The sequence below is a fragment of the Vibrio sp. THAF64 genome (genome assembly GCF_009363455.1).
Classification (GTDB): domain Bacteria; phylum Pseudomonadota; class Gammaproteobacteria; order Enterobacterales; family Vibrionaceae; genus Vibrio; species Vibrio coralliilyticus.
The window spans coordinates 2,871,929-2,987,271 of sequence record NZ_CP045355.1 but is presented as its reverse complement, the minus strand read 5'-3'; the positions used below and the strand labels follow the sequence as shown (position 1 = coordinate 2,987,271).

General features: G+C 46.4%; 89 protein-coding genes, 2 tRNA genes and 1 other RNA gene (2 of these 92 running past the window's edge). 55 read left to right on the top strand and 37 right to left on the bottom strand.

Annotated features, from left to right (window positions below):
• The 6 genes from FIU99_RS13815 to FIU99_RS13790 all read left to right on the top strand — a co-directional run.
• On the top strand, positions 1-112 hold the 3' portion of the coding sequence (locus tag FIU99_RS13815) for a YacL family protein (RefSeq protein ID WP_006958107.1). 260 nt of this gene lie to the left of the window's left edge; the window shows 112 of its 372 coding nt (coding positions 261-372); its start codon lies off the left edge, out of view; it ends in the stop codon at positions 110-112.
• 189 nt (positions 113-301) lie between these two features.
• Positions 302-640, top strand: a complete 339-nt coding sequence (gene glnK / locus FIU99_RS13810) for a P-II family nitrogen regulator (protein WP_004742633.1) — start codon at positions 302-304, stop codon at positions 638-640.
• A gap of 26 nt (positions 641-666) precedes the next feature.
• A complete protein-coding gene (locus tag FIU99_RS13805) occupies positions 667-1,896 on the top strand; it encodes an ammonium transporter (RefSeq protein ID WP_039951271.1) in 1,230 nt (409 codons plus the stop codon).
• Positions 1,897-2,050: 154 nt separating this feature from the next.
• Entirely contained in the window at positions 2,051-3,064 is a 1,014-nt protein-coding gene (locus FIU99_RS13800) for a Fe(3+) ABC transporter substrate-binding protein (RefSeq protein ID WP_006958105.1), read from the top strand.
• A gap of 160 nt (positions 3,065-3,224) precedes the next feature.
• Positions 3,225-4,850, top strand: coding sequence for an iron ABC transporter permease (locus tag FIU99_RS13795; RefSeq protein WP_006958104.1), 1,626 nt, complete (start codon positions 3,225-3,227; stop codon positions 4,848-4,850).
• On the top strand, positions 4,850-5,881 hold the full coding sequence (locus tag FIU99_RS13790; RefSeq protein WP_006958103.1) for an ABC transporter ATP-binding protein: 1,032 nt from the start codon (positions 4,850-4,852) through the stop codon (positions 5,879-5,881). The genes FIU99_RS13795 and FIU99_RS13790 overlap by 1 nt, the downstream gene beginning before the upstream one ends.
• Before the next feature lie 48 nt (positions 5,882-5,929).
• On the opposite strand, the gene FIU99_RS13785 is transcribed toward FIU99_RS13790, so the two are convergent.
• The 14 genes from FIU99_RS13785 to hemL form a co-directional block, all read right to left on the bottom strand.
• Complete coding sequence (locus FIU99_RS13785; protein WP_006958102.1) at positions 5,930-7,342, bottom strand: phosphoglucomutase/phosphomannomutase family protein; 1,413 nt, start codon at positions 7,340-7,342, stop codon at positions 5,930-5,932.
• Positions 7,343-7,395: 53 nt separating this feature from the next.
• Positions 7,396-9,804, bottom strand: a complete 2,409-nt coding sequence (locus tag FIU99_RS13780; protein ID WP_006958101.1) for a N,N'-diacetylchitobiose phosphorylase — start codon at positions 9,802-9,804, stop codon at positions 7,396-7,398.
• Between the two features lie 88 nt (positions 9,805-9,892).
• Positions 9,893-11,800 carry a beta-N-acetylhexosaminidase gene (locus FIU99_RS13775; RefSeq protein WP_006958100.1) on the bottom strand — a complete coding sequence of 636 codons (1,908 nt, stop codon included), beginning with the start codon at positions 11,798-11,800 and terminating at the stop codon, positions 9,893-9,895.
• Positions 11,801-11,810: 10 nt separating this feature from the next.
• The gene (locus FIU99_RS13770; protein WP_006958099.1) at positions 11,811-12,686 is read right to left on the bottom strand and encodes an N-acetylglucosamine kinase; all 876 of its coding nucleotides are present in this window, start codon (positions 12,684-12,686) and stop codon (positions 11,811-11,813) included.
• 1 nt (position 12,687) lies between these two features.
• The gene (locus FIU99_RS13765) at positions 12,688-14,409 is read right to left on the bottom strand and encodes a glycoside hydrolase family 9 protein (RefSeq protein WP_006958098.1); all 1,722 of its coding nucleotides are present in this window, start codon (positions 14,407-14,409) and stop codon (positions 12,688-12,690) included.
• A 56-nt stretch (positions 14,410-14,465) separates the two neighbouring features.
• Positions 14,466-15,461: an ABC transporter ATP-binding protein gene (locus FIU99_RS13760; protein ID WP_019276911.1), complete on the bottom strand. Its 996-nt coding sequence runs from the start codon at positions 15,459-15,461 to the stop codon at positions 14,466-14,468.
• Positions 15,462-15,500: 39 nt separating this feature from the next.
• Positions 15,501-16,484, bottom strand: coding sequence for an ABC transporter ATP-binding protein (locus FIU99_RS13755; RefSeq protein ID WP_006958095.1), 984 nt, complete (start codon positions 16,482-16,484; stop codon positions 15,501-15,503).
• Positions 16,485-16,486: 2 nt separating this feature from the next.
• On the bottom strand, positions 16,487-17,512 hold the full coding sequence (locus tag FIU99_RS13750) for an ABC transporter permease (protein WP_006958094.1): 1,026 nt from the start codon (positions 17,510-17,512) through the stop codon (positions 16,487-16,489).
• 2 nt (positions 17,513-17,514) lie between these two features.
• The gene (locus FIU99_RS13745) at positions 17,515-18,501 is read right to left on the bottom strand and encodes an ABC transporter permease (RefSeq protein ID WP_006958093.1); all 987 of its coding nucleotides are present in this window, start codon (positions 18,499-18,501) and stop codon (positions 17,515-17,517) included.
• 170 nt (positions 18,502-18,671) lie between these two features.
• On the bottom strand, positions 18,672-20,354 hold the full coding sequence (locus tag FIU99_RS13740) for an ABC transporter substrate-binding protein (RefSeq protein WP_006958092.1): 1,683 nt from the start codon (positions 20,352-20,354) through the stop codon (positions 18,672-18,674).
• 686 nt (positions 20,355-21,040) lie between these two features.
• Positions 21,041-24,427 carry a response regulator gene (locus tag FIU99_RS13735; RefSeq protein ID WP_006958090.1) on the bottom strand — a complete coding sequence of 1,129 codons (3,387 nt, stop codon included), beginning with the start codon at positions 24,425-24,427 and terminating at the stop codon, positions 21,041-21,043.
• 194 nt (positions 24,428-24,621) lie between these two features.
• Entirely contained in the window at positions 24,622-25,644 is a 1,023-nt protein-coding gene (rsmC, locus tag FIU99_RS13730) for a 16S rRNA (guanine(1207)-N(2))-methyltransferase RsmC (RefSeq protein WP_039951301.1), read from the bottom strand.
• Positions 25,645-25,722: 78 nt separating this feature from the next.
• Positions 25,723-26,808 carry an AI-2E family transporter gene (locus FIU99_RS13725; protein WP_006958085.1) on the bottom strand — a complete coding sequence of 362 codons (1,086 nt, stop codon included), beginning with the start codon at positions 26,806-26,808 and terminating at the stop codon, positions 25,723-25,725.
• 263 nt (positions 26,809-27,071) lie between these two features.
• A complete protein-coding gene (gene hemL, locus FIU99_RS13720) occupies positions 27,072-28,364 on the bottom strand; it encodes a glutamate-1-semialdehyde 2,1-aminomutase (RefSeq protein WP_006958083.1) in 1,293 nt (430 codons plus the stop codon).
• Between the two features lie 255 nt (positions 28,365-28,619).
• Here hemL and erpA point away from each other — a divergent pair, with 255 nt between their 5' ends.
• From erpA to FIU99_RS13705, 3 genes are all read left to right on the top strand, one after another.
• Entirely contained in the window at positions 28,620-28,961 is a 342-nt protein-coding gene (gene erpA / locus FIU99_RS13715) for an iron-sulfur cluster insertion protein ErpA (RefSeq protein ID WP_019276906.1), read from the top strand.
• A gap of 184 nt (positions 28,962-29,145) precedes the next feature.
• Positions 29,146-30,225: an efflux RND transporter periplasmic adaptor subunit gene (locus FIU99_RS13710; RefSeq protein ID WP_006958080.1), complete on the top strand. Its 1,080-nt coding sequence runs from the start codon at positions 29,146-29,148 to the stop codon at positions 30,223-30,225.
• A 12-nt stretch (positions 30,226-30,237) separates the two neighbouring features.
• Entirely contained in the window at positions 30,238-33,351 is a 3,114-nt protein-coding gene (locus tag FIU99_RS13705; RefSeq protein WP_006958079.1) for an efflux RND transporter permease subunit, read from the top strand.
• 36 nt (positions 33,352-33,387) lie between these two features.
• On the opposite strand, the gene FIU99_RS13700 is transcribed toward FIU99_RS13705, so the two are convergent.
• Positions 33,388-34,674: a peptidoglycan DD-metalloendopeptidase family protein gene (locus FIU99_RS13700; protein WP_006958078.1), complete on the bottom strand. Its 1,287-nt coding sequence runs from the start codon at positions 34,672-34,674 to the stop codon at positions 33,388-33,390.
• Between the two features lie 128 nt (positions 34,675-34,802).
• On the opposite strand from FIU99_RS13700, the gene tyrS reads away from it, so the two are divergent.
• Both tyrS and FIU99_RS13690 read left to right on the top strand, forming a co-directional pair.
• A complete protein-coding gene (tyrS, locus tag FIU99_RS13695; RefSeq protein ID WP_006958077.1) occupies positions 34,803-35,990 on the top strand; it encodes a tyrosine--tRNA ligase in 1,188 nt (395 codons plus the stop codon).
• Between the two features lie 393 nt (positions 35,991-36,383).
• A complete protein-coding gene (locus FIU99_RS13690; RefSeq protein ID WP_006958076.1) occupies positions 36,384-37,229 on the top strand; it encodes a magnesium transporter in 846 nt (281 codons plus the stop codon).
• Here FIU99_RS13690 and dacB read toward each other — a convergent pair.
• Positions 37,208-38,638, bottom strand: a complete 1,431-nt coding sequence (gene dacB / locus FIU99_RS13685) for a serine-type D-Ala-D-Ala carboxypeptidase (RefSeq protein WP_006958075.1) — start codon at positions 38,636-38,638, stop codon at positions 37,208-37,210. The genes FIU99_RS13690 and dacB overlap by 22 nt on opposite strands.
• A gap of 101 nt (positions 38,639-38,739) precedes the next feature.
• Positions 38,740-39,786, bottom strand: coding sequence for a porin (locus FIU99_RS13680; protein WP_006958074.1), 1,047 nt, complete (start codon positions 39,784-39,786; stop codon positions 38,740-38,742).
• A 526-nt stretch (positions 39,787-40,312) separates the two neighbouring features.
• On the opposite strand from FIU99_RS13680, the gene greA reads away from it, so the two are divergent.
• The gene (gene greA, locus FIU99_RS13675) at positions 40,313-40,786 is read left to right on the top strand and encodes a transcription elongation factor GreA (RefSeq protein WP_006958072.1); all 474 of its coding nucleotides are present in this window, start codon (positions 40,313-40,315) and stop codon (positions 40,784-40,786) included.
• A 76-nt stretch (positions 40,787-40,862) separates the two neighbouring features.
• On the opposite strand, the gene yhbY is transcribed toward greA, so the two are convergent.
• Positions 40,863-41,159 carry a ribosome assembly RNA-binding protein YhbY gene (gene yhbY / locus FIU99_RS13670; RefSeq protein WP_006958071.1) on the bottom strand — a complete coding sequence of 99 codons (297 nt, stop codon included), beginning with the start codon at positions 41,157-41,159 and terminating at the stop codon, positions 40,863-40,865.
• Positions 41,160-41,272: 113 nt separating this feature from the next.
• Here yhbY and rlmE point away from each other — a divergent pair, with 113 nt between their 5' ends.
• The 6 genes from rlmE (at position 41,273) to rimI (ending at position 47,138) form a co-directional block, all read left to right on the top strand.
• A complete protein-coding gene (gene rlmE / locus FIU99_RS13665) occupies positions 41,273-41,902 on the top strand; it encodes a 23S rRNA (uridine(2552)-2'-O)-methyltransferase RlmE (protein WP_006958070.1) in 630 nt (209 codons plus the stop codon).
• 107 nt (positions 41,903-42,009) lie between these two features.
• Positions 42,010-43,962, top strand: a complete 1,953-nt coding sequence (gene ftsH, locus FIU99_RS13660; RefSeq protein ID WP_006958069.1) for an ATP-dependent zinc metalloprotease FtsH — start codon at positions 42,010-42,012, stop codon at positions 43,960-43,962.
• Positions 43,963-44,013: 51 nt separating this feature from the next.
• Entirely contained in the window at positions 44,014-44,844 is an 831-nt protein-coding gene (gene folP, locus FIU99_RS13655; RefSeq protein WP_006958068.1) for a dihydropteroate synthase, read from the top strand.
• Between the two features lie 26 nt (positions 44,845-44,870).
• On the top strand, positions 44,871-46,211 hold the full coding sequence (glmM, locus tag FIU99_RS13650; protein WP_006958067.1) for a phosphoglucosamine mutase: 1,341 nt from the start codon (positions 44,871-44,873) through the stop codon (positions 46,209-46,211).
• An 86-nt stretch (positions 46,212-46,297) separates the two neighbouring features.
• Positions 46,298-46,696, top strand: coding sequence for a DNA polymerase III subunit psi (locus tag FIU99_RS13645; protein WP_006958066.1), 399 nt, complete (start codon positions 46,298-46,300; stop codon positions 46,694-46,696).
• A gap of 1 nt (position 46,697) precedes the next feature.
• Positions 46,698-47,138, top strand: coding sequence for a ribosomal protein S18-alanine N-acetyltransferase (rimI, locus tag FIU99_RS13640; RefSeq protein WP_039951269.1), 441 nt, complete (start codon positions 46,698-46,700; stop codon positions 47,136-47,138).
• Position 47,139: 1 nt separating this feature from the next.
• Here rimI and FIU99_RS13635 read toward each other — a convergent pair whose 3' ends face one another.
• Positions 47,140-49,191 (bottom strand): bifunctional diguanylate cyclase/phosphodiesterase, encoded by a 2,052-nt coding sequence (locus FIU99_RS13635; protein ID WP_038163411.1) that lies wholly within the window; start codon positions 49,189-49,191, stop codon positions 47,140-47,142.
• A 222-nt stretch (positions 49,192-49,413) separates the two neighbouring features.
• On the opposite strand from FIU99_RS13635, the gene prfC reads away from it, so the two are divergent.
• A complete protein-coding gene (prfC, locus tag FIU99_RS13630) occupies positions 49,414-51,003 on the top strand; it encodes a peptide chain release factor 3 (protein ID WP_006958063.1) in 1,590 nt (529 codons plus the stop codon).
• 170 nt (positions 51,004-51,173) lie between these two features.
• On the opposite strand, the gene srmB is transcribed toward prfC, so the two are convergent.
• Complete coding sequence (gene srmB, locus FIU99_RS13625) at positions 51,174-52,406, bottom strand: ATP-dependent RNA helicase SrmB (RefSeq protein ID WP_006958062.1); 1,233 nt, start codon at positions 52,404-52,406, stop codon at positions 51,174-51,176.
• A gap of 90 nt (positions 52,407-52,496) precedes the next feature.
• A complete protein-coding gene (locus FIU99_RS13620) occupies positions 52,497-53,216 on the bottom strand; it encodes a tRNA1(Val) (adenine(37)-N6)-methyltransferase (RefSeq protein WP_006958061.1) in 720 nt (239 codons plus the stop codon).
• 305 nt (positions 53,217-53,521) lie between these two features.
• Between FIU99_RS13620 and brnQ the strand changes: the two genes are divergently transcribed.
• From brnQ to lysS, 3 genes are all read left to right on the top strand, one after another.
• Positions 53,522-54,835: a branched-chain amino acid transport system II carrier protein gene (gene brnQ / locus FIU99_RS13615; RefSeq protein WP_006958060.1), complete on the top strand. Its 1,314-nt coding sequence runs from the start codon at positions 53,522-53,524 to the stop codon at positions 54,833-54,835.
• 161 nt (positions 54,836-54,996) lie between these two features.
• Positions 54,997-56,095 (top strand): peptide chain release factor 2 gene (gene prfB / locus FIU99_RS13610; protein WP_152472314.1). Its coding sequence is split into 2 segments (ribosomal slippage): positions 54,997-55,071 and positions 55,073-56,095, totalling 1,098 coding nucleotides; the frame shifts between segments, so codons are not numbered across the junction.
• A gap of 50 nt (positions 56,096-56,145) precedes the next feature.
• On the top strand, positions 56,146-57,663 hold the full coding sequence (gene lysS, locus FIU99_RS13605) for a lysine--tRNA ligase (RefSeq protein WP_006958058.1): 1,518 nt from the start codon (positions 56,146-56,148) through the stop codon (positions 57,661-57,663).
• Between the two features lie 70 nt (positions 57,664-57,733).
• On the opposite strand, the gene FIU99_RS13600 is transcribed toward lysS, so the two are convergent.
• The 3 genes from FIU99_RS13600 to FIU99_RS13590 form a co-directional block, all read right to left on the bottom strand.
• Positions 57,734-58,612, bottom strand: a complete 879-nt coding sequence (locus FIU99_RS13600) for a U32 family peptidase (protein ID WP_006958057.1) — start codon at positions 58,610-58,612, stop codon at positions 57,734-57,736.
• A 20-nt stretch (positions 58,613-58,632) separates the two neighbouring features.
• Positions 58,633-59,646 (bottom strand): peptidase U32 family protein, encoded by a 1,014-nt coding sequence (locus FIU99_RS13595; RefSeq protein ID WP_006958056.1) that lies wholly within the window; start codon positions 59,644-59,646, stop codon positions 58,633-58,635.
• 127 nt (positions 59,647-59,773) lie between these two features.
• The gene (locus FIU99_RS13590; protein ID WP_039951267.1) at positions 59,774-61,813 is read right to left on the bottom strand and encodes a bifunctional diguanylate cyclase/phosphodiesterase; all 2,040 of its coding nucleotides are present in this window, start codon (positions 61,811-61,813) and stop codon (positions 59,774-59,776) included.
• Between the two features lie 198 nt (positions 61,814-62,011).
• Between FIU99_RS13590 and FIU99_RS13585 the strand changes: the two genes are divergently transcribed.
• The 10 genes from FIU99_RS13585 to truB all read left to right on the top strand — a co-directional run bounded on the left by FIU99_RS13585 (position 62,012) and on the right by truB (position 70,158).
• A complete protein-coding gene (locus tag FIU99_RS13585) occupies positions 62,012-62,539 on the top strand; it encodes an SCP2 domain-containing protein (protein WP_039951266.1) in 528 nt (175 codons plus the stop codon).
• Positions 62,523-63,026 (top strand): GNAT family N-acetyltransferase, encoded by a 504-nt coding sequence (locus FIU99_RS13580; protein ID WP_006958053.1) that lies wholly within the window; start codon positions 62,523-62,525, stop codon positions 63,024-63,026. Before FIU99_RS13585 ends, FIU99_RS13580 begins: the two co-directional genes overlap by 17 nt.
• Positions 63,027-63,249: 223 nt before the next feature.
• Entirely contained in the window at positions 63,250-63,585 is a 336-nt protein-coding gene (gene secG, locus FIU99_RS13575; RefSeq protein WP_006958051.1) for a preprotein translocase subunit SecG, read from the top strand.
• 15 nt (positions 63,586-63,600) lie between these two features.
• A tRNA-Leu gene (locus FIU99_RS13570) sits at positions 63,601-63,684 on the top strand.
• A 55-nt stretch (positions 63,685-63,739) separates the two neighbouring features.
• Positions 63,740-63,816 (top strand) — tRNA-Met (locus FIU99_RS13565).
• Positions 63,817-64,027: 211 nt separating this feature from the next.
• Positions 64,028-64,483 (top strand): ribosome maturation factor RimP, encoded by a 456-nt coding sequence (gene rimP, locus FIU99_RS13560; protein WP_006958050.1) that lies wholly within the window; start codon positions 64,028-64,030, stop codon positions 64,481-64,483.
• A gap of 24 nt (positions 64,484-64,507) precedes the next feature.
• Complete coding sequence (gene nusA / locus FIU99_RS13555) at positions 64,508-65,995, top strand: transcription termination factor NusA (protein WP_006958049.1); 1,488 nt, start codon at positions 64,508-64,510, stop codon at positions 65,993-65,995.
• Between the two features lie 22 nt (positions 65,996-66,017).
• On the top strand, positions 66,018-68,705 hold the full coding sequence (gene infB / locus FIU99_RS13550; RefSeq protein WP_006958048.1) for a translation initiation factor IF-2: 2,688 nt from the start codon (positions 66,018-66,020) through the stop codon (positions 68,703-68,705).
• Between the two features lie 104 nt (positions 68,706-68,809).
• Positions 68,810-69,223 carry a 30S ribosome-binding factor RbfA gene (gene rbfA, locus FIU99_RS13545; protein WP_006958047.1) on the top strand — a complete coding sequence of 138 codons (414 nt, stop codon included), beginning with the start codon at positions 68,810-68,812 and terminating at the stop codon, positions 69,221-69,223.
• Positions 69,223-70,158, top strand: a complete 936-nt coding sequence (gene truB, locus FIU99_RS13540) for a tRNA pseudouridine(55) synthase TruB (protein WP_006958046.1) — start codon at positions 69,223-69,225, stop codon at positions 70,156-70,158. The genes rbfA and truB overlap by 1 nt, the downstream gene beginning before the upstream one ends.
• Positions 70,159-70,211: 53 nt before the next feature.
• Here truB and FIU99_RS13535 read toward each other — a convergent pair whose 3' ends face one another.
• The 5 genes from FIU99_RS13535 to gltB (FIU99_RS13515) form a co-directional block, all read right to left on the bottom strand.
• A complete protein-coding gene (locus tag FIU99_RS13535) occupies positions 70,212-70,640 on the bottom strand; it encodes a DUF1499 domain-containing protein (protein WP_039951264.1) in 429 nt (142 codons plus the stop codon).
• A gap of 106 nt (positions 70,641-70,746) precedes the next feature.
• Positions 70,747-72,159, bottom strand: a complete 1,413-nt coding sequence (locus FIU99_RS13530; protein WP_006958044.1) for an FAD-dependent oxidoreductase — start codon at positions 72,157-72,159, stop codon at positions 70,747-70,749.
• Positions 72,160-72,179: 20 nt separating this feature from the next.
• Positions 72,180-76,643 (bottom strand): glutamate synthase large subunit, encoded by a 4,464-nt coding sequence (gltB, locus tag FIU99_RS13525; protein ID WP_006958043.1) that lies wholly within the window; start codon positions 76,641-76,643, stop codon positions 72,180-72,182.
• A gap of 433 nt (positions 76,644-77,076) precedes the next feature.
• Positions 77,077-78,546 carry a glutamate synthase subunit beta gene (locus FIU99_RS13520; RefSeq protein ID WP_006958042.1) on the bottom strand — a complete coding sequence of 490 codons (1,470 nt, stop codon included), beginning with the start codon at positions 78,544-78,546 and terminating at the stop codon, positions 77,077-77,079.
• Positions 78,546-83,096: a glutamate synthase large subunit gene (gltB, locus tag FIU99_RS13515; RefSeq protein WP_006958041.1), complete on the bottom strand. Its 4,551-nt coding sequence runs from the start codon at positions 83,094-83,096 to the stop codon at positions 78,546-78,548. The genes FIU99_RS13520 and gltB (FIU99_RS13515) overlap by 1 nt, the downstream gene beginning before the upstream one ends.
• Positions 83,097-83,630: 534 nt before the next feature.
• On the opposite strand from gltB (FIU99_RS13515), the gene FIU99_RS13510 reads away from it, so the two are divergent.
• The 4 genes from FIU99_RS13510 (at position 83,631) to FIU99_RS13495 (ending at position 89,259) form a co-directional block, all read left to right on the top strand.
• On the top strand, positions 83,631-84,590 hold the full coding sequence (locus FIU99_RS13510; protein WP_006958040.1) for a TIGR01212 family radical SAM protein: 960 nt from the start codon (positions 83,631-83,633) through the stop codon (positions 84,588-84,590).
• 47 nt (positions 84,591-84,637) lie between these two features.
• Positions 84,638-86,386: a GGDEF domain-containing protein gene (locus tag FIU99_RS13505; protein ID WP_006958039.1), complete on the top strand. Its 1,749-nt coding sequence runs from the start codon at positions 84,638-84,640 to the stop codon at positions 86,384-86,386.
• Between the two features lie 81 nt (positions 86,387-86,467).
• Positions 86,468-88,807, top strand: coding sequence for an aerobic respiration two-component sensor histidine kinase ArcB (arcB, locus tag FIU99_RS13500; protein WP_006958038.1), 2,340 nt, complete (start codon positions 86,468-86,470; stop codon positions 88,805-88,807).
• A gap of 5 nt (positions 88,808-88,812) precedes the next feature.
• Positions 88,813-89,259 carry a hypothetical protein gene (locus FIU99_RS13495; RefSeq protein ID WP_006958037.1) on the top strand — a complete coding sequence of 149 codons (447 nt, stop codon included), beginning with the start codon at positions 88,813-88,815 and terminating at the stop codon, positions 89,257-89,259.
• A gap of 93 nt (positions 89,260-89,352) precedes the next feature.
• On the opposite strand, the gene tolC is transcribed toward FIU99_RS13495, so the two are convergent.
• Positions 89,353-90,672, bottom strand: a complete 1,320-nt coding sequence (gene tolC / locus FIU99_RS13490) for an outer membrane channel protein TolC (protein WP_006958036.1) — start codon at positions 90,670-90,672, stop codon at positions 89,353-89,355.
• Between the two features lie 233 nt (positions 90,673-90,905).
• Between tolC and nudF the strand changes: the two genes are divergently transcribed.
• The 6 genes from nudF to parC all read left to right on the top strand — a co-directional run bounded on the left by nudF (position 90,906) and on the right by parC (position 97,772).
• Entirely contained in the window at positions 90,906-91,535 is a 630-nt protein-coding gene (gene nudF, locus FIU99_RS13485; RefSeq protein WP_006958035.1) for an ADP-ribose diphosphatase, read from the top strand.
• Entirely contained in the window at positions 91,523-91,963 is a 441-nt protein-coding gene (locus FIU99_RS13480; protein WP_006958034.1) for a DUF1249 family protein, read from the top strand. Before nudF ends, FIU99_RS13480 begins: the two co-directional genes overlap by 13 nt.
• 10 nt (positions 91,964-91,973) lie before the next feature.
• Complete coding sequence (gene cpdA, locus FIU99_RS13475) at positions 91,974-92,792, top strand: 3',5'-cyclic-AMP phosphodiesterase (protein ID WP_006958033.1); 819 nt, start codon at positions 91,974-91,976, stop codon at positions 92,790-92,792.
• 29 nt (positions 92,793-92,821) lie between these two features.
• Entirely contained in the window at positions 92,822-93,403 is a 582-nt protein-coding gene (yqiA, locus tag FIU99_RS13470) for an esterase YqiA (RefSeq protein WP_006958032.1), read from the top strand.
• A 214-nt stretch (positions 93,404-93,617) separates the two neighbouring features.
• Positions 93,618-95,498 carry a DNA topoisomerase IV subunit B gene (parE, locus tag FIU99_RS13465; RefSeq protein WP_006958031.1) on the top strand — a complete coding sequence of 627 codons (1,881 nt, stop codon included), beginning with the start codon at positions 93,618-93,620 and terminating at the stop codon, positions 95,496-95,498.
• A 3-nt stretch (positions 95,499-95,501) separates the two neighbouring features.
• Positions 95,502-97,772, top strand: a complete 2,271-nt coding sequence (parC, locus tag FIU99_RS13460; protein ID WP_099607630.1) for a DNA topoisomerase IV subunit A — start codon at positions 95,502-95,504, stop codon at positions 97,770-97,772.
• A gap of 49 nt (positions 97,773-97,821) precedes the next feature.
• Here the strand turns inward: parC and degS are convergent, their stop codons facing one another.
• From degS to zapG, 3 genes are all read right to left on the bottom strand, one after another.
• Positions 97,822-98,889, bottom strand: coding sequence for an outer membrane-stress sensor serine endopeptidase DegS (gene degS / locus FIU99_RS13455; RefSeq protein ID WP_006958029.1), 1,068 nt, complete (start codon positions 98,887-98,889; stop codon positions 97,822-97,824).
• A gap of 113 nt (positions 98,890-99,002) precedes the next feature.
• Positions 99,003-100,370, bottom strand: a complete 1,368-nt coding sequence (locus FIU99_RS13450; protein ID WP_006958028.1) for a DegQ family serine endoprotease — start codon at positions 100,368-100,370, stop codon at positions 99,003-99,005.
• Positions 100,371-100,496: 126 nt separating this feature from the next.
• On the bottom strand, positions 100,497-100,955 hold the full coding sequence (zapG, locus tag FIU99_RS13445; RefSeq protein WP_043009117.1) for a Z-ring associated protein ZapG: 459 nt from the start codon (positions 100,953-100,955) through the stop codon (positions 100,497-100,499).
• 152 nt (positions 100,956-101,107) lie between these two features.
• Here zapG and zapE point away from each other — a divergent pair, with 152 nt between their 5' ends.
• From zapE to sspB, 8 genes are all read left to right on the top strand, one after another.
• Complete coding sequence (gene zapE / locus FIU99_RS13440) at positions 101,108-102,211, top strand: cell division protein ZapE (protein WP_152472313.1); 1,104 nt, start codon at positions 101,108-101,110, stop codon at positions 102,209-102,211.
• Between the two features lie 232 nt (positions 102,212-102,443).
• On the top strand, positions 102,444-102,872 hold the full coding sequence (rplM, locus tag FIU99_RS13435) for a 50S ribosomal protein L13 (protein WP_006877363.1): 429 nt from the start codon (positions 102,444-102,446) through the stop codon (positions 102,870-102,872).
• A 15-nt stretch (positions 102,873-102,887) separates the two neighbouring features.
• Positions 102,888-103,280 (top strand): 30S ribosomal protein S9, encoded by a 393-nt coding sequence (rpsI, locus tag FIU99_RS13430; RefSeq protein WP_005436094.1) that lies wholly within the window; start codon positions 102,888-102,890, stop codon positions 103,278-103,280.
• 328 nt (positions 103,281-103,608) lie between these two features.
• A complete protein-coding gene (petA, locus tag FIU99_RS13425; RefSeq protein WP_006958025.1) occupies positions 103,609-104,202 on the top strand; it encodes a ubiquinol-cytochrome c reductase iron-sulfur subunit in 594 nt (197 codons plus the stop codon).
• Positions 104,202-105,467 carry a cytochrome bc complex cytochrome b subunit gene (locus FIU99_RS13420; RefSeq protein ID WP_006958024.1) on the top strand — a complete coding sequence of 422 codons (1,266 nt, stop codon included), beginning with the start codon at positions 104,202-104,204 and terminating at the stop codon, positions 105,465-105,467. The genes petA and FIU99_RS13420 overlap by 1 nt, the downstream gene beginning before the upstream one ends.
• Positions 105,464-106,201 (top strand): cytochrome c1, encoded by a 738-nt coding sequence (locus tag FIU99_RS13415; protein WP_006958023.1) that lies wholly within the window; start codon positions 105,464-105,466, stop codon positions 106,199-106,201. The genes FIU99_RS13420 and FIU99_RS13415 overlap by 4 nt, the downstream gene beginning before the upstream one ends.
• Positions 106,202-106,298: 97 nt before the next feature.
• Positions 106,299-106,934, top strand: a complete 636-nt coding sequence (sspA, locus tag FIU99_RS13410; RefSeq protein ID WP_006958022.1) for a stringent starvation protein SspA — start codon at positions 106,299-106,301, stop codon at positions 106,932-106,934.
• Positions 106,935-106,945: 11 nt separating this feature from the next.
• Positions 106,946-107,434, top strand: a complete 489-nt coding sequence (gene sspB, locus FIU99_RS13405; protein WP_006958021.1) for a ClpXP protease specificity-enhancing factor — start codon at positions 106,946-106,948, stop codon at positions 107,432-107,434.
• Between the two features lie 46 nt (positions 107,435-107,480).
• On the opposite strand, the gene FIU99_RS13400 is transcribed toward sspB, so the two are convergent.
• The 4 genes from FIU99_RS13400 to FIU99_RS13385 are packed head-to-tail and all read right to left on the bottom strand — an operon-like array spanning position 107,481 to position 110,814.
• Complete coding sequence (locus tag FIU99_RS13400; RefSeq protein ID WP_006958020.1) at positions 107,481-108,050, bottom strand: BON domain-containing protein; 570 nt, start codon at positions 108,048-108,050, stop codon at positions 107,481-107,483.
• Between the two features lie 3 nt (positions 108,051-108,053).
• Positions 108,054-108,644: a phosphoheptose isomerase gene (locus tag FIU99_RS13395; RefSeq protein ID WP_006958019.1), complete on the bottom strand. Its 591-nt coding sequence runs from the start codon at positions 108,642-108,644 to the stop codon at positions 108,054-108,056.
• A gap of 3 nt (positions 108,645-108,647) precedes the next feature.
• Positions 108,648-109,016: a YraN family protein gene (locus FIU99_RS13390; RefSeq protein WP_006958018.1), complete on the bottom strand. Its 369-nt coding sequence runs from the start codon at positions 109,014-109,016 to the stop codon at positions 108,648-108,650.
• On the bottom strand, positions 109,000-110,814 hold the full coding sequence (locus FIU99_RS13385) for a penicillin-binding protein activator (protein ID WP_152472312.1): 1,815 nt from the start codon (positions 110,812-110,814) through the stop codon (positions 109,000-109,002). The genes FIU99_RS13390 and FIU99_RS13385 overlap by 17 nt, the downstream gene beginning before the upstream one ends.
• Positions 110,815-110,877: 63 nt before the next feature.
• Between FIU99_RS13385 and rsmI the strand changes: the two genes are divergently transcribed.
• The 5 genes from rsmI to FIU99_RS13360 all read left to right on the top strand — a co-directional run.
• Positions 110,878-111,741: a 16S rRNA (cytidine(1402)-2'-O)-methyltransferase gene (rsmI, locus tag FIU99_RS13380; protein ID WP_006958017.1), complete on the top strand. Its 864-nt coding sequence runs from the start codon at positions 110,878-110,880 to the stop codon at positions 111,739-111,741.
• A gap of 153 nt (positions 111,742-111,894) precedes the next feature.
• An RNA gene (gene rnpB / locus FIU99_RS13375) (RNase P RNA component class A) lies at positions 111,895-112,288 on the top strand.
• Positions 112,289-112,473: 185 nt separating this feature from the next.
• Complete coding sequence (gene rsmH / locus FIU99_RS13370) at positions 112,474-113,424, top strand: 16S rRNA (cytosine(1402)-N(4))-methyltransferase RsmH (protein WP_006958012.1); 951 nt, start codon at positions 112,474-112,476, stop codon at positions 113,422-113,424.
• A 5-nt stretch (positions 113,425-113,429) separates the two neighbouring features.
• On the top strand, positions 113,430-113,747 hold the full coding sequence (gene ftsL, locus FIU99_RS13365; RefSeq protein WP_006958010.1) for a cell division protein FtsL: 318 nt from the start codon (positions 113,430-113,432) through the stop codon (positions 113,745-113,747).
• Positions 113,744-115,343, top strand: the 5' portion of a protein-coding gene (locus FIU99_RS13360; protein ID WP_006958008.1) for a peptidoglycan glycosyltransferase FtsI. Its footprint extends 131 nt past the window's final position; 1,600 of the gene's 1,731 nt are visible here — the first part of the coding sequence; the start codon lies at positions 113,744-113,746; its stop codon lies beyond the right edge, outside the window. Before ftsL ends, FIU99_RS13360 begins: the two co-directional genes overlap by 4 nt.

The window sequence follows — 115,343 nt, the reverse complement described above, 5'->3', positions numbered from 1 at the left end:
GGCAGAAGACAGCGAGTTTGATTTTTATGACAGTGAGAGTACGGCCTGTTGTGGCTTAGATGACTTTGAGCTGTTAATTGATCAATGGAAAGAGTTTCTGACCACCAAATAGATCTGCACTGATATAGTGAAGAATGAAATCATTGCCTCATTATTGTGATAAAGGCGCACCATAACGGTGCGCCTTTTTGCGTTTTTGGCTCCCTGCGACTGATAAATCATTATTTATCAGTATCTTAATAAGTTGGCATGTCACTTGGATTATAAAAATAAAAAGGATGACAGCTTCAGAGAGGATGCGATGAAACTTATTAATGCGATTATCAAACCATTCAAATTAGACGATGTTCGAGAAGCACTTGCTGATGTCGGTATCGAAGGTATGACGGTATCAGAAGTGAAAGGGTTTGGGCGTCAGAAAGGCCACACCGAGCTTTATCGTGGTGCAGAGTACCAAGTGGATTTCTTACCCAAGGTAAAACTAGAAATCGCGACACAAGCTGAAAATGTAGACCGCGTGATTGAAGCTGTATCTAAAGCGGCGCACACCGGAAAAATCGGTGACGGAAAAATCTTTGTCTACGACCTGAGCCAAGCAGTACGTATTCGTACTGGCGAAATGGACGCTGAGGCACTTTAAGAATTCAAAGGACTGGAGACATTAAAATGGAATTAACAACTACAGTAACGGAATTACGTTACGCACTGGACACTTTTTTCTTCCTCATTTCAGGTGCGTTAGTAATGTGGATGGCAGCCGGTTTTGCCATGCTTGAAGCGGGCTTAGTTCGTTCAAAGAACACCACTGAGATCTTAACCAAAAACGTTTGTCTATACGCGATCGCATGTACCATGTACTTGGTGGTTGGTTACAACATCATGTATGTCGACAATGGCGAAGGCGGCTGGCTACCTTCATTTGGTGCACTGATTGGAACACAAGGGGAAGGTGCAGACCATTCATTAGAATCTGACTTCTTCTTCCAGGTGGTGTTTGTTGCAACTGCTATGTCTGTTGTGTCTGGTGCAGTCGCAGAGCGGATGAAACTGTGGTCATTCCTTATTTTCTCAATGGTACTTACGGCATTTATCTACCCAATGGAAGGTTACTGGACTTGGGGTGGAGGCTTCCTGTCAGAAGCGGGCTTCAGTGACTTTGCAGGCTCAGGCATTGTACATATGGCGGGTGCAGCCGCTGCATTAGCAGGCGTATTACTACTAGGTGCTCGTAAAGGAAAATACGGTAAAAATGGTGAGATTTACCCAATTCCGGGTTCGAACATGCCTCTTGCAACACTGGGTACCTTTATCCTTTGGTTCGGTTGGTTTGGTTTCAACGGTGGCTCTCAGTTGATGGTTTCTGACTTTGAGAATGCAACGGCAGTAGGTCAAATCTTCCTCAACACAAATGCAGCAGCAGCGGCTGGCGCAATTGCAGCACTTCTTGTGTGTAAAACTACGTGGGGTAAAGCAGACCTGACGATGATCCTCAACGGTGCACTGGCTGGTCTGGTTGCAATTACTGCGGACCCATTGTCTCCATCTCCTATCTATGCAGTAGCTATTGGTGCAGTATCAGGTGCGCTAGTTGTGTTCAGCATCATTGCTCTTGATAAGCTTAAGATTGACGATCCAGTGGGTGCGATTTCGGTACACGGTGTGTGTGGTTTCTTCGGCTTGATGGTTGTGCCACTGAGTAATGGTGATGCAACGTTTGGTGCTCAGCTATTGGGGGCGGCGGTTATATTTGCTTGGGTATTCGGTGCAAGTCTTGCTGTATGGGCTATTCTGAAAGCAACTATTGGTATCCGAGTGTCTGAAGATGAAGAATTGGAAGGCATGGACATGCACGATTGTGGTGTTGGTGCATATCCTGAATTTGTGACTGTGAAGTAAGTCAGAGCAAGACATAAACTGTTACAAATAAAATACTCAAAAACCTGCTCTACTGGGCAGGTTTTTTTGTTTTGTGTCATTGTTTTCTAAATTATCATGAATATAATAACGCAACTGATAAACGTTATCATTACGAAGTTAAAGGACTGAACCAATGAAAAAACTGCTGACTCTTTCTGCTTTAGCATGTGCAACATTAGCACCGACTGCGATGGCTGCTGAAGAAGTGAACGTCTACTCTTACCGTCAACCTTTCCTAGTTGAACCTATGTTCAACGAGTTCACTAAAGAAACAGGCATCAAAGTAAACGTTAAGTTCGCAAAGAAAGGCCTAGCAGAGAAACTAGCTCAAGAAGGTGAGTACAGCCCAGCTGACGTGATTCTTACCGTAGACATCAGCCGCTTGTCTGAGCTAACTAAGCAAGGTTTGGTTCAGTCTGTAGAAAGCGCTGTTCTTGAAGAGAACATTCCAGCTCAGTACCAAGATGCTGACAATGAGTGGTTTGCTCTAACAACTCGTACTCGTAGCGTTTACTCTTCACGTGACCGTGTTGGTAAGCTAGGTGATGATTTCACGTATGCTGATCTAGCTAAGCCTGAGTTCAAAGGCAAAATCTGTACTCGTAGTGGTAAGCACCCTTACAACGTTTCTCTAGTCTCTTCTATGATTGCTCATAAAGGTGAAGCGGAAACTAAAGAGTGGCTAGAAGGTGTTAAAGCTAACCTAGCGCGTAAACCTCAAGGTAACGACCGAGCACAGGTTAAAGCGATCAAAGAAGGTCTATGTGACGTTTCTCTGGGTAACAGCTACTACCTAGGTAAGATGGTTAACGATAAAGAGCAGAAAGCGTGGGCTGATGCTGTTTACATTAACTTCCCTAACCAGAACACAACTGGTACTCACGTAAACATCTCTGGTATGGCAATGGCTAAGTACTCTCCGAACAAAGAGAACGCACTTAAGCTGATGGAATTCCTAGCGGGTGATAAAGCTCAAAGCATGTACGCTGAAGTGAACTACGAGTACCCAGTGAAAGAAGGCGTTAAGCGTTCTGATCTAGTAGCGTCTTGGGGCGACTTCAAAGCTGATACTATTTCTCTAGATGAAATTGCTGATCACCATGCAGCAGCAATCAAGCTTCTTGATGAAGTGAAGTTCGACCTGTAATCGTTCGACGCTTTATATACACAGCCTCAAGTCGCTCTTTTACAAGGGTAACTTGAGGTTGTTTGTTTATAAGGGTATAACAGACCCTTAAGCGTGTTAAAGGTATATGAGATGTATTAGCAAGTGCATTTGATTGATGTATACCTGTGATTGTTAGGCGATGAAAGAAAATAATTATTTATGGAAAACCAGTAGTGGGACGTTAGCCCTGCTACTGGTTTTGCCGATCTTAGCGATATTCCTTACCTCTATCGGCGAGACGGATGACCTGTTCTCGCATCTGATGTCGACGGTAATGCCAACCTATACCTTTAACACGGTAGTCTTGGCCGCAGGTACAATGGCTCTGTCCCTAGTTTTTGGTATTCCTTCTGCTTGGATTATGGCCATGTGCCGGATACCCAGCGAGCGGATTTTACAATGGGCCTTAGTGTTGCCGCTGGCCATGCCGGGCTACATCGTTGGTTACATCTTTACTGATTGGCTCGACTTTGCCGGACCAGTACAAATCTTGCTGCGTGATTTAACAGGTTGGGGTCCCGGAGATTATTGGTTCCCTGATATCAGAACTTTGACTGGCGCTATCATCGTGCTGGCATTGGTGCTTTACCCTTACGTTTATCTACTGTGTCGTGCTGCATTTATGGAGCAAAATGTCTCTTTGCTGCAATCAGCGCGCTTGCTGAAATGTTCTCCTTGGGAAAGTTTCCGTCGTATCTCGCTTCCACTCGTTCGCCCTTCAATCGCCGTTGGCCTCTCGCTAGTCGCAATGGAAACCATTGGTGACTTTGGTACGGTGAGCTATTTTGCCGTCAACACGCTGACTACTGCGGTTTACGATACCTGGCTAGGTTACTCAAGCTTGACTGCGGCCGCTAAGATTTCCGCCATTATGTTGGTGTTTGTGATTCTCCTGCTTAGCGCAGAGCGTTATAGCCGCCGCAAACAAAAACTATTCCAGAATCAGTTCAGTAGCCGAGAAGATTTTCGCTACGAGTTAACTGGCTGGAAGAAGTGGCTGGCGCTGACCTGGTGCTGGGGACTGGTCGCGATTGCATTCTTGTTCCCGTTGATGCAACTGGTGATCTACGCTTATAAGTATTTTGCACAGAGCTGGACACCGGAATTCAGAGAGTATGCGCTGAATAGCCTCTACGTTTCGCTATCGGCGGCCGTCATTGGTGTGATTGTCGCGGTCATTGTGAATTTTTATAATCGCTTAGCAGCTAACCGTCAGGGGCTGGCGTTTATGCGCTTGTCTTCGATGGGGTACGCGGTACCAGGTACTGTTCTGGCGATCGGGGTAATGGTCCCTGTTTTGTTTATGGACCACTTGGTTAATGACATTGCTAAATTTATGCAATGGGGTAGGCCGGGGTTAATTTTTTCTGGCTCAATGTTTGCACTTATTTTTGCCTTGGTCGTCCGATTCTCTGCAGTCGCAATCGGCAGTATTGAAAGCAGCTTAAATAAGGTTTCGCCCTCTCTGGATATGGCTTCTCGCACTATGGGGTGCAATTCCAATCAGATGTTGTGGCGAGTACATTTCCCGCTGATTCGCCGTGGTGCCTTGATTGCCGGTTTGTTGGTTTTTATTGAATCAATGAAAGAGCTGAATGCTGCGCTGCTGCTTAGGCCGTTCAACTTTGAAACATTGGCAACCTATGTCTACAACTTTGCCTCTGACGAACAACTCGAATTGGCAGCCCTACCTGCGGTGCTGCTGGTATTAGTCGGATTGATTCCCTTAGTTATGGTTAACCGTTCACTGGAGCATACACACTGATGAGCTGTGCATTATCAATCAATAACTTAACCTGTAAGTACGACGAACAGACAACGGTGCTGGAATCTCTGTCGCTAGAGGTGGAACACGGTGAGATTGTTTGCTTACTGGGCGCGAGTGGTTGCGGGAAGACCACTTTACTTAAAGCGATTGCGGGCTTATTACCGCTCAGTTCAGGCTCAATGAGTTTGAATTGTATGACGATTGACGACGGTAAACACTGGCTGCCGCCTGAGCAGCGCAATATAGGCATGATCTTTCAGGATTACGCGCTCTTTCCACACTTAACCGTTGAGGAAAATGTGGCGTTTGGTCTCAAGACGCTGGCTAACGGTGACAGAAAAGCCAAAGTCGCGGAAATGCTTGATCTGGTTCATCTGACAGGTTTTGGAGAGCGTTATCCGCATCAGTTGTCCGGTGGGCAGCAGCAGCGTGTTGCTATTGCTCGCTCATTGGCGTACAAGCCAGACTTACTGCTGTTAGACGAACCCTTTTCTAACATTGATACTCAGGTTCGTCACGAGTTGATTGCGGAAATCCGTAAGATCTTCAAGAAGCATGGCGTCACGGCGATCTTTGTCACTCACAGTCGGGAAGAGGCGTTTGCCTTTGCTGATAAGATGGCGGTGATGAACCACGGTGTGATTGAACAATACGGTACGGCGAGTGAGCTTTACTATCAGCCTTCGAGCAAGTTTGTCGCAGATTTTTTAGGTGGTGGCAGCTACCTGATCGCGAAGCGTGTGTCTGAGTCTGAGTTTGAAACTGAGCTAGGTTTGGTTGAAGCACAAGCTCAGCAAGAAATTCAGCTACAAGCGGAATGTGAGCTGTTGCTGCGTCCACAGCATGTTCAGATCAGTGCGACTGAGGAGAGCAGTGTGACGGTCTTGGAGCAACAGTTTATGGGTGACCATTGCCGTTATGTGATTGATGCCAGTGGTAGCCGATTGTTGGCCAGCTCAGCGGAGCCACTGTCGATAGGTCAACCTGTCTCGGTCAAAGTTGAAACGCAAGGCGTATTGGCTTTTTAAATAACAAAACACCCAGCAAATCGCTGGGTGTTTTGATCTCTAGGCTAGTTACAGTTGTAAGAATGATTTGAACTGCTCAACGATGCCTTCTGCGGTCTCCTTGTCAGCCATCTCGGCAAAGATACGCAGAAGAGGCTCGGTACCAGAGAAGCGGGCAATTACCCAACCGCCATTTTTGAAATAGACTTTAGCGCCATCTTCGTAGCTCACGCGTTCAATTTCAAACTCAAACTGTGGTAGTTGCTTCTCGACATATATCTTGTGATGCAGTGCCTGCTTTTGTCCGGCTTTAAAGCTACAGTCTCCTTCAGCCGTATAGGCGTAGCCGTATTTGGTATAGATTTCATCAAGCAGCTCAGAAAGCTTTTTGCCTGTCACTGAAATCATCTCAACCAGCAGACTGGAGGCAAACACGCCATCTTTACCTTTGATATGGCCGCGAATGGTCAAACCGCCCGAGCTTTCACCACCGATCAACGAATCATCGGCTTCCATTTGCGAGCTGATGTGCTTAAAACCGACGGGTACTTCAAAGCTCTTCTCACCGTGGTCTGCTGCTATTTTGTCGAGGATATGAGTGGTCGCAATGTTACGAACTACGGAGCCAGACCAGCCTTTGTACTCAAGCAAATAGTAGTAAAGCAGGATCAGCACTTCATTAGGGTGAATAAAGTGGCCTTTTTCGTCGATGATACCGAGACGATCAGCGTCACCATCAGTACCAATACCAATATCGTAACCTTGCTCTGCAACAAGATGTTTTAGACGATATAAAGTGGCAGCGCTGGGAGACGGCATCAAGCCACCAAAGTCAGGATTTTTGCCATCGTTAATCACATCAACGTCACAGCGGCCATTGATTAATACTGTTTGCAGCGCGTTTTTAGCCACCCCAAACATAGGATCAATCAATACACGTAAATTGGCTTTTTTGATCGCTTCTATGTCGATAAAGTCGATGATCGAGTCGACGAATTCGTTCATTGGGTTAATGATCGTAATCAGTTTATCTTCAACCGCCTGATCAAACTCTACGCTTTGCACTTTATCGCCAGTTAAAGCTGCAATTTGAGCTTCGATCTTTTCAGTGATTATCTCATCCGCATCACGGCCCCCTTCAATAAAGACTTTAATGCCGTTGTAATCTGCTGGGTTGTGGGACGCAGTAATGCATGCCGAGTAGGCACAGCCCATTGCTTTGGCTTTAAACATCACAATTGGAGTCGGTACAAATTTGTCGATGAAACTGACGGGTATATTGTTAGCGGCAAGCACCTCGGCGAACCAGCGACCCGCTTTGTCGGATAAAAAACGACGGTCGTAACCAATAATGAATCCTTTGTCGGCGACTTTCTCATTGTTGATGATGTTTGCCAGCGCTTGAGCAACCAAGCGAACATTGTCTTTGGTAAACTCTTCACCGATAAATGCGCGCCAGCCGCCAGTACCAAACTTAATCATTGCTTTAATCCTTTATTCAACAAAAGAGCCTCTGTGAGAGGCTCATTGGGTAGTTAACCAAGCACAACGACGACGTCGTTTACGCTACCTTTTGGCTGTACGGGTATCGTGGCGCCAGACACTTTTTCTCCATTGACTAGGATCGATTTGACCCCTTTGCTCACTGAATCTGGATTCTCCACTTTGATGTTGTACGTCGCCTCTAGCCACTGACGGGTCACTTCGAAACCCGGCCAGTTGGTTGGGATACAAGGATCAATCGTCAGTCCGTCAAAACCTGTACGTACGCCAAGAATAAAGTTGGTTACTGCGAAGTAAGCCCAACCCGATGTGCCAGTTAGCCATGGGTGATTCGCACGCCCGTGATCTTGGTGGTCACGACCCATAATGAACTGCACGTAAGAGTAAGGTTCTGCAATCCGTTTTTCGATGATGTCGTTTTGGTTGTATGGGTTGAGTGCATCGTAGAATTTCATTGCACGGTCACCACGCCCCAATTTTGCTTCTGCAACCCAAGCCCATGGGTTTGGATGTGAGAAGATAGCGCCGTTTTCTTTCACGCCTTGATAAACTCGAGTTACGAAGCCGATGTCATCGTTAGGTGTGGCGAAAGACGGTGAGTTGAGGTGTAAGCCGTATTCAGAGAATAGGTTCTCATCTACGGCATCCATTGCTTTCTCGCCGCGTTCTTGAGATACCGCGCCAGAGAGTACGGCTAAGGTGTTTGACTCTAGGTGCACACGACCTTCGGCTTGTTGTGCTGTACCGATTTTGTCACCGCTCTTGGTGAGACCTCGGATATACCAACCGCCTTCATCATCCCAAAGGTGTGCTTCACACGCTTCGCGGACATTTGCTGCCATCTCGGAGTATTTCTCAACATCAGCGTCTTTACCTAGGTACTTGGCTAGGTCGATGAACTCTTGTAAAGCCCAGAAATGGAGGAACGACACCATTGAAGATTCGCCACCGCCTAGGTTTAAACAGTCGTTCCAGTCTGCGCGTAAGCCTTTACAGATGCCGGTTTGACCCACGTACTCAGCAGAGAAGTCTAAGGCTGCTTTCATGTGGTCATACACGCTGGCATCGCCACCATCTGCGTAAGGGATCATTTCATCAAAGAAGCTGTGTTCACCGGTTTCCATCACGTATTTACAGATGGTTGGCACTAACCATAGGTGGTCATCAGAACACGTGTCTTCAATGCCGTGGATTTTGTCTTCGTCGGAAGGGGTAGGAACAACCGTTGGTGACTTAGACGGTTTCACGTCTGCTTTCTCCGGATCGAACCAGTCTGGATCGAATAGGTGCAGACCATAACCCGCTTTCACCTGTCCGCGCAGTAGATCAACGATACGCTTGCGTGTCATTGCTGGGTTGGCATGAGGGACTGAAATCGCGTCCTGTGCGGTATCGCGGTAACCAAGGCCCGTACGCCCCCCCACTTCGATAAAGGATGCAAAACGAGACCACACGACACAGGTTTCAGCTTGGTATAGTGTCCATGCATTAATCATGGTATCCAGACCTTCATTTGGCGATTTCACTTGGAACTTGCCACAACGCTCATCCCAGTGGGCTTTGATACCAGCGAAGGCGTTATCGACTTCTGCTAGGTCTTGGTATTTAGCACGTAGGCGCTCACCATTGCCTTTGCCGATACCTAGAATGTAGGCAAAGCGAACTTCTTCACCCGGTTGGATGGAGAATTGCTTGTGCAGAGAGCCACAGTGGTTATAACAAGTCTGAGCCGTGTTGGAGCATTGGCCTTTTTCCACGGCGATTGGGTTAGCTTCGTCGCGGTAAAGACCTAGGAAGCTGTCACGCTGACCATCGTAAGAATCTGGAGAAAACGTCGAAGTAAGGTAGTAGAAACCTTCGAAGTCGTTGGTGTTGTAGTACAGGTCGTATTCAATTACGCCTTCATTGTAAGTCGTACCTGCGGAGTACAGAGACATCTGATGGTTTTGGTTATCAGATTGGATATGGCTGAATGAGAATTCAACAAAAGAGAACGCGCTGATGGTACGTGGTTTGTCAGAGGTGTTCTTGATCACCACATCCCAAATTTCTGCGTCTTCGCCTTTAGGGACGAAGAGTGTTTTCGTCGCGGTAATGCCGCTGTATTCACACTTGAACTTAGAGTATGACAAGCCATGACGGACTTCGTAGTTTGCTTCATCTAGGCTTTTGGCCACTGGTTGCCAAGAGATTGACCAGTAATCCCCTGTTTCATCATCACGCAGATAAACGTAATGTCCTGGGCGATCGAAGGTCGCATTCGGGCGGAATTTAGTAACACGGTTGTATTCTGGCGAGTTGTAGAACGAATAGCCCCCCGCATTGTGCGAGATAACCGTACAGAACTTCTCAGTGCCTAGGTAGTTTGTCCATGGCGCAGGTACGTCAGGGCGAGTGATGACGTATTCACGATTCTCGTTATCGAAATAGCCGTATTTCATGTTTTATTCCTTTTCCTACAGCCACTGAGACAGCGGCCTAATGTATTTGCTAGAGAAAACTGCTAAGGGCTATGGCCGTCAGCAAAAGTTATTTCCAAGGGTTGCGATAATTGATGCCTTGTTTATCGAGTAAAGATAAGTGGCCTTTCAGCCTTGCTTGATAGTCGTGCCAGTCGCGATGTTGTTTCATTGTCCAGCAAGCTTCTGCTATTGCTGTCAGGCGAGGGAACACCATGTAGTCCAGCCTTTGCTGGTGGGAGACAAGTTCGCACCATAGAGCGCACTGAATACCAAGAATACGTTTACGGATTGGGTCTTCTTCTGGAATATCAGCCAGAGGTTCATAGCGATACGCGCTTTCGAGAGGGATGACATTCGCCCAGTCGACGCCAGGTTCTTCCGGGGAATAATCCTGAGCCATATCCAGATAGGTGGATTGGGCCGGTTGTAGGACAACATCGAAACCTTGTTTGGCGCACTTGAGGGCTGCTTCTTCACTCAACCAAGAATAAATCACGGTATCTTTGCTGACTTTATCTCCGTGCTGAGCTTCTTCCCAGCCGACCATGCGCTTGCCCAAAGAGCGTAATTTCTGCTCGGCATATCGCAGCAGGTGCCCCTGAAGTTCTTTGGTATTCTGGTAACCTTCAGATTCCATCAATGCTTGGCAATTCGCGCTCTGAAGCCAAACGCCATCAGGCACTTCATCAGCACCGATATGCACCCAAGGGGCTGGAAATAGACTGGCGACCTCCTCAAGCACTTTATCGAGAAACTCATAAGTCCCCGGTATTGCAGGAGAGAGAACATTGTCGGTGTAATGTTGAATACTACGGTATTCCGATTTGTCGCTCGGGTCGAGAAGCAATTCAGGAAGGGCTTTAATCGCTGCTCGGCAGTGACCCGGAATATCAATTTCAGGAATCACGGTAACGCCTCGCTCTTGAGCATAAGCAATCACTTCTCTTACCTGATGCTGAGAGTAATACCCGCCATATACTGGCGAAAGATGACTAAACTGCGGCTTGAGTGCCGACTCTCTTCCCCGAAATGCCCCCACTTGTGTGAGTTGAGGAAAGGCGTTGATCTCCAGTCTCCAGCCTTCATCGTCGGTTAAATGCCAGTGAAAAGTATTGAACTTGTAGTGGGCGAGCTGGTTAATTAGCCGTTTGATATCGTCGATTGAATGGAAATGGCGAGCACAGTCGAGCATCATGCCTCGGTATTTAAAGCGAGGCTTATCCACTACTTTGACATAAGGCACTGATAATTGGTCATTATCTTGTGTTATGAGTTGCATTAACGTGGCACTGGCATGTACGAAACCTGCTGCTGATGCCGATTCAATCCTGACACCTGTAGCGGATACGATAAGCTGATACTGACTTTCATCCAGCGTTGGATTATTGCGAAACAGGATTTCGCTTTGACCAATGGCCTTGGCCTGATAGCCGAATAGATTGGTCAGCTCTTCCTCCAGCCAAGTCGCGGCTTTTTCGGCTTGCGCAGTTTGTAGAGTAATCTGGCTGGTAGTCGATAAATGAAAGGTTCCACCCTGATAACTGATCTGGTTGGGTGCTGGGATCAGTGAGTGCTCTGCAGCAGGTGTCGGGTCAAGTTGGGTGCGCTCTTGATAGGGGGAGGCGAGAGCAATAGGCGTCAACGTCACAGCTAACTCACTGGCACCATTGTCACTGACAATCAAAGCATCTTTGAGGCCGTCAGTGTAAAAGCGCAATGGCGCTGTATTGATGCTAAATTCGCAGTAATAATGCTGATTTGCGTCGAGTGTGTGGCTATCCGGAGTAACAACGCAAAAGCTGCCTGTTTGTTTGATCGAACCATGACTAAAGCTATCAGGAAGGATGTAGCGGTCAATGATGAACTGCAAATGCCAACTGTTTAGTGCTTGATCCGACAGATTGTGCAGCGTCAGACCAAATCGACAGTATTGCTTATGCTCTGACAGAACGGTGAGGTCAATACGATAACTCATGGTATCCCCTTTAATACAGGTTATGCTCTGGTTTGCCAGCAAACATTAATGCCCCTTCAATGGCATCGAATTGGGGTTCAACAATCCATTGTTGAACGGGAGGCGAAAGCCAGTCATGCATACGCTCTGCTATGCTGCCCATTAGGCAAATTCGGTTGGCGCCTTTTTTATGTAAGGCGAGAATGAACATTTCAATGTCGGCTGCAGTTTGCTGAAGCAACGAGATAGCTAATGCATCGGCTTGGGCCGCATGGCGAAAAATCATTGGCGAAAACTGGCCATAGTCACGGGGTAAGGCGTTTTTCGACCAACTAACAATTTGGTCGACATCGTTGGAGAAGTGGGTCATAACTTCTTGACATAAAGGTGTTTTTTCACCAATACCATCTTCAGCAAGGAGCACTTTTTGAATCAGTGTCAGTCCCATCACGGCGCCACCGCCTTGATCGGAAATAGGAAACTCTCGCCCTCCTACAACATGCTGCTCATTGCCGGACAAATAAATGCCACAAGATCCTGTCCCAGCAATCATGATGGCTCCACTGTCGCCATTGTGTGCGCCTAAGCAAGCCCCATAAGCATCGGTATTGAGTACAATGGAAGCGAAAGGATGAGCTTGAGCCATAAACTCCTGCCAAGCAGATTTTTGTTCTGCACCAGCCAAGGCTAATCCTAAATGCATGTGTTTTAGTTGAGATGAGTCGAGTCCGGCTTCTTGTGCAGCGATTGTGACCGCGTCAACAATCGACTGAAGTGCCACATCGACCCCTAAAAGAATATTGGCGCTGCCACTTTTACCTTCTCCAAGTCGCTTACCGTGTTGATCCCTGATGCGTGCTCGGCAAGATGTACCTCCGCCATCAATTCCGACAAAATACTGAGTCATGTTACTGCTCCTCTACGCGACTGAAATGAGCTTGCTGAGTCATGATGGCAAGCAAGTACCACGCACTATGAGGAGTCCATTGCTCGCCCCAGCGCCAGTTTTGTAGCATGTCGTCCTTTTGTCCGGCTGGGTTAAATGCAATATCCTCTGAATCCTCGAACCCTGCCGTTATGCCGTTACAAATTCCTCCTTTGGCATTAAAAAATCCAAGGTGTGGTAAATAGTCGGGGTTGTTGCGTCCGTGCCCATCTAACATGCACATGTCATACGGGTTGAGGCCGAGAATCCAATTGAGAGCATTTTGGGAAAACTTGTTGAGCTTGTGTTTTTGCTCGGCGTCGCATAGATGTGGCTGAGCGAGGTACGCCATCACGGACAATGACGCTAAACGGGCATTTTCTCCCTGCCACCAATAGCCACTCTCATTATTCTGAGCGATGAAGAAAGCGTCCTGTTTTGCTTGGTTGACGCCTTTTACATACTGCCGCGGATAGCCAAAAGGGTTGGCGACTTTAGTGGAGATAGACAGCTCAAATTGGCACGCATGTGTGATGGTGTCGACTGTTGATTGGCGTCGTTGTGGATCATCTTCAACCTCTAAATACAGGCACAGAGCAATGACAGGTAAGCCGGCTTCCGCTGCATGATAATAAGGGCGTGAGCCGTCCTTATTCGCTGACCAGAAATTCTGGATAAGTTCATCTGATTGTTGTCGCTGCGTTAAACGTGTCGCCCAGTATCGGCTTTCTTCAAGATAGAGATGATTTTGTGTCGTTTTGTACAGTTCAGCGCAGGCCATCAGTGCGCAATACTCATCAATGATGTTTTCTTCGCCATCATTGAGGTAGTGGCAATTGAGTTCTTTCAGGTGGTGGTAACCGGACTCAGCTGCATCAAGGTATTGCTGAGTGGTAAAGTCGCCATGGATATCCAAACGTGCTGCTGCCGCTAATGCTGCGATGGCTATACCACCGCCTTGACGAAAGCCAGCCTGAAAGTCGTCTGATTTGTGACCGTCTTGCGTTGCGTAAGAGCATATCTCACGCTGCTGTGGGTCTTTCGACCACTTATCAAATACTGTGGTATAGAAAAATCCCGACTCGTGCTGCATCCGGACCAGAAAGTCGGTACCGAATAAAGCTTCGTCTTTGAGACGTAACTGCGTAAATGCTGCCAGCTTTGAGCTGGTCTCACATAGCTCAAGACCTTTGAGTATATTCCACACCACCATTGGAATTTGTTGTGGGTTCAAGTAGTTGGCATAAGAGAGGTGACTTAAATATTTGCTGACATCACCCGAGGCATCGTACCATCCGCCACGGACGTCGACAGTTTGACTGCTGTTTAATAGCGGTATGTTTTGATCCTGACGATCGTAGATGCCGCTGCTGCGTTGGGATTTAAAATAGTGCAGTACGTCGGACAGTGTGGAGGTGAAGAGCAGATCTTGATCGATCAAAAAAATAGAGGACTGACAACTATTGTATTTGAGGTAGTAGCGCCCTAGTGTTTTCACGTTGGAAAAATCAATGCGAAAAAAATATCCCTGGTGCCAATTTGCGACTCGAGTGCCAGTCTCGACATCCAGTGACGCAACAGTCTGATGACTATCTGCACACACCAAAAGGGCAGTGGAAGATGGTAGGTTGGGTACATCTGCCATCAGAATAGCCTGCTTTGGTCCCAGGGATTCATAACCAATGTGGTTAGTAAGTAGCAGCATTAAAATCTCCGAGTGAATCTGATGAGCCAGCTTCTTAGGCTGGCTTCAATATGGTTTTAGCTTTGATATAGGTAACAACGCACAAAGTGGTTATCTGACAGTTGAGTGACTTCTGGCAATTGTTCACGGCATTGGTTAGTTGCATGCTGACAACGTCCAGCAAATGGGCAGCCCAAGGAATTAGGTGTCCAAAGAGGGATCTCACCTTTATTGCCTTTTAGCTGCTCATGGATCGATTTGCTTGGATCCGGTACAGCGGAAACCAGTAATTGAGTGTATGGATGTTGAGGGTTGTGAATGATCTCTTCTGTGTCTCCCCACTCAACCATATGACCGACGTACATTACGGCAAGATCTTCAGCGATGTAGCGCGCAGTTGCGATGTCATGAGTGATGTAGAGCAGTGACATCTGCTTTTCAAATTTCATCTCTTCCATCAGGTTGAGAACGCCAGCTCGAATCGAGACATCCAACATGGATGTCGGCTCATCAGCGAGCACGACCTCAGCACCCACGGCAATATTACGCGCTAGGTTAACCCTTTGGCGCTGGCCGCCGGAAAGTTGATGCGGGAATTTTTGCGCGGTTTCCTTAGGAGGAATAAGCCCCACCTGTTCCAGCAAGTCGTAGACACGCTCTTCCAATTCCTTCTTATTTCCCGGTTTGACCTTTTTATGGATCAGTAATGGGCGGGCAATATGATGGAAAATATTATGGGTTGGGTTAAGAGAGCCAAATGGGTCTTGCCAGACCATTTGCACGCCTTCGCGATAGGCCATCAGATCAGAGCGAGAGCCAATAGTCTGGATATCACGCCCTTTGTATTCAATGGTGCCGCTGGTTGGGGCATACATCTTTGCGATCATCTTGGCAGTGGTCGATTTGCCTGAGCCTGATTCACCAACCACTGACAGGCCACGGCTTTTGTACATTTTAAAAGATACGTCGTTTATCGCGCGCATCATGGGTTGCTGCAGCGCATTACTGTTAATCGGGAAGTCTTTAACTAGATTTTTCCCTTCCACCAGTAGTTCACCAAATTCTTTGCTCATCATTGTCTCCAGTAATCGTTATGTTTTTGTCTTCCAGCGCTAGAGTTTGGCTTGGGCTATTGGCTCACCATATAGGTGGCAGTTTGAGAAACGACTTGGCTCTATTTGTTTCAGTTGAGTTGGTATCTTGGTACAGGCTTCGTGGACACGATCGCATCGTGCTTGGAATCGACAACCTTGTGGAATTTCCAGCAGGTTGAGTGGGTTGCCAGGGATACCAGTCAACTTCGTTTTTGGACCAGTGAGTGGAGGGAAAGAGCTTCCCAGCCCTTTGGTGTACGGGTGGTAAGGGCTTTCTAAAATTTGCTTCGATGGTGCGACTTCGATCAGTTCACCTGAGTACATAATGCCGATGCGATCTGAGAATTCGACCATCAGTGAGAGATCGTGAGTAATGAACAAAATAGAGAAACCAAATTCTTCTTTCAGAGCGTAGATCTTCTGAAGAATCTCGCGTTGTACCACAACATCCAAAGCAGTGGTTGGCTCGTCCATAATGATCATTTTAGGGTTCAGTGCGAGGGCAATGGCGATGACCAAGCGCTGGCGCATACCACCGGAAAACTGGTGAGGGTAGTCAGTCAAACGGCTTGGATGAATGTCTACTATCTCCAGTAACCCTTCTGCGCGTTTACGTGCTTGCTCACGCGTTATGTTGGTATGACGCATAATCACGTCGCAAAATTGCTCTTCCATTGGCAACACTGGGTTCAGCGCATTCATCGCACTCTGAAACACCATTGACATCTCACTCCAGCGAAAGGCTTGCATTCTTTCATCGCTGTAATTGAGGATGTTCTCGCCATTGAAGATGACTTCTCCACCGGTAATAAATGCTGGCGGCTTGTGCAGTCGCATTAACGAGAACGCGACCGTTGATTTTCCGCAGCCAGATTCTCCCGCCAAGCCAAAGACTTCACCGGGAGCGATATCAAAGCTGACATTGTTACAGGCGCGAACGTCGCCTGCTGCTGTGATGTAATCAACACATAAGTTACGGATAGAAATGAGTGGTGCTGTCATGATTATTTATCTCCGCTCCAAAGTGCATTTTGTGGTGCCAGTTCTGGCTCACGTTCTTTTTTGTCTTGCTGGGCTAGCTTTTTCCAACGCTTCATCCCTTTGTGCGAGCGCAGCTGCGGGTTAGCAATTTCGTCTACAGCGAAGTTAAGTAATGCCAATCCAGTAACGAGTAGGATAAGGGCCGCACATGGTGCAAACAGTTCCCACCACGCGCCAATTAGCATTGAGGAGGAGGTCTGAACGTTATAGAGCATGATGCCCCAGCTGACGGTGTTAGGGTCACCTAATCCAAGGAAGGAAATCGTTGCTTCCATCATGATGGCGTACATCACTGAACCAATGAAACTTGCGCCCACAATTGGGATTAGGTTAGGTAGGATCTCGACAAAGATGATGCGCCAAGACGATTCTCCGAGTACTTCTGCGGCTTTAACGAACTCTTTCTCACGTAGAGCTAGAGTTTGTGAACGAATTACCCGAGCGCCCCAAGCCCATGCAGTCAGGCCAATGATCAGCGCGATGGTTAATGGCCCAGCTTCACCAATGAAAGCGGCTAGTACGAATAGTAAAGGGTACTGTGGGATGACCAGCATGATATTCATAGCTGCAGTTAAAAAGTCATCGACCCGACCACCGAAGTAACCTGCGGAAATGCCGATCACAGTCGCAAGGAAACACACGGTAATACCAGCACCAAAACCTACGGCAAGTGATACTCGAGCACCGTGGACAAATTGTGACCAGACATCGCGTCCCATACGGGTGGTGCCAAGTGTGTGATCGGCTTTTTTCGACATCAACAGCGTTCGGCGGTCTGTCGCTAGGTTTTCTGCCACCCAACCGTCTGGGTTGGCTTGTGCTGATTTCACGATGAACGCTGGGTACTCGTGTGGGTTACCTGTACGCTTGTCCGGTGCGTGTTTAGTGAGCAGAGGTGCTGCAAGCGCAATAAACAAGAAGATGCCGATGATGATGCTACCAATCAAAGCGATTGGGTTACCTATGATGAGTTTGATGAATCCCTTCATGATTATTTGCCTCCCTTACGTAGGCGAGGGTCAAGCACGACATAAAGCATGTCAGCCAATAAGTTAAAGAACAGCATGAACAGCGTCATGATCAGTAGCTGGCCCTGAAGAACTTGATAGTCACGAGCTTTAATTGCATTGAAAAGTACTGAGCCTAAACCTGGATAGTTGAAGATGATTTCGATGATCAACTGACCACCAATCGCCATACCTAGCGCCATGGATAAGGCGGTTACACTAGGTAGCAAGGCATTTCGTGCTGCGTAATTGAAGACCACACGGTTTTCACTCAAGCCCTTGCCCTTAGCCATTGTGATGTAGTCTTCTGCGAGTAGGTTGATCATGTTGTTACGCATGTTGACAAGGAAACCGCCGATTTGAACTACAGACGCACAGAAAAGAGGTAGGACGGCGTGATAAGCCACATCTTTAATGAATGCCCAGCTCGTCCAATCTGGAGATGTGCCTGCTGTATAAGCGTAGCCAGTCGGGAACCACTTCAAGCCAATCGCGAAAATAAACATCGCAATCATGGCAATGACGACTTGCGGCACGGCTTGGATGATGAGCATGCCCGGTGTGATGAATGCGTCGTATTTGCTACCGCGCTTCCAAGCTGCGTAGATACCCAGAATAGAGCCGATCGAGAAAGATAGGATGACCGCTGTACCCGCAAGGAACAGTGACCAACCAAAGGCACTGCCTAGCAAGTCATTAACAGCGAGTGGGTAAAACTGGATTGAGGTGCCCAGTTCCCAACTGAGTATATTCTTCATGTAGGCGATGTACTGGACAAAGAGTCCACCATCGACAAAGCCCAGTAGTTCTTTCATGGCGGCAATGCGCTCAGGCGTCACCTGGACAGATGCGTTAGCAAACATCATGGTGACCGGATCACCCGGCATTGCACGCGGAATAATAAAATTAAGTGTCGCGGCAACTAAAAGTGCGACAAAGTAAAATGACAAACGTCTTAAAAAATAACCCATAACTTACACCTTACTCACCCAGATTTTCCCTGTTTCTGGTTTCAGGTCGCTCCTAGCGAAAGTCAAAATTGAGAGCGAACAATCCCCTGACGACTGGCGCCACACTTTAATAGGTCAAAGCTTTTGGGGATAAAGCGGCGTACGGAATGTACGCCGCATAGATAGAACGCTTACTTAACTGGTTTTAGGTCCAGAACGTGAAGTAGACGCTCAGGGATACCAGCCCAAATGTTTGGACGGCCCTTCGGATTTTCTTCATTCCACCAACCAGTGAAGCGAGTTGTGTTGTATTGATACATGTAAGCACCAGACATCACAGGTACAGTCACTTGATCTGCGGCAATGATTTGCTGGATGCCGTGAGCAATTTCTAGCTGCTCGTTTTTATCAGCTGTTTTGTAGAAGCTGTTCAGTAGGCCATCTAGCTGGTCATTTTTGTAGAAGTGCATGGCAAAGCGAGGCATGCCATCACCAGATTGCAATGCTGAGTTGTAAGCACTGTTCCAGTAAGTGTATGGATCCGCGCCGTGGAAGTAGTTGGTGTACGAGACATCGTAGCTACCTTCCAGCATTGCTTGGTTATACACAGAGAAATCTGGTGTACGAGCTTTGGCTTTGATGCCGACTTCAGCGAGCTGTTCTACCGCTAGCTGAACAGTATTGTTGAAGTCTGTCCAACCGTTTGGTGATTGAATCAGAAGCTCAAATGATTTACCTGATGGCGTGTCTACAAAGCCATCTTTATTGACATCTTTGAAGCCCGCTTTGTTTAGCAGCTCTTTTGCACCTTCAACATTGTAGGTGTTGTACGCTTTGTATTTGTTGTGAACATCTTCGTCAGACCAAGCTTCAAATGCGTAGCCAAGACCTGAAGCAAAGTCGTTCACTGTACCGCCACCGTAGTAAGCAATATCAATGATGGTTTGACGATCCAGTGCCATAGAGAACGCGCGACGGAAATCAACATTGTTCAACGCTTCATGCTTAGCTGCATCTGGGTTCTTGAAGTTGATGACGAAGGCCTGAGTACCCGCTGGTGGATACCAGTATTGGTGGCTAGGACTTGAAGCTGCATACGTACGGTCGATATCTGGAATGAAAGATGACGTCCAATCCATTTCGCCGTTAACCACTTTACCTAGGAACTGATCGTTGTTCGCGATTTGAGGCACACGAAGACAATCTACTTCTAAGTTGTCTGCATCCCAGTAGTTCGGGTTACGACACTGAATGTACAGTTGCGCTGTAAAGGTATCGATTTCAGTGAACGGGCCGGAACCTACAGGGTTTTCGTTAGTGAAGGTCGCTGGGTTTTTAACATCCTTCCAAATATGCTCAGGAACAACTGGCACCTTAGCAATCTCGTAAGGAACGTTAGAGTTCGCTTCCGTTAGGCGGAATTTGACTTGGTAGTCATTTAGTTTTTCAACACCAGCCACCCAAGAGTTGATACCACTTTGGTCCAGTTCTGGCTTCTCTTTTACTAGGTTAAAAGAGTAAACAACGTCGTTTGCATCAAAGGTTTCGCCATCTGACCATTTCACGCCTTTACGAATATCGAAAGTAACGCTCATTAGGTCATCAGACATTTTGAAGCTTTCAGCCAAACGGAATACAGGAGTATTACCATGCATTTCGTTAAACACAACAAGAGGTTCGTATAAGAAGTCTGTTGTTGTGTGAAGGTTAGTGGCACCTAAATACGGGTTAAAGTTACGTACAAAAGTGGTGAATTCTTTAGGGTGTACTGTTAGTTCACTGCGTTCAGCGGCGGTAGCGACAGAAGTAAATCCTGTTGTCGCTGCAGCAATAATTGCTGTTGCTAGTGTTGTTCTTTTAATGTTGGCAAGCATAGCTGTTCCTTACTATTTGCTTTCATTTCACTTATGGAATTGAATGCCATCAACTGATGGACACTCCCTAAAACCTACCTCAAGTATTATTTCACCATGCCGGAGGAGCAGGAAAATTGAGTGGCCTGTAGGCCTTAGGCAAGTTAAGAAAACACCTTTACGTTAAATTTGGCAATTGCCTATCTCGTCAAAAACGTTAAAAAGTACCTTATTGACGTCAATAACGTTAATTAGCCCCTTTTTTAATCAACAATCGAGCTATTCCTAAATTTGAACTCACTCGCACTACCATAGCTATGACTTATTGTTTGTTAGTGTTTACTTACATTGCTGCTCAGTTATGTTAGTGGTATGTAGAAGCTTCTAGCTATATGAGATCATTATCACTAGTCTTTATCAAGGTTATTTTCTTGCGGAAAATTAATTCTGCCGTCTTGTTGTGATTGTGTTCGCAAACTGAGTTCTTTTCTTCTAGATAGCGCTAAATAGACGGTTTTTAAGTGGCTCTCCCGATGTAATTAGAGTGTCTTAGCGGAGCCTAAATCAGGTTGTTTTCTATTGTGTAAAAACTTTATAAGGCTAAAAAGTGCATCGGGCTATTGATGAGACAGAGCCATTTATAGAAAGGTAGCGAGAGACAAAATAAAACCCGCTTAAAGCGGGTTTATATGGAATATGGGGGCTACTTAGCTGGTTAGGAGGTGTTGCAGCTTATCGCGAAGGCTCTCAATATGAGTACGCTCAGGGCTCATCTCTTTACAGTGTTCAAGGATGTACTCAAGAGAACTCAGTACCGTTCGCCAGCGCGGTGTTTTTGGTAACGTTTCGACTCGCAGGTATTTGTCCAGAGTCCGAGTCTGTAAGGTGCTACGGTCGAGGTACACACGCCATAACCCGCTTTGCTCTGCGAAAGCAAACTTGCTTTGACCAGTAACGCTTTCCCAATAAGTTAGCGCACTTGTCATTGCATCAACTAAAACTTCACGCATGACTTCTTGCTTGGACTTGTTATCAGTGGTGGCTCGATCAGCTAACCGCGTAAACTCTCCACCTAACTCTTTTAACTCTTGCAGTTTGGCCTTATCCCCTTCAAACGCGTAGCTGGAAAGGGCTTCAACCGCGGTTTCTAGGTTATTGATCCGCGCGGCATTGACACTGCCCCCCACGTTAAAGATGTACATGGATTTGAGTCCAGAGCCTTCTGGAAGTTTGAGAATGTCTGCGGACAAGTGCTGGCGGACATCTTCGACATAAACATCAATGACGCCACAGTAGTGCGGTTGCTCTACGTTAAGGAATTTTGGTGCAATCAACTCATCTGCATTGGAACGGCGTAATTGTTCTGTGGTGCGTTTAAATAGGCGAGACGCAGCATCATTGGTGAAGCGGATTTTATTGTCGTCACGTACGCAGATAATCGCTTCTGGTGCGGATTCCAATTGTTCCAATAAACGCCCCTGAGTTTCCAGTAAACTAGCTTCAACCATGGCGCGCTGCTTAAGCTCAGTTTGTAGTTGCTGGTTTTCAATCCGACGCTGTTCAGCTTTGCTCGCGGTCAAATGTGCTGTAATCCGTGCGGCGAGCTCTTGTTTGTTAAAAGGTTTTGATAAGTAGTCATTGGCTCCGGCTTCGAAACCTCGAACTCTGTCATCGGGCTGATTCAATGCTGTGAGCATGATGACGGGGAGCTGAGCATGATCATAGTCTTTACGCAACACTTCACACACCTGATAGCCGCTCATTCCCGGCATCATGATATCGAGTAGCATCAGTTCTGGTTTTTCATGAACAACGGATTCAACGGCTTCTTCGCCATTTTTAGCGGTGCGTACTCGGTAGCCTTCGAGGCGAAGGAAGCTGTCTAAGACACGCAGATTGACCGGTTCATCATCGACCACTAACAGCAATGGCCCGTCAGGATTTTCCGGTAAATTTGAGCCTTCGATTATTTCTAGGTCATTGTTTTCTGGAGCAATGAAATGCGCGCCTTCGATATGGCTTGCGAGGCCTATTTGCTCGGTTGAGGCGATTGGCAAAGTGAAACTAAAGGTCGTACCAACCATAGGTTGGCTGCTTACGTAGAGCGTGCCTTGCATCAAATCAATCAACTGACGGCTGATAGATAGACCAAGGCCGGCCCCTTGGCGATAACGGCTACTATCACTGCCAGCCTGAATCAGGGGTTCAAAAATGTGCTCAAGTTGCTCAGCAGGGATCCCCTGACCAGTATCTACTACTTGAACGCGGATGTTGTCGTCGACCTGAGTGGCGGAAATGACGATTTTACCTTCACTGGTGTATTTGATGGCGTTACCAACGAGATTGTATAGAACTTGCTCTAAGCGTTGAGGGTCGGCGCATACCCATAGCGGATCGTTAGGAACCTGATTAATGATGCGAATGGGTTTGTTGCCCACTAAGTGAGTCGACAGTTCGAGCACCAAGCGCGTTGCTCCGGAGATATCCACAGCTCGGGTTTCAATATCGAGATTACCGTAACGCATTTTGTGGTAATCAAGCAGGTCATCAACCAATGTGGCCAAGCGCTGGCCGCTACTAATGATGATGTCGAGCTGGTACTTGTGATCCGCGGTAATTGGCCCATTAGCGCCGGAGATCAGCGCTTCTGCGATACCTACCATGCCATGGAGTGGAGTTCGCAATTCATGAGAGGTGGTGGCGAGGAACTCATCTTTGAGTTTGTTCGCCAATTGCAGCTCGTCATTTTGCTTTTGGATCAGCTTTAGGTTGCTCTCCAGCTCTTCATTTTGCTGTTTTATGAGCAGTATTTTGTCGCGAATGGAGCGTTGCATGCGCTCAAAGCTGATGGCCAGTCGGCCTATCTCATCTTTTCGCTCTGTATTGATGATGTCTGTATCGAGATCGCCAGCCGAGACTTTTTCTGCCGCCCACGTCAGCTTCAACAAAGGCGCGGTAATAAAATTAGACAAGTAATGGGACGCTGCAACCACCAGTACAATTGCACATAGCATGGCAAATACGAAAAGAGTTTCGAGTTGGTGGACGCGTGCAAAAGCTTCTTTTTCTGGCACTTCTACCACAATGGCCCAGTCGACACCTTTAAACGAAATCGGACTGTAAGCCGCGATGGTCGCCTCTCCTAGCGTGTTTGTGTATGTTCCAACATCGGTTTTTCCTTCCAATGCTAAATCAACAACTTCGCGGCTCTTATCGATGTCTTTTTGCTCATACGCCATGGTTCTTGATTTATGGTCAGCACCTACCAGTAAAGTTTTCATTGCTGAAGCGTTGTTGGTATCAGCTATTAGCTTAGTGATGCCATTGTTTGGTAAACGGAACATGGCGTAGCTGTGGAGATAACCTTGCTGAACGATGGGAGCGCCGAGCCACGCGACAGGTTTACCTCTGTCCATCTCAAAGTCTGAGATGATCACCGGTGTGTAATCTTCATTGGATTTACGCTTTTCAGTAACCTGAGTTTTCAGCTTGTGGAAGGTTCTGCCTAGATTGGTATCACGAAAGCGGCCAGTAAGCAGATTGGTGCCGTAGTTGTCGTGTTTAAAGATGGAGTAGGTGACGTTACCTTCTAAATCAACCAGCAAAGCGTCGTCAAAGTCTGAGCGTTTGAGCAGTTCCAGATAGGCTCTGTGATAGCGCTTATGCAGCAGTCGATAGCGCTCAGTGCCGGTATAAACATTGGACTGAGGAAGTATTGAGGTTTTGATCTGATCGCCTGAGCCAGGAATGTAACGCCGCTGAGCGTACTCGCGTGCCTGAGCCATATCCAGTCCTAAGCTGCGAAATGCATTGACCAAGCCGTAGAAACGCCCGCCACTGGCATAAGCCAGTTCAGAGCGGACAAAGCCCATGACTTCCGATTCTTTGGCATACATGTAGTCAGTGACTTGTTGCTGCTTACTGTCTCGTACGGAGATTAAGTGCGAAGTACTTTGCTCCTGCAAATCTTTGGTATGAGATTGGAGGAAAAAAATCGCGATGATCGTGAGCGGTGTAATACTCAATACAAGAAATGCCAGCATTAAAGTATGTTGCAGGCGCTTAAATCTTTGTTTTCGGTACAACTTAAACATGAGCTAACTAGACTTTCCGTAATGAAGGCAGGCAATAAAATGCCCAGTAAAAAACGTAACTATCCTAGAATGACAAAATTAACGAGTTTTTTTACTTTGACAAGTAAGTCTGAGTTAAAGCGTGGATGAATGCGCAATTTTTGCGAATGGAGAGAAGGTGAGCCCGATATAAAGCGTTATATCGGGCTAAATGTCTATTTTTTTGCGTAATAGATTGTGAACTTATTGGTCTTATTTAGCGTCTCACAATTACCAAATGCTTGCTGAATGATAGGTGGATACTTGAGAAAGCTATTGGCAACGATAAGTAGCTGACCACCCGAGCGTTGGTGTTTTGGTGCTTCGGCTAATAAAGTTTCGGTCGCACTGTAGCTGGTATCTAAACCCGCATGAAAAGGAGGGTTACTAATAATAAATTGATAGTCTTGGCTGGTATCAGAATAAATGTCTGAAGCAAATACTCGTCCTTTTAGACCGTTGGCTTCTAATGTTGCTTTGCTGGATTCGACCGCCAGTGCGCTGATGTCGCACATTTCGAGTTTAATCTCAGCATTGAGCGTCGCCATGACAGAGCCAATCACTCCGGCACCACAGCCAAAATCCAATACTTTCCCTGACAGCGCTGGCAAAGTATCTAACAGCAGTTGACTGCCGATATCGAACTGGCCGTGACTGAATACCCCAGGTAAGCTTTTGATCGTCAGTTCATGCCCTTGGTAGCTGACCCGATACTGCTTAAACCAATCATTAAGATTAAACTCAGCAGGTTGCTCAAGACATTGCCCCCAGTAAAAAGAACAACGTCTTGCGGAGTCGAACTTATTGATTGGCCCGTAGGGTTTAAACATCTTTTCAATGCTTTTTACACCTGAGCGATTTTCACCGACAACGACAACTTCAGTCTCTGGGCCTAGTTTAGCCAACAACATAGCCAGCAAAAACTCGGCTTCGGCTTTTGCTTTTGGCCAGTACAGTAGGATCATGTCGGCTTGAGTCTGGTCAGTAAACTCAGCGCCAAACACAGTTGTTACTTGGGGGGTAGACTCTAATTGACGGTAGTAACCATAGTTGGTGGTAAACACGGTGACAGATTCACAGTGTTTGCTGAGCTCTACTGGGAACAGGTCTTCTGACTCCCCAGCGACAAGAACATGTTTACCTTTAAAGTAGGCGAGTTGTCGTTGTGCAATTTGGCTCGGTGCAATATAGGCAGACATAATGGACTCTGGCTGAAAAAAGACGGGGGATTTTCGCATAATCCCCCGCATTCTTGAAGTTTTCCTGTTTCCTAGATCTTAGTTTTGATCTTGTTCATCGAGGAAATCCTGAAATTCTTCTTCATAAATATTAAACAGCACCATGGTAATGGCGAAGATCAAAGGGCCGTAGATCAATCCAATCAAGCCAAACAAGTGAAGACCGCCTAATAGAGAGAAGAAGATCATTAGAGTGTTCATTCCTGCACTGCCTTGCATTAACAATGGTCTGAGCAGGTTATCAATTGAACCAACGACAGCGACACTCCAAATAGTAAGGAAAATCGCCCACGTTGTATCTCCAGTCAAGAACAGGTAGGCCGCTGCAGGTATCCAAATCAATGCGGTGCCGACTACAGGAATAAAGGAGGCGAAGCCCATCATCGTACCCCAGAACAGCCCTGGGAAACCAGCGAGCCACATACCGATACCGCCAGCAAGACCTTGCGCGATTGCGGTTAGAAATGAGCCCATTACGGCAGATTTGGACACTTGCTCAACTTCATCCAGCAATTTGTCTTCTTGGCTGCGAGACAGTGGCAGGATATGACGAATCGCGGCAATGATTTTGTCGTGATCACGAAGTAAGAAGAACAAAACAAACAACATCAGGAAGAAGTTGAGTAGGAAGTTCGTCGCATCGCCAAGAATTTTTGCACTGATACCGACTAAGTTCGAGCCAAATGAGGTGGCGAACTGAGCCACTTTCTGACCGATTTCCTGAGGTTGAATCTCATCAAAAGGTAAGTAGGTATTAATGATAGACAAGCCTTTTACTACCCATGGATGTTCGAACAGGGCTTGGATGCCACCGTGGGTCACCCACTGGTAGACGTTTTGTGAGAATGCTGAACCTTGTTGAACAATGGCGGCGAAAACAAAAAGAAGAGGCAGCACTATGATGACGGTGAGTAAGGTACAAGACAGCAACGACGCGATGTTTCTATGATTCGGCATTCGGTTTTCGATCCACTCATGGATAGGAAACATCAGCAGAGAAATGATAAACGCCATCACAATTGAGTTTATGTAAGGCTCAACTAATAAAAAGCAGGCAAAGCCAGCAGCAAGTAGCGCAACAATCAATACCCAATGGCTGGAAGTTATTTTGAGTTTTTCTGACACGTTTGTTGTCCAATTATTCATCGTGATAGAAGTATAATGGCTGTAAATTACTGAGTCTTCAACGCAAAATCAAAATGTTATCAGCGGAGGGAAAAACTATGGGATGCTGCAATGATGATAAGTCCTGTTGTGGAAGCGCAAAACCTAAGCGGAAAATTCCTTGGTTTTCCCTGATTCTTGTTCTGCTGGTCGTTTTAGTCGTATTTAACTGGCAATAAAAAAGGCTGCATGCGCAGCCTTTTGTCATTTATTACAACGATGAATTATGCTTCTTTGGCTAGAATTGCAAAGCAGCGGTCAGCCGCTTCTAATGTTGCTTCAATTTCTTTACTGCCGTGTGCTAGCGAAGTGAAACTCGCTTCAAACGCAGAAGGTGCTAAGTACACACCATGTTCTAGCATTAGGTGGAAGAAGCGTTTAAAGCGTTCGATATCGCATTTAGTGACGTCTTCGTAACACGTGATTTCTTCTTGTTCCGTAAAAAAGAAGCCAAACATGCCACCCACTTGATTGACGACCATTGGAATACCGTGTTGCTCAGCAAGAGATTTAAAGCCATCAGCCAATTGTTTGGTTTTTGAAGCGAGGCGTTTTTCGTTACCTTCTTCTTTCAGTAGGCTTAAACAAGCGTAACCTGCAGCCATCGCTACTGGGTTGCCAGACAGCGTACCTGCCTGATAAACCGGACCTGTTGGCGCGATGTATTGCATCACGTCTTTACGACCGCCAAAGGCCCCCACTGGCATACCACCACCGATGACTTTACCTAGTGTCGTGATATCTGGCTTGATATTGTAATGACCTTGAGCACCGCCTAAAGCGACACGGAAACCTGTCATGACTTCATCAAAGATCAGCAGTGCGCCTTCTTCATCACAGATTTGACGTAGGCCTTCGTGGAAACCAGCAACTGGTGGGATACAGTTCATATTACCCGCGACGGGTTCAACGATGATACAAGCGATTTCGCCTTTATTCGCAGCAAACAGCTCGCGAACAGAATCCAAGTCATTAAACGTGGCTGTTAGCGTGTGCTTAGCAAAGTCTGCAGGAACACCTGGAGAGCTCGGCTGACCAAGCGTAAGTGCACCGGAACCTGCTTTTACCAGTAAGCTGTCTGCATGACCGTGGTAGCAGCCTTCAAACTTGATGATTTTGTCTCTGTTGGTAAAACCACGTGCGAGACGAATGGCACTCATAGTAGCTTCTGTACCTGAGCTGACCATTCTGACTTGTTCCATTGATGGCACGAGTTCAGAGACCAGCTCAGCCATTTGGATTTCCATTTCAGTTGGTGCACCAAAGCTTAGACCACGCTGCGCAGCTTCAATCACCGCTTCGCGAATGACTGCGTGGTTATGGCCAAGGATCATCGGGCCCCAAGAGCCAACATAATCAATGTAAGCTTTACCATCAGCATCGAAAATCAACGGGCCATCTGCGCGTTCTACAAAGATAGGTGCACCGCCAACGCCGTTGAAAGCACGTACTGGAGAGTTAACGCCACCAGGAATAGTCTGTTGTGCTTTTTCGTAAAGCTCTGCTGATTTGGTCATGGATATATCCTCTTTTGATTGCTCGGACCAATTTGGCTGGCATTGTACCTGTCGATTCCCGTTCAAGAAAACGCTTTGCGCCACATTATGGGCAGTTTTCCATCAAGAAAGCGGAGTTTTTATGAAAAAAATCCACGAAAGGTGGTGAATACTTGAACGGATAACTCAGGTATTAGATAATGGAGCGATTATAGAAAGATGATTTATCCAACACTGTACACAGTGATTGGATTTACATGAGTGAGAGAGGTCATCGTGAGCGAACTAAATATCCCACTAACATTTTCAGATGCAGCGGCACAACGTGTTGGCGCACTAATCGCTGAAGAAGAAAATCCAAACCTGAAGTTGCGTGTTTACATTACGGGTGGGGGCTGTAGCGGCTTTCAGTATGGCTTCACATTCGATGAGAGTGTCAATGACGGCGATACGACGATTGTAAATAGTGGCGTAACGCTTGTAGTTGACCCAATGAGCCTACAATATCTTGTTGGTGGTCAGGTGGATTACACCGAGGGTTTGGAAGGTTCACGTTTCTTCGTAAATAACCCTAATGCGACAACAACTTGTGGCTGTGGCGCTTCATTTAGTGTCTAAATTAAAAGTCTAATTTGCAGAGCCGCGCTAAGTCGCGGCTTTTTCTTTTCTGCCAAATATCTATGCAACCAGGTCAGAACTGAGACCTCGGCTAAATTACTGTCCAACTGTATTTTATTTTTTATTGGTTAATTTATATCCTGAGCTTATAAAAGTTGGTGCTTTTACTCAGCAAGGGATTGTTATGGGCAAATTTTCACTATTCCGTTTTCTCGCGGTCAGACCCTACATTGTTTCACTCGTTATTATTCTCATTTTATCGATTTGGCTCGGTCTTGGCACACTTAAAGCGGACGATGGTCAGCCTGAGCATCAACAAGAGGTTGTGCCATTGGCTAAAGTGGCCTTTCAGACCTTTACTGCTCAAAGTACCCATAAATCCATCGACTTATACGGCAGAACCGCACCAGAAAAACAGGCCAAGCTCGGCGCAGAGATCGCGGGAAAAATTGTTGAGTTAAAAGTACGTAAGGGATATAGCGTTAAGCAGGGACAAGTTATTGCTTTGATTGATAAAGGGGATTTGGAGATCCAGCTTGAGCGTGCCAAGGCCATGCTTAAAGTGCGTGAGAAAGAATACAAGGCAGCTCAGTCACTTAAAGATAAAGGATTACAAGGTGAGGTGGCTTTCAGTAATGCGCAGGCGGCCTTAGTTGAAGCCAAAGCAATGGTGAGCAATGCCAAGATTGCTCTGAGAAACACCGCGGTTACGGCACCATTTAGCGGTATTGTCGACAGTTTAGATATCGAACTCGGTGATTTTGTTGGCGTTGGTGATCCGGTCGCTAGTTTGATTGACCTCAGTCAGATAGTGATTGAAGCCGATGTGAGCGAGCGGCATATCCAAGACCTCACGCTAAACCAGCCTGCGTCAGTCAGTTTTATTGGTGGCGAAAAAGTCGAGGGTAAGGTTCGTTACATTTCTCGGATTTCTTCAGCTTCAACCAATACTTTTCCGATAGAAATTATTCTGCCTAATCCACAGCAAAAAATTCCTGCAGGGATCAGTGCCGAAGTGGAGCTCAATCTTAAGCAGCAACTGGCGGTGAAAGTGACTCCAGCAATGTTGGCCTTAGACGAATCTGGCAACTTAGGGGTTAAAACGCTTGTCGATGAACGAGTGCACTTTATTCCGATTCAGCTAGTAAAAGCAGAGCAGGACGGCGTGTGGCTGACAGGTTTGGGTGAGCAGGTCAGTATTATCACCACCGGGCAAGGTTTTGTACGAGACGGCGACCAAGTGATCGCTGTCGAGCAGCAATAGTAAGGAGTCATTATGTACGCCTTAATAGATGCGGCCTTATCCCGTACCCGTACCATGCTGGTGCTATTGGTCTTCGTCCTGATAGCTGGTGTTATGACTTATCTGACGGTACCGAAAGAATCCAGCCCGGATATTACCATTCCAATTATCTATGTATCCGTGGGGCATCAGGGGATTTCACCTGCCGATGCTGAACGCCTCTTGGTTCGCCCAATCGAGCAAGAGTTGCGCTCGATTGAAGGGGTTAAGGAAATGACCTCAACCGCTTCTGAAGGACATGCTTCTGTACAGTTGGAATTCAGTGTCGGTGTGGATCTGAATAAAGCCATGGCGGATGTGCGAGAAGCGGTTGACTTAGCGAAGCCCAAATTACCGGAAGAGAGTGATGAACCGACGGTCAATGAGGTAACGTTCGCTTCAGAAGAGCCGGCTTTGACGGTGGTTTTGTATGGTACGGTGCCCGAGCGCACCATAGTGCAAATAGCCCGTCAACTCCGAGATAAGCTGGAGAGTTTTCGTCAGATCTTAGAAGTCGATATCGCTGGAGATAGGGAAGACATTGTCGAGATCATTGTTGACCCTTTATTGATGGAAAGCTACGGATTAGACCAAGCGGATATCTATAATCTGATTGCCCTCAATAACCGAGTCGTGGCTGCAGGCTTTGTTGACACTGGTTATGGCCGCTTCTCGGTAAAAGTCCCATCGGTATTTGATTCGTTGAAAGATGTTCTTGAGTTGCCAGTTAAGGTTGACGGAAAACAAGTGATCACTTTTGGTGATGTGGCAACGGTGCGCAGGGCGTTTCGCGACCCTGAAAGCTATGCACGCCTTGATGGCAAATCTGCGATTGTTTTGGATGTGAAAAAGCGCGCGGGTGAAAACATTATTGAGACTGTCGCTTTGATCAAGCAGGTGATGGAGGAAGGTCAAAAGCGCGCCGACTGGCCGAATAATTTGCAAGTGAAATACACTTGGGATCAGTCTAAAGACGTCAAAATGATGCTCAATGATCTACAAAACAATATTCTGTCAGCGATCATTCTGGTTGTTGTGGTGATCATCGCTATCTTGGGTGTCCGAACGGCATTATTGGTGGGCATTTCCATTCCCGGATCATTCCTCACGGGACTATTGGTTCTTTCTGTGTTCGGCCTGACAGTTAATATCGTGGTGTTGTTCTCGTTGATCATGGCGGTCGGTATGCTGGTGGATGGGGCGATTGTTGTGACGGAATTTGCTGATCGCCGCATGCAAGAAGGAACACCGCGCCGAGACGCATACCGGGATGCCGCTAAACGTATGGCATGGCCGATTACCGCATCTACCGCGACAACCTTAGCGGCATTTGCTCCGTTGTTATTTTGGCCAGATATTACTGGCGAGTTTATGAAATACCTGCCTTTGACTCTGATTGCGACATTGGCAGCGTCACTGGCGATGGCATTGTTGTTTGTCCCTGTACTCGGCGGTTTGATTGGTAAGCCGCAGCATGTCACCAAACAACAACGTGAGAAAATGGTCGCTCTGCACGATGGTGACTTTTCCAAGGCCACCGGGCTGACCAAACTCTATCTTGAAACGCTTAACATCGCTTTACGCCATCCACTAAAAATTCTGTTAAGCGCGATTTTACTTGCTGTGGGAGTCGGCCTCACCTACGCCAAAGCGGGCTTAGGTGCAGAGTTTTTCCCTGAGGTAGATCCGCCATTCTTTACTGTCAAAGTACGTTCTTATGGCGATCTGTCGATAAATGAAAAAGACGTCATCATGCGTGATATCGAGTCTGTCATGCTTGGTCATGATGAGTTTGAAAGCGTTTATACCAAAACGGGTGGGGATGATGAAATCGGACAGATTCAGATCACGCCTGTGGATTGGCAGTATCGGCGTAAAGTAAAAACTATCATTGATGAACTAAAGCAGACGACCGACCAATATGCTGGAGTAGAAATCGAGTACAAGTTCCCAGATGCTGGACCGCCTGTGGAGCATGATCTGGTTATTGAAATGTCGACGCGTATTCCAGGAGAACTAGATCGCGCGGCGAAAATGGTTCGTCACTGGGCAGATGCGTACCCTGCTTTCACCAATATTAGTGATACATCAAGCAAAGAAGGCATCGACTGGCAGATAGACATTCGTCGTGATGATGCCTCACGCTTTCTTGCTGATGCGACATTGGTGGGCAATACGGTTCAATTTGTCACCAATGGCCTCAAACTTGGGGACTATTTACCAGATGATGCCACTGAAGAGGTCGATATTCTGGTGCGTTACCCAGAAGATAAGCGTGATATTGGCCGTTTTGATCAGCTTAAAGTCAAAACCGCCGCGGGTATGGTCCCTATCACCAACTTTGCCAGCATTATTCCCGATCATAAGCAGGACACGATTCGGCGTATAGACGGGCATCGAGTGATCAATATTTTTGCCGACATGAAAGAAGGCTATAACTTAGCGCTGGAGCTGCCTAACGTTGAACAAGCACTTGCCGATCTGAACTTGCCAGATGGGGTCGAGTTTAAGATCCGGGGGCAAAATGAAGAGCAGGAAAACTCCTCCGCTTTCTTACAGAAGGCATTTTTGATCGCTTTAGTGGTGATGGCGTTAATCTTGATCACTCAGTTTAATAGCTTCTATCAGGCGTTTTTGATCCTCAGTGCGGTGTTGTTCTCCACCGTGGGCGTTTTTGTCGGTTTGTTGATTTTCCAAAAGCCATTTGGCGTCATTATGTCAGGTATTGGCGTGATTGCTTTGGCGGGCATTGTGGTGAATAACAACATCGTTTTGATTGATACCTACAATCAGCTTCTCAAGCGCGGTATGGATAAGCGAGATGCGATTTTAAGGACGGGGATGCAGCGTTTACGTCCAGTTCTGTTGACTACTGTGACGACAATCCTAGGTCTGCTGCCTATGGTACTGGAAATGAACATCGACTTAATTAACCAGAAGGTTGAATTCGGCGCTCCAAGTACCCAGTGGTGGTCGCAATTGGCAACCGCTGTTGCTGGGGGGCTAGCGTTTGCAACGGTGTTAACTTTGGTGTTGACACCATGCTTGCTGATGCTGGGTCGACAGCACAAGGTTGAAGAAAACGCGAATATCATAGTAGAAGATTAAAAAAGCCCGCAGTTGCGGGCTTTTTCTTAACACAATTTAGCGAGTCGCGAGCAATTCACCGTAGCGATCGAGTTTTTCGAGCCTTAACTTGGCATTGGCGATAAAGGTAGCCTTATCTTTACCAGTTAATGACTTAGATTGCGGAAGCTTAACGGTTCTTGGGTTCTTGTGAACACCATTGACTAGAAACTCATAATGTAGGTGCGGACCAGTCACTCGTCCTGTTCCGCCCAAAGTACCAATAGTTTGGCCTTGTTTGACACGTTGACCGGTTTTTACCGTTCGCTTGGTTAAGTGCAAGTACTTGGTGATGTAAGTATTGCTGTGTTTGATGAACACGTAATTACCGTTGAACTGGTTGTAGCTGGATTTTTGCACGATACCATCACCAGCGGCCCAAATTGGTGTTCCTACTGGGGCTGCGTAATCTGTTCCTCTGTGTGCACGTACTTTTCCTGTCACTGGGTGGCGACGGCGAGGATTAAAGTTCGAAGAGACACGGCGGAAATCCAGTGGCGAACGCAAGAAGGCTTTCTTCATCGCACGACCATTTTCATCGTAGTAGTTGCCATTCTTGTCATTGATAATCGCTTTGAAGGTATCGCCTTGGTTGGTAAAAATTGCCGCGATAATCTTACCACGTCCAACCACTTCTCCCTCTACCACGCGCTCCTGATACAGGATCTCAAAATGATCGCCTTTACGGATGTCGAGCGCGAAATCTATGTCCCAACCAAAAATACCAGCCAGCTCCATAATCTGATTGGCAGTGAGACCTGCGCCAACCCCCGCGTTCCAGAAATTAGATGTGATGTCTGCTTCTGCGTAGTTGTATTGGTAATGGACTTCTTTTTTATCGAGTTGAGACGTAAAGCCAGTCTCAGAACGAGTAATTAAAAAGGTTTCGTAAGCATTGAGCTGACGTTTTATCTGAACCAGTTGATCATCGGTATCGAAACCGAACTGAAATGAGTCACCAGGGCGGACACGTGTTAGCTGTTGTTTAATTTCTTTGCTGGTCGTGGTCAGATCATAAAGTAGACGGGAGGAGAGACCTGCGCGTTGAAAAAGCAGAGCCATGCTGTCACCAGAACCTATGGTGTGTTTCTCCCAGCGCAGCGACGCCGCCGTGTTTTCTGAGTCTGAAGAGATCAACGCCTCAGCATTGATAGCAATAGGGTAATGTTCACCAACCTCATAAAGCTTCTCATCCGGTCTGAGATCTTGAGGTGATGGCAGAAACAGTGCGATGACAATCAGTGCACTAAATAAGGCGATACAGGCTCGGTGCATCCATGGAAGTCGAGCGAAAATAGACAACATTTATGTTCGTTCTAAAAAATTCAGTAAAAATAGCTAGCTGTTTAGTCTAACTGGTTTCAAAAAGCATCGCTATTCAAGTAAGATGGGAAATTACCAAATTTTTGCCAAATCTGTGGGAGTGAACAAGAATGGCGAGCATTGAAGCTGCACTGGCCGAGATTAAACGCGGCGTTGAAGAGCTAATTCCAGAAGAAGAGCTGATTGAAAAGCTGAAAGAGAATCGTCCTCTACGTATTAAGTTGGGTGCCGATCCAACCGCTCCAGACATTCACCTGGGTCACACGGTTATTTTCAATAAGCTACGCTTGTTCCAAGAGCTTGGCCATGAAGTGACGTTCCTTATCGGTGATTTCACCGCTATGGTCGGTGACCCAACGGGTAAGAACAGTACTCGTCCACCACTGAGCCGTGAAGATGTACTTCGAAATGCTGAAACTTACAAGGAACAGGTGTTTAAGATCCTTGATCCTGCGAAAACTAAGATTCAGTTCAACTCGGAATGGCTATCTGAATTAGGCGCAGAAGGTATGATCCGTCTTGCAGCGAACCAAACCGTTGCTCGCATGCTTGAACGTGATGACTTTAAAAAGCGTTACGCAGGCGGTCAGCCAATCGCTATCCATGAGTTTATGTACCCATTGCTGCAAGGTTGGGACTCTGTCGCGATGGAAACTGACGTTGAGCTAGGTGGTACCGATCAGAAGTTTAACCTACTGATGGGCCGCGAGTTGCAAAAAGCCAATGGTCAGAAGCCACAGGCGGTACTAATGATGCCACTTCTTGTTGGTCTGGACGGCGAGAAGAAAATGTCGAAGTCTGCTAACAACTACATCGGTATCAGTGAAGCGCCAAGTGAAATGTTTGGCAAGATCATGTCAATCTCAGATGATTTGATGTGGAGTTACTACGAGCTGCTGTCGTTCCGTCCTTTGGAAGAAATCGAACAGTTCAAAGCAAGTATTGCTGAAGGTAAGAACCCACGTGACATTAAAGTCTTGCTGGCAAAAGAGATCATTGCTCGCTTCCATAGCGAAGCGGATGCAGATGCTGCAGAGCAAGAGTTCGTTAATCGTTTCGCTAAGAATCAAATTCCAGATGAAATGCCAGAGTTTGAATTTGATGCAGGCCTTCCGGTTAGCAACCTTTTGAAAGAAGCAGGCCTATGTGCGTCGACCTCTGAAGCGATGCGTATGGTCAAGCAAGGTGCTGCGAAGATTGATAGTGAAAAAGTCGCCGATTCTAAGTTTGCGCCACAAGCAGGTAAGTACGTATTCCAAGTTGGTAAACGTAAATTTGCTCGTATTACGATTAAGTAAGCGTCTGCTGAACATCGATAACAAAAAGCGCCTCAATGGCGCTTTTTTAATACGAGAAATTTGGCGAATAATCAGAGATTTTTTCATTAAATTGACTGTAAAAAAGCCTGCGCTTTGTTATCATGCCCGCGCTGCCAAACTGGCAGTTCATTCGGAGATTTTTATGAACAATACCGACCATCCTCCTAGTATGAAGGGAGAAAAATAAACCGCTTCGGTATTGGCGATCTTCGTCTCTGCCTAAGTGGCAGAGTGACTCTTTTCTAAAGTAATCTCAGATTTTTCTCCTTCCTATCTAGTATTCAGTTACAGACTCATACTCAGTATGCGTTCGTTTTGTTGTGCGTGCTGTAGCTGGATGGTCGTTACCTACTGCCAATCGGGAGATTCGCCATGACGGTAATGAGCAATACATACATTGAAAACACCCTAAATTTTTCTTCGGAAGAGATTGGGGCAGCTCGCAATGCATTTCTGCAATACGAGCAACAACATCAGGTTCATCTTTTGACAGTGATGCCTATTGAAGAAGCGGTGGCTATCTTGCACCACTGTTCAGTTGGTTATGTCCAGCAGTTGATTTCTGTGCTGGAAAATGAAGGCCATGACAAACTCGCGCGCCATTACGCGCATCAGTTAGGCCTGATTCATTCAGAGGTGGAAACATCTAACAGTTATCTTAGTACATCAGTATTGGGGCATGTGAAACAGCGCATTGGCTGGATCATTGCCTTGGCGTTGCTGGGTATCGTTTCTGGGCTGATCATTGCCCAGTATGAGGACACCTTGAGTCAGCTAGTATTGTTGGCGGTTTATATGCCCGTCATTGCTGCAGCTGGTGGCAACACTGGGTCTCAAGCTGCGACTTTGGTGATACGAGCCTTAGCGACAGGGGAGCTGAAAAAACGCCAGTGGTTGGCGGTATTCTGGAAAGAAAGTCGTGTTGCACTGTGTTTGGCTTTGGCTATCGCTTTGGTCATCGTTGGCAGAGTCATGTTGTTCAGTGATGGGACATCAACGGGCGGCTTTGATCTGAGCAATATCGCACTGGCGATTGCTGTCGCACTGTTTATTCAGGTGACGATGTCGACAACCTTAGGTGGTTTGCTACCGATACTCGCTCGAGCATTCAAACTGGACCCAGCCGTATTGGTGAGCCCAGTGTTAGCTTCGATTGTCGATATATCCGGTATGTGGATTTATTTCACCGTTGTGAATTATTTCTTAGGTATCGCCTGACTGAACTTTACGATGTCCTGATAGAACAAGGTTTCAAATTGTGTGATAGGAGCGATGGTAGGTTTATCATCGCTCTTTTTCTTTGGCGGCAAATAATCCGCCACGTACTGTACGAACAAGGTGGTAGGCTTCCCTGAGCTATCGAGCCCAAATCCAGCCATATTGTAGCTGCCGTAAAGTGAGCCACTTTTAGCGATGAATGCACCTTTTATCGGTTCTTTACGCATACTTCGGCGATATTTTAGCGTGCCAGATTCACCCGACTTGGGCATCAAATCAATCATCTTCAATGTGCTGTCGTTGAGCCAGATATAGCGCAAGATTTTCGACATCGCCTGGCTGGTAAAACGGTTGTTGCGTGACAAACCGGAACCATCGGCCATTGGAGTGGCTTCTAAGTTTATCCCGGTGTTAGAAAAAATGATCTGCTTAATGGCTTCAGTACCATTGCTGAAGCTACCGGGCTGGATATAAAACTTGGCCCCCAGAGTTTTAGTTAGATTGTCGGCGATCAGGTTATCCGATTTTTTCAGCATGGTCTCAAGTAGCTCTGTGAGTGGTAAGGAGCTGTGAGTGGCTAGAAGGGCCTTGTTGGTTGAATGAGCAGGCTGTCCAATTCGTACCGTTCCTGAGAAAGGCAGATTTAATTGGTTCAACACGCTGTTTAACATTCGTTGAGTGTAAAGCTCAGGATCTTGTACCGCGAATTTGAGTGGCAGTGGTTTGCTGCGCTCGGTTAAACAACCTTGAAGCTGATAATGGTTATCTGGAGAGGAGATAAGTTCTAAATCACACTGAGTACTTTCTTGCTGGTCTTTGCTGACACTTGATGCCTGAGTGGTTACGTAGACAGGGAAGTGCTCCGGTACGTACACGCGTGTGTTGCCATCCTCTTGAGTATAAATAGAAGCTTGGACACAGTTACCATCAAGCGAAATGGCAGTTGCCGGCGCGCTATAGCAAACGCCTAGTATATCCCACGGCCAGCCGACAGCGCGGTCGTATCCAGTAAACGCACTGTTATCTAACCAGATGTCTCCATCAATTCGGCTAAGTCCATTTCTTTTGGCGACGACAAATAGTTGCTTCAAATCCTCAGTTGCCAAAGTCGGGTCGCCAGAAAAATGGATGACAACATCTTTACCGATTTGCTCAAGTTGGGTTTCAAAGCGAAAGTTATCACCGAGCTCGAGCTTTGCAGCCAAGGCAGTGACGAGTTTGAGTGTACTCGCCGGAGGAAAGTACTGATCACTATTGTGAGTATCAAGTAAGGAGTTTTGCTGGTCGAGTGATTCGACAAGTAGGGCAGCTCGACTGCCATCGGGCAGTTGACCCACGGGCGCATAGGCAAAAGCTGATAGAGAAAATAAAGAGATAAAAAACAACAGAAACAGTTTGGAAAGCTGCATAGCAAAGCGCCGTGAGATCTAAAGACAAGAAAGCAGTATAGCCAGTAAAAAAAACGCCCGCTAGAAGCGGGCGTTTAGAGTTCATGACATTAAGTCACAAATTAGAAGTCGTAACGTAGACCTAGAGCTAGCTCGTCTTCTGCATCTGCTTTAGAGATGTAAGATTTGTCGTCGTCTAGCAGGTTAAAGTTGTACGATACGTAGCCACGGAAGTTAGGCTTAAAGTAGTATGTTGCGTCGATAGCGATGTTATCTGCAGCATCTTCTTTAGTTGAACCTGTTTTGTTTTCTAGGTAGTTGTAAGACGTTGTGAATACAGTCTGGCCCATAGTGTAAGCTGCTGCTAGTTCGTAACCTGTCTTATCAGTTGTTGAGCTAGAACCTTTCACTTGGTCTTCGCCGTCAACAAATGTACCAGCGAAGTATAGGTCGTTGATTGCGTAAGAAGCTGCTAGCATGTACTGGTTGCGTTCAACAACATCTGTCGCAGTGAAGCCGTCAACACCTGTTTGGTTTCCATCAGCATAACCCGCGCCTAGCTTAACGCCAGTTTCGCCGATTGCGTAGATTGCAGATAGAGAGTAGCCATCTGCATCGTTGTCTGTGTAACCGTTGTTGCCATCAGCAGAACCATCCGCAAAGCGGTAGCTTGCTTTTACGCCAAGGTCAGCAAATTGGCCTTTGTAAGAGATCATGTTGTCTGAACGGTCAGCAATTGCGATTTTGTATGCTGCAGAGTTACCGTGATAAGCCATGATATCAGTGAAATCAGTGATAACACCTAGCGCACCGTCGTTCTTACCGTAAGTTACTTCACCGAAAGCACCGCCGATACCACCGTATAGGTAACGGTTAGTTAGATCAGATGAGCTGTTGTTGCCATCTGTAGCGCCGCCATTGTCATTAGTAGTGAACTCACCTTCGTAGAAACCCACACCGTATAGGCTGTCAGTGATCTGAGCTGTACCTAGGAAGTTTAGACGTACGCGAGAGTTGTCTTCTGCCTTGCCATCTTTAAGAGCTAGACGTGCTTCCGCGCGACCACCCATTTCGATAGTGTTACCGTCTTGGTTGTAGATTTCCGCCGCGTTTGCGCCAGTTGCCACTGCTGCTGCAGAAACTGCTAGAGCGATCAGAGTTTTGTTCATCTTATAAGTCCTAATTTACTGTCCATAAATAGTTTTTTGAGAAAACGCTCCGCCATGGCTTCGCCTTTCTCTTTCTTCCGTTCTATGGTTTCAAGTGCATAATCAATAAGAAACGTCACACACATTGAGTGTCATAGAGCATTTGGTGAGCATTGTTGTACCGCCAAAGTTCCTCGATGAGTTAGTAAAATGATATAAATTGGACTAATGAACAGTGTTTTATTTAATGTAAAAAATACTCAACTGTTTGTTTTTAAAGGGGGCGTGTTGCGTTTTTATCGTTTGTTTATGTTTCTATTATTTAGATCTTTTTATTCAATGGGTTAACTATAAAAAGACTTGAGAAGGCAATTTAGTTGATTGAACTATCATATATAAGACGCAAAAATATCGAATATTGAATTCAGATGATTTACTCGCTAACTTTGTTTACACTAAAGGAAATTGATTAGTTAACTCACTACCTAATCCACCGGATTGGGTAGTTTTGTTTTGTCCAAAGATAGCTTTGGCAATGAGGTAAACAATGGAAAAAGTCCCAATGACAGTGCGTGGCGAACAAAAGCTGCGTGAAGAATTAGACCGACTACTAAAGCTTCGCCCACAGATTTCTGAAGCTATTGCGGAAGCGCGTGAATTAGGCGATCTGAAAGAAAATGCTGAATATCATGCCGCACGTGAAGAACAGGGTATTTGCGAAGCTCAGATCCGTGATATTGAGTACAAGCTGTCTGTAGCTCAGGTTATTGACGTTACTAAGATGGATAATTCAGGCAAGGTCATCTTTGGTTCAACCGTCACTTTGATTGACTGTGATACTGAAGAAGAGAAAACCTACCAAATCGTCGGTGACGACGAAGCGGACATCAAAGCTGGTCGTATTTCTGTTAGCTCACCAATCGCTCGCGGCTTGGTTGGCAAGATGGAAGGCGATGAAGTGGTGATTTCTACACCAGGTGGCGATCGTGACTTTGAAATTGACAGTGTGGAATACGTTTAATCGTAGATTGGCTGTTTGAGAAACCAAAAAGGTCGCATAGTGCGACCTTTTTTATAGCATTGAAACCGAGGTGTATTTATTTACGTGGCAACTCGATTTTACGCTCTTCAGTCTGACGGTACATAACCAGTGTTTTACCGATCACTTGTACTTTCTCTGCGCCAGTTTCGCGTACGATAGCTTCAATGATCAGGTTTTTCGTTTCGCGATCTTCAGAGGCAACTTTCACTTTAATCAGTTCATGGTGATTAAGAGCGATTTCTATTTCCGCTAGAACAGCCTCAGTTAGTCCATTTGCGCCCATAAGCACAACAGGTTTTAGACTGTGCGCTAGGCCTTTTAGATGCTGCTTTTGTTTGGTGCTTAGGTTCATTACGCGGCCAATTTTCTTTACTATAAGGGTTGAAAAATACCATTTTAACGCCATCTACCCTTGAAGACTATAATTTATTGGGCAAGTTGGTCCCTCTATTAGTTAGGAATCGAATGAGTAAACAAAAACATTCGGCGAGCTCAGGTCGTTGGTTGAAAGAACATTTTGACGACAAGTTCGCCAATGAAGCGCGTAAAAAGGGCTATCGTTCTCGTGCTTACTTCAAGATGGAAGAGATTCAAACCAAAGACAAACTATTGAAACCTGGGATGACTGTCGTCGATTTAGGTGCGGCTCCCGGTGGTTGGTCTCAATATGCTGCTAAGATAGTAGGAGACGAAGGTAAAATCATCGCGTGTGATTTACTTCCGATGGATCCTATTGCTGGCGTGAGCTTTCTACAAGGTGACTTCCGTGAAGACGCTGTACTAGAAGCTTTGCTGGATCGAATTCAACCTTCTATGGTGAATGTGGTGATGTCTGATATGGCGCCTAATATAGCAGGCAACAATTCGGTCGATCAGCCACGTGCAATGTATTTGGTTGAATTAGCTTTAGATATGTGTCGACAAGTTCTTGCGCCCAATGGTAGTTTTGTTGTGAAAGTATTTCAGGGCGAAGGCTTCGATCAATACGTAAAAGACGTTCGTGACATGTTCAAAGTCGTGAAAATCCGTAAACCTGACTCTTCAAGGGCTCGTTCCCGAGAAGTTTTTATTGTAGCCACTGGTTACAAAGGTTAACTATTTGCTCAATCGAGCAGCAGTTAACACTGTAGCTACAGTCAAAAAACTGTAGTACCCTACCTTTAATTACAATTAGTTATCGCGAGGCTGACACCTTGAGTGACATGGCAAAAAATTTAATTCTGTGGCTTGTAATCGCTGTAGTCTTGATGTCGGTTTTCCAGAGCTTCGGCCCTGGAGAAAGTAACGGCAGAGCGGTTGATTACACCACGTTTGTACAGGAAGTTGGCCAAGGCCAGATTCAGGAAGCAACATTTAAGGGCGAGGAAATTACTTTCACTCGTCGTGGCGGTGGCTCGCGTTATGTTACTTACATGCCGGTCTATGACCAGAAATTACTGGATGACATGATCAACCAGAATGTGAAAGTGCAAGGTACTCCGCCAGAAGAGCAGAGCTTACTAGGTACTATCTTCATTTCTTGGTTCCCAATGATCTTACTGATTGGTGTATGGATTTTCTTCATGCGTCAAATGCAAGGCGGCGGCGGTAAAGGCGCTATGTCTTTCGGTAAGAGCAAAGCTCGTATGATGAGCGAAGAACAAATCAAAACCACATTCGGTGATGTTGCTGGGTGTGATGAAGCAAAAGAAGACGTAAAAGAACTGGTTGATTACCTGCGTGATCCAAGCCGCTTCCAGAAACTGGGCGGTAAAATCCCGACTGGTGTTCTGATGGTTGGTCCTCCTGGTACTGGTAAAACACTGCTTGCTAAAGCGATAGCTGGTGAAGCGAAGGTACCCTTCTTTACTATTTCAGGTTCTGACTTCGTTGAAATGTTCGTTGGTGTGGGGGCATCTCGTGTCCGTGACATGTTCGAGCAAGCAAAGAAAGCCGCACCATGTATTATCTTTATCGATGAAATTGATGCAGTAGGTCGTCAACGTGGTGCAGGTGTAGGTGGTGGTCACGATGAGCGTGAGCAAACACTGAACCAAATGCTCGTTGAGATGGATGGCTTCGAAGGTAACGAAGGCATCATCGTGATTGCGGCAACTAACCGCCCAGACGTTCTTGATCCAGCGCTACTTCGTCCTGGTCGTTTTGACCGTCAGGTTGTGGTTGGTCTACCAGACGTTCGTGGTCGTGAGCAGATTCTTAAAGTTCATATGCGTAAAGTGCCACTAGCCGGTGATGTAGAACCATCTCTAATTGCTCGTGGTACACCAGGCTTCTCTGGTGCTGACCTAGCTAACCTAGTAAACGAGGCGGCATTGTTTGCTGCACGTGGTAACAAGCGCAACGTTTCTATGGTTGAGTTTGAATTGGCCAAAGACAAGATCATGATGGGTGCAGAGCGTCGTTCTATGGTGATGTCTGAAGAGACTAAAGAGTCAACGGCTTACCATGAAGCGGGTCACGCGATTGTTGGTCGTCTGGTTCCTGAGCATGATCCGGTTTACAAAGTTTCTATCATTCCACGCGGTCGTGCGTTGGGTGTGACGATGTACTTGCCAGAGCAAGACCGTGTGAGCATGTCGCGTCAGCATCTCGAGTCTATGGTCTCGAGCCTGTACGGCGGCCGTCTTGCTGAAGAGCTTATCTACGGCGCAGACAAAGTATCAACTGGTGCATCTAACGATATTGAGCGAGCAACTGATATTGCGCGTAAGATGGTGACTCAATGGGGCTTCTCAGAGAAACTAGGGCCACTTCTTTATGCAGAAGAAGAAGGTGAAGTATTCTTGGGCCGTAGCGTAACTCAGACTAAACACATGTCTGACGATACCGCCAAGCTGATTGATGACGAAGTACGTAAGATCATTGACCGCAACTACGCGCGTGCAAAACAGATCCTTGAAGATAACATGGATATCATGCACGCAATGAAAGATGCGTTGATGAAGTATGAGACCATCGATGCAGGTCAAATTGATGACCTGATGGATCGCAAGTCGGATATTCGTGAGCCAGCGGGTTGGGGTGATAACTCCGACAGCAAGCCGGAAGCTAAGGCAGAGCAACCAGAAGCGAAAGCTGAGCCTGTGAAAGAAGAATCCGCTTCTTCTTCTGAGTCTACAGAAGAGCAGACGACAGAAAAGAAAGATTCTGAATAACGTAAACCAATAAAATAAACCCCGAGGAAACTCGGGGTTTTTGTATTTTTTATGATTATTACAGCAAATAATAAATCCCTCGACTTATCAACGCCTCAAGTTATGGGTATTCTCAACGTCACGCCTGACTCGTTCTCTGATGGTGGAAAATACAATTCACTAGAGAATGCGATGATTCAGGCAGAAAAGATGATTAACGCAGGCGTTAGTATTATCGACATCGGCGGCGAGTCGACTCGCCCTGGTGCACCTGATGTGGCTTTGGAAGAAGAACTTAGTCGGGTGATCCCGGTGATCAAAGCCATTCGTGAACGCTTTGACGTATGGATTTCAATTGATACCAGCAAAGCAGAAGTCATGCGTCAGGCTGTTAAAGCAGGGGCGGACATTATTAATGATGTTCGGGCACTGCAAGAGCCAGGTGCGCTTGAGGTTGCTGCAGAATCGGGGTTACCGGTGTGTCTGATGCACATGCAAGGACAGCCAAGAACCATGCAGGCAAATCCTCATTACGACGATTTACTTAAAGAAGTTGGTGAATTCCTGCAAGAAAGAGTACAAGCATGTGAAGCCAAAGGGATGAAAAAAAGTCAATTGATCCTTGATCCGGGTTTTGGTTTTGGAAAAACGCTTGAACACAACTATCACATGTTGGCTCACCTTGAGCAATTTCATCAATTTGGCTTACCGCTTCTGGCTGGTATGTCTCGTAAATCGATGTTGTTTAAGTTGCTGGATAAAGCGCCTGCCGAGTGTGTTGCTGCCAGTGTCAGCTGCGCGACAATTGCTGCAATGAAAGGTGCTCAGATCATCCGAGTTCATGACTTTGAACAAACGCTTGATGCTGTAAAGATTGTCTCTATGGTGCAAAGTAACCACTGAGAAATAGATTATAAAAAGGAATAATTATGTCTGATAAAAGACGTTATTTTGGTACCGACGGTGTACGAGGAAAAGTGGGTCAATACCCAATTACACCTGATTTTGTACTTAAGCTTGGTTGGGCAGCAGGACGTGTTCTGGCAAAGCAGGGCACCAAAAAAGTAATTATCGGTAAAGATACCCGTATTTCTGGCTACATGCTGGAATCTGCACTTGAGGCAGGCCTTGCTGCCGCAGGCTTGAAAGCTACCTTTACTGGTCCAATGCCAACGCCAGCAGTGGCTTATCTGACCCAAACATTCCGCGCAGAAGCTGGTATCGTAATTTCGGCGTCTCATAACCCTTACTACGACAACGGCATTAAATTCTTTTCTTCGGAAGGTACTAAACTTCCTGACGATATCGAGCTAGCGATCGAAGCGGAACTTGATAAAGACATTGAATGTGTCGAGTCTTCATTGTTGGGTAAAGCCAGTCGTCTTGATGATGCTGCTGGTCGTTACATTGAGTTTTGTAAAAGCACATACCCTTCTGAGTTGAGCCTTGCTGGAATGAAAATTGTGGTCGACTGTGCGCATGGTGCGACTTACCACATTGCTCCAGCTGTCTTTAGCGAGCTAGGCGCGGATGTCATTGCTATGGGTATTGAACCTAATGGCACGAATATTAACCATGAAGTAGGTGCAACGGACGTTAAAGTGCTACAACAACGAGTAGTGGAAGAGCAAGCTCATCTTGGTCTGGCATTCGATGGTGATGGTGACCGCATCATTATGGTTGATCACCTTGGTAATAAAGTCGATGGCGATCAGATTGCTTACATCATCGCTCGTGATGCCTTGCGTCGCGGTGAACTGAAAGGTGGTGTTGTTGGAACTCTGATGACGAACCTAGGTATGGAAAATGGCCTCAAACAATTAGGTATTCCATTTGTTCGTGCAGCGGTAGGTGATCGTTATGTGATGGAGCAGCTGCTTGAAAAAGGCTGGAAGATCGGTGCGGAAAATTCAGGCCATGTGATCTTACTTGATAAGGTGACTACCGGAGATGCCATTGTGGCAGCGCTGCAAGTACTGGCTTCAGTGGTTGGCAGTGACATGTCCCTGAATGAACTTTCTCAAGGTATGACGTTATACCCTCAAGTTCTTGAGAATGTCCGTTTTTCTGGTGATTCTAATCCACTAGAAGCTGAAGCGGTAAAAGCCTCTGTTGTTGCGGTTGAAGCTGAACTTGGTGATAAAGGTCGAGTGCTGTTACGTAAATCAGGCACTGAACCGCTTATCCGTGTCATGGTGGAAGGTGAAGACGCTGAGCTAGTAAAATCATCAGCATTAAAAATTGCAGACGCAGTGAAAGCTAGCTTCTAAGGCTTTTCATTTCGTTTAGTCATATAATAGCTGTGCCTGCTTGTGATAGCATGGCACCGTTTTTTTCTTCTAGCAATTTGCCAATTATGTCGACTCGAGAGCTTACATACTTACACGAAATGGGGATTCAAGCCTATGAGCTGACTCACCCAGAGAGATTGCAAGGCTACCGTGCTGAAGGTATTCGTTTGCCTGATGACTGCAAAATGCTCTTGGTTTCGCCTCAAAAGCCGGTAGGTGTGACTGCGACTTTGTTTGTGAACATCTTAAAAACGATCAATTTGACGTTAGATCAAACTCGCTATTTAGCCCCTGAACATCTGGTTTTACTCAGTGCTACTAAGGTTGACTGGATCTGGTTCGCAGGCAGTGAAGTACAGATGGATCTTGGTATCAAAACGCTTCAATCTCCAAGCCTAAGTGAAATTGATGGCAACCAGCAACTCAAACGAGCGCTTTGGCAGCAAATCCAAGCTTTAAAATAGTATGACATTACTTCCTCTAATAAATGCTCACCTAGATTCGGTATATTCAATAGAAACTCAGGCTCATACCCACCCCTGGTCAGAAACGATGATTCGCGACGTGACAAGCAGAGGGGCGTGTCATCATGTGTTGATGGATGGCGATAAGGTGGTTGGTTACTTTTATGCTCAGAATATAATGGGTGAGGTGACTCTTCTGAACATCGCCGTTGATCCTGCCCAGCAAGGCAAAGGATATGGCAAACAACTTATTGAGTCATTTTTGACTATATGCGAGCAAGTAAAAGCGGAAAGCGCGTGGTTAGAAGTGAGGGAAAGTAATACTCGCGCGGCTAACTTGTATGAGGCGGCAGGCTTTAATGAGGTTGATCGCCGCGTTAACTACTACCCAACGGCGACTGGAAAAGAAGATGCCATTATTATGAGCTACATATTCTTCTAGATTATTTCTGTACCGCTTTGATGGTAGGAGACCCTTCTACCGGATAGAAATTCGCTTCAAAACGTGAAATCAATTCGGAAGCAGGCAAAGGTTTGTCGAACAGATAGCCTTGGAACTGATCACAACCGAGTTGTTTGAGCGTATTCAATTCGTTGGCATCTTCCACACCCTCCGCGATTACTTCCAGATTGAGCCGTTGTGCGGTCATGATAATAGTATCGACGATCGCTTGGTCACTCTCATCCAAATGAAGTTGGGTGACAAATGAGCGGTCAATTTTAAGCACATCGACTGCCAGGTGTTTTAGATACCTAAGTGAAGAGTACCCAGTACCAAAGTCATCGATCGATATTTTGAGGTTGTGCTGCTTAAGCTCACTCATTCTCTGAATTGCACTTTCTACGTTTTCTAAAAGTAAATTCTCAGTGATCTCCAGTTCAATGTGTTCTCCATCAATGTCTGCCTGAGCGAGGACATCATGAATGTGTTCAACGAAGCTGTTCTGCGAGAATTGCAGCGGGCTGATGTTGATGGCCAAACGGCGGAAGGTATCAGGAAGCACGCCTTGTTTGCGCCAGCGTGAATATTGGTAGCAGGCCTGTTCGATGATCCAGTTACCAATTTGTAAGATCTGTCCGGTTTCTTCAGCAATTGGCATAAACACGCCGGGAGGCAAAACGCCTTTCTCTGGATGGTTCCAGCGGATCAACGCTTCAACGCCAACGATTTGTTGTGCGCCATTAACCTGAGGCTGGTAATAGAGCTCCAATTGACCTTTATTGAGTGCTTCATGTAAGCCTTTCTCTATTTCTAGGAAAGACTCAACCTGCGCCTGCATTTCAGGTTCATAAAACATGTATTTGTTTCTGCCTGCCACCTTGGCGCGATACAACGCCGTATCCGCCTGACGCAGTACATCAATGTTGGTGCTGTTCACGGATGGGAATATCGAGATACCAACACTGGTTGTGCAGTACAGTAAGTGATCATCAATGGAGTAAGGGTTAGAAATCAAAGCAAGAAGCTGCTGAGCGGTCTCATGAGCTTTATCCGCAGAGATCGAAGGCATCAAGATGGCAAACTCATCGCCGCCGATGCGAGCGGCTGTGTAGTCATCAATGAGCCACGCCTCAATGCGTTTAGAAATCGCTTTTATCAGGTGGTCGCCAATCGTGTGACCCAACGAATCGTTAATCGTTTTGAAACGGTCTAAATCGAGGTAGAAAAGCACACCAGATGTATTGGTCTTGTTGGCATTATCGATCGCTTCTTCGAGCATTTGCAGCAGTAAACTACGGTTGGCTAAGCCTGTGAGCGAATCGTAATAAGCCAATTGATTCAGTTTTGCTTCTGCCGCTTCTCTGTCTTTCCATAAATTATGGAATGTTTTCGCCAAGTGTCCGAGTTCATCATCTCGATACAGATTCGGCATTGGAACTTCGGCTTTTTTATCTTGCAGTGAACGAACCCAGTCGATCAACGTCACCAGTGGCTTCGAGAGCTTCTGGTAGAAGAACAACAATAAGATCGTCGTCAGCAAGATATTCCGGAACAGATCAAACAGCAGTATCTGACTGGTCTTGGCGATAAAGTCCTTGGCGATATTGGCGCCATTGACCGAGAAACTCAGTGTCCCGACGACAACATGCGAATTGGGTTGATGTAATTCGGTTTTATAGACAGGAGTGGTTGGAGTCAGGTAGCGCGACAGAGCCTCCGTAAACGAACTTTCAAGCGACACACCTCTCTCCCGTTCGGTTAGGGTGTCTCCAAAGTCATCAACGATCGAAACCTGATAGATAGCCCCATCCATCATCAGGCTCGATGCGACCTGCTCAGCGAGTAGCTGATTCAGGTGATAGGCTGCCTGACTGGCATTGGAATAATTTTGTAGCAACTTAAATTGGTAGTGTTCTTCAATCCGCTTTTGCTCCTGATGAAGATCCACCAAAATTTGATACAAGCTGAAAATTATTCCTAGTATCACGGATACTAAAAAAACGGTTTTCGCTTGTCGGAATGCTAATGAATTTATTTTCTTGCTCGCAGGCATAATTTTATATGGTTCCTTCTACTCCTTTAGTTATAGCCCAAATTTATTGATATTTTAATTTGTATCTTGTTTGGATGTGAATTGTTGAGGTTTTATTTGCCTTTGTTGCTCCAAAGAGCAATATAAGGGAGAATACCGCGCAAAACCGAATCAATCTGCCAGCTTATATGTCATGACCAATTTTGGCTACAATCTGGCGTTCATACCGAAGAAGATCCTTTGATGTCAAATACAGCATTTATGGGCGAAGTTTCTAAGCGCAGAACGTTCGCTATCATCTCGCACCCGGATGCGGGTAAGACCACCATTACTGAAAAAGTATTACTTTTTGGACGCGCTATTCAAACCGCAGGTACAGTAAAAGGTCGTGGCTCTGCGCAGCACGCAAAATCTGACTGGATGGAAATGGAAAAAGAGCGTGGTATCTCGGTAACGACCTCGGTGATGCAGTTTCCATACAACGAGTGCCTAGTTAACCTGTTGGATACACCAGGACACGAAGACTTCTCGGAAGATACTTATCGTACCCTAACCGCGGTTGACTCTTGCCTTATGGTCATTGATGCCGCGAAAGGTGTTGAGGATCGTACACGTAAGCTGATGGAAGTTACCCGTCTGCGTGATACGCCAATTGTCACTTTCATGAACAAACTTGACCGTGATATCCGTGATCCAATGGAGCTATTGGACGAGGTTGAAAGTGAGCTAAACATTTCGTGCGCGCCGATTACTTGGCCTATCGGTTGTGGTAAAGAGTTTAAAGGTGTGTACCACATCCATCGCGATGAAACGATTCTTTACTCGACAGGTCAAGGCCACACCATTCAGGATAAGCTGGTAGTTAAGGGGCTAGATAACCCTGAGCTTGATGAGGCTGTTGGCGCTGAGCTAGCGGAGCAGCTACGCGAAGAGTTAGAGCTTGTGATTGGTGCATGCCCTGAGTTTGATCAGGAGTTGTTCCTTGCTGGTGAACTGACGCCAGTATACTTTGGTACCGCACTGGGTAACTTTGGTGTTGACCATATGCTGGATGGTTTAACGGAATGGGCGCCTGCGCCAATGCCGCGTCAAGCGAATGAGCGTGAAGTGGAAGCGAACGAAGAGAAATTCTCTGGCTTCGTATTTAAGATTCAGGCCAACATGGATCCAAAACACCGTGACCGTATTGCTTTCATGCGTATTGTATCTGGTACCTACACACAGGGTATGAAGATGAACCACGTGCGCCTTGGTAAGCAGATCAATATCTCTGATGCGGTAACCTTTATGGCTGGTGACCGCTCTCGTGCTGAAAATGCCTACGCGGGCGATATTATTGGCTTGCACAACCACGGTACCATCCAGATTGGTGACACCTTTACTCAAGGTGAAGCGCTGAAATTCGCAGGTATTCCAAACTTTGCGCCTGAGCTATTCCGTCGTATCCGTCTCAGAGATCCATTGAAGCAAAAGCAGTTGCTTAAAGGTCTGGTGCAGCTGTCTGAGGAAGGGGCTGTACAGGTATTCCGTCCACTACAAAACAATGACCTGATTGTTGGTGCGGTCGGTGTGCTTCAGTTTGACGTCGTTGTTGCGCGTTTAAAAGCTGAGTACAACGTGGAAGCGATTTATGAGAGCGTTAACGTTGCAACCGCACGTTGGGTTGAGTGTGAAGATGGTAAGAAACTGGATGAGTTCCAGCGTAAGAACCAAACCAACCTCGCCCTAGATGGTGGTGATAACCTGACGTACATTGCGCCAACTATGGTGAACTTAAATTTGGCGAAAGAGCGTTTCCCAGATGTTGAGTTCCGAGCGACTCGCGAACACTAATTTTCGTCGTCTTGTTCTAACGCCAAAGGACTTCACAGCTCTGATTACTCAATACCGCCTTTATCTAAGGCGGTATTTTTGCTTTTAGCAATGAAGATGCTCTTTTAGCCGATTGAAACTAAAAAGGGTTGATGCTCTCACATCAACCCTTTCAAATTGCTAGCTTGTTACTACTTTTTCTTCTTCGCGACTTTCTTTTTGCCTTTAGAAGTAGTTTTTTTCTTGTCGTCTTTTTTCTTCTTCTTAAACACTGGCTTTTTGTGTTTCGGACGAAGCTCTTTAATAAAGCGCTCTTTGATCTCTTCTTTTACATAGCGAGCTACGCGATCCATCATGGTTTGGTCATGGGCTTCAACTAAAGAGATCGCATTACCTTTTTTACCTGCGCGAGCGGTACGGCCGATACGGTGGAGGTACACGTCTGCACTGCGTGGCATGTCGTAGTTAATGACATGGCTGACATCTGGCAAGTCGATACCACGGGCTGCGACGTCTGTTGCCAGAAGTACGTTTACGGTACCGTCACGAAAACGCGCAATGGCATTATTACGACGATCTTGCGGCATTTCGCCCTGAATCCAAGCACACGGAATTTGCGCTTTTTCCAGTTCAACGCGCAGCTCAGCTAATCGTTCACGAGTTTTCAGGAATACAATAGAACGTTCAGCTTGGTCGTTGATGATCGTTTTCAATAGCGCCAGCTTATGCGCCATATCATCGGCACGGTGATACCACTGGGCAATTTTCTTGCGCTCGCGGCGAGATGGCTCAGCGTCGATCTCCGCAGGTTCTTTAAGCAGATCTGCGGTAAATCCTTCCACGCCTTTGCCTTCTAGCGTTGCAGAGAAGAGCAAGGTTTGTTTACGCCAGCGGCATTCAGAAGAAAGGCGATCAACTGTCGGGCCAAAGCCCATGTCGAGCATGCGATCCGCTTCATCAAGGATCAGCCATTCAATGGCACGGCAGTCAAAACGTTCCGCTTCGATGTATTCCATCAAACGACCAGGCGTTGCAACAACGATATCTTGTGTCTTAGCGAGAATATCGGCGTGTTCTTGATACTGCACACCACCAGTGATGGTGAAGATGTTCAGATTAGTGTTTTTTGCGAGAGCACGAGCTTGATCGGCGACTTGCATTGCCAACTCGCGAGTAGGAGTCAGGATCAGTACACGAGCAGGTCCCGGCTTACGACGCGGGAAGTCCTGCAAGTATTGTAGAGCTGGCAGAACAAAAGCAGCGGTTTTGCCTGTACCAGTTGGCGCAGAAGCGAGAATGTCCCTGCCGTCCAAAGCTTGTGGAATTGCTTCGGCCTGGATCTGGGTTGGGCGGGTATAACCCATTTCTTCGATTGCAACGAGCAGGTTTTCATCTAGCTCTAGTTCAGCAAAATTTTTGATCACTCTGGTGTCTCCACAAGCTGGTAAGTGAGAACGATAAATTTAAGGGGACGTATTATAGAGGGTTCGGTGATAAGGATCACACCTTAATTTCTACATCTTTAAATAAAACGCTTTAGTTAATGCGACGAACTCATCGCTGTAGCCATTATCCTTTTGAATTATCAACTTTTCTATCTTGGTGTTTGATGCGTGTTGGCTAAGCTGAATCAGCAAGCGGCTAACGGGTTTCTTGTCTGTTGGCTGTACTTCACATAAACCAGCTAGGTGCCAACCAAGTGTTTCTGCCAAGGAAATAAACATACGCCCTTCTGCTTCAGGAAGAACAAACCAAGCTTGGCCGTCAGTGCTCAGTAACTTAAAACAGCGTTCAAGCAAAGCTTCATGGCTCAAGGTTAAGGTATGCCTTGCGGTAGCTCGTTGCTGATTTTGAGCGTGCTCCCCTGAATTGAAATAAGGTGGATTACACACAATAGCGTCATAGCTTGTTTCGAATGGAAAGCTGAGTACGTCGCCTTCCAGTAGTGACAGCCGGGAAGACCAAGGAGAAGAGGTGAAGTTTTCTTTCGAGGCCTGCAACGCGTGCTGATCAATGTCGATCGCGTCGATGACACAGTCAGGGTTTCGCTGTGCACACATTAGAGCTAACAACCCCGTGCCTGTTCCAATATCTAAAAGAGTATTCGCTTGTTTAATGTCGCACCACGCACCGAGTAAGACGCCATCGGTGCTGACAGGCATACCCGAGTAACCACCAGCAATTTTAAACTGCTTGAATGAAAAGTCTTTTGTCTTGGATTGGATGTTTTTCATTTTATTCTGTACGTGGTTATTAATTGAGTGATTAAGTCTGTTGTTTGATCTTTGTATGGTCTTTTGTTCTATTTATGTTGCATTTGTTTGATTTATTGATCCGGATATTAAACTGATTAATTCTATTGTTATAGTTGATATCACTGGTTTTTGATTGAAAATATAAATTTATATGGTGTTTTTTGCCCTAGGGTTGCGGTTGGGTGTGTGTTTCGTCATTATTCGCCTCCAAATTTATAGATTGGGTAGCCAACTCGGACTGCTCAGCATGCACAACATCAATCAAAATAATTAAAGGGTCTCTTGTGAATCAGACTTTAAAATTAACAGATATTATCGCGGTAGGCTTTATGCTTTTCGCTTTCTTCTTAGGTGCGGGTAACATTATTTTCCCACCACTAGCAGGACAGCTTGCAGGTGAGAATCTTGTACCTGCGATGACAGGTTTTCTTCTAACGGCGGTAGGCCTCCCTCTTATTACTATCGTTGCTATCGCCGTTGCCGGTGGTTCTTGGGATCATCTCACCAAAGATTTGCCTAAACGTGTGGCGATGACCATAGCGGTACTGATCTTTATCATTATCGGTCCTGCATTTGCCGCGCCGCGCACAGGTTTAGTGGCTTACGAAATGGCGGTGAAGCCGTTTTTTGTTGATGCGGCTCAATCGCACCTGACGATTTTTTCAATCTTGTTCTTTGCTGTGGCCATGTCTTTTGCTTGGTCACAAGGCAAGCTGATTGATGTGATCGGTAAAGTACTGACTCCAGTACTTTTCTTAGGCTTGATTGTGCTTGCTGTCGCTGTATTTATCGACCCTCAAGGTGAAATGATCGCAGCACAAGGTGAATACCTGACACACCCACTGCAAAAAGGTTTCCTTGAAGGTTATAACACCATGGATACCTTTGCCTCGCTGATGTTCGGTGGGCTTATCGTCGATGCACTTCGTCAAAAAGGCATTTCTGATCAAAAAGCGACCGCAAAATACCTGATCAGAGCCGCATGTGTTGCTGCTGCTGGTTTGGCTTTCGTTTACGTCTCTCTATTCTACCTAGGTGCAACTAGTGCGGCAGTGGCTGCTGGCGCAGACAATGGTGGTGTGATTCTTAGCGTGTACGTTCAATCTCTGTTCGGCCCGTATGGTCAAATTGTATTGTCAGTGATTGTGCTTCTTGCGTGTTTAACGACGGCTATCGGTATTATCTCAGCGTGTTCTGATTACTTTAGCTCACTGACTCCAGTGTCTTACAAAACTTGGGTTGTTGTTAACGGTGTGGCGTGTGCCGTGGTCGCGAATGTTGGTCTTTCTCAACTGATTGCTTTGTCTGTTCCTGTGCTATTCGCGCTATACCCAGTGGCTATCGCTTTGGTTGCACTGACATTTATTCGCAAGATGCTACCAAACCCACAAGTGGCTTACCGTGTTGTTATCCTTGTGTCACTGCTGTTTGCTCTGATTGATGCAGCAAAAGTAGCGGGTGTGGATGTGTCTGCGCTGAATATGCTACCGCTGTTCGATATTGGCATGGGTTGGTTGCTACCAACAATTGCTGCCATGATCTGCATGTTTTTCATTGGAAAATCAGCTCAATCGGAGCTAGCAGAAGAAGCGGCTTAAGCTGAAACGCTCAATAGATAAAAATCCCCTGTCATGCCTCGTGTGACAGGGGATTTTTCGTTGAATCGTCGGCAGGTTGCAGTGCAAAAAATTCCTGTATCTTCGTCACACTTTTCAGTACAATTCTTCGGTTAAATTCTACTCATAAATGTTGAGCAAACATGTTTGAAATCAATCCTATTAAAAACCGCCTTAAGGACGTGTCTGAGCGCACTAATGTCCTGAGGGGGTACCTTTGACTATGACGATAAGCAAGAGCGTCTAGAAGAAGTCAACGCAGAACTAGAACAACCGGATGTGTGGAACGAACCTGAGCGTGCGCAAGCGCTAGGCAAAGAGCGTTCTGCCCTAGAAGCGGTTGTGGAAACGATTGACCAACTTGAGCAAGGTGTGGAAGACGTTGATGGTCTTCTAGAGCTTGCGGTTGAAGAAGAAGATCAAGAAACCTTCGATGAAATTGAGCCAGAGCTTGCTGAGCTTGAAGCTAAGCTAGAAAAGCTCGAATTCCGTCGTATGTTCTCTGGCGACCATGATGCATCTGACTGCTACATTGATCTGCAGTCAGGCTCTGGTGGTACAGAAGCACAAGACTGGACATCGATGATGCTACGCATGTACTTACGTTGGGCTGAAGCAAAAGGCTTTAAGACGGAAGTGATCGAAGTCTCTGAAGGTGAAGTTGCTGGTCTTAAAGGTGCAACGGTTAAGATCTCCGGTGAGTACGCTTATGGTTGGCTACGTACGGAAACAGGTGTTCATCGCTTGGTTCGTAAATCGCCATTCGATTCAAGTGGCCGTCGTCATACATCGTTTGCTTCTGCGTTTATCTACCCAGAGATTGATGACAACATCGACATCGACATTAATCCTTCTGATCTGCGTATTGACGTATACCGTGCATCTGGTGCGGGTGGTCAGCACGTTAACACCACGGAATCGGCGGTACGTATTACGCACGTTCCAACCAACACTGTGGTTCAGTGTCAGAATGATCGTTCTCAGCATAAGAACAAAGATCAGGCGATGAAACAGCTTCGTGCGAAGCTATTTGAATTAGAGATTCAAAAGCAAAATGCAGAGAAGCAAGCCAATGAAGACGCTAAGTCGGACATCGGGTGGGGTAGCCAGATTCGTTCATATGTACTGGATGACTCACGCATCAAAGATCTGCGTACTAGCGTTGAAAACCGCAACACTCAAGCGGTTCTTGACGGCGACCTAGACAAATTTATCGAAGCTAGCCTGAAATCAGGCCTGTAAGCTTTTCACCGAAAAACTATTTTCATAAAGAAAGACAGGATACATCAAAAATGACTGATGCTGTTCAAAACGACAATGTACAAGAAGAGAATAAGCTGATTGCTGAGCGCCGCGCTAAACTGGATCATATCCGTCAGAGTTGCAAAGCAAATGGCCACCCAAATGACTTCCGTCGTGAGCACCTAGCTGGCGATCTTCAAGCGGAATTCGGTGAAAAGACGAAAGAAGAGCTAGAAGAGCTAAACCATGTTGTGGCTATCGCGGGCCGTGTTATGGCTAAGCGTGGTCCTTTCCTAGCGATTCAAGAAACCTCTGGCCGTATCCAAGCATACGCTGCAAAAGATGTTCAAAAAGAGCTGAAAGAGAAGTACCAAGGCCTAGATATCGGTGACATCATCGGTGTGAAAGGTGCGCTTCACAAGTCAGGTAAAGGCGACCTTTACGTGAATATGGAGTCTTACGAGCTGCTAACGAAAGCACTTCGTCCACTTCCAGAGAAATTCCACGGTCTAACTGACCAAGAGATGCGTTACCGTCAGCGTTACGTTGACCTGATTGTCAACCAAGACTCGCGTGAAGCGTTCATCATCCGTTCTAAGCTGGTATCGGCAATCCGTAACTTCATGAGCTCAAAAGGCTACCTAGAAGTGGAAACGCCAATGATGCACGTGATCCCAGGTGGTGCAACGGCTCGCCCATTCATCACTCACCATAACGCACTAGACATCGATATGTACCTACGTGTTGCTCCAGAGCTTTATCTGAAGCGTCTAGTAGTCGGTGGTTTTGATCGCGTATTCGAGATCAACCGTAACTTCCGTAACGAAGGTCTTTCTCCTCGTCACAACCCAGAATTCACTATGATGGAATTCTACCAAGCGTACTCTGACTACAAAGACCTAATGGATCTGACTGAAGAGATGCTAAGCACAGTTGCGATGGACGTTCTTGGTTCAACGTCTATGCCTTACGGTGACGAGACGGTTGAATTTGGTGGTAAGTACGCTCGCATGAGCATGTTTGAAGCAATCAAGCACTACAACCCAGAGCACGCTGAGATCCAAGCGCTAACAGAACAAGACCTTACTAACCGTGACAAGATGGTTGCTATCGCAAAATCGGTACACGTGGAAGTAGAAACGTTCTGGACATGCGGTCAGCTTCTAGAAGAGATCTTTGGTGAGACTGCTGAACCTCAACTAATCCAACCAACGTTCATCACTGGTTACCCAGCGGATATTTCTCCTCTTGCTCGTCGCAGCGATGACAACCCATTCTTCACAGACCGCTTCGAGTTCTTCATCGGTGGCCGTGAAGTGGCGAATGGCTTCTCAGAGCTTAACGACGCAGAAGACCAAGACGCGCGCTTTAAAGCTCAGGTTGATGCGAAAGACGCTGGTGATGACGAAGCTATGTACTACGATGCGGACTATATCACAGCACTTGAGCACGGCTTACCGCCAACGGCAGGTCAAGGTATCGGTATCGATCGTCTAGCGATGCTGTTTACTAACACGCACACAATCCGTGACGTGATTCTGTTCCCAGCGATGCGTCCACAAGCTTAATTGCTAGTGTAAAAACAGCGAAAAGGCCGATATCACTGAGGTGATATCGACCTTTTTTATGACGTAAAGATCAGAGGTTTTTTACTTCCAGCCCTGCGAGTTGATGCCAGTAACCGTTACATTGATGGCTATCAATTTTCATCGGGCTTTGCCCAGATTCGTTAGCCCGAAAATGGTTTAACTCTGAGAGGGTCTCGATGCCAAGTGGGCTGAGGCGAACGACATCGACCAGTTCTTTCATATTTGGTAAATCATTGATCAGGTTGTAGCAATATCCTGATTGAGTCTGAATGCCGTTGAGGTTAAACACTTGCTGACCTTCCTGACTGCTGACCTTTATGCCTGTTGGGTATTTGATACAGCAAGTTTCGCAATCGTCTTTAGCTCGATTTTCTGCACGTGCGGTGAAGCAGCGAGCAGAGTAGGCCAGTGGCAAATAGCCGTGACTGAATACCTCGACTTCAAATTTACCTTTAATACCAATTTCATCACATTGGTTAAGTACATTACCTAACCATTCTCTAGATAGCTCGACTGGCATACACCAACGCGTCATACCCTGTTTAAGAAATAATTTCAGCGTGTGTGCGTTGTAGGTATTCACCGCAGGGCCGACGACAAACGGAACCTTGTGTTCAGAGGCTAGCTGAATGGCAGAGACATCGTTGGCTTCGATAGCGAATTCGCCATTATCAATGTACTTCTTCATGATGTTGACTTCACTAGGCGCTTCAAGCAGCGCCATGGTAGACAGAACCACTTGCTTGCCAGATCGGTTGAGCGATCTAGCAATATCCATCCAATGTGCAGGTTTCATTTCTCGGCGTTTGGAACAAACGCTCTCGCCAAGATAAATGATGTCGGCGGAGCTGGATGCAGCCTGCAGATAAAACTCTTCAACATCTTGCTTAGGCCAGAAGTAAAGCAGGGGACCAAGGGCATATTTCATCGTGTTTTCCTTTCTATACTTTACTGCCATTTACGGTGGTAAGCACCTAGGGTTGTCTGAGTACCTTCTGAGACGTTAGCCAGCGCAGCATCCCAGGCCGCTTCAACTTGATAAGCTTCAGGATTGGCTAAATAGCGGTCGATAGCTGCACGCCAGGTACGGGTCACTTGCTCGACATAGGCGGGGCTTCGTTGACGGCCTTCGATTTTTACAGAAGCTACATTCGCAGCAAACAAGTCTGGCAACATAGAGAGTGTGTTGAGGCTGGTGGGCTCTTCCAATGCATGGTAAGCCTGAGTATGCTGGTCTAACTCTGCCGTGAATCGGCCCTTACATAAAGTGGGGTAGCCGGCGTTTTCTCCGTCACTGTAGCGATCAATCAGAATGTTATTGAGCCGAGATTCCAGCCCTTTGTCTGTCTCCTGCCAACGAACAAATTTTGCAGGCGAGCAGGCGCCAACGGTATTGGGAGACTCGCCCGTCATATATGAAGAAAGGTAACAGCGGCCCTCAGACATAATGCACAAGCTGCCGAAGGCGAACACTTCCAGGTCAACATCTTGCGGGATGTTGCGTGACAGTTGTTTGACCTGATGGATAGACAGCACACGCGGCAGCACCACACGCTTAACATTGAAATTTCGTTTATAGAAGTCGATCGCTGCGACATTGGTCGCCGATGCTTGAACCGACAAATGCAGTTCGAGCTCAGGGTATTTGTTGGCGGCGTAATCCAGTACGGCGATATCAGCGATAATTAACGCATCAATGCCACTTTGGGCGGCGCGATCGACGGCGTCAGTCCAGCGTTCAAACCCATCCGGATGAGCGAAGGTATTCAACGCGACGTGAATTTTTTTCTTATGGTCATGGACGTACTGAACCGCTTTGTCCAGTTTTTTACCAGTGAAGTTAAGACCTGCGAAATGGCGCGCATTGGTATCGTCTTTGAAGCCGATATACACAGCGTCAGCACCGCAGTCGATGGCTGTTTTGAGGGCAGGTAAGTTACCTGCAGGGCAGAGGAGTTCCATTGCGCCTTCCAATCTGTCTTTGCGAAAAATTGCTCCGCATTTTATGAAGGAATATGAACGGCAAGTTTGATGTAAGGCAGGTTTAGGTAAGTTTCTGAGTCAAATACTCATTTAGAGTGAGTTGAGATCAGTTTTTATGGCGACGATGCTGAGCGAAGAGCTCTTCGACTTCTTGCTTTGGTTGCGGACGATAGAAATGGAAACCCTGAATCGAATTACAATTGAGGTTAGAGAGCAGAGTAGCTTGTTGCTGGGTTTCGACCCCTTCTGCAACAACCGTTAGGTTAAGCGATTTCCCCAGATTAATGATGTTTTCGATTACCGTTACCTGTTTTGGTAGCGTATCGATGTCATTGATAAACGCGCGGTCAATTTTAAGCTCATCTATTGGGAAGCGGGCAAGATACGAAAGTGATGAGTAACCGGTACCAAAGTCGTCAATCGATAAAGCAAAGCCAAGCTTTTTAATGGCGTTGAGCATTTGTAAGGTGTGCTCACTGTCGCTCATCACGGCGCTTTCGGTCAGCTCAAACGTGATGCAGTTAGGATCAAGCTCTGTAGTACGCAGTAGCTTCTCCATATAATCGATCAGTTTTGGATTGCCAAATTGTTCTGGCGAAAGGTTGATCGCGACGCGTCCCGGCAGAATACCTTGAAGTTTCCAGCGTTTAACCGTGCTGAATACTTCTCGCATAACGACTCGACCCAGATGTTCAATTAAACCTGCTCGTTCGGCGACAGGGATAAAAGCGCCCGGGCTAATGTAACCTTCCACAGGGTGCTTCCAGCGGATAAGGGCTTCGGCGCCATTAATGCTGAAATCACGAGCGTTGACCTTAGGCTGGTACCAGACTTCCAAGCCATTCTGTTGTAAGGCTTTTTGCAGCTCAATTTCCAGCCATAAACGCATACGCGCTTCTTTGTTCATCTGATCATTGAACTTAATCAGGCGATTACGACCTCGGTCTTTGGCTTCGTACATCGCGGTGTCGGCATTTTGCAGCAGAATCCGTGCGTCGTTGCCATCTCCCGGATACGTCACACTGCCGATAGAGCACGCTAAGCGTTTGCTGAAATGGTGCAGATCAAATGGCTGGTTAATGAGTGAGATGATGCGCTCAGCAAGAATCTCCGCCATTCGATTGTTTTCTGGTTCCGGCAATATCAGGCCAAATTCATCGCCTCCTAAATGCCCTACTACCGCATGTTGCGGTAAAAGACGCTTAAGACGAGATGACACTTCTTTAATCACTTTATCACCAATATGGTGACCTAAAGAGTCGTTGATGTTCTTGAAATTATCGATATCGAGGTAGAGCAGTAACAGTGGTGTTTCATTGTGAATGAACTGCTCTAGACGTTTGGTAAAACCAAAACGATTGTAGAGGCCAGTTAAAGAATCAATGTGTGCATCTTCTAACGGCTTGTTACTCAAGTGTTTTGGAGTTTCATCGGCATCTTGAATCAGCACCAATTGAGTATTGCAGCCCAGTACCATCGCGTCATCAGCGTGGAGCTGAACACGGCGCTCGAAGCCACATCTTGGGCCAGTCAGACAGGTCAAAGGTGCTTTCGCCAGTGAACTGCTGAGCGATTTACTGAAAACTGTCTTGGTTTTCTCATCGACAAATAGGCGGGAAAGTTCTTCACCTAACAAATCACTGTTATCTTCAAAACCGAGCAAACGCACTGCCGCAGGGTTGGCAGATATGATGCAATCCTCTTCGACCAGTAGCAGGCCATCAGGCAACAAAGTGGTGAGTGTTGAGAACTTACCTTCTGATTCTTCTAAAGAACGAACCAGAATATGTTTTTCTGATGTGTCGACCGCATGAAAGGCAACGTATTCAATTTTTTTGTCGATTTCGATGGGGGCTAAGCTGAAATGCAGACTGGTTTCGAGGTCAATTTCGTTCAGCGTGATTTCTGCTTCGAGGGATTCTCCGTTGAAGGCACGCTCATAGTAGGGCTTGAGTTGGTTATAGAAATGCTTACCTAAGGTTTGCGTATCGCTCATACCGATCAGTTCTTGGTTGGATAGGCCTGCGATATCGCAATAGCGACCATTAACCATGGCATAGTTATGCTGGCTATCCAAAATGGCGAAAAAAAACGGGCTGTTCGCCGTTATCTTCGTGAACCAATGCTGTAGTTGTTGCGAAAGCATCAAGGGTATTACCGACTCTCCAAAGAGCAATACGAGTCACAGAGCTGTGAATAGAAGCGATACCAATAACTATAACTGTGATTGCCGCTAGATTAAAGGGCTAGCGGTATCAGACTAATTTTTTGATACACAACAGGAATCGCTCCATCATCATCCATTATGATGAGTATCCTATTTACAAAGTAACGGATAACGCTCGTGATTAACAAGATTCGCACCCAGCTAGTTGAAAATGCCGCATCAATTTTGCGATCTCCAGTCCACTTATTACCTAAAAGTGTACAAAAAAAAGTCTTATTAGAGGGGCTAAAAAGCGTTTTTAGAGAGTCTCTTGAGGATGGTGATTTTGAATTTCTAGAAGGTAAGTGGCTGAAAATTGAGATAAAAGATATGCAGCTAAGTTGGTATGTTAGTTACCAAGATAGCCAGTTGATGGTTGCGGATTCAGCCGTTAAAGAAGACGTTGCTTTTCGAGGCAATCTCAATGATCTGGTTTTGATTGCTGGGCGAAAAGAAGATCCTGATACTTTGTTCTTCCAGCGCCGCTTGTCTATAGAAGGAGATACGGAGCTGGGGTTAGAGATAAAGAACCTGATGGACAGTGTCGATTTAGAGCAGCTGCCGAAACCGTTGCAAACACTATTAAATGAACTAGCCGATTTTGTGCAGAAAGGGTTACAATCGCCACTCGCACAAAGTGAGGTTATCAATGCTTATTCGAACTGAAGCTCCGGCTGACATTCTTGCCGTCGACAGGCTACTGAAGTCTGCTTTTGAAACAGAAACTGAAGCAGATTTAGTGATGAGGCTAAGAGAGAACGGACGTAGAACCTTATCATTGGTTGCCTGTAATGATGAAGGAGAATTGGTTGGGCACGTCATGTTCAGTCCGGTTACATTAAATGGTGAAGACTTAAACTGGCAGTGCTTGGCTCCACTCGCCATAAAAGCAGACTACCGCCGACAAGGTTTGGCGGCAGAGTTAGTTAAAGAGGGGCTGGAATCGCTAAAAGAGTTTGGCTACCCAGCTTGTGTGGTACTGGGTGAACCTGAGTATTATTCTCGCTTTGGCTTTGAAGCGAGTGAAAAGTACAGCTTTTGTTGTCAGTGGGAAGCGTCTGCTGGTGCATTTCAAGTGTTAGCACTGGCAGAGAATGAGTTTACCGATCGCAGTGGCCGAATTGAATTCAGCCCTGAGTTTTCAGCGTTTTAGACAAAATGTACTGGCAAGTAAAAAGAAAAGTATGACTTTTGTCCTTTTTTTGACCGCTTAGCCATCAAGTCGTCTTTTTTTGAAAAATTCTACTTGTCAGCGTAATAACCTTTCGCTAGTATTGCTCGGCCTTCGATAAGGAGGTCGCTAGCCTTGTTCAAAAACATCAAGAATGAGTTTTCGAGCGGCGCTGGCTCAACAATTTGGAACATAGGTGGAAATCATGTTTACAGTTCTACTTGTGATTTACCTGTTGGCAGCGGTTGGTGTAATCGGCCTAGTGCTGATTCAACAAGGTAAAGGCGCAGATATGGGAGCCTCATTCGGTGCAGGCGCATCAAACACAGTGTTTGGCGCAAGCGGCTCAGGTAATTTCCTAACCCGAATGACTGCAATTTTTGCAACAGTATTTTTCATCCTTAGCTTAGTGCTAGGTAACATGTCGACTCATAAAACTGAATCTCAGTGGGTTGACCCGACTCAAGGTCAAGTTATCCAGCAAGCTGATGATGCTGCGAGTGAAGTTCCAGCCCCAACAGGCGACGAAATTCCTCAATAAGCTAAAGATTTAGCTGCCGAGATGGTGAAATTGGTAGACACGCTAGCATGAGGTGCTAGTGCCTTAGGTGTGAGGGTTCGAGTCCCTCTCTCGGCACCATTGTTTACAAACTTGTAAAACACCTTGGAGAGCGTATAATGCTCGACAAGTCGGACGCGGGGTGGAGCAGCTTGGTAGCTCGTCGGGCTCATAACCCGAAGGTCGTCGGTTCAAATCCGGCCCCCGCAACCAATCCTTTACTGGATGTGGACAAGTTTGCACAGTCGCAATAGCAACTGTGAGTTAAGCAAACTTTGATTGCTTAACACATCAGGGTCCAGCATCAAAAAACCCCGACTTTCGGGGTTTTTTGTTATCTGAATTTCTGCATTGCAGAAGTTCGGACATTGCTTGGAATTTAAATTGGGCTCTGAGCCCTTTTTTTGTTTCTGGAGTGGTTTAAATGACTGGTTTAGAAAGACAACTTACTGAAATGCTTGAAGCGCCAGTAGCAGCATCAGGTTATGAGTTAGTTGGATTAGAATTTATTCGCGCAGGCGAACATTCAACGCTACGTATCTTTATTGACCATGAAAATGGCATCTCTGTGGATGACTGTGCAGAAGTTAGCCGTCAGGTTAGTGCAGTAATGGACGTTGAAGATCCAATCACCGTGGCTTACAACCTAGAAGTGTCTTCTCCAGGTTTAGAAAGACCACTTTTCAAAGCAGCACACTATGAACAATTTATTGGTCACGAGGTAAGCATCGTTTTGAAAATGGCTGTTGGTAACCGTCGTAAGTGGAAAGGTGTTATCCACGCAATCGAAGGTGAAACAGTAACAGTTACTGTGGACGGCAACGCAGAAGAGTTTGCTCTAAGCAACATTTCAAAAGCTAACCTGATCCCTAAATTTTAATTAAGGTCTTAGAGGCTATTTAAAATGAGTAAAGAAATTTTAGCGGTAGCAGAAGCGGTATCGAACGAAAAAGGGGTACCTCGTGAGCGCATCTTTGAAGCCCTAGAGATTGCTCTAGCTACATCTACAAAGAAGAAACACGAAATCGAAATCGATGTTCGTGTTGAAATTGACCGTAAAACGGGTGAGTTCGATACTTTCCGTCGTTGGTTAGTAGTTGAAGAAGTAGAAAGCCCAACAAAAGAAATCTCTCTTGAAGCTGCACAGTTTGATGATGAGACGATTGAGATTGGTGACTACGTAGAAGATGAAATCGAATCAGTAACGTTTGACCGTATTACTACGCAAACAGCGAAGCAGGTTATCGTACAGAAAGTTCGTGAAGCTGAACGTGCACAGATCGTTGAGCAGTTCATCGACAATGAAGGTGAGCTAGTTACTGGTGTGGTTAAGAAAGTTAACCGCGAAACTATAGTACTTGATCTAGGTAACAACGCTGAAGCGGTAATCCTACGTGATGACCAGCTTCCTCGTGAAAACCACCGCCCGGGTGACCGTGTTCGTGGCCTTCTGTACCGCGTAGCACCAGAAGCGCGTGGTTTCCAACTATTCATCACACGTTCTAAGCCAGAAATGCTGGCGGAGCTATTCCGTGTTGAAGTACCGGAAATTGCAGAAGAGATCATAGAACTGAAAGGTGCGGCTCGTGATCCTGGTTCTCGTGCGAAGATTGCTGTGAAGACTAACGACAAGCGTATCGACCCAGTGGGTGCGTGTGTTGGTATGCGTGGTGCACGTGTACAGGCAGTCTCTGGCGAGCTTGGCGGTGAGCGTATTGATATCGTGCTTTGGGATGATAACCCAGCTCAGTTTGTTATCAATGCAATGGCGCCAGCAGATGTGGCTTCTATCATCGTTGATGAAGATGCTCACGCAATGGATATCGCGGTTGAAGCCGATAACCTAGCGCAAGCTATTGGCCGTAACGGTCAAAACGTACGTCTAGCTTCTCAACTAACAGGTTGGGAACTGAACGTAATGACGGTTGAAGATCTGCAGAAGAAACACGCAGAAGAGTCTCAAGCGTCAATTGAAAACTTCATGAAGTACCTAGATATCGAAGAAGATTTTGCTCAGCTGTTAGTTGAAGAAGGTTTCTCTTCTCTTGAAGAGGTAGCTTACGTACCAGTAAACGAACTGCTTGAAGTCGATGGTCTGGACGAAGATCTTGTCGAAGAACTACGTAATCGTGCAAAAGATGCCCTAACTACACTGGCTCTGGCTCAGGAAGAATCTTTTGAAGGCTTAGAGCCTGCAGAAGACCTACTTGCTCTAGAAGGCCTAGAGCGTGAAATGGCATTTAAACTGGCAGCGAAAGGTGTAGCAACACTGGAAGATTTAGCTGACCAGGGTATCGATGATCTCGAAGGTATTGAAGGTCTAACCGAAGAGTATGCGGGTGAGCTAATCATGGCAGCACGTAACATCTGTTGGTTCGGCGAAGACGCATAAATTTCAGCAAGGAGAAAGCGGCATGACAAAAATTACTGTTAAGGCACTGAGTGAAGAAATTGGTACACCAGTGGACCGCTTATTAGAGCAACTTGCTGATGCCGGTATGACGAAAGCGGGTACAGATCAGGTTTCTGAAGAAGAGAAGCAGAAGCTTCTGACTCACCTTAAGAAAGAGCACGGCGACACTTCTGGTGAAGCTGAGCCTACTCGCTTAACTCTACAGCGTAAAACTCGCAGCACACTTAGCGTAAACGCAGGTGGCGGCAAGAGTAAGGATGTTCAAGTAGAAGTTCGCAAGAAGCGAACTTATGTGAAGCGCAGCATTATCGAAGACGACGCAAACCGCGAGGCTGAGGAAGCAGCAAAGCGTGAAGCTGAAGAGCTTGCGAAGCGTGAGGCTGAAGAGCTAGCAAAACGTGAAGCTGCAGAGAAAGCACAACGCGAGGCCGAAGAAAAAGCGAAGCGAGAAGCGGACGCAAAACGTGACGCTGAAGAAAAAGCCAAACGCGTACAAGCTGATAAGGCTAAGAAAGACATGAATGCAAAAAATGCGGAAGTGAACACGCAAGCGAAAAAAGAAGCTGACGAACTTAAACGTCGTCAGGAAGAAGAAGCCCAACGTAAAGCGGAACAAGAAGCGGCTAAGCTTGTTGAAGAAGCGCGTAAACTAGCGGAAGAAAATGAAGCTCGTTGGACTGAAGCGGAACAGAAGAAGAAAGAGTTGGAAAACTCTGACTACCATGTAACGACTTCATCATACGCACGTGAAGCGGAAGACGCTGCAGACCGCAAAGAAGAAGGTGGTCGTCGTAAGAAGAAGAAGAAAACTTCTGGTAACGATGATCAAAATCGTGGCGGCCGTAACCAGCGTGGCGGTAAAGGTCGCAACAAAGGTAAACTGGCGAAACCTGCATCAATGCAACAAGGTTTCGATAAGACAGCTACCGTTGCGAAAGCTGACGTTGTTATCGGTGAAACCATCGTTGTATCAGAACTTGCTAACAAGATGTCTGTAAAAGGCACAGAAGTTATCAAAGTAATGATGAAGATGGGCGCAATGGCGACGATCAACCAGGTTATCGACCAAGAAACAGCACAACTTGTTGCTGAAGAAATGGGTCACAAGGTAATTTTGCGTAAAGAGAATGAGCTAGAAGAAGCAGTACTGTCAGATCGTGACAGCAATGCAGAAGCAGTTCCTCGTGCTCCGGTTGTTACCATCATGGGTCACGTTGACCATGGTAAGACATCGACACTTGACTACATCCGTAAAGCACACGTTGCTTCAGGTGAAGCTGGTGGTATTACACAGCACATCGGTGCATACCACGTTGAAACTGAAAACGGCATGATTACCTTCCTGGATACTCCTGGACACGCGGCGTTTACTGCAATGCGTGCTCGTGGTGCTCAGGCAACAGATATCGTTGTTCTTGTTGTAGCAGCAGACGATGGCGTAATGCCACAGACAATCGAAGCAATCCAGCACGCGAAAGCAGCGGGTGTACCTCTGATTGTTGCAGTGAACAAGATCGATAAAGAAGACGCGAACCCAGATAACGTTAAGAATGAGCTAGCTCAGTACGATGTTATTCCTGAGGAGTGGGGCGGTGAGAACATGTTCGTTCACATCTCTGCGAAACAGGGTACAAACATTGAAGGCCTGCTAGAAACTATCCTTCTACAATCTGAAGTTCTTGAGCTGACAGCGGTAGAAGAAGGCATGGCGTCTGGTGTGGTTGTTGAATCTCGCCTAGATAAAGGTCGCGGTCCTGTTGCCACTGTACTGGTTCAGTCTGGTACTCTAAACAAAGGTGATATCCTTCTTTGTGGTCAAGAGTACGGCCGTGTTCGTGCAATGCGTGACGAGAATGGTCAAGAAATTTTCACTGCGGGTCCTTCTATCCCAGTAGAAATCATCGGTCTGTCTGGTGTGCCTGCATCTGGTGACGAAGCGACTGTTGTTCGTGATGAGCGTAAAGCACGTGAAGTTGCTAACTACCGTCAAGGTAAATTCCGTGATGTTAAACTAGCACGTCAGCAAAAAGCGAAACTAGAGAACATGTTCTCTAACATGGCTGCTGGTGAAGTGGCTGAGCTTAACGTAGTACTTAAAGCAGACGTTCAAGGTTCTGTGGAAGCTATCGCAGACTCGCTACGTAAACTTTCTACTGAAGAAGTGAAAGTGAACATCGTTGGTTCTGGTGTTGGTGGTATAACGGAAACAGACGCCGTTCTAGCAGCTGCTTCTAACGCTATCATCCTAGGTTTCAACGTTCGTGCTGATGCAACAGCTCGCCGTGCAGTCGAAACAGAAAACCTAGACCTGCGCTACTACTCAATCATTTACCAATTGATTGACGAAGTGAAACAAGCAATGGGCGGTATGCTTGCTCCAGAGTTCAAGCAAGAAATCATCGGCCTTGCAGAAGTACGTGATGTATTTAAGTCACCTAAACTTGGCGCTATCGCGGGTTGTATGGTTACTGAAGGTACTATTAAGCGTAATAACCCTATTCGTGTACTACGTGAGAACGTGGTTATCTACGAAGGTGAACTAGAGTCACTACGTCGCTTTAAAGACGACGTTCAAGAAGTTAAGAACGGCTACGAATGTGGTATCGGCGTTAAGAACTACAATGATGTTCGCGTTGGTGACCAAATCGAAGTCTTCGAAGTTGTTGAAGTTAAACGTACTCTAGACTAATTGACTAACTTTACCGGCAGTGAGTGTCGGTAACAGGTTGTTGAATACGCCATGGGGGGCTGGAATTTATCCATCCCCCCATTCTTTCTAATAAGAGAAAAGATATGTCAAAAGAATTTAGCCGCACGCAGCGAGTATCGCAGCAGTTGCAAAAAGAACTGGCCATGATCCTACAACGTGAAGTTCGTGATTCACGTTTGGGTATGGTTACTATCTCAGACGTAGAAGTGTCTCGTGACCTTGCGTATGCAAAGGTGTTCGTGACCTTCTTATGTGTGGGTGAACAAACACCTGAGTCATGCTTAAAAGCACTTCGTGAACACGAAGTTCACATTCGCATGATGCTGGGTAAACGCATTCGTCTGCGTCTGACACCTGAAATTCGTTTCGAATACGACAACACTTTGGTTGAAGGCATGCGTATGTCTAACCTTGTCAGCGAAGTGGTAAGTGAAGACAAACGTAAGCAGCAAGACGCTGGCCGTGATGGCGAAAACTCGGAAGAGGACAACGCATAATGGCTCGCCGTCGTAAAGGTCGTCCAATTGATGGAGTCATCCTGTTAGATAAACCGACAGGTATTTCATCCAATGATGCGTTACAGAAAGTCAAACGCATCTATTTTGCAGAGAAAGCCGGGCATACTGGCGCTCTGGATCCGCTTGCGACTGGCATGCTGCCAATTTGTCTTGGAGAAGCCACGAAGTTTTCGCAGTTCCTCCTCGATTCAGATAAGCGTTATCGTGTTATCGCCAAGCTAGGTGAGCGCACCAATACGTCGGACTCGGACGGTGAAGTTATCGAAACTCGCCCTGTTGATGTCGATATGACGAAACTGGAAGCGTGTATCGACAAGTTCCGCGGTGAATCGGATCAGGTGCCATCGATGTTTTCCGCGCTCAAGTATCAAGGTAAGCCTTTATACGAGTACGCTCGTCAAGGTATCGAAGTCCCGCGTGAAGCTCGCAAGATCACGGTTTATGAAATCATCTTACATCGTTTTGAAGGTGACGAAATTGAGATGGAAGTGCATTGTTCAAAAGGCACTTATATCCGCACGATAGTTGATGATCTTGGTGAAATGCTTGGTTGTGGTGCACACGTGACTATGCTTCGTCGTACGGCAGTCGCTAACTATCCATACGAAAAAATGGTGACGCTTGAGCAACTTAATGAGTTGTTGGAGCAAGCACACCGTGATGAAGTGGCACCACGTGAGGTACTCGACCCATTGTTACTGCCAATGGACACTGCGGTGGAAGATTTACCGGAAGTGAACCTCAATGCGGAGCAGACTGACTTAGTTCAGCACGGACAGCCAGTGTATGTTCTTGGTGTACCAGAAGGAACGCTGCGCATGACCTCGGGTGATGAGCGTACCTTTATTGGTGTTGCGGAATTGAACGATGACGGAAAGGTCGCGCCTAAGCGTCTGGTTGTTTTTCGCGATTAAATAGCGCAGCACAGTAAAAACCGAAGCGTTCGCTTCGGTTTTTTTATGTCTGGTTACTGAACCTGCTCCGCGCTACGCAATAATGCTCTCAGTTGTTCGGCGCGTTTTCGATTGACGCCGAAATCTGAGTATCCCGTGCGGGATTCAGAACGAACCAACAAGTTGTTTCCTTCTATGCGTAACTCAAGATCATCAACAAAGCGCATGATTTTTGATGTGCATTCTATCCTCAAATAGCCTTCTTCTTTTACCGCTGTTTTTGCACCGGGTAATTGAAGTGCCGCATTTTCAATTGCGTCGATACTAGCATGGCTGGTGAGAGTGAACGGGGCGAGTTGGTGTTTTTCTCTCTCGTCTTGCGTGGAAACACAGTTCGGTTTATCACCACATGGTGATGAGGTGCGATCAGTCATAGTTTGGACTCCTTGGCTGCAAGCGGATAGTAGCATCACGGAAGTGATTAAGAGCGCGGGCCTTTTCATTCACAATGTCCTTATTGTTATAAACTAAGTGTATTAGTTAAAGAACTTCTATAAAAAAGGGTTGACGCACAAACGTCAACCCAAATTTCATATCAATGATCGTTTATCAGACTTCAAGGTAATCAAGGATTCCTTCTGCAGCTTTGCGTCCTTCATCAATGGCGGTCACGACTAAGTCCGAGCCTCGCACAGCATCACCACCCGCGAAGATTTTCTCATTGCTGGTCTGATACTGAAACTCTTGTTCAGAAGGGGCTTTGATTCTTCCCCACTGATCGAGCTCCACATCATAAGGCGCTAGCCATTCCATCTTATGCGGCTGGAATCCAAACGCCATAATTACAGCGTCTGCTGGCAGAACATGTTCACTCCCTTCCACAGGTTCTGGGCGACGACGTCCGGCTTCATCGGGTTCTCCGAGGGCCGTTTTAACCACTTTCACACCCGATACTTTGCCAGAGACATCCACTTCGACACCCAAAGGTTGAAGGTTAAACTTAAAGTCGACGCCTTCTTCCTTGGCATTTTTTACTTCTCGACGAGAGCCCGGCATATTGGCTTCATCACGTCGATAGGCACAAATGACGTTAGAGGCGCCTTGTCGGATTGACGTGCGAACACAGTCCATTGCGGTATCGCCACCCCCGAGTACGACCACTTTTTTACCCGCCATATCTACGAAGGGTTGTGTGTCTTCTAAGTTCATGACTTTGTAAGTGTTGGAAATCAAAAACGGCAGTGCATCGTATACGCCCGGCGCGTCTTCGTTTTCTAATCCAGCTCGCATAGACTTGTATGTTCCGACCCCTAGAAAAACAGCATCATAATCGTCGAGCAGTTGCTGCATCGTTATATCCTGGCCGACTTCAACGTTGAGGCGAAATTCAACGCCCATATCTGTGAAGACGCGGCGACGATTTTCCATCACGCCTTTTTCCAGTTTGAACGATGGGATGCCAAAAGTGAGTAGGCCTCCGATTTCAGGGTAGCGATCAAAAACGACAGGTTTGACGCCATTGCGCACTAAAATATCTGCGGCAGCAAGTCCTGCAGGGCCTGCGCCGATAATGGCCACCTTTTTGTCTGTCCATTCGACTTGTGACATGTCGGGCTTCCAACCCATTTCAAACGCTTTGTCGGTAATGTACTTCTCTATGTTACCAATCGTGACGGCACCAAAATCGTTATTGAGGGTACAAGAACCCTCACACAATCGATCCTGTGGACAGACTCGGCCACACACTTCAGGCAGGCTGTTTGTCTGATGAGATAGCTCTACTGCTTCAAGAATACGCCCCTCATTGGCAAGTTTCAGCCACTGCGGAATGTAGTTATGAACAGGACACTTCCACTCGCAGTATGGGTTACCACAATCGAGGCAGCGATCAGCTTGGGCAGTGGCTTGCTGTTTAGTAAAGGGTTCGTAAATCTCGACGAATTCAATCTTGCGAACTTTAATCGGTTTCTTCGCAGGATCGACACGTTGTACGTCAATAAATTGGTATACGTTCTGGCTCATGATTCAAACATCCTCCATGATTACTGCGCTTGAACGCGAAGTTCTGCGGCACTACGACTTTGGTGACCAAGCAGGGTACGAAGATCCGCGGCTTTAGGTTTCACCAGATAGAACTTTGGAATCCATTCATCAAAGTTCGCCAGAATATCTTCAGCGTGAACTGAGTTTGTCTCTTCAAGATGCTCTGCAATCAGGCCACGTAAATGTTCCTGATGGATATAGAGATCAGACAGCGCCAGTGCCTCGACTGATTCATTGTTCACTCGGCCTTGGAAGTCTTCGTTCTTATCAAGAACGTAGGCAAACCCGCCTGTCATACCTGCGCCAAAATTGACTCCGGTTGCGCCAAGAATTGCCACAATTCCACCAGTCATATATTCACAAGCATTGTCGCCTGCGCCTTCAATAACCGCGATGGTTCCTGAGTTGCGTACGCCAAAGCGCTCGCCAGCCGTACCTGCTGCAAAGAGTTTGCCCCCGGTTGCACCGTACAAGCAGGTGTTACCAATGATGGTGGCTTCATTACAGCGGAATGCTGTCCCTAAGTGTGGTTTGATGACCAACTTGCCCCCAGCCATGCCTTTACCAACATAGTCATTGGCATCGCCAGTGAGATACTGTTCTACGCCACCGGCATTCCAGACACCAAATGATTGTCCAGCGGTGCCATCAAGGTGGAGCTTAATGGGTGTTGCCGCCATGCCTTGGTTTCCATAGCGCTTAGCAATTTCACCTGATAGACGTGCACCAATCGAGCGATCGGTATTGATGACGTTATAGAAGAAGCTAGCGGACTCGCGTGCCTCTACGGCTGAAAGGGCATCATCGATGATCTTCTGGTTCAACTCAGCCTTATCAAACGGTGTGTTAGGTTCTGTCCAAAATAGTGGATGACCTTCCGGTGATACAGGCGCTTCAAGAATATTGCTTAAGTCGAGCTTGGTTTGCTTGGCGGTCATGCCCTCTACTGTCTCAAGCAGTTCAGTACGACCGATGAGATCGGTGAGTTTTTCCACTTCCAGCTCTGCTAGCAAGGCGCGTACTTCATCAGCCAAACCGACAAAGTAATTCATCACTTGCTCAGGTAGACCTTTAAAGAATTCTTTGCGTAGCATTTCGTCTTGAGTGGCGACGCCAGTTGCGCAGTTATTGAGGTGACAAATACGCAGGAACTTACAGCCCATCGCTACCATAGGAGCTGTTCCAAAGCCGAAGCTTTCAGCGCCGAGTATCGCGGCTTTTACAACGTCTAAACCTGTTTTTAGACCGCCATCCACTTGAAGGCGAATCTTGTGACGAAGCCCGTTAGCCACCAGTGCTTGTTGAGTTTCGGCAAGGCCTAGCTCCCAAGGGCAACCTGCGTATTTTACCGATGTCAGTGGGCTGGCAGCTGTTCCCCCGTCATAGCCTGAGATGGTGATCAAGTCTGCATACGCTTTTGCCACACCAGTGGCAATAGTGCCAACACCAGGTTCAGAAACCAGTTTGACTGATACTAAGGCGTTTGGGTTGACCTGTTTTAGGTCGAAGATCAGCTGAGCTAAATCTTCAATCGAATAGATATCGTGGTGCGGCGGCGGAGAGATCAGCGTGACGCCTTGTACCGAATAACGTAGCTTAGCGATTTCCGCTGTAACCTTATGCCCTGGAAGCTGACCACCTTCACCCGGTTTTGCACCCTGCGCGACCTTGATTTGCAGTACGTCGGCATTGGTTAGGTAATGCGGGGTCACACCAAATCGACCTGAGGCAATCTGTTTAATACGAGAGTTACGCTCTGTACCGAAGCGACGTGGATCTTCGCCACCTTCACCTGAATTTGAATAGCCACCGAGGCGGTTCATTGCAGTTGCCAAAGCTTCATGAGCTTCTGGGCTCAGAGCGCCAATGGACATTGCGGCAGAGTCAAAGCGTTTAAACAGTTCAGTGCTTGGTTCGACCTGTTCTAGTGGTAGCGGCTTCGCAGATTTTTTCAGCGTCATCAAGTCTCGCAACATCGCAACCGGACGTTGGTTTACTTGTTTGGCAAAACTCTGATAATCACCACTCTCACCAGATTTGACGGCCTGTTGCAATGTGCCAACGACATCCGGGTTATAGGCATGATACTCGCCGCCATGGACATATTTCAGTAAACCACCATGTTCAATGGCTTTACGTTTAGCCCAGGCTTTGCGTGAAAGGTTAAACAAGTCTTGCTGGAAGTCGTCGAAGCTGGCGCCTTGTATACGAGTCGTGACCCCTCGGAAGCAAAGTTCGACGACATCTTCACTCAGACCCACCGCTTCAAACAGTTGTGAACAACGGTAAGAGGCAACAGTGGATATGCCCATTTTGGACATGATCTTGTAGAGGCCTTTGTTGATGCCATATTGATAGTTTTGCATCACATCGCGGTAGCTTTTTTCAAGCGCACCATCATCAATCAGTTTACCTAAGGCTTCATAAGCCAAATATGGGTAAACCGCTGTTGCACCAAATCCAAGTAGAACAGCAAACTGATGTGGATCGCGAGCAGTGGCTGTCTCGACAATAATGTTGGCATCACAACGAAGATTCTCTTCAATCAAACGTGTTTGCACCGCGCCTACTGCCATCGCCGCAGGAATCGGCAGCTTGCCTTTCACTAACGCGCGATCAGATAAAACCACCAATACAGTCCCTTCACGCACAACATCGACTGCTTGGTCACATAAGTCGTTGATCGCTTGTTTTAGGTCTTTTCTCTCAGGATCGTAATTGATATCTAAGATGGTGTTACGGTAGTGCGCATCAGCCAGTTCGAGCAGTTGCTGCATGTCTGAATAAAGCAGTACCGGCGAATCAAAAGTTACGCGATGAGCGTGCCCATCGGTTTCGCAGAACACGTTCATTTCTTGGCCAACACTGGTCGCCAATGACATGACGTGTTTTTCACGCAACGGGTCAATCGGCGGGTTGGTGACCTGAGCAAATTTCTGACGGAAGTAGTCGGTAACTAGGCGCTCTTTAGAAGAAAGAACGGCCATCGGGGTATCATCTCCCATAGAGCCAACGGCTTCTTGACCCATATCACCAAGCACTCTAAGGACTTGATCGACTTCTTCGTTGGTCATAGCGAATTGCTTCTGATAGGTCTTGAGCAAATCGCTGTCAAAATTGCGCTCACCTACCTGATCTTCAGGCAATTGAGCAAATGGTGTGAGCTTATGGACGTTGTTGTCCATCCACTCTTTATATGGGTGGCGACCTTTTAGATCGTTATCAATTTCACTTGATTGCCACAATTTCCCGCGGCGTGTGTCAACGACCAACAATTCGCCTGGTCCAACACGGCCTTTTTCTGCCACTTCGTCGGGGGCGTAATCCCAGATACCCACTTCTGACGCCAGCGTGATGAGTTGATCTTTGGTGATCACATAACGAGCTGGGCGCAGGCCATTACGATCTAGGTTACACGCGGCATAACGACCATCGGATAATACGATGCCAGCAGGGCCATCCCATGGCTCCATGTGTTTAGAGTTGAAGTCATAGAACGCACGCAAGTCCGGATCCATATCCGGGTGGTTCTGCCATGCAGGCGGCACCAGCATTCTCATTGCGCGGAAGACGTCCATGCCCCCCGCGAGGAAAAGGTCAAGCATGTTGTCCAGGCTGGATGAATCAGAGCCCGTTTCGTTAACAAATGGAGCTGCCGTTTGCAGATCAGGCAGTAGTGGCGAAGCGAATTTGTATGCACGAGCGCGTGCCCATTGGCGGTTGCCTTCAATGGTGTTGATTTCACCATTGTGTGCCAGGTAGCGGAACGGTTGAGCCAGCGGCCAACGTGGTTGGGTATTTGTTGAAAAACGCTGGTGGAACAAGCAAATAGCTGATTCCATGCGTAAATCTGCAAGATCCAGGTAAAAGCGTGGTAAGTCTGCTGGCATACACAGACCTTTATATACAATCACCTGTGTGGACAAGCTGCAGATATAAAAATCACTGTCTTGTGTGATTTGCTTTTCTATGCGGCGGCGTGCGATATACAAACGACGCTCAATGTCGCGCTCACGCCAGCCTGCTGGAGCTGAAATGAACACTTGTTGAATGTTAGGTAACGAATCCAGTGCGATCGGGCCTAAAACATCTGAGTTGGTAGGCACGTCACGCCAACCCGAAACGGTTAGTGTTTCCTGAGCTAACTCTTTATTGATGATGTCTTTAGCGGATTGTGCCTTGACTGGGTCTTGGCTGAAAAACATCATACCTACAGCGTATTGCTTACCGAGGTTGAAGCCGTTTTCTTCAGCGATGAGGCGTAAATATGAGTCGGGCTTTTGTAATAGAAGACCACAACCATCACCGGTTTTACCATCAGCGGCGATACCGCCTCGGTGGGTCATGCGATCCAATGCCGAAATTGCTGTACGAACCAGTTTGTGACTTGGTTGTCCTTCCATGTGGGCGATTAAACCAAATCCACAGTTGTCTTTTTCAAGACTAGGATCATATAAAGCCATTGCAATTCTCCCTTTGCTTCTCTGTCTTCCAGACAGAACTACCAACATTTAAAGGGTTGGTATTTATGACTAACTATGCTTTCAAGTTGTTAAATCTTGCATAAATATACACAAAATCTTTTGTTATTATTTTACAAAATAAGACGAAATCATTTTCATCGACTTCACAACGTATAGCTTATGATAGAAAAGGTCAAGTTTTTGGTGAAATATCACGTCAATGTTCGATTTACCAAGCAATAACCTAGAAAAGTACTTATATATCATATGTATAGATTTTTGATTGTTACATTTTTGCAACAATTGAGTTCGGTGGATATAAAAAAGACCAGCATAATGTGCTGGTCAAGTTGGGAAGTTTGGAAGGATTGATTAGTTATTCGCTTTAGACCCAGAATCATTCATTGCTACCTGATTCTGGGTTTCATCCGGTTTACGCTGATAACATCAGTGAATCGGATTTAGCTTCAAGATGAGTTCCACCCATTAGGAAATCATCGATAGCACGGGCACATTCGCGACCTTCGTTGATACAACGAACCACCAAAGATTGGCCTGTTCGCATATCACCAGCAGCAAATACACCTTCTTGGTTAGTAGCAAAACCTTGAGTTGCTACGTTACCGCGATCATCTAGTGCGATATCCAGTTGAGCAAGTACGCCTGTTGGTTCTGGGTGCAGGAACCCCATCGCTAGGAATGCCATATCGCATGGGATCACACGCTCGCTGCCTTCTACTTCTTTGAAGTTTGGACGCTCGCCTAGTTTCGCATCTTGCCATACGATGTCTGCAATACGTAGACCTGTTACCTGACCTTGGTCGTTGCCGATGAATTCTTTGGTCAAGATATTCCAATGGCGATCGACACCTTCTTCGTGTGATGTTGAGGTGCGCATAATCATTGGGTATTGTGGCCAAGGCATGTTTGCTGGGCGTTTCTCAGGTGGAATCGGCATGATTTCAACTTGAGTAATGCTCGCTGCGCCATGACGGTTAGAGGTACCCACGCAGTCAGAACCAGTATCACCACCACCAATGACGACAACGTGTTTGTCTTTCGCGTGGATCTCTTCGGTTTTAAGATCCATGTTGTTGGCGCGGCGGTTGTTTTGACCTAGGAATTCCATTGCGAAGTGAACACCATTTAGTTTACGGCCTGGAACTGGTAAATCACGTGGAACGGTTGAGCCACCAGTCAGTAGAACCACATCGAACTCTTGACGCAGCTGCTGGGCATTCACATCAACACCAACATGTTGGTTAACTTTGAATTCAATCCCCGCTTCTGCCATCAGGTTGATCTTACGATCAATCACGTCCATACCCAGTTTGAAATCTGGGATACCAAAACGCAGCAGACCCCCCACTTTCTCGTCTCGTTCGAATACCGTCACAGTATGACCAGCGCTGTTCAGCTGCTCAGCCGCCGCAAGACCAGCAGGGCCCGAACCGATGATCGCAACGGTTTTGCCTGTGCGAGAACGTGGTGTTTTTGGTTTGGCGTAGCCTTCACGATACGCCGTTTCCACGATGGTTTTCTCGATATTACAAATAGTGATTGGATCTTGGTTGATGCCAAGTACACAAGCGCTTTCACACGGAGCTGGGCAAACACGACCAGTGAACTCTGGGAAGTTATTGGTTGAGCTTAGAATGTTCCATGCTTCTTCCCAGCTATCACGATAAACTGCATCGTTAAACTCTGGGATGATGTTACCGATAGGGCAGCCGTTATGACAAAACGGCACACCACAATCCATACAACGAGAAGCTTGAGTATTGATCTTGTCACCAAACTCCTCGTTTAGAACGAACTCTTTGTTGTTCTTGATGCGCTCAGCTGGGTCGATCTTCTGTGGTAGTTCACGACCATGCTCTAAAAATCCAGTAGGCTTACCCATTATACGGCCTCCGCTTGAGTTTCGTTTCCTTGAGACTGTGCTTCAGTTTTGCGTTTTTGAAGAACCGCTTTATAGTCACGCGGCATTACCTTAACCATAGAGGCTAGGCTAGCTTCAAAGTTGTCTAGGAAAGACTGAGCGACTTCACTTCCTGTGAATTGAACATGCTTAGTTAGCATGTCGAGTAAGAGATCTCTGTCTTCTTGCTCGATTGGATCTAGGTCTACTAGCTCTGGGTTCAGCTTTGACTCAAAGTCACCTGATTTATCCCATACGTAAGCCACGCCGCCACTCATACCTGCGGCAAAGTTACGACCTGTTGAACCAAGGATAATTGCTGCACCGCCAGTCATGTATTCACAACCGTGGTCACCGACGCCTTCTACTACGACTTTCGCGCCTGAGTTACGAACACAGAAACGTTCACCAGCCATACCGCGAATGAAAGACTCACCCGAAGTTGCACCGTAGAAACACACGTTACCAACTACGATGTTGTCTTCCGCGACAATGCTCGATTTCGCGTCTGGGTAGAGCACTAAGGTACCGCCAGACAGACCTTTACCCCAGTAGTCGTTAGCATCACCTTCCACCTCGAACTTCACACCCTTAGCTAGGAATGCGCCGAATGACTGACCCGCAGAACCGTTGAACTTCACGTTCATTGGCTTAGGTAGACCAGCATCTTTGTACACTTTCGAGATTTCGTTCGACAACATGGTACCTGCAGAGCGGTCCGTGTTGACGATAGGGAATTCGGCATTTACCGCTTCGCCTTTCTCGAGAGCAGGAATCGCTGCTTGAATCAGCTTGCGGTCTAGAACTTCTTCTAGATTGTGGTTCTGCTGAGCTTGGTTGAATACGCCATCGGCTTCGCGAGCTTGCTCCACGTGCAGAACAGGAGACAGATCTAGGTTCTTGTATTTCCAGTGAGATACATCTTGGCGAATCTTCAGCTTCTGACCTTGACCGACCATCTCATCGATAGTGCGGAAGCCAAGTTCAGCCATGATTTCACGCAGACCTTGTGCCATGTATTGGAAGAAGGTTACTACGTCTTCTACGCGACCATCAAAGCGCTCACGAAGCGTCTTGTTTTGAGTCGCGATACCGACAGGACAGGTGTTCTTATGACACTTACGCATCATGATACAACCTTCAACCACCAATGCTGCGGTTGCCACGCCCCATTCTTCTGCACCAAGTAGTGTTGCCACTGCAAGGTCGCGAGGTGTCTTCATCTGACCATCCGCTTGAACCACGATACGGTTACGCAGACCGTTCTTCAGTAGCGTTTGGTGTGTTTCTGCCAAACCAAGTTCCCAAGGTAGACCTGTATGACGGATTGAAGACATTGGTGATGCACCAGTACCACCGTCGAAACCTGCGATTAGTACAACGTCCGCTTTCGCTTTCGCTACACCAGAAGCGATCGTACCTACGCCTGCTTCCGATACCAGTTTCACGTTTACGCGGCCCGCGCGGTTCGCGTTCTTCAAGTCGTAGATAAGCTGAGCCAAATCTTCGATTGAGTAGATATCGTGGTGTGGCGGTGGAGAGATAAGACCGACGCCCGGAGTTGAGTGACGCGTTGCACCGATCCAGTCGTCTACTTTATCGCCTGGTAGCTGACCACCTTCACCTGGTTTCGCACCTTGAGCCATCTTGATTTGTAGCTCATCAGCGTTGGTTAGGTAGTAAGAGGTTACGCCGAAACGACCTGAAGCCACCTGCTTGATTGCAGAGCGTTCCCAGTCGCCGTTGTCTTTGCGCTCGAAACGCATTGGGTCTTCACCACCTTCACCAGAGTTCGATTTCGCGCCAAGGCGGTTCATCGCAACAGCCAGTGTGGAGTGTGCTTCGTAAGAAATAGAACCGAATGACATTGCACCCGTCGCGAAGCGTTTCACGATGCTTTCAATTGGCTCGACTTCGTCGATAGAGATAGAACCGGCTGGGTTCTTAATGAACTCAAGTTGGCTACGAAGGGTTACCGCGTTGTCGCCTTGCTTATCTACTGCTGTCGCGTACTGTTTGAACTGATCGTAGTTCTTGTTGCGTGTAGACTCTTGCAGTAGAGAAATGGTTTCTGGGTTGAATAGGTGCTTCTCACCACGCTGTTTCCATTGGTAAACACCACCAACATCCAGCATTTGAATTGGGATTTCACGTTGTGGGTAACCGATGCGGTGACGGATCAGCACTTCTTTGGCGATATCATCAAGGGTGAGACCTTGGATACGAGAAACCGTACCTGTGAAGTATTTGTCTACAACAGACTTATGGATACCCAAGGCTTCGAAGATTTGCGCACCATGGTACGACTGTAGCGTAGAAATACCCATCTTCGAGAAGATCTTCAGAAGACCGCCATTGATCGCTTTACGGTAGTTGTTGAACAGATCGCGAGGGTTCGCTTCTGGATCCAACTTCTTCGTACGTTGAAGTTCAATGATGGTTTCAATCACTAGGTAAGGGTTAACCGCATTCGCACCGTAACCAAGTAGCGTTGCGAAGTGGTGCGTTTCACGCGCGTCACCGGTTTCAACCACGATGTCACACTTCGCACGTAGGCCTTTACGGATCAAGTGGTGGTGCACTGCACCAACTGCCAGCATTGCTGGGATCGCCGCATGGTTTGAGTTCACTGCACGGTCAGTTAGTAGGATGATTGAGTAACCATCGATAACCGCGTCTTCTGCGTATTGGCAGATACGTTTTAGCGCGCGCTCAAGCTTGCCTTGATCTTCATTGGCTTGGAACACGATATCCAGTGTCTTCGCTTGTAGGTGCTCGTTATCGATCGCACGCAATTTCTCAAGCTCAGAGTTCGCCAGAACAGGCGATTCCAATTCAACTTTCTGACAGTGAAGTGGTGTTTCAGTCAGAAGGTTTTGGTCTTTACCCAAGTAAGTGTTCAGCGACATAACCATGCGCTCACGGATCGGGTCGATCGGCGGGTTGGTTACCTGTGCGAACAGTTGCTTGAAGTAGTTTGAAAGGTGCTGAGACTGATGAGATAGAACCGCAAGAGGCCAGTCGGCACCCATTGCTGATAATGGTTCTTTCGCGTCATTCGCCATTGGAACGATGATTTCGTTCACTTCTTCATTGCTCACACCGAAAGCTTGCTGACGATGCAACAAACGCTCTGGAGAAGGTTGGCTGAACTGGTTGCTCGCATCTGGCAGCTTCTTCAAGCTCAGTAGGTTTTCTTCTACCCACTTCTCGTAAGGCTGTGCCGTTGCAATGGTGTCTTTCACTTCTTCATCAGAGATGATGCGACCTTGCTCTAGGTCTGCAACGAAGATACGACCTGGTTGTAGACGACCACGGAACTCTACGTTCTCTGGTTCAATATCTACAACACCAGATTCAGATGCCATCACTAGGAAGTTATCTTTGGTCACTGTGTAGCGAGAAGGGCGCAGACCGTTACGGTCTAGTGTCGCACCAACTTGAACACCATCAGTAAAACATACTGAAGCAGGACCATCCCATGGTTCCATGATGTTCGCGTGGTACTGATAGAACGCGCGACGTTTAGGATCCATGTTTTTGTTTTCTTGCCATGCTTCCGGGATCATCATCATCAATGCGTGTGGCAGGCTACGACCAGAAAGAACTAGGAGCTCAAGTGCCATGTCAAAGTTAGATGAATCCGAGCTGCCTTCCTGACAGATTGGAAGAAGCATGTCGATTTCAGCCTGAGTAAACAGGTCTGATTCTAAGATTGCTTCACGGGCTTTCATCCAGTTCAAGTTACCGCGAACTGTATTGATTTCACCGTTGTGGGCAATGTAACGGAAAGGCTGTGCAAGACGCCATTTCGGGAAGGTGTTGGTAGAGAAACGAGAGTGTACCAGTGCCAGTGCTGTCACCATGGTCGGGTTTTGCAGATCAAGGAAGTACTGAGGTACTTGCTCGGTCGTTAACTGACCTTTGTAGACCAATGTCTTGTAAGACATTGAGTTAATGTAGAAGTCGTCACCAATGTTCGAAACGCTTTCTAGGCAAACACGCACAGTGTAGTTACGAAGTACGTACAGTTTGCGCTCAAGCTCTTCAGGTGTGATGCCAGGACCACCAGAGATAAACACATGCTCAAACTGAGGTTCTGTGCTTAGTGGGTCTGCACCGATCATAGAGTTATCGGTTGGCAATACGCGGTAGCCGATAACTTCAAGATCTAGACGTTGTGCGTTACGTTCTAGAATGTCACGGCATTGCTCTCGTTTGTATTCGTCTTTCGGGAAAAGAACGACACCAACACCATACTTTTCAAACGAAGGCAATTTAATGCCTAACTTAACGGCTTCTTCTAATAGGAATTCATGAGGTTTTTGTAGCAAGATACCCGCACCATCACCGCTGCATGGATCACAACCTTGACCACCGCGGTGTTCCATTCGTGCCAGCATATCCAATGCCTGAGTTACTACTTCGTGCGATTTACGGTTTTTAAGGTGAGCAACAAAACCGATACCACAAGCGTCATGCTCCAGTTCAGGAGTATACAGACCCTGTGAACTTTGCTCTCTATCTACCATAGATACATCCTTCCAGTTCAGTAGACGCAAATGTACTAGCCGATACTAGTTTTGCGTCCAGTCCTTTATTTTTATGATTCGCAGCCTGCCTAGGTTGGCGACTTTGATTCCATTCCGTATCTCGCAGGAAAAATATTGCGAGAAAAACAATCCTTGGTGAAATCCATGTTTTTTGTATCACAATCTAGTGATTTATATAGGTGGGAGCTGGAAAACACCGATGTTTTAGCAACTAAATATGTAATTTATTACACAAATAAAACTAAAATCTGAAATTATCCTACAATTTTGTCAGGATGAATTGCAATCAAAATTCGAGTTAGCAGAGTACTTTTTTAGCCGTTGTTATAGGTATTATGTTTAACTTTTGCTTAACAATTGGGTTTTGTTCTCCATTTTGTGCATGTTTATTGACTTTAAATAACTTCCTTTCTGTTTTAAATCGCTAGATTTCCACCTCCAAATTTTTCATTGCTGTAATTTAATTACACTAATGGAAATGATATTCATTATTGTTTGTGTTGTGAAAAAACTATGCAGTTACATGAGCTGGTTAATACGATTGGACAAGATCTTCAGCGTCGTTATGGCGAGAGAGTCCACAAACTGACGTTACATGGTGGTTTTAGCTGCCCAAATAGAGATGGCACCATAGGTCGAGGGGGATGTACTTTCTGTAATGTTGCATCGTTTGCAGACGAAGAAACTCAGACAAAGAGTATTCTTGAACAACTTAAAGATCGTGCAGGGGAAGTACATAGGGCTAAGAAGTATTTAGCTTACTTTCAAGCATATACCAGTACGTATGCTGAAGTTCAGACTCTGAAGAGTATGTACGAGCAGGCAATAAAAGCGGCCGATATTGTGGGCCTGTGTGTTGGTACACGGCCAGATTGTGTGCCTGATGCTGTATTGGAGTTGCTGTCTGGTTATGTACGAGAAGGTTTCGAGATCTGGCTAGAGCTCGGTCTTCAGACTGCGAACAATGATACCCTGAAGCGTATAAATCGCGGCCATGATTTTAATTGTTATGCTAGCATCGCCAAACGAGCGAGAGCTTTAGGTATTAAAGTCTGTACCCACTTGATAGTTGGCCTACCGAAAGAAACTCACCAAGATAACATTGATACGATGCGTAAAGTTATTGATGTTGGAACTGATGGGATCAAACTTCACAGTTTGCACATTGTTGAAGGTAGTACCATGGCTAAAGCTTGGAAGGCAGGCAAGCTTAATGCTCCCTCTCTGCAGCAATATGTGGATACTGCTAGCGCAATGATCCGCATGACACCACCCGAGATTGTGTTTCATCGGGTTTCATCGGCAGCCCGGCGCCCAACTCTGCTTGCCCCTTTATGGTGTGAAAATCGTTGGTTAGCAATGACGAAAATTGGCGATGCGCTTAAGCATGAAGGTGCACAAGGTTCATCCATCGGTCGTCCTTTTGTGTATGTAAAACCAACAATAAATACAGAAAACTCATCAATAAGCTGATATCTTTTGTAACCTTAGTATTAGGTTAATAGATATAGAGCATTAGAATGGAGCAGGTGTTTTACTGGTTATGGGATACATCCCATGGACATGGTTTTGACCTTGTAGTCATTTTACTCTTTGTCGTGCTGTCTGCGCTTGTTTACTCACAATTGCAAAAACACATAGAGTTGTTGGTTCAAGATGCACCTACAGCTTTGATTCTGGTTGAAGCGCAGTCCGGGAAACTCCTTCTTTCTAACAAGAACGCAATGCAGTTGTTGGCTATCCGACGAGTAGGTAAGTCCTTTCTTTTGCCAGATACGGTTTCGCGAGAGTTTTTGTTGTCCACTATTAGTCAGTTTGCAGGGGAAGGCTTCAATCGTTTCCCGATAGAGTGGAGCATCTCTAAAAATACCCGAATAAAAGTGGATATTAGTGGGCGTAAAACCGTTTATCGAGGGCGCATTTCGTGGCTACTGTATGTTTCTTCTCACCAAGCATCTCACGATGAAATGGTACGTGAAATTCAATCACTTTCTGTAGTGCGCAGTGCTTTGGATAACTTAGCTGAGCTGGTTTTCATCAAAAATAATGAAGGCGAACTGATTTCGACAAACCGAGCCTTCGAACGTTTTTGGGGGGAGCGTGCGCAAGAGGGGAGTGCCGATATCAAAGGTGTTGTGAAAGGACGGGCAAACAAACGCCGTTGGACAACGGACGCCGATGGCCGTAGCTGCTTACTTGAAACCTATCAGAATATATTGATTTCCTCTACCGGGGAAACAATGGGTAGTATCGGCATCAGTCATGATGTGACGGATTGGCACAACATGCAGCAGAACTTGCGTGATGAGATGGAAAAACGTCGTGATACTGAAGTCGCTTTGGCTCAGCGTGATACTATTTTGCAGAATATCCTCGAGTCGAGCCCTGATTCTATAGGCATCTTCAATGAAAACATGGTGTATCAAGCGTGTAACCAGCCTTTTGTCCGAGCGCTCGGTATCTCCGATGTTGATGAGCTTATTGGTAAACGACTGCAAGATGTCATCCCCGATGATGTATATAGCCGTTTGTCGGAAACGGATCAAAAGGTGCTATACGAAGGAAAGTCATTGCGCTATATCGATAAAGCAATTAACAGCAATGGCGAATTTACTTGGTATGACGTTGTTAAATCTCCTTTCCGCGATCCTGCTTCAGGAACTAATGGCGTGTTAATTATGGCGAGGGATGTCTCTGAACGTTATCTTGCCGCACAAAAACTGGAAGAGGCAAACCTAGAGCTAGAGCGCCTGAGCTTTATTGACAGCTTGACACAAATTTCTAATCGGCGCCGTTTTGACGAACAACTCTCTACTCTGTGGCCTTTGCATGTCCGTGAACGTCAGCCTCTGAGTATTATGCTCTGCGATATCGATTATTTTAAAGGTTTCAATGACTTCTATGGTCATCAGGAGGGTGATGAAGCGCTGATGAAAGTCGCAGGTGTCTTTAAAGCGGTCTTATCACGCACCAGTGACTGCGTCGCTCGGTATGGCGGCGAAGAGTTTGGTTTTATTTTGCCGAACACAACGGCAGAAGGCGCACAGCAAGTGGCGGATAAGATTCATGATGAAATCGCTAGTTTGGCTCTGGAGCACAAAGCTTCTGAAGTCTCAACGGTCTTAACCGTGAGTATTGGTCTAGTGACCATGATCCCGCAGCCTTATGACAATAGTGAGAGTCTCATTGCTCTAGCCGACAGTGCGTTGTATCAAGCTAAGGCCAATGGGCGCAATCAGACTTGTGTTCATCACACATCCGAGAATTAACCCGCCAAGACTTTCGGTTCTCTTAGCCGCGCGTATCGAAAACAGGTAATATTTACCTATTCTTATCGCACGGAGCGCCTAATGAAACCTATAAAAAACCTCGCTCAGTATTATGTCGATCTTTTGGTCAAGCTTGGCATTTTGCGTTTCTCTATTCTTCTTGCTTTGGCTCTTGTCGCATTGGCCGTTGTAGTTCAGGTTGGCATTACCTTGGTGCTAAGTGGACATGTCGATGACATAGACATTGTTCGCTCAGTGTTTTTTGGTCTATTGATTACGCCATGGGCTGTGTACTTCCTTTCTGTCGTGGTTGATCAGCTTGAGGAGTCCCGTCAGCGATTATCCAAGTTAGTCTCCAAGCTCAAAGATATGCGCTCACGAGATCAGGAGCTGAACCATAAACTGCAGCAGAACATCTCAAAGCTGAACCAAGAGATTGAAGAACGGATTAAGGCAGAAGAAGCCCGTGAAGAAGCGATGAAAGATCTCGAGAATGAGGTTTATCAGCGTGAGCGAACTCAGCTAGAGTTAGCTGAGCGAACGGCTTTACTACGATCTTTCATTGATGCCTCTCCGGATCTTATCTATTACCGTAATGCAGACGGTGTTTTCTCAGGCTGTAACCGTGCAATGGAAGAATTGACCGGTAAAAAAGAGAACCAGCTTGTCGGTCTGACACCATGGGACGTTTACAGCAAAGAAGTCGCTCAACAGATTGTCGATACGGATGAAAAAGTCTTTGCCGATAATCAAGCATTAACATACGAACAGTGGCTTGAATATCCAGATGGGCACAAAAATTATTTTGAGTTACGCAAAGTGCCTTTCTATAGCAAAGATGGCCGCCACCTTGGGCTGGTTGGCTTCGGCCGCGATATCACTGAGCGCAAACGCCACGAAGAATCGTTGAAAAAAGCCAGTCGCGATAAGACCACCTTTATTTCAACCATTAGCCACGAACTGCGCACACCGCTTAATGGAATTGTCGGATTGAGCCGCATGCTGTTGGATACTCAGATGACGGATGAGCAGCGCAATCACATGCAAACTATTAATGTCAGCGCGATTACCCTAGGTAATATCTTCAACGATATTATTGATATGGATAAGTTTGATCGCCGCAAACTGGAGCTGTTCCCTTCTTCGCTGAATTTTGAAGAGTTTGTAGCGGAAATGGAAAGTATCTCTGCCTTGATGGCTTCTCAGAAGGGGCTGCGATTTGATCTGGAACGATTAAGCGATCTGCCTACTGCAATTGATGTCGATGCCACAAGGCTACGTCAGGTGCTGTGGAATCTGATCAGTAATGCGATGAAATTCACCAAAGAAGGTGGCGTCGTGATGACAGTTGAAGCTGAAGTCGATGAAGAGTATGCCAACATCACGATGGAAATCGAAGACAGTGGTATCGGGATCCCAGAAGCAGAATTGGATAAGATCTTTGCCATGTATTATCAGGTTAAGTCGGGCAAAGATAATCTACATGCCGTTGGTACAGGGATTGGTCTTGCGGTGTCCAAACAGCTGATTAAGATGATGGATGGGGATATTACGGTCAGTAGTGAAGAAGGCTTTGGCAGTACCTTTACGGTGACCATTCATGTCCCACTCTCTGTGGTCGAGGAAGAGCCTGAAGTGTCTCCGGCTGAGCGTAAGGAGCTCAATATCTTTATGGTTGAAGATATTGAGCTGAATATTACAGTCGCTCGCTCGTTACTTGAGAGTATGGGGCATGAAGTTAGCGTGGCAATGACGGGGCAAGATGCTATCGAAATGTTTGATCCAGAGATCTATGATCTGGCTTTCCTCGATATACAGCTTCCAGATATGACAGGTTTTGATGTTGCTGAATTTTATCGTAAAACTTATAAAGATTTGCCGCCTTTGGTCGCCCTTACAGCCAATGTACTGAAGAATAAAAATGAGTATCTTGAAAAAGGCATGGACGATGCGATTAGCAAACCACTATCGGTGACCGCGGTTCAGGAAGTGATTGCCAAGTTTACTTCGGATGAAGATTACCAACAGCCAGAGCCTGTCACTGTGGTGGAAAGTTCAGAAGGCAATGACTTGTTTAGTCGAGTTCTAGATCTGGATATGTTGGAGTCCTACGTAGGGATCGTCGGCTCACAGCCTGTGCTGGATAGCATTGAAATGTTTGAGAATATGATGCCTGAATACGTCGAAGTGCTGAATTCCAACATGACGGCAAAACATCAAGAAGGCATTGTTTCTGAAGCGCACAAGATTAAAGGTGCAGCGGGTTCTATTGGCCTTAAGCACATTCAGAAAGTTGCTCAGAAAGCACAGTCACCGGATTTACCCGCTTGGTGGGAAAACATCGATGACTGGGTTGAAGAAATAAAGAATGAATATCAGAATGATATTCAAACTCTGAAAGAGTGGTTGGCTCAAAGGTGATAACAATGAATAAAATAGCATTAGTAGCGCTGGGCGCAGCGCTTTTAGCAGGGTGTTCAACCGCGCCAGTCGGTTGGGAGCAAGACAACCAGACCAAGGTTGAAGACGCGACGGTTAGTTTAAAGAGTAATCTTTGGCTGAATAAAATGCCGACCTTAGGTGAAGTGCAAGATCAAACGCTCCATGGTGCCCTGTATCTGCAGTCAGACAAAGTGTTGCCAGCGACTCTGGAAGTGGAGAGCATCTCAATTAAGCAGGGAGAAGATAGCTGGATTATTGATGGTGATTTACTCGACTTACGCACTCATAATCAAAGCCATTGGGAAGTTGCCTTTGTGTGGCAATTCGCGGTGGATGCAGACAAGCCAGTCGATGTCGCATTGATGCTTAAGAACGGCGACAAAGTAGAGTGGCTAGTAGAAAAAGATGTGGTGATAGACACCGTATACTAGTTAATGAGTTAGCCAAGAATGAAAAAAGGTTGATGCGAAAGCATCAACCTTTTTACTTTTCAGTGTTAGCTGTTAGCTGTTAGCTGTTAGCTGTTAGCTGTTAGCTGGGGCTTCTTTGAGGCCTGCGTTGATATCTAGGATATCTTGCTCACTCAACGTGCCGACAGCTTGACGAAGCTGCAACACACTTAGGATGTAATCGTAACGTGCGTTAGATAGGTTCTTGTTTGCATCGTACAAGTTACGAGTTGAGTCAAGAACGTCGACGATAGTACGGGTACCTACATCAAAGCCTGCTTCTGTTGCTTCTAAAGCAGATTTAGCTGAAACCACAGTTTGTTCATAAGCGCGCAGTGCGCCAATCGAAGCACTGATGTTGTTGTTAAAGGCGCGCACGTCTTTAACGACACTACGGTAAGTAGCTTCTAAATCTTGGCTTGCAGCAACGTAATCAAATTGTGCTTGCTTAGTTAGTGAGGTAGTTGCGCCACCTGAGTAGATTGGAACTGAAAGGTTCAAACCAACGTTGAATGTATCTGTTTCTGTAGTGTTTCCAGCATCTGGAGAAGTTTCGCTCATCGTATAACCACCATCTAAAGTTAACGATGGAAGGTGGCCAGAGCTTTGCAGTGAAATTTTGTCACGTGCTATATCTTGTGCAATACGAGAAGAAAGCAAACTTAAGTTTTTCTGTTGTGCTTCTTCCACCAAAGCATCGACTGGTGCATCTGTTTTGCTTGCTGAGAAACGCGCAATATCTAATACGTTCAGATTCGTGTGCTCTAGACCAGTAATTTCACGTAAGCCTTCGTAGCTGTTGATCAAATCATTCTGTGCTAGCACTTCGTCTGCTAACACTGAGTCGTACTGTGCTTGTGCATCATGTACGTCAGTGATTGCTGACAAACCCACTTCAAAACGTTGCTTAGTTTGCTCCAATTGGCGGCCTACCGCGGCTTTTTCTGCCTGAACAAACACTAGGTTATCCTGGGCTTTTAGTACGTCAAAATAGGCTGTTGCTACTCGCAAGATAAGTGCTTGCTGCGCTGCTGCATACGTTGCATCAGCATTACGTGCAGTTTTTTCAGCAGTATCCAACGTGATCCAGCTTGAACGATTGTAAAGCTCTTGAGTGAACCCTAAATTGGCATTCCACGCATCGTTGTCCTTATTAACGTTGTCAGTTTCGGTTTGATTAATATCGTACGCTGCTGTCAGGTTAATTTGAGGTAGTAAGGTGGCACGGCTAGAGTTCACCGCTTCAAATGCAGAGTCACGAGTAGCTGCTGCGCTAAGTAATGTTGGGTCGTTTTCTTTTGCTTGGTTATAAATTTCCGTCAGTGTGTCAGCAAAAGCGTTGGTGCTTAAGCTGCCTAGTGCTGCACTGATAAATAGTGGAAGCAGTTTTTTCATAGGTCCTATTCCTGCCAAAATATGAAAAAGGTGACTCATCGAGAGTTTAACTCATACTGATGCTAATTCACGCAAAACTTTGCAAATTTTTACACTTAACTATCCACTTGTGCAATATATTTAATTCATCAATTTAACTCAGAATACAAAATTTGTATAAAAAGTTGAGCCATGTCCTTGGAAGTTAAGCTTTTGTCTGAGTAAACTATAAGATTCACTCACTGAGGTGCCAAATGCAACTATCTGACAATCAACAAAGTGAATTTACTCCACAAGATGTAGAAATTATCTCAAAAGAAACTCTATTTAAGGGCTTTTTTAGGATGATTAAGTATCGCTTCAGACATAAATTGTTCGAAGGCGGCTGGAGTGAGGTGATTGAGAGGGAGATGTTTGAACGTGGTCATGCTGCTGCGTTGTTACCGTATGATCCAGTGAGTGATCAGGTCGTTCTGATTGAGCAAATTCGTGTCGGTGCTTTGGAGCACGCTCATCCATGGCAGCTTGAAATTGTTGCAGGTATCATTGATACCGATGAATCGCCAGAGCAAGTCGTTCGCCGTGAAGCCTCTGAAGAAGCGGGGATTTCGGTTGAGGAGTTAGCTAAAGTCACATCTTATTACCCGTCCTCAGGCGGGTGTTCTGAAAAGCTGGATGTGTACGTCGGAAAAGTGGATGCTTCAACCGCTCACGGAATTCATGGTTTAGACTATGAAGGTGAGGACATTCGAGTTCATGTGGTGAGCCGTGAGACCGCTTATCAATGGATTGTTGAAGGTAAATTTGAAAATGGCGCTTCGATTATTGCACTGCAATGGTTGCAGCTAAACCACCAATCGTTAAGAGAACAATGGCACAAGTAGCAGTAAAAAAGCCGTATCACGTTGATTTGTCAGATTTGATGCGGACTTATGAAACCAATTACGCCAAGCTCAATGCTTTGCTTCCTCATCGGGCAAAGGTGGGCGATGTGCGCTGCTACCAAGCCGCCAATATGACCTATCAAATTCAAGTGGTCGAAGTCACAAAGTACACAACTTTGGTCGATATTTGTCAAAGTGATGATATCCCGGTATTTCCATTACCAAAAATGTCTGTCAGGCTCTACCACGATGCTCGTGTTGCAGAAGTGTGTGAATGTGAGCACTTAAAAAGAGTCAACGCTCGATACGAGTACCCCAACGATAAGATGGTTCAACAAGATGAAAAAGTACAACTGAACCGCTTTTTAGGGGATTGGTTATCTTTTTGTTTAAGGCATGGTATCAGCCGGACGCCGATCAATATTTAGGTTTTTAGTTTTGAAAGTAACGTCATGCTCATCCGATGGCAGCATTAGACTGCTACAGATTACAGATACGCACCTGTTTGAAGCAACAGATGGCAGCTTGTTGAGTGTAAATACTGCTGACAGCTTTAATGCGGTGGTTGACGCTATTGTCGAAGAGAGTCCCGCTTATGATGCAGTGTTGGCAACGGGGGATATCTCCCAAGATCATAGCGAAGTGTCCTACCAGCGTTTCGAGCAGGGCATCGTACCTCTTAAGAAAAAATGCTTCTGGTTACCAGGTAATCATGATTTTAAACCGAGTATGAATTCGGTGATCCCTTCTCAGCAAATTCAGCAAATTGACCATGTCTTATTGGGTGATACATGGCAAATGATCATGTTGGACTCCCAAGTTGTGGGCGTCCCACATGGCAGGTTAAGTGATAAGCAGCTGAACTTACTGGAAGAAAAATTATCGCAGTACCCTGAGCGATATACCTTGATTTTGTTGCATCACCATCCGTTGCTGGTAGGTAGTGTATGGTTGGATCAGCATACCTTGAAAGATTCAGATGATTTTTGGCAGGTGGTTGACCAGCATAATAATGTTAAAGCGGTGCTGTGTGGTCACGTGCACCAAGACATGAATGTCATGAGAAATGACGTACGTGTGATGGCGACACCTTCTACTTGCGTGCAGTTCAAACCTAACTCTGATGATTTTGCGCTAGATTATCAGTCACCAGGTTGGCGTGAGTTGCTGCTAAGAGATAACGGAGAGGTAGAGACACAGGTAAAACGCTTACCGGCTGGTTGTTTCCAACCAGACTTTAACTCTGCGGGTTATTGATTTCGAATTCACCTACATTAAGGACTGCTATGCGACCTTCTTTGCTTCTTTATATCCATGGCTTTAACAGCTCTCCCTTGTCTCACAAAGCCAATGTTATGAAAGAGTACTGCCAACAGCATAGGCCGGATATCAAAGTTGTAGTCCCACAACTTCCCTGTTTTCCACAGCAAGCCGCTGAATATTTGCTCAACATAATCGAACAACATAAAGATGACTATCAAATTGGCTTGATAGGCAGCTCTTTAGGCGGCTATTTGTCAATGTGGCTCAATAGGCAATTTGGTTTTAAAGCGGTTGTGGTCAACCCTGCAGTTAAGCCATATGAGTTGTTAGCTGATTATCTAGGTGAGCAGGAAAACCCTTATACACACCAGCGCTATGTGCTGGAAAGCGTCCATATTGATGAGCTGAAAGCGTTAGATACGCCCATCATTAAACAAGCTAAAGACTTTTGGCTGTTGCAACAAACTGAAGATGAAGTACTGGACTACCGTCAGGCGGTTGAGAAATTCTTAGGTGCTAAGCAGACTGTTGAAGAGGGAGGCGACCATAGTTTTGTTAACTTCGAACGTTACCCTCAACAAATTATCAAATTCCTTCAGCTCTAGTATTCATTGAGGGAAGAGTCATAATTTTAGCGGTTACTTAGTTATCTCGCTTGACATCATTCCTTCTCTTCCAGACTATGTTTCACCTGTACTGAGCTGGATTCAGAACGACGAGAGTTTGGTCGTTTTTGCTACTTTTTAGACTAATTAATAAAAAGAACAAAATCTTGCCGGCTCAGTAACCCATTTATTCTATATAACGATATTCCGTATTATGACTGAACAATATAATGCTGGGGCCATTGAGGTTCTTAATGGTTTGGAGCCAGTACGTCGCCGACCAGGGATGTATACGGATACAGCGCGTCCTAACCATTTGGGACAAGAAGTCATCGATAACAGTGTCGATGAAGCGCTAGCCGGACACGCTTCAAAAGTTCAAGTAATTCTGCATGCCGATCAATCTCTGGAAGTGATCGATGATGGTCGAGGTATGCCTGTTGATATTCACCCGGAAGAGAAAGTCTCCGGTGTTGAACTTATTCTTTGTAAACTCCACGCCGGTGGTAAGTTTTCCAATAAAAACTACCAATTCTCTGGTGGTCTTCACGGTGTAGGTATTTCGGTTGTCAACGCGTTATCAAAACGTGTTGAAGTAACGGTGCGTCGAGATGGTCAGGTATATGAAATTGCCTTTGAGCATGGCGACAAGGTATCTGACTTAACGGTGACGGGCACTTGTGGGCGTCGTAACAAAGGTACCAGCGTCCATTTTTGGCCTGATGCTAAGTATTTTGATTCGGCCAATTTCTCAGTAACCCGTCTGATTAACAACCTTCGTGCTAAAGCTGTACTTTGTCCGGGATTGGAAATTACCTTCTCCGATAAGGTCAATGGTAACGAGCACAAGTGGCTGTATGAAGATGGTCTTAAAGACTACCTTGCGGAAGGCGTGAAAGGCTATACCGTCTTGCCTGAAGAGCCATTTACTGGCGAGTTTTCTGCTGAAACAGAAGCGGCAAACTGGGCCGTGATTTGGCAGCCGGAAGGTGGTGAGATGATCACCGAAAGCTACGTCAACCTCATTCCTACTGCACAGGGCGGTACGCACGTGAATGGTTTGCGTCAGGGTCTGCTTGATGCAATGCGTGAGTTTTGTGAATTCCGTAACCTGCTGCCTCGTGGTGTTAAGCTGACTGGCGACGATGTTTTCGATCGTTGCTCTTACGTTTTATCAGTTAAGATGCAAGATCCTCAATTTGCCGGTCAGACTAAAGAGCGCCTTTCTTCTCGCCAAACAGCAGCGTTCGTTTCTGGTGTGGTGAAAGACGCATTCAGCCTATGGTTGAATGAGAAACCACAGCTTGCTGAGCTCCTCGCTGAAGTGTGTATTGCCAATGCTCACCGCCGCATGCGCGCGAGCAAAAAAGTGGTACGTAAGAAAGTGGCTTCAGGCCCAGCACTACCAGGTAAGCTGACGGACTGCTCGGTGCAAGATCTGAATCGTACTGAAATCTTCTTCGTCGAGGGTGACTCGGCAGGTGGCTCGGCAAAACAGGCCCGTGATCGCGAGTTTCAGGCGGTAATGCCACTGCGTGGTAAGATCCTTAACACTTGGGAAGTGTCTGCAGATCAGGTGCTTGCGTCCCAAGAAGTTCATGATATTTCCGTTGCTTTGGGTATTGACCCTGACAGCGACAATCTAGAGAGCCTACGCTACGGCAAGATCTGTATCTTAGCCGATGCGGACTCGGATGGTTTGCACATTGCGACGCTCTTGTGCGCGCTCTTTACCCGTCACTTTAAAGCGTTAGTCGAAGCAGGCCATATCTATGTGGCGATGCCGCCTCTGTATCGAATCGATTGTGGTAAAGAAGTTTTTTATGCGCTTGATGACGATGAGAAAGAGGGTGTTCTAGAGCGATTATCCAAGAAGAAAGCCAAGATCAACGTTCAGCGATTTAAAGGTCTGGGTGAAATGAACCCACTTCAACTGCGTGAAACCACGATGGATCCGAATACACGTCGACTGGTTCAGTTAACCATTGACGACTCTCAAGCGACCATGGAAATGATGGATATGCTGCTCGGTAAGAAACGCGCGGATGACCGACGCTCTTGGTTACAGAACAACGGTGATTTGGCAGAGGTTTAACGAATGTCTACGGAAATTACATACGATGGCGTTGAACAGTTGCCAATGCGCAAGTTCACTGAAGACGCTTATCTAAATTACTCAATGTACGTCATTATGGATCGCGCCTTGCCATACATTGGCGATGGCTTAAAACCGGTTCAGCGACGAATCATTTATGCGATGTCGGAGCTTGGTCTTTCGGCAGCAGCAAAGTACAAAAAATCGGCACGTACGGTTGGTGATGTGTTGGGTAAATACCACCCACATGGAGACTCGGCGTGTTACGAGGCTATGGTGTTAATGGCTCAGCCGTTCTCTTATCGTTACCCATTGGTTGACGGTCAGGGTAACTGGGGTGCGCCGGACGACCCTAAGTCTTTCGCAGCGATGCGTTATACCGAAGCGAAACTGTCCAAGTTTGCAGAAGTTCTGCTTGGTGAACTTGGTCAGGGCACGGTTGAATGGCAGCCGAACTTTGATGGCACAATGAAAGAGCCTCAAATGCTGCCTGCTCGCCTTCCTCACATTTTACTTAACGGTGTGACGGGTATTGCGGTTGGTATGGCGACTGATATTCCACCACACAATGTGCGTGAAATTGCTGATGCAACCATTCATCTGATCGACAATCCGAAGTCAGAATTAGCCGATGTGATGAACTTTGTTCAGGGGCCAGATTACCCGACAGAAGCAGAGATTATCTCGCCGAAAGCTGAGCTGGAGAAGATCTATCGCACGGGGCGTGGCAGTATTAAAATGCGCGCGGTCTGGCATAAAGAGGGCGGTGATATTGTTATCACGGCACTGCCACATCAGGTTTCAGGCGCTAAACTGCTCGAGCAGATTGCCAGCCAGATGCGAGCGAAGAAGCTACCAATGGTCGATGACCTGCGTGATGAATCGGATCATGAAAACCCGACGCGTATTGTTGTTGTTCCTCGTTCAAATCGTATCGATTGCGATCAGTTGATGAACCACCTGTTTGCTTCGACAGATCTGGAGAAAAACTTCCGCGTTAACCTCAACATGATCGGTCTCGATAACCGTCCACAGGTGAAAGGTCTGGTTCAGATCTTATCAGAGTGGATTGAGTTCCGTCGCGCAACTGTGCGCCGTCGCTTGCAGCATCGCTTGGATAAAGTCCTTGCACGTCTGCATATTCTTGAAGGTTTGTTGGTTGCTTACCTCAACTTGGATGAAGTGATTGAGATCATCCGCACTGAAGACGATCCAAAAGCCGTACTGATGGCTCGTTTCGGCATTACGGATATTCAGGCTGACGCGATTCTTGACACCAAACTTCGTCATCTTGCCAAGTTGGAAGAGATGAAAATCCGTGGTGAGCAGGAAGAGCTAGAAAAAGAGCGTGAAAAGCTTGAACAGTTACTGGGCTCTGAGCGACGTCTGAATACGCTATTGAAGAAAGAAATCAAAGCGGATGCAGAGAAATACGGTGATGATCGCCGCTCTCCTCTTGTTGAGCGTGCTGAAGCGAAAGCCTTGACTGAACGAGACCTTGTCCCGAGTGAACCAATTACCGTTGTGCTTTCAGACAAAGGCTGGATTCGTCACGCTAAAGGTCATGATGTCGACGCCGAAGGACTTAACTATAAGTCTGGTGATAAATATCTGGCCCATGCTCGTGGTAAGAGTAATCAGCAAGCAGTATTCCTCGGCAGTGATGGTCGAAGTTACTCGCTTGAGTCGCATTCTCTGCCGTCTGCGCGTAGTCAGGGGGAGCCGATCACTGGACGTCTGAACATTAATGCAGGGACTAACATTCGTCATGTGGTAATGGGCGAAGAAGATCAATTATGGCTAGTGGGTTCTGACGCGGGCTATGGTTTCGTTTGTAAAGGCAGTGATCTTTTATCGAAAAACCGCAGTGGTAAAGCATTGGTCACACTCCCACAAAATTCGGAAGTGATGACTCCTGACACCATTAGTAACCTAGATAATGATGAAATCTTAGCGATTACCAACCAAGGCCGAATGCTGCTGTTCCCGATTAAGGATCTTCCTCAATTGGGTAAAGGTAAGGGTAATAAGATTATCAATATCCCAGCAGCCAAAGCGAAAGAACGCGAAGAAGTGGTATCACATCTGATGTCGTTGCCTCAGGGGGCTTCAGTAACCCTTTATGCAGGTAAGCGTAAGCTAGGTTTGAAACCGGCAGATCTGGACAATTTCCGTGGTGAGCGTGGCCGTCGAGGCAGTTTACTACCGAGAGGGTTGCAGCGAGTGACGCGTATAGAAATAGAAAGCTCTGCGACAGAGCAAGAAAGCGAATAAAACAAAAATCCCATGCCAAAGAGCATGGGATTTTTTTATCATTCAGTGGTTAAATTTCTCGGGTATCTTCTGCGATCGTGACGCTAAGGGTTTGTTCTTTGCCCTTACGTAGGATGAGCACATCGACGGTTGTTCCCGGTCTCAATTCAGTGACAATATCCATTACACTTTGACGACCATTGATTTTTTGCCCATCAATTTTAAGAATAATATCCTGGGCCTGAAATCCTGCTTCAGCACCCGGTCCGTTAGGATCAACGCCCAGTACCACAATGCCGCCTAAATGCTCATTACCCAATAAACGAGAAGTTACCGAATTAATATCTTGGCCGTCGATACCTATATAGCCTCGGATAACACGACCGTCGGCAATGATCTTCTGCATGATTTTATTGGCGAGAGTGTAAGGGATCGCGAAAGAAATACCGTAAGTTTCAAGCTCTGTCGCTTGCTGGAAAGACGCAGTGTTGATACCAACCAGTTCACCTCGTGTATTCACCAATGCTCCGCCAGAGTTTCCTTCATTGATGGCAGCATCTGTCTGAATAAAGGCTTGTCGGCCGCCGGCACTGATTGAAGAGCGGCCTGTTGCGGACACGATACCGAAAGTGGTTGTTTGACCTAAGTTGTATGGGTTGCCGATCGCCAGTACTACATCACCGACAGTTGGTGAATAGTTCGGATTGAGTGGGATAACAGGAAGGTTGTTGCCTTCAACACGCAGAATGGCGATATCCGTACGTCTGTCTGTCCCAACTAATTGCGCTGCGGCGACGCGACCATCCTGCAGTGCGACGACAATTTGATCGGCTTGAGCGACAACGTGGTAGTTGGTAATGATATAGCCTTTATCACTGACGATGACACCTGAGCCTAATCCTTGAGTCAGTAGCTTTGAACGGTCATCTTCTTTGTACTTTCGGCTGTAAATGTTCACTACCGCAGGGGCGGCTTTACGGACGGCACTATTAAATGAGATTTCTTGTGCGGAAGTAATGTTGATTTCGTCGCGGAAATTCTGAGGAAGAATAGTGGAACGCAGAGAGGGGATAGCTAATAGCAACAACGCAGCTGTCGCCAACCCTAAACCTATTGAACGCAATAAGAATTGCAGCATATCTTCCTAACCACTTCAAAATTCAGACAAGTGGCGAAAGAATAGCATTAGATGAGAAAATAACAAAAGGACGGCAGGAGATCCTACCATCCTTTGACATTGACCTCGCGTTTTTAACGCACGACTAGATAAATGGTACGTTCACCACGTTGAATATTCAGAGCCAGTACGCCAGGTTGTTTTTCTAGCACTTTTCTAAACTCTGCAAGGTTCTTGACTCGCTTGCGGTTCACACCAATGATGATATCGCCTTTCGCCAGTTGATAAGCTTCGGCTTTTGACCCTTTCTCAACGGAAGCGACTTTCACACCTTGCACGGAATCATTTGAGGTGGTATTGGTCAGCTCTGCACCCGATAGACCTTCATGCAGTTTATCTGCTGATGCTTTAACGTTTTGCTGCTCACCCAAAGTGACATCAAAGCTCTCTTTTTTACCATCACGGATAATGCCTAGTGAGACCTTCTTGCCAGCACCGAGTGTCGCAACCTTGGCACGTAGCTCACTGAACGAGTGAATATCTTTGCCGTTGACTGATACAATCACGTCACCAGCTTTAAGACCAGCTTTGTCTGCCGCACTGTCCGGAACTACTTGGCTAACAAAAGCTCCCTTGCTTGACTCATAGCCAAGCGCCTCTGCAAGCTCAGAAGTGATTTCACCGCCTTGCACACCCAGCATGCCGCGTTTAACTTCACCAAACTCTAAGATCTGTGCGGTTAGGTTAGTCATCATATTGGATGGAATCGCGAAACCGATGCCGACGTTGCCGCCATTTGGCCCTAGAATCGCAGTATTAATACCAATCAGTTCACCTTTTAGGTTAACTAAAGCACCGCCCGAGTTACCGCTGTTAATCGCAGCGTCAGTCTGGATAAAGTTCTCGAAGTTTTCGATATTCAAACCACTTCGACCTAATGCAGAGACAATACCTGAAGTGACAGTCTGGCCTAAACCGAATGGGTTACCAATCGCGACAGCAAAATCACCGACACGTAATGCATCAGAATCTGCAATCTTAATTTCCGTTAAGTTTTTGGCTTTCTCCAGCTTCAACAGAGCCACATCCGACATCTGGTCTCCGCCAACTAGCTCAGCATCATACTCTCGGCCATCATGCAGTTTCACGCGAATTTTTTCCGCGCCATTGATGACGTGATAGTTAGTGACTATATAGCCTTTATCAGCATTGACGATGACGCCAGAACCGAGGCCTCTGAATGGACGTTCTTGTAGCTGTTCGGTCGGAAATTCAGGACCGAAGAAGAAACGAAACTGCTCAGGAATACGTTGCTTTGATACCTGAGTGCCTTCTACAGAAATACTCACTACCGCAGGGGTGACTTTTTCTAGCATAGGGGCGAGGCTAGGCAACTGCTCTCCATCTACAGACAGAGGAAGGGCCGCTGTGGCTTGTATGGGGGTGATGATTGAACTTAAGCTTAAAGACAGGATGGTTAAAGCAAGCAAAGGTTTTTTCATCTGATAACTCCTAGTTAAGTTAAGGCCTGAGATTCAATATTTGTTTGAAAAATAAGAAATCAATCGACGCTTATGGGAGTTATGACTCAAAAACCTTTGCAAAGTTCACCAAGAGGTAAAATAGAGTTACGACGCTTTAGCGGTCACCGCTTGTGCTGAGTTGAGTACTTCTTTTTTCTCTTCGACTAACATGCCTGTTGCACCTGACGCGTAATCTTTAGGCGCTTCGCTTAGCACCGCTGATGGTTGTTCAGCCTCAGCAGGCTCTCCTGTTTGAGATTGCTCAGCGACTTTTTTATTGAACGGATTGTCTTGTTCAGGAATGTTTGGCAACAATTCTGCAGACGTTTTCGTCATGTGTTGGTAAAGCTTAGTGTATTCCTTACCCAGTGAATCTAACATTTCTGCTGTCTGAGCAAAATGATCAGCAAGATCTTGTTTTTGTTGCTCAAGCTCGAATTTGGCGGTTTCTAAGTCTTTCTGGATGGTCTTCTGTTTTTTGTATCCCGGAGTAGTAATGCGCGAGATGATGATTCCTAAAACAGCGCCAACAAGCAAACCTACGAGGGCATAAATCCAAGGCATATTCGCTCCTTATCATTGTTATTTAACATGTTTTTTACCGGTCGGTTACACATGCTCATCGGACATGTTACTATGAGAATTCGAGACGATAAAGAAAAATGCGTGTGCTCTGCATAGCAGTTTCAATCCTTCTATAGCACGTGAGTGAAGTGATGACACCCTTAGAGATCTATACAAAAGATGTAAAAGAACATGGCTTTCAACAAGATGAAGCGCAGCTTCAAGCGGTGGAAGCCTTGGATAATCTCTACCATGAATTTATTAAATACATAAACATCTCGGTCGAGCCTGTCACCGGATGGAAGAGTTGGTTTGGTAAAAAAGCCTCGTTGCCCGCTGCGCCCAAAGGGCTGTACTTTTGGGGCGGGGTAGGGCGTGGAAAAACGTATTTAATGGATACCTTTTTTGAAGCCTTGCCTAGCGACAAAAAGATGCGCGTACACTTCCACCGATTTATGTATCGGGTGCATGATGAATTGAATGCGCTGGGGGATGTGAATGATCCTCTCGAGTTAGTGGCGGATAAATTTAAATCGGAAGCGGAAATTATCTGCTTTGATGAGTTTTTTGTATCAGATATCACTGATGCGATGATTTTAGGCACCTTGTTCCAAGCGTTGTTCAAGCGTGGCGTGGTGTTGGTTGCGACGTCTAATATCCCACCTCAAGATCTTTACCGAAATGGTTTACAAAGAGCGCGCTTTCTTCCTGCTATTGAGTTAATTAACGCAAATTGCCTGATATTGAATGTCGATAGCGGAATCGATTACCGACTCAGAACGTTGGAACAAGCAGAAATTTACCATTTTCCTCTGGATAAGCAGGCTAATACCAATTTGTGTCACTACTTCGAACAACTGGTCGGTGAAAACAAACAAGGTGAAAAAAGCATTGAAATTAATCATCGCCAGATAGAGGTCGTCAATTCTTACGAAGGGGTATTACACGCCACCTTTGCTCAGTTATGTCAATCGGCCAGAAGTCAGAATGACTATATTGAGTTATCACGGATCTACAATACGGTGTTGCTTGCAGACGTCCAGCAAATGGGGCGGACAATCGATGATGCGGCTCGTCGTTTTATTGCGCTGGTGGATGAATTCTATGAGCGAAACGTCAAATTAATTATCTCAGCGGAAGTAGCGCTAGAAGAGTTGTACACACAGGGACAGCTTGAGTTTGAATTTAAACGTTGCCAGTCTCGATTGATAGAAATGCAAAGTCATGATTATCTGGCGAAAGAGCATTTGGCATAAGGGTTTGGGTGTTTCTATGAGGAGTGAAAAAAAATTAAACTTTTTACCCAAAAAGAGGTGATTTTTTCAACTGACTTCTCTATAATCCTGCGACCCACCGTTACTGCAGACCAAATCCATAGCGGATCTAGGGTCGAGAGTGCCAACCACTCGAAGGGGTGATGACTGGGCTCTTAGTCAGTGGGAGCAATGCTCCTGAAGTGTAAATTTAAATTAACGGGTTATTATTAGCATGAAAACTTTCGTTGCTAAACCAGAAACTGTAAAACGCGACTGGTACGTTGTAGACGCTGAAGGTAAAACTCTTGGTCGTCTAGCAAGTGAAATTGCATCTCGCCTACGTGGCAAACATAAAGCTGAGTACACTCCACACGTTGACACTGGTGATTACATCATCGTTGTAAACGCGGAGAAAGTTACTGTAACTGGTAACAAAGCTAAAGGTAAGATTTACTACCGTCACACTGAATTCCCTGGCGGCCTAAAATCAATCAGCTTCGAGAAGCTAATTGATCGTAAGCCAGAGATGGCGCTTGAGCTAGCAGTTAAAGGTATGCTACCACGTGGTCCTCTAGGCCGTGCTATGTACCGTAAGCTGAAAGTTTACGCTGGTGCTGAGCACAACCATGTTGCTCAACAACCACAAGTACTAGACATCTAATCGGGGATTTCGAAAATGGCAGAGAATCAATACTACGGCACTGGCCGTCGCAAAAGCTCAGCTGCACGTGTTTTCATTAAACCAGGCAGCGGCAACATCGTAATCAACAAGCGTAGTCTTGATGAGTACTTCGGTCGTCCAACTTCTCGTATGGTTGTTAAACAGCCTCTAGAGCTAGTTGAACTAACTGAGAAACTAGACCTATACGTTACTGTTAAAGGTGGCGGTATTTCTGGTCAAGCTGGTGCTATCCGTCACGGTATCACTCGCGCTCTAATGGAATACGATGAGTCTCTACGTCCTACTCTACGTGCAGCTGGTTACGTTACTCGTGACGCTCGTTGCGTTGAACGTAAGAAAGTTGGTCTACGTAAAGCACGTCGTCGTCCACAGTTCTCTAAGCGTTAATCTTTTTTCGAAAAGATTGGCCTTCGGTGTTTTCACCGGAATGTGGTTCCAAAAGCCTGGCTTCATGCCAGGCTTTTTGTTTTTCTAAGCAAAAAAATCCCTTCTCCCAGACCAGTTTCGCGAACTTTTATATTACTTATTCCCCTTTTGTGACCTCATAGGCGATTTACTTCACGATTGTTACAAAAAGGTAGCTTTATCTTGTCAAAAAGTAGGGTTTTATTTATCATTTGCCATCAAATAAATACAACTAAATTCGTATTTTGTTAGCCATGCTCTTTAAGCGGAATAACAATAATCCAAAAGGAGCAAATGGGAGAATGTTTGGATGAGCAATGCGCCTTTAAATAACGGTCGCAGACGTTTCTTGACAGCTACAACTGCGGTTGTGGGTGGTCTCGGAGCAGCTGCTGTCGCCGTTCCTTTTATTAAATCTTGGAACCCAAGTGAGAAAGCAAAAGCTGCGGGTGCCCCTGTTGAAGTTGACATCGGTAAACTTGAAGAAGGGCAAATGGTTCGTGTTGAATGGCGTGGTAAACCTGTATGGGTTGTCCGTCGTGCACAATCGATCGTAGACGCGCTGAAAAATATCGACGGTCAGCTTCGTGACCCAGCATCAGGCGAAGAGCAGCAACCAGCATATGCTCAAAATGCCTACCGTTCCATCAAGCCTGAGTACTTTGTTGCTGTAGGTATCTGTACCCACCTTGGTTGTTCACCAACTTATTTACCAGACAGTTTTAGTGAGCAGGTTCAGGGTGTTAAATCAGGTTTCTTCTGTCCTTGTCACGGCTCTAAGTTTGATATGGCTGGTCGTGTTTTCCAAGGTGTACCTGCTCCACTAAACCTGGTTGTTCCAAAGCACATGTATCTCAGTGATACTAAGATTATCATCGGTGTTGACGAAGAAGGGGAGGCATAATGCAAGCTCTACTTGATTGGGTAGAAAAACGCATACCCGCAATGAATGCGTACAAGAAGCACCTTTCTGAATATCCGATGCCGAAGAACTTTAACTTTTGGTATCTGTTTGGCTCACTAGCAATGCTTGTGTTGGTTAACCAGATTCTGACAGGTATCTGGCTGACAATGAACTACGTCCCATCTGGCGATGGCGCGTTTGCTTCAATCGAATACATCATGCGTGACGTAGAGTACGGCTGGCTACTCCGTTATATGCACTCAACGGGCGCGTCTGCGTTCTTCGTTGTGGTTTACCTGCACATGTTCCGTGGCTTGATCTACGGCTCTTATCAGAAGCCTCGTGAGCTGCTGTGGATCTTCGGTATGCTTATCTTCCTTGTGTTGATGGCTGAAGCTTTCATGGGCTACCTACTTCCATGGGGTCAGATGTCTTACTGGGGTGCACAGGTAATCATTTCATTGTTTGGTGCAATTCCTGTTATTGGTGATGACCTAACGCTATGGATTCGTGGTGACTACGTGATCTCAGGCGCTACCCTGAACCGTTTCTTTGCACTGCACGTTATCGCACTTCCTATCGTACTTCTGCTGCTTATCGTTTTGCACGTCTTGGCACTGCATGAAGTAGGTTCTAACAACCCAGACGGTATCGAAACTAAGCTACCTAAAGGTTCGATGGGCGACGACTACAAAACTCAGTTCCCATTCCATAAGGATTACACGAAGAAATACGACATCATTGACTCTATTCCTTTCCATCCTTACGGTACGGTGAAGGATATGGTTGGTGTAGCAGGTTTCCTATTCCTGTTCTGTTACGTGTTGTTCTTTAACCCAGAAATGGGTGGATACTTCCTTGAGCCGCCTAACTTTGAAGCCGCTAACCCACTGAAAACACCAGAGCACATTGCTCCAGTATGGTACTTCACACCGTTCTACGCGATTCTACGTGCCGTTCCTGATAAGTTACTAGGTGTTATCGCGATGGGCGCGTCTATTGTCGTGTTGTTTGTTCTACCATGGCTAGACCGTTGTAAGGTTCGTTCTTACCGCTACCGCAGTAAGTTCCATTTATTCAATATCATCCAGTTTACGATCAGCTTTATTGCGCTAGGTGTTCTTGGTGCGCTACCAGCAACACCAACATATACGCTATTAGCTCAGATCTTCAGCTTAGCTTACTTCATGTTCTTCGTACTGCTGTACTTCTACAGCAAGAACGAAGCGACTAAGCCACTACCAGAAAGGGTGACATTCAAATGAAAAAATGGATTGTAATTTTGTTTGCAATGCTGCCTTCTCTGGCAATGGCAGCGGGCGCAAATGTACCGCTTGATAAAGCAAACAACGACCTAAGTGACCAAGCTTCACTGCAAAATGGTGCCAAGCTGTTCATGAACTACTGTTTCGGCTGTCACTCAGCGCAGTATCAACGTTACGAGCGTGTTGCTCGTGATATCGGTATTCCAGTTGAGTTGCTAAAAGAAAACCTGATTTTCGATCCTAATGCGAAAGTTGGTGATCTGATGGAAAATGCCATCCCGGACAAATCAGCAGCGAAATGGTTTGGTGCAACACCACCAGATCTAACACTAGTTGCCCGTGTTCGTGGTTCTGACTGGCTATACACATACTTGCGTTCTTTCTATGAGGACCCATCTCGTCCGTTTGGAGTGAACAATGTTGTTTTCCCAAGTGTTGGTATGCCGCACGTATTGGAAGAGCTTCAGGGCATTCCTAAGCCGGTTTACGAGACTCAAGTCGTAGAAGGCGAAGAGCATAAAGTTGTGGTTGGTGTTGAAAGTGATGGCACTGGTGAGTTGAACCAAGAAGAGTACGACGATGCAGTTCGTGATTTGGTGAACTTCCTAGAATACTCGGGTGACCCTGTGAAACTAGAGCGTCATGCACTAGGTTGGTGGGTAATGGCATTCCTCGTTATCTTCACTATCGTGGTTGTTCTGCTCAAGAAAGAGTATTGGCGTGATGTGCACTAATTGTGCTATCATGCTGTGCTAATTCCCAATTTTATTGTTGATAATGGAGGCTTAGCCTCCATTATTTTTTATATCTGTAAGTGTGCTGGAGGGCTCCATGGCTGTAGCTGCCAATAAACGTTCTGTGATGACTCTATTTTCAAGTGCATCTGATATGTATAGCCATCAGGTACGTATTGTTCTGGCTGAGAAAGGCGTAAGTGTTGAAGTTGAATTGGTCGACGAAGCAAATCTTCCTGCTGAACTGATTGAACTGAACCCATATAAATCAGTACCTACTTTGGTAGATCGTGAGCTTGCCCTTTACGACTCAAAAATCATCATGGAATACTTGGATGAGCGTTTCCCACATCCACCTTTGATGCCTGTATACCCAGTTGCTCGTGGTAACAGCCGTCTGATGATTTACCGTATTGAGAAAAACTGGTATTCACTGGCAGAGAAAGTTGTCAAAGGCAATGCTGAAGAAGCAGAAGCTGCACGCAACAAGTTACGCAACGACCTTCTTACTCTAGGTCCGGTTTTTGCTGAATTTGAATACTTCATGAGCGAAGAATTCAGTCTGATCGACTGTTATTTAGCTCCGCTATTGTGGCGTTTGCCTCAGCTAGGTATCGAGCTTGTCGGTCCGGGTTCTAAAGAGCTGAAGGTTTACATGAACCGCGTATTTGAGCGTGATTCTTTCCTAGCCTCTTTGACAGAAGCTGAACGTGAAATGCGTCTGAGTCGCTAATTGGAAGCGAAATGGACATAGAAAAAATGACGCCACGCCGACCATATATGCTTCGTGCATTTTATGATTGGCTGGTGGATAACGACTTGACCCCGCATTTAGTCGTGGCTGCTACTCTTCCAGGCGTTCGTGTGCCGGTTGAGTTTGTTCAGGATGGCCAGATCATTCTGAATATTGCTCCTCGAGCGGTGGGGAATTTAGAGTTGGGCAATGAAGCGATTACATTTAGTGCTCGCTTCTCAGGTCGTCCTCACTCTGTCATTGTTCCATTGTATGCCGTGCAAGCCATCTACGCCCGTGAGAACGGTGCAGGTACGATGTTTGAACCAGAAGATGCTTACATGGATGACTTCGAAGAAGAAGACATGGCGGATGTCGAAGAGTTGGTAGAAGAAGAATCAAGCCTGTCCTTAGCGACAGAGTCCGATGACGACGAACCGACTCCAGATGATGAGCCGCCAAGGCCGAAAGGTCGCCCAAGTTTGCGAGTAGTCAAATAAACAAAAAGCAGCAAATTCGCTGCTTTTTTTGTGCCTTGAGAAGTGACTAGCTTCCAGTTTGGAATGCTTTGATGACTTGTTTGACTCCGGATATGTTACGTGCAACATCCACGGCAATATCCGCTTGTTCGGGAGATACATAGCCCAGCAAGAAGACTTCTTTGTCTTCTGTAATCACTTTCACTTTAATGCCATTAAGCTCACTATTTGTCAGTAAGGCGGATTTCACTTTGGTTGTGATCCAGCTGTCATGACTGATTTGGCCAACAGAAAGTGGAGCTTTAATACGGACTTGGTTATGAATTTTCTCTACGCCTTTCAGCTCTTTGGTTTTAGCGACAAACTGGTTGAGCAGATCCTGATTACTTGCTTGGCCCATTAGTACCACTGTGCCGTCGTAGGAACTGGCGGTAATTCTGACCTCCCGCTGAAAAGGTGGCTTATTCGCTAAGCCTGCCACTTCAAACTCGATATTGTTGTCATCCCACATCTCTTGTGTTGTGCGGGTGTCGGTGACAACATTGACGGTCGTTGCTGCGCCAGCAACAAACAAACCTGCACAGCCAGTTGTGCTGAGTAGCATACAGGTTATGACAAAAGCTTTAAGGTGTTTCATAACTTACTCTTCGTGAGCTGGGAACAGTACTTGATCGATAAGATCGCATAAGCAGTGCAGTGTCACCATATGCACTTCATGAATTCTTGCCGTTCTGTGAGATGGTATCCGAATTTCCACATCGTTTTCTCCCAGTAAACCTGCCATCTCGCCGCCATCTTTACCTGTGAAGGCAATGATCGTCATATCACGCGTCACGGCTGCTTCCATGGCTTTGATGATGTTTTTACTGTTACCACTGGTCGATATAGCCAGCAAGATATCTCCTGTTTGGCCAAAAGCTCTGACCTGTTTTGAGAAGATTTCCTCATAATGGTAATCATTGGCTACCGCAGTCAGGGTGGTATTGTCGGCCGTTAACGCCATTGCAGGTAGGCTTGGACGTTCGGTTTCAAAGCGGTTGAGCAGACACGAGACAAACTGTTGTGCATTAGAGGAAGAGCCACCGTTACCGCAGCATAAGATCTTATTCCCATTGAGTAGGCTGGCGACCATGGCCTGTGCGGCGTGGGTAATCGCATCTGGCAGAGCTTCTGCGGCGGCAATTTGAATCTGAATACTTTCTGTAAAGCTGTCTTTAATGCTGTCTAGCATTGATTATCCTTGAGTTATTGCGTTTTTTATCCACTCGATTTGCTTACCTTGCTGATGCAAGGCCACCAAGTCAAATCGAAAATCGGTTGTGTGTGCGGACTTACCCTGTTTCATCAACCAGACGTTGGCTGTTTTGATGAGCTTGTGCATTTTGCTTTGGGTAACCGTTTCTGCAGCGTGGCCATAGTGTTGGTTTGAGCGGTAACGTACTTCAACAAACACTATGGTAGTGCCTTCCTGCATTATAAGATCGAGTTCACCACCTTTGGAATGGAAGTTTCGCTCAATCGATGACAGGCCTTGGCGGATGAGGTATTGCTCCGCCAAGGTTTCGTAGTGTTCACCACTTTGGCGTTTACTTAGCCACACCATGTTCAGCCCAGCTGATTTCTCGTTGTACTACGCAGTCTTCGTTGATGCTCAGTACACCGGTATTGCCCTGCAAAGTATGGCCTTGAACAACTTTCATTTGTGGCAATTGTTCCATTAGCAGGTATGCATCCATACCAAGCGCTTGAAGGCGTTTCTCTGCATTAGAATCTTTCGGCCACAATTGCTCCATTTGCGCTTCCAATGCTGCATTTGGCTGTATTAATAGCGGGATGTCACTGTACATCACGCCTGTGAGGTCTTCATATTGCTGGCGGCCACTGTTACTGCGTGAGTTTGAGAACAGTTTAGGTGGTGCGGTATCTGGGTTCACTGCTACTTCTATAAATGGCTTGATCAGTGTTAGCTCTGAACTACCTGCCACTATGTATACTGCATCAATATCGCGACGGCTGCGCGGTTGGCTTTCGAGAGGTATATCAAGTAGTGATTCCATTTGGGCGATATGCTGCTGGCTTTCTTGTAAGCCAAAGACTTTATTGATATCACGTTGAAGCTGGCGTTTGTCGCCAAATAGATTCACCGCGACTTTATCTTTACTGTATTTCTTCCATTCCCCTTCGAAGGCTTCAACAACACGGGTGCCAAGCCTGCCTTGTGGAGCGAGAATTAGCGGGTAGCGATATCCTTGAGCAAATAGGTGTTTTGCCGCCTGAGCAACTTCTTGCTCTGGTGAGAGTGCCAAATAGCAAGTGTTATTGCCCGCTTCTAGGTCATCTGGAATGTTTAACGCTAAGGTAGGTAGTGGGCGCGAAAAGCTGGCTTGTGCTTGCTGTAGCTTTTCAATGTTGCTTTTAATCAGTGGACCAACAACAAAGTCGATGTTTTTCTCTACTAAAGTCTGCTCTAACTGCTCTGGTGTCACAGTGTTGGTATCGATCACAGTCAGGTTGGCATTCTCATCACGCTGCGTGTCGTTCATCATTTCTAGGATGAAGCCGTCACGAATCAACTGAGCTTGTTTGGCGAACTTACCAGATAAAGGCAGGAGCAAAGCCGTACTGACGGGTTTGACAATTTCGAGGTCGAGAATATCGCTAATCGCTTGAGGAGTATAAGCCGCTGCCGGGTGATCCGGATTTTCTTCTAACCACTTTTCTAGGGTGTTTTTAAGCTGAGGAATGTTGCTGGATAAGGTTTTAGTGTATATCGCTAGTTGCAACCAACCGTCTAGGATGGCTTCATTCGGCTCAGCTGAAAATTGGGTAATCTGGTACTGACTGTATTGATTGAGGTTGGTCCACACGCCCTGAGCGATAGCTTCTTGTTCCGCTTGGTCAACATACTCTGATGACTTAGTCAGTTCGCGAGCTGCTTCGAAATACTGGCCTTGTTGAGTCAGGAGTTTTGCTCGTGTCTGGTGGTAGGCTTTCCACTGTTCATCGGCCAAATTCCAAGATGGCTTGAAGTTAAGTTTGCTGAGCGCCTCTTCGTATTTCTCTTGCTTCATCAACACATCAGCACGCGCCAGTTGCCATTCTGCTTGCTGCAGTTGGGTTAAGTTTTGTCGGCCGAGGCGCTTTATTAACAATTCAGCCTGAGTGATATCGTTTGATTCAATGGCGGCTTTTAAAGCCATGATTAACCAATCACTCTGAATATTGCCTTCACTGCTGTCTGCACGCATTAGGTAAGTCTGCATGGACTGGTTAGGGGCAAGCGTTATATCAACATAAGTCGGTGTTGAAGGTGCAGTAGAACAGGCCGCCAGTGTGACAGCAAGGGCTACAGGAGTCAGTAAGCGTGTTACACTGAGTCGCTTTTGGTTTTTCATGGCCATGAGTTATTAACTAATTCCGTATAAAATTGTGTCTATATTAATCGTTGAAGTGATGGTAAACAAATGACAGATAACAAAACCTTACCAACTGAGGTCCCAACTCTCTATATTGTCCCAACTCCAATTGGCAATTTAGGTGATATCACTCAACGAGCGCTCGACGTTTTAACAAATGTTGATCTGATAGCTGCCGAAGATACGCGTCATACTGGCAAATTGCTGTCTCATTTTGGCATTCCGACCAAAACTTTTGCATTACATGATCATAATGAGCAGCAAAAAGCGCAAGTTTTGGTTGAGAAACTGTTAGCTGGGCACTTAATTGCCCTAGTTTCGGATGCAGGAACGCCATTAATCAGTGACCCAGGGTATCATCTGGTCACAAAATGTCGTCAGGCTGGGGTTAAAGTTGTGCCACTTCCTGGCGCGTGTGCTGTGATTACTGCGTTAAGTGCGTCTGGTTTGCCTTCTGACCGATTTAGCTTTGAAGGGTTTCTGCCAGCGAAAAGTAAGGGGCGAAAAGATAAATTTCTTGAGATTGCAAAGGCAGAACGTACTTGTATTTTTTATGAATCTCCGCATCGTATCGTCGACTCTCTCGAGGATATGCTGGATATTCTCGGCCCAGAGCGTGAGGTTGTACTCGCTCGTGAGCTGACGAAAACCTTTGAAACCATTCAGGGCTTACCGCTTGGCGAATTGATTGAGTGGGTAAAAGCAGACGAAAATCAGCAAAGAGGTGAAATGGCACTGCTGATTCATGGTTACCGCGCGGCAGCAATGGACTCTCTACCTGAAGAAGCGACTCGCACGCTGGCTATTTTGACGAAAGAGTTACCATTAAAGAAAGCCGCTGCCATGGCTGCTGAAATCTACAACCTCAAAAAAAATGCGCTGTATAAGTGGGGATTAGATAACCTCGATTAAGAAGGTGAATCTAGATGACAGAGTCGGGAGAGAGTAACCTCGACTCTGTGTTTTGTTGCTCTTCTGTGTATTTCTTCACCACTCAGTCTCTCGTTTACAGCAAATCTGTGATCTCGCTAGACACTTTGATTCAATCTCTATACAATCCGCCTCGGAGTTGACTGGGTAGTCGCTGCTTCATTGATGTCCCTTAGCCTTGTGCTGGGGAGACTGATGAAGGGGAGGAAAGTCCGGGCTCCATAGAGCAGGGTGCCAGGTAACGCCTGGGGGGCGCAAGCCTACGACAAGTGCAGCAGAGAGAAGACCGCCGATGGCTCGTAAGAGCACAGGTAAGGGTGAAAGGGTGCGGTAAGAGCGCACCGGACGACTGGCAACAGTTCGTTGCAGGGTAAACTCCACCCGGAGCAAGACCAAATAGGCTTCCACATTGCGTTGCTCGCGTAAGGAGGCGGGTAGGTTGCTCGAGCCAGTGAGCGATTGCTGGCCTAGACGAATGGCTACCACCGCGCAAGCGGAACAGAACCCGGCTTACATGTCGGCTCCACCTATTCGAGACCCATCGTAACCTCAGCGTTATGATGGGTTTTTTGCTTTTTATTGACGAAATTAATTCTGCAAGCACTAAACTTAGCGCAATATCACGTGTTCCAGTTCGCTATGGGTGGCGATCACCTTCTAAATCAGTACACTGGAGAGTTTGAGCGCGTCGGTGCGAGAGCGAGATAAAAAATCATGACCGAAGAATTTAAGCACATTTCTGTATTACTGCATGAGTCTATCGATGGCTTAGCGATTAAGCCTGATGGTACCTACATTGACGGAACCTTTGGTCGTGGTGGTCACAGTCGCCAAATTCTTTCCCAACTGGGTGAACAGGGTCGCCTTTTCAGTATTGATCGCGATCCGCAAGCTATTGCTGAAGCTCAAACGATTGATGACCCTAGATTTACCATTATTCATGGTCCTTTCTCAGGTATGGCTAAGTATGCAGAAGAGCGAGGTTTAGTCGGCCAAGTAGATGGTGTCTTGCTTGATCTTGGTGTTTCATCACCTCAGCTTGATGATGCCGAGCGTGGCTTCAGTTTTATGAAAGATGGCCCACTGGATATGCGTATGGATCCGACATCGGGTATTCCTGTCTCGCAGTGGTTGATGGAAGCCGATCTTGATGACATCACTTGGGTTATTCGTGAGTTCGGTGAAGATAAACATGCTCGTCGCATTGCTAAAGCGATTGTTGCTTACCGTGAGAATGAAGAAAACGAACCTCTGACGCGTACAGGTCAGCTTGCTAAACTTATTTCTGACGCGGCGCCAAAGAGTTTTAAAGAGAAAAAGCACCCAGCCACGCGTTCATTCCAGGCGTTCCGTATTTACATCAACAGTGAGTTGGAAGAAATTGACACCGCGTTAAAAGGCGCAGCCAGTATTTTGGCTCCGGAAGGTCGTTTGTCCGTGATCAGTTTCCACTCCCTTGAAGATCGCATGGTGAAGCGATTTATTCGCAAGGAGAGCAAAGGTCCTGAAGTGCCTCATGGTATTCCAATGACGGAAGCGCAAATTAAAGCACTGGGCAGCGCTAACTTAAAACCGATCGGTAAAGCAATTAAGCCTTCCAAGCAAGAAGTTGATATTAATACTCGCTCTCGAAGCTCTGTGCTACGTATTGCGGAAAAACTTTAATAGTAATGAGTAAACCCACTCCTAATCTCGCCAAATTGATCGCTCTCGACCTACTTACTGTGGGGCGAGTGCCTTTGCTGGTGCTGATTTTGATCTTTGCATCAGCCATGGGAGTGGTTTTCACCACACACCACACACGACAGGCCATTACCGAAAAAGATCAAGCCTTGCAGGAACGTGAACGGCTGGACAACGAGTGGCGCAACTTGTTGATTGAGGAGACGGCATTGGCTGAACACAGCCGAGTGCAAGAAATTGCCAAAGACGAACTGCAAATGAAACGCCCGGACTCAGATAAAGAAGTGGTGATTGATCTCCCATGAGTAAAAACAAAGCCTCCTCTGCGCCTAAGAAAGAAGCGGTTGTTGAGCCGCCGAGCTTGATCCGATGGCGTTTTTATCTGGTTTTATTTTTTGTCTTCAGTGCCTTCGCTGCGCTGGTCACCCGCATTGCTTACATCCAGATTGTTGAGCCCGATAATCTAATCCAGCAGGGGGATTTGCGCTCAGTTCGTGCCAAAACCATTCACTCTGCACGAGGTATTGTTTCCGATCGCAATGGTGAGCCATTGGCGGTCAGTGTACCTGTTGAAGCGGTGTGGGCAGATCCTGCGACCATCTTTAAACGCAACGGCTTTGCCAATATGGATCGCTGGTATGCGCTGGCGGATGTGCTTGGCCTCGACCGTAAAGAAATGGTCGATAAAATCCGCAGCAATAAATCCCGCCGTTTTGTCTATCTTCAGCGCCAAGTTAGCCCTGCAATGGCCAACTATATCCGTGAGCTTAAGCTCGCAGGTGTGGGGCTGAAAGCGGAATCTCGCCGCTATTATCCGACAGGTGAGGTTAGTGCTCACTTAGTCGGTGTAACAGGAATTGATGGACACGGATTAGAAGGTGTTGAGCGTAGCTATGATAAATGGCTGACAGGTGAAGCGGGTAAACGCATCATTCGTAAAGACAGATATGGCAGGGTAGTTGAAAACATTTCATTGGAAGAGCGAGAAGAAGGCAAACCACTAGAACTGACAATTGATCAGCGTATTCAGGCCATTGCCTATCGTTCTATCAAGCAAGCCGTGGCGGATTACCGAGCCACCTCGGGCACTGCTGTAATATTGGATGTAAAAACCGGCGCCGTGCTAGCTATGGTTAACGCACCGTCTTACAACCCAAATAACCGTTCTGACCTTCAATCGGCAAAAATGAGAAACCGAGCCATCACCGATGCGTTTGAACCTGGCTCAACGGTGAAACCTTTTGTTGTCTTAGCTGCACTGGATAATGGTGTCGCTGATAAAGACACCGTCATTGATACTGGCAACGGCATTATGCCAATCGGTGGTCAGAGAGTGCGTGATACATCCAAAGTAGGGAAAGCGGATCTGACTACGATTTTGAAGAAATCGAGTAACATCGGTGTCGCTAAGCTGGCGCTCGACATGCCTTTAGAAGCCCTGCTTGGTATGTATAGTTCGGTCGGGTTCGGTGAAATGTCTGGGCTTAACCTAGTGGGTGAAACCCCAGGGATATTCCCCAACCGACGTCGCTGGTCTAAGTTTGAGATTGCGACCTTAGCGTTCGGTTATGGTCTGACTATTACGCCTCTTCAACTGGCACATGCTTATGCGACGCTAGGCAACTACGGTAAATACCAACCGATTCACATTATCGAAAACAATCAGCAAGACTTGTCACGTCAGGTGATTGACGAAAATAATGCACATATGGTGCTGAACATGTTGGAAACCGTGACCCAGCCCGGAGGCACCGCGACCAAGGCCGCCGTTCCCGGTTATCGCGTGGCGGCAAAAACCGGTACATCTCGTAAAGCAATTGCGGGTGGCTATGGCGACGAATACTTCGCTTATACAGCAGGTGTTGCCCCTGTGAGTAATCCACGAGTTGCTGTAGTGGTGG

Coding starts and splice junctions, on each gene's coding strand:
- glnK (WP_004742633.1), top strand. CDS start 302: ATGAAACTTATTAATGCGATTATCAAACCATTCAAATTAGACGATGTT.
- FIU99_RS13805 (WP_039951271.1), top strand. CDS start 667: ATGGAATTAACAACTACAGTAACGGAATTACGTTACGCACTGGACACT.
- FIU99_RS13800 (WP_006958105.1), top strand. CDS start 2,051: ATGAAAAAACTGCTGACTCTTTCTGCTTTAGCATGTGCAACATTAGCA.
- FIU99_RS13795 (WP_006958104.1), top strand. CDS start 3,225: ATGAAAGAAAATAATTATTTATGGAAAACCAGTAGTGGGACGTTAGCC.
- FIU99_RS13790 (WP_006958103.1), top strand. CDS start 4,850: ATGAGCTGTGCATTATCAATCAATAACTTAACCTGTAAGTACGACGAA.
- FIU99_RS13785 (WP_006958102.1), bottom strand. CDS start 7,342: ATGATTAAGTTTGGTACTGGCGGCTGGCGCGCATTTATCGGTGAAGAG.
- FIU99_RS13780 (WP_006958101.1), bottom strand. CDS start 9,804: ATGAAATACGGCTATTTCGATAACGAGAATCGTGAATACGTCATCACT.
- FIU99_RS13775 (WP_006958100.1), bottom strand. CDS start 11,800: ATGAGTTATCGTATTGACCTCACCGTTCTGTCAGAGCATAAGCAATAC.
- FIU99_RS13770 (WP_006958099.1), bottom strand. CDS start 12,686: ATGACTCAGTATTTTGTCGGAATTGATGGCGGAGGTACATCTTGCCGA.
- FIU99_RS13765 (WP_006958098.1), bottom strand. CDS start 14,409: ATGCTGCTACTTACTAACCACATTGGTTATGAATCCCTGGGACCAAAG.
- FIU99_RS13760 (WP_019276911.1), bottom strand. CDS start 15,461: ATGAGCAAAGAATTTGGTGAACTACTGGTGGAAGGGAAAAATCTAGTT.
- FIU99_RS13755 (WP_006958095.1), bottom strand. CDS start 16,484: ATGACAGCACCACTCATTTCTATCCGTAACTTATGTGTTGATTACATC.
- FIU99_RS13750 (WP_006958094.1), bottom strand. CDS start 17,512: ATGAAGGGATTCATCAAACTCATCATAGGTAACCCAATCGCTTTGATT.
- FIU99_RS13745 (WP_006958093.1), bottom strand. CDS start 18,501: ATGGGTTATTTTTTAAGACGTTTGTCATTTTACTTTGTCGCACTTTTA.
- FIU99_RS13740 (WP_006958092.1), bottom strand. CDS start 20,354: ATGCTTGCCAACATTAAAAGAACAACACTAGCAACAGCAATTATTGCT.
- FIU99_RS13735 (WP_006958090.1), bottom strand. CDS start 24,427: ATGTTTAAGTTGTACCGAAAACAAAGATTTAAGCGCCTGCAACATACT.
- rsmC (WP_039951301.1), bottom strand. CDS start 25,644: ATGTCTGCCTATATTGCACCGAGCCAAATTGCACAACGACAACTCGCC.
- hemL (WP_006958083.1), bottom strand. CDS start 28,364: ATGACCAAATCAGCAGAGCTTTACGAAAAAGCACAACAGACTATTCCT.
- FIU99_RS13710 (WP_006958080.1), top strand. CDS start 29,146: ATGGGCAAATTTTCACTATTCCGTTTTCTCGCGGTCAGACCCTACATT.
- FIU99_RS13705 (WP_006958079.1), top strand. CDS start 30,238: ATGTACGCCTTAATAGATGCGGCCTTATCCCGTACCCGTACCATGCTG.
- FIU99_RS13700 (WP_006958078.1), bottom strand. CDS start 34,674: ATGTTGTCTATTTTCGCTCGACTTCCATGGATGCACCGAGCCTGTATC.
- tyrS (WP_006958077.1), top strand. CDS start 34,803: ATGGCGAGCATTGAAGCTGCACTGGCCGAGATTAAACGCGGCGTTGAA.
- FIU99_RS13690 (WP_006958076.1), top strand. CDS start 36,384: ATGACGGTAATGAGCAATACATACATTGAAAACACCCTAAATTTTTCT.
- dacB (WP_006958075.1), bottom strand. CDS start 38,638: ATGCAGCTTTCCAAACTGTTTCTGTTGTTTTTTATCTCTTTATTTTCT.
- FIU99_RS13680 (WP_006958074.1), bottom strand. CDS start 39,786: ATGAACAAAACTCTGATCGCTCTAGCAGTTTCTGCAGCAGCAGTGGCA.
- greA (WP_006958072.1), top strand. CDS start 40,313: ATGGAAAAAGTCCCAATGACAGTGCGTGGCGAACAAAAGCTGCGTGAA.
- yhbY (WP_006958071.1), bottom strand. CDS start 41,159: ATGAACCTAAGCACCAAACAAAAGCAGCATCTAAAAGGCCTAGCGCAC.
- rlmE (WP_006958070.1), top strand. CDS start 41,273: ATGAGTAAACAAAAACATTCGGCGAGCTCAGGTCGTTGGTTGAAAGAA.
- ftsH (WP_006958069.1), top strand. CDS start 42,010: ATGGCAAAAAATTTAATTCTGTGGCTTGTAATCGCTGTAGTCTTGATG.
- folP (WP_006958068.1), top strand. CDS start 44,014: ATGATTATTACAGCAAATAATAAATCCCTCGACTTATCAACGCCTCAA.
- glmM (WP_006958067.1), top strand. CDS start 44,871: ATGTCTGATAAAAGACGTTATTTTGGTACCGACGGTGTACGAGGAAAA.
- FIU99_RS13645 (WP_006958066.1), top strand. CDS start 46,298: ATGTCGACTCGAGAGCTTACATACTTACACGAAATGGGGATTCAAGCC.
- rimI (WP_039951269.1), top strand. CDS start 46,698: ATGACATTACTTCCTCTAATAAATGCTCACCTAGATTCGGTATATTCA.
- FIU99_RS13635 (WP_038163411.1), bottom strand. CDS start 49,191: ATGCCTGCGAGCAAGAAAATAAATTCATTAGCATTCCGACAAGCGAAA.
- prfC (WP_006958063.1), top strand. CDS start 49,414: ATGTCAAATACAGCATTTATGGGCGAAGTTTCTAAGCGCAGAACGTTC.
- FIU99_RS13620 (WP_006958061.1), bottom strand. CDS start 53,216: ATGAAAAACATCCAATCCAAGACAAAAGACTTTTCATTCAAGCAGTTT.
- lysS (WP_006958058.1), top strand. CDS start 56,146: ATGACTGATGCTGTTCAAAACGACAATGTACAAGAAGAGAATAAGCTG.
- FIU99_RS13600 (WP_006958057.1), bottom strand. CDS start 58,612: ATGAAATATGCCCTTGGTCCCCTGCTTTACTTCTGGCCTAAGCAAGAT.
- FIU99_RS13595 (WP_006958056.1), bottom strand. CDS start 59,646: ATGGAACTCCTCTGCCCTGCAGGTAACTTACCTGCCCTCAAAACAGCC.
- FIU99_RS13590 (WP_039951267.1), bottom strand. CDS start 61,813: ATGCTTTCGCAACAACTACAGCATTGGTTCACGAAGATAACGGCGAAC.
- FIU99_RS13580 (WP_006958053.1), top strand. CDS start 62,523: ATGCTTATTCGAACTGAAGCTCCGGCTGACATTCTTGCCGTCGACAGG.
- secG (WP_006958051.1), top strand. CDS start 63,250: ATGTTTACAGTTCTACTTGTGATTTACCTGTTGGCAGCGGTTGGTGTA.
- rimP (WP_006958050.1), top strand. CDS start 64,028: ATGACTGGTTTAGAAAGACAACTTACTGAAATGCTTGAAGCGCCAGTA.
- nusA (WP_006958049.1), top strand. CDS start 64,508: ATGAGTAAAGAAATTTTAGCGGTAGCAGAAGCGGTATCGAACGAAAAA.
- infB (WP_006958048.1), top strand. CDS start 66,018: ATGACAAAAATTACTGTTAAGGCACTGAGTGAAGAAATTGGTACACCA.
- rbfA (WP_006958047.1), top strand. CDS start 68,810: ATGTCAAAAGAATTTAGCCGCACGCAGCGAGTATCGCAGCAGTTGCAA.
- truB (WP_006958046.1), top strand. CDS start 69,223: ATGGCTCGCCGTCGTAAAGGTCGTCCAATTGATGGAGTCATCCTGTTA.
- FIU99_RS13535 (WP_039951264.1), bottom strand. CDS start 70,640: ATGAAAAGGCCCGCGCTCTTAATCACTTCCGTGATGCTACTATCCGCT.
- FIU99_RS13530 (WP_006958044.1), bottom strand. CDS start 72,159: ATGAGCCAGAACGTATACCAATTTATTGACGTACAACGTGTCGATCCT.
- gltB (WP_006958043.1), bottom strand. CDS start 76,643: ATGGCTTTATATGATCCTAGTCTTGAAAAAGACAACTGTGGATTTGGT.
- FIU99_RS13520 (WP_006958042.1), bottom strand. CDS start 78,546: ATGGGTAAGCCTACTGGATTTTTAGAGCATGGTCGTGAACTACCACAG.
- gltB (WP_006958041.1), bottom strand. CDS start 83,096: ATGGTAGATAGAGAGCAAAGTTCACAGGGTCTGTATACTCCTGAACTG.
- FIU99_RS13510 (WP_006958040.1), top strand. CDS start 83,631: ATGCAGTTACATGAGCTGGTTAATACGATTGGACAAGATCTTCAGCGT.
- FIU99_RS13505 (WP_006958039.1), top strand. CDS start 84,638: ATGGAGCAGGTGTTTTACTGGTTATGGGATACATCCCATGGACATGGT.
- arcB (WP_006958038.1), top strand. CDS start 86,468: ATGAAACCTATAAAAAACCTCGCTCAGTATTATGTCGATCTTTTGGTC.
- FIU99_RS13495 (WP_006958037.1), top strand. CDS start 88,813: ATGAATAAAATAGCATTAGTAGCGCTGGGCGCAGCGCTTTTAGCAGGG.
- tolC (WP_006958036.1), bottom strand. CDS start 90,672: ATGAAAAAACTGCTTCCACTATTTATCAGTGCAGCACTAGGCAGCTTA.
- nudF (WP_006958035.1), top strand. CDS start 90,906: ATGCAACTATCTGACAATCAACAAAGTGAATTTACTCCACAAGATGTA.
- FIU99_RS13480 (WP_006958034.1), top strand. CDS start 91,523: ATGGCACAAGTAGCAGTAAAAAAGCCGTATCACGTTGATTTGTCAGAT.
- yqiA (WP_006958032.1), top strand. CDS start 92,822: ATGCGACCTTCTTTGCTTCTTTATATCCATGGCTTTAACAGCTCTCCC.
- parE (WP_006958031.1), top strand. CDS start 93,618: ATGACTGAACAATATAATGCTGGGGCCATTGAGGTTCTTAATGGTTTG.
- parC (WP_099607630.1), top strand. CDS start 95,502: ATGTCTACGGAAATTACATACGATGGCGTTGAACAGTTGCCAATGCGC.
- degS (WP_006958029.1), bottom strand. CDS start 98,889: ATGCTGCAATTCTTATTGCGTTCAATAGGTTTAGGGTTGGCGACAGCT.
- FIU99_RS13450 (WP_006958028.1), bottom strand. CDS start 100,370: ATGAAAAAACCTTTGCTTGCTTTAACCATCCTGTCTTTAAGCTTAAGT.
- zapG (WP_043009117.1), bottom strand. CDS start 100,955: ATGCCTTGGATTTATGCCCTCGTAGGTTTGCTTGTTGGCGCTGTTTTA.
- zapE (WP_152472313.1), top strand. CDS start 101,108: ATGACACCCTTAGAGATCTATACAAAAGATGTAAAAGAACATGGCTTT.
- rplM (WP_006877363.1), top strand. CDS start 102,444: ATGAAAACTTTCGTTGCTAAACCAGAAACTGTAAAACGCGACTGGTAC.
- rpsI (WP_005436094.1), top strand. CDS start 102,888: ATGGCAGAGAATCAATACTACGGCACTGGCCGTCGCAAAAGCTCAGCT.
- petA (WP_006958025.1), top strand. CDS start 103,609: ATGAGCAATGCGCCTTTAAATAACGGTCGCAGACGTTTCTTGACAGCT.
- FIU99_RS13420 (WP_006958024.1), top strand. CDS start 104,202: ATGCAAGCTCTACTTGATTGGGTAGAAAAACGCATACCCGCAATGAAT.
- FIU99_RS13415 (WP_006958023.1), top strand. CDS start 105,464: ATGAAAAAATGGATTGTAATTTTGTTTGCAATGCTGCCTTCTCTGGCA.
- sspA (WP_006958022.1), top strand. CDS start 106,299: ATGGCTGTAGCTGCCAATAAACGTTCTGTGATGACTCTATTTTCAAGT.
- sspB (WP_006958021.1), top strand. CDS start 106,946: ATGGACATAGAAAAAATGACGCCACGCCGACCATATATGCTTCGTGCA.
- FIU99_RS13400 (WP_006958020.1), bottom strand. CDS start 108,050: ATGAAACACCTTAAAGCTTTTGTCATAACCTGTATGCTACTCAGCACA.
- FIU99_RS13395 (WP_006958019.1), bottom strand. CDS start 108,644: ATGCTAGACAGCATTAAAGACAGCTTTACAGAAAGTATTCAGATTCAA.
- FIU99_RS13390 (WP_006958018.1), bottom strand. CDS start 109,016: ATGGTGTGGCTAAGTAAACGCCAAAGTGGTGAACACTACGAAACCTTG.
- FIU99_RS13385 (WP_152472312.1), bottom strand. CDS start 110,814: ATGGCCATGAAAAACCAAAAGCGACTCAGTGTAACACGCTTACTGACT.
- rsmI (WP_006958017.1), top strand. CDS start 110,878: ATGACAGATAACAAAACCTTACCAACTGAGGTCCCAACTCTCTATATT.
- rsmH (WP_006958012.1), top strand. CDS start 112,474: ATGACCGAAGAATTTAAGCACATTTCTGTATTACTGCATGAGTCTATC.
- ftsL (WP_006958010.1), top strand. CDS start 113,430: ATGAGTAAACCCACTCCTAATCTCGCCAAATTGATCGCTCTCGACCTA.